Raw genomic sequence first — 96107 nt, forward strand, 5'->3', positions numbered from 1 at the left:
CGCGATCGCCGACGACAGCGCGTGAGCGATCTGCGGCCCGCAGACATCGGTGTGGCTGCGGACGAACCGGTCCGCCCGCAGGTTGTGCGGCACCCCCGGCTTCCAGTGGTAGGTGCCGCCCACCGGCACCAGCTCTCCGGCGTCGGCGATCCCCTGCGCGCCGGTGCGCCCGAGTGCGCCGAAGTGGCCGGGCGCGGCTTCGACGATCCGGGACGCGATCGCGAACGGAACGCCGACGACGTCGTCGTGCGCGGAGTGCGTGACGATGATCGACCCGGTCACGACGCCGTCGGCCACGATCCGGCGGAATGTGCCGGTGAAGGCGTGGTGCGAGAGGGTCGCCTGCAGCAGGGTCAGGGTCCTCACGGACGCGGCCGCGTTGGCCGCCGCCGTCACCAACCGGCCGCCGAAGCCGTGGCCGACGAGGTGGACCTTCGTCCCGATGAGACCGGCCAGCAGCGGCGCGAGGCCGCGGACGCCCACCGCACCCGCGCGTGCCTTCAGCTCGTAGTACGCGAGGAAGTCCAGCAAGTTCGTCGCGCCGAGGCGGTCCATCACCGTTCCGCCGGGGAGGGTGAACAGCTGCGTCGACGCGTCTTCGTGGTCGTCCGCGCCGCGGGTCGCGGCCGAAAGCAGGGCAGCGGCGAACGCCGTGCGCGCGGTCGCGCGGGCGGCCAGCGCCGGGAGGAGGTCGGCCGCGGCGTCGATGGTGAGCCGTTGTCCGGGCACCAGGTCCCGCAGCAGGTCCAGCCGCTCCGCCAAACCGCCCTCGGCGAGCTTGCGCGACGGCCACAGCACGCACGCGAACGCGAGCCGGCGGCCCGGCGGATCGCCCGAAACCGCGCGCAGCGACCCCGCCAGCGCCGAATACAGCAGCCGCGCGACGAGGTGGTCGTCGTTCCAGCCGTGGGTCAGGACGACGAGGTCGGTGACCGCCGGATCGGCCGCGAGCGCCCGGACGGCTTCACCCCGGTCGCCGACGAGCTCGCCGGTCCGGTCGAACTCCACCTCGGCGGCCGGGAAACCGGACAGCTGCACGGAAGTCCTCCTCGGGCGACGACTTCCCGGGAAGTCGCCCGCGGCCCCGCAGCCGTTACGTCAGAGCCAGTCGTCCGGCCGCGGCCAGGGCATCAGCGCCGACAGCGGGTCCCGCACCGGTTCGGTGACCGAGTACCGGCCGCGGTGGAACAGCAGCGGCCGGGCGTCCGACGGCGCGCCCAGCGCGGTCACGCGGCCGATCACGACGTAGTGGTCGCCGGCCTCGTGGACCGCTTCCAGCGCGCAGTCGATCCACGTCAGCGCGCCGTCGAGCAGCGGCGCCCCGGACGGCGCGGGCGTCCAGCCGACGCGGGCGAACTTGTCCTCGCCGCGGGCGCCGAACACCGCGCTGACCTCCTGCTGGTCCTCGGCCAGCACGTTGACCGCGAACCGGCCCGCCGCCGCGAGCACCGGCCACGTCCGCGAGGTCCGGCCCGGGCAGAACAGCACCAGCGGCGGGTCCAGCGAGAGCGCCGCGAACGACTGGCAGGCGAACCCGGCGAGGGTGTCGCCGTCGCGGCCGGTGACCACGGTGACGCCCGTGCAGAAGTGCCCGAGCACACTGCGGAACTCGGTCTGGTCGACCGCCACGGACGTCATGAGCCCGGAGGCCGCGCGCCGACCGAGAAGTCGTGGCCCCACAGGGAAACCGCGGTGCTTTCGCGGGCGATCCAGTTGTCGTCGTCGACCTGCCGGCCCTCACAGCCGAACTCGACGTCGAAGCCGCCGGGGGTCTTCATGTAGAACGACAGCATCAGGTCGTTGACGTGCCGGCCGAGGGTGGCCGACATCGGCACCTTCCGCCGGATCGCGCGGTCGAGGCACAGGCCGACGTCGTCGGTGTTCTCGACCTCGACCATCAGGTGCACGATCCCGGACGGCGTCGGCATCGGCAGGAACGCCAGGCTGTGGTGGCGGGGATTGCAGCCGAAGAACCGCAGCCACGCGGGCGGGCCGTCGGCGGGACGGCCGAGCATCTGCGGCGGCAGCCGCATCGAGTCGCGCAGCCGGAAACCGAGGACGTCCCGGTAGAATCGCAGCGACGCCTCGTCGTCCTTTGTGGACAAAACGACGTGGCCGAGGCCCTGCTCGCCGGTGACGAACTTGTGGCCGTACGGGCTCACCACCCGCCGGTGCTGCAGCGCGACGCCGTGGAACACCTCTTGGGTGTTCCCGGACGGGTCGTCGAAGCTGATCAGCTCGTCGACGCGGCGGTCGGCCAGCTCCTCCGGCGTACCCTCCTTGTACGGCACGGAGGCACTGTCCAAACGCGACCGGATCTCGGCGAGCTCGGCGGCGTTGGCCGCCTCCCAGCCGGTGACGACCAGCCGGTCCGCGGACCCGGGTGAGATGACCAGGCGCGCCGGGAAGTCGTCCATGCGCAGGTAGAGCGCGTCCGGGTTGGTGCCGCTGCCTTCGACCATGCCGAGCACCTTGAGCCCGTACTCGCGCCACGCGGCCATGTCGGTGGCTTCGACGCGGAGGTAGCCCAGTGACCGGATGCCCATCAGGAACTCCCGAGGAAGTCGAGGGCCAGCCGGTTGAACTCGTCGAACTTCTCCAGCTGGGCCCAGTGCCCGCAGCCGCCGAAGACGTGCAGCTGCGCGCGCGGAATCGTCTTCAAGGCCACCAAGGCGCCGTCCAGCGGATTGACGCGGTCCTCGCGGCCCCAGATCAGGAGCACGCGCTGGCGCAGCCGGTGGGCTTCGCGCCAGAGCATGCCTTCTTCGTAGGTTTCGGGGTGGGCGAACGACTTCCCCATCGCGCGCATCGCGGCCAGGGACTCCGGGGTGTTCGCCGCGGCGAAGCGTTCGTCGATCAGCTCGTCGGTGATCAGCGCCTGGTCGTGGACCATGATGCGCAGGAAGGCCTCCATGCGCTCGCGCGAAGGCTTGGCGCCGAAGCGACCGAGGTTCTTGACGCCTTCGGTCGGGTCGGGCGCGAAGAGGTTGACGCTCAGCCCGCCCGGGCCCATCAGCACCAGGCGCCCGGCGCGTTTGCCGTGGTTGAGCGCGAACCGCACCGCGGCTCCACCGCCCAGGGAGTTGCCGACGAAGTGCGCGCGTTCGATGCCGAGGGCGTCCATCAGGCCGGCGACGGCGTCCGCGCTGTGGCGGAAGTACTGCGGGTGCTCGGTCGGCTTGTCCGACCGGCCGAACCCGGGCTGGTCGACGGCGATCGTGCGGTAGTGCTTGGCGAACTCGGGCAGGTTGCGCCCGAAGTTGCTCCACGCCGACGCGCCGGGCCCGCCGCCGTGCAGCAGGATGACCGTCTCGGCGTGTTCCGCGCCGGCTTCGTGGTAGTGCAGGTTCAGCGACCCGGCCTGGACGTACTTGCCTTCCGGTGCGGCCATCAGTACATCGCGTTCTCGACGGGGAGCCCGAAGGCGCCGGTGCCGAACATGACGTACGCGCGCTCGGCGTCGTTGGCCGCGTGGACGCGGCCGGCGTGCGCGTCGCGCCAGAAGCGCTGGATGGGCGTGCCGCGCTGGATCGCGCGGCCGCCGGAGTTCTCGAAGAGCCGGTCGATCGCGGAGATCGCGCGTTCGGTGCCGCGCACCTGGTCGCGCCGGACGCGCAGCCGCAGGTCCGCGGGCAGCCGTTCCTCGCGCTTGGCGAGTTCGTACAGCTCGTCGATGTTGCGGGTCAGCTGCAGCCAGGCGGCGTCGATCTCGCTGGCCGCCTCGGCGATCCGCACCTTGGCGAACGGGTCCTCTTTGGACTGTTCACCGGCGTACGCCGCCCGCACGCGCTTGCGCTGGTGCTCGACGTGCGCGTCGTAGGCACCCTGGGCCATGCCGATGATCGGCGCGGTGATCGTGGACGGGTGCACCGAGCCGTACGGCAGCCGGTACAGCGGACCGGGGTTGATCGCCTGGCCCGGCACCTTGCACTTCGACGTCGCGATGAAGCTCAGCGCCCGGTGCTGCGGGATGAAGACGTCCTCGACGACGATGTCGTTCGAGCCGGTGCCGCGCAGGCCCACGGTGTCCCAGACGTCGACGATGGTGTAGTCCGCGATGGGCAGCAGGTACGTGCAGAAGTCGACCGGTTTCCCGTCCTTGAACGCGGGTCCCCCGAGCAGCACCCACGTGCAGTGGCCGGAGCCGGAGGAGAAGCTCCAGCGGCCGGACAACCGGTAGCCGCCGTCGACGACCTCCGCCTTGCCCATCGGCGCGTACGACGAGGAGATCCGGACGTCCTCGTCCTCGCCCCAGACCTCCTGCTGCGCCTGCTGGTCGAACAGCGCCACGTGCCACGGGTGGACGCCGAGGATGGAGGCGACCCAGCCGGTGGACCCGCACGCGCTCGCGATCAGCTTGACCGCGGTGTAGAAGCTCACCGGGTCGGTTTCGAGCCCGCCGAACGGCTTCGGCTGCAGCATCTTGAAGAACCCGGTCTCCTGCAGGGCCTTGACGGACTCCTCGGGCACGTTCCGCGCGTCCTCGGTGTCCTGGGCCCGTTCCCGCAGGACCGGCAGGAGGTCCCGGACCCCGGCGATCACCTGCTCGCTCATGCGTAGTTCCTCTCTCTTGCTCGCTGCGCCAAGACTAGAACACGTTCTCGTTTTTGTCGAGAACACCCTGCGCCAGGGCACTGTTGATCCCCGCCCTGCGGCCGGAAAACACGCAGTCGGCCAGCGAGAGGCCGCTCACGTAGGACCTGGAACAGATTCCCACCGCGGTGCGCCCGGCCGCGTACAGCCCGGCGATCGACTCCCCCGCGGGGTTCCGCACCGCGCCGGTGTCCTCGTCGACGACCAAGCCGCCGAGGGTCAGCATCGGCGTGGGGTACCCCAGGTTGGGCCGGACCGAGATGTCGATGAGCGAGAACGGCGGGTTCTCGAGCCGCCGCGCGAACTCGGCCGGCTTGCCCATCGGATCCTCGGCACCGTGATATGCCTCGACGCTCGCGCGCAGCCCCTGCGGGTCGACGCCGGCCTTGCGCGCCGCCTCCTCGACCGTCGCGCCGATCACCCGGCCGCGGCGCAGCAGGTAGCGCAGCTGAAGCCATTGGAACCACTGGCTTTGCTTCCGGCCGTCCCGCCGCGCCTCCGCGACGATCGGCGCGTCGACGAGCAGCCAGCCCTTGCTCTCGTGCTCTTCGATCAGCTTTTCGCCGACGGCGGCCCCGTACCGGGACTCGTCGATGACCCGCCGGCCACCCGCGTCGACGATGATCCCGCCGAGGAACGCGCTGGGCGGTGTGACGAACCGCCAGGCCGAGATCCGGCCCAGCTCGCCGGTCGCGCCCCCGGCCTCGACGCCGAGCCGGATGCCCGACCCGTCGTCGGCGGACGTGCCGAGCGCGAGCCCGCCGCGGTACTTCGGCGCGTGCTCGCGCACCATCTCGCGGTTCGCAATGAAGCCGCCCGCGGCGAGCACGACCCCGCGCCGGGCGATGATCCGCAGCTCACGGCCGTGCGCGCGCTCGAAGCGTTCGACGCGCCGGTGCAGCGACTTGCGCAGCGAAGGCACGTAGATCCCGGGTTTCGCGGCGTACCGGGCTAGCCGCTGGTGCCGGGCCCGCACCCGCGCGGGCGCGTCGCTCAGCGAGTCGGCGACGAGCCCGGTGACGCGGCCGTCCTCTTGCACCAGGCTCCGGGCGCGCGTCTGCGTCAGCACCCGGATCCCGCGTTCGCGCACGGCCTCTTTGAGGCGGATCATCAGCGTCTTCCCCGAGGTCCCGGGCCCCTTGACCCGGTGACCGCGCGGGGCGGGCTTCGCCGCGTCGCGGAACCCGCCCGCGGCCTCACTGCCGGAGTAGTACAGGTAGTGGGCGTCGCTGGGGTACGACGTCTTGTACGGGCAGAGGCTGCCTTCGAACGGCACGCCGTTGCTCTCCAGCCAGGTGATCATCTCGCGGCTGCCCTCACAGAACCGGCGGAGCGTCCGTTCCGAGACGACGTCGCCGGCCTCGAGTCGCAGGTAGGCGTACATCGCGTCGACGGAGTCGTCGACGCCCGCGTCGCGCTGCTGGGCGGTGCCGCCGCCCGCGTAGACCACGCCGCCGCTGACCGCGCTCGCGCCGCCGCCGGCGAACCGTTCGACGATGATGACCTCGGCGCCCGCGTCGGCCGCTTCGAGGGCGGCGCAGGCGCCGGCCGCCCCGAACCCCACGATGACCACGTCCGCGAAGAGCTCGTCCATGGTCGGTACCCTAGAACTGAAACACGTTCTCGTCTATGGTTGCCGAAGCGGCTCCCAACTGGATACTCATTTCATGGAACACGTTACAGGTCGCGGACCAAGTGAGGTGGCATGACGGAGCAGTTCGACGTCGTCGTGGTCGGCAGCGGCGCCGCCGGGATGACCGCCGCGCTGGCCGCGGCGAAAGCCGGCCTGAGCGTCGTCGTCCTGGAGAAGGCGGCCTGCTTCGGCGGCTCGACCGCCCGCTCCGGCGGCGGGGTCTGGCTGCCGGGCAATCACGCGCTGCGCGCCGCCGGGATCGACGAACCGCCCGAGCGGGCGCGCGAGTACCTGGCCTCGATCGTCGGCGACGTCGTCCCGGCCGTCCGGCGCGACACGTTCCTCGACCACGGCCCCGAAGTCCTGAAGTTCGTCTGCGACCACACGCCGCTGAAGTTCCGGTGGGTCCGCGACTACAGCGACTACCACCCCGAAGCCCCCGGCGGGCGGCCCGGCGGCCGGTCGGTCGAGCCGACGGCCTTCGACGGCAAGCTGCTCGGCGACGAGCTGGCCCACCTCGAACCGCCCTACAGCGCTCCCCCGCTCGGCGTGCCGATCACCCAGGCCGACTACCGCTGGCTGAGCCTCCTCGCGCGGCATCCGCGCGGCGCCGTCCGGATGCTGTCGCTGGGCGTCCAGTGGCTGGTCGGACGCCTGCGCGGGCAGCGGCTGCTGAGCATGGGGCAAGCGCTTGCGGCCGGGCTGCGGGTGGGCTTGACCAGGGCGGGTGTCGACGTGCGGCTGAACACGCCGCTGGTCGACCTGCGGGTCGAAGGCGACCGCGTCACCGGCGTCGTCACCGCGGACGGGGTCGTCGGCGCCCGGCGCGGGGTCATCCTCGCCAGCGGCGGCTTCGAGCAGAACCTCGAGATGCGCGAGAAATACCAGCGCGCGCCCATCGGCATCGACTGGACCGTCGGCGCGGCCGCCAACACCGGCGACGGCATCACCGCCGGCCTCAAGCTCGGCGCCGCCCTCGACCTGATGGACGACGCCTGGTGGGGCCCGTCGCTGCCGCTCACCGGCGGCCCGTGGTTCGCCCTGGCCGAGCGGTCGCGGCCGCGCTGCATCATGGTCGACGCGCGCGGCGAGCGGTTCGTCAACGAGTCGGCGCCCTACGTCGAGGCCGTGCACGCGATGTACGGCTCCGGCGACGGCCCGGGCGAGCACATCCCGACCTGGCTGGTGTTCGACCAGCGCTACAAGGACCGGTACATGTTCACCGGCGTCGGGCCGCGCCAGCCGCTGCCCGGGCGCTGGTTCAAGGCCGGGATCGCGGTGAAGTCGGGCTCCCTGGAAGGCCTGGCCGCGAAGATGGACGTTCCACCGGAAGGTCTCGCCGCGACGGTCGAGCGCTTCAACGGCTTCGCGCGCAACGGCGTCGACGAAGACTTCCAGCGCGGCGTCAGCAAGTACGACCACTACTACGGCGACCCGCGCAACAAGCCCAACCCCAGCCTCGGCCCGCTCGACAAAGCGCCGTACTACGCGGTGAAGATCGTGCCGGGCGACCTCGGCACCAAGGGCGGGCTGCGGACCGACGAACAAGCACGAGTCCTGCGCGAGGACGGCTCGGTCGTACCGGGCCTCTACGCCGCGGGCAACGTCAGCGCGGCCGTGATGGGCCGGACGTACGCCGGGCCGGGCGCGACCATCGGCCCGGCCATGGTGTTCGGCTACCTTGCGGCGACGCGGCTGGCGCACGAAGATCAAGGGACCACGGGAGGCGAGCGATGACGCAGGAGTCAGTACGCACGATCTACGCCGGTGAGCCGCCGACCCGGTTCGCGCGCGGCTGGCACTGCCTCGGCCTGGCCGAGCGCTTCCGCGACGGGAAACCCCACGCCATCACGGCGTTCGGCACGAAGCTCGTCGTGTTCGCCGACTCGAAGGGCGAGCTGAACGTCCTCGACGGCTACTGCCGGCACATGGGCGGGGACCTCACCCAGGGCAGCGTCAAGGGCGACGAAGTCGCGTGCCCGTTCCACGACTGGCGCTGGAACGGCAAGGGCAAGTGCGTCTCGATCCCCTACGCCAAGCGGGTTCCGCTGCGCGCGCGGACGCGGTCGTGGACGGTGTCGGAGCAGAACGGTCAGCTGATGGTCTGGCACGACCCGGAAGGCAACCCGCCGCCGGACGAGCTGGCCATCCCGCGGATCGAGGCCGCCGACAGCGCCGAGTGGAGCAACTGGACCTGGGACGAGATCTTCATCGACGGCTCGAACTGCCGGGAGATCATCGACAACGTCGTCGACATGGCCCACTTCTTCTACATCCACTACGCCTACCCGACGTACTTCAAGAACGTCTTCGAAGGCCACATCGCGACGCAGTACCTCAACACCAAGGGCCGCCCGGACATGGGCATGGCGTCGAACTACGGCGGCGAGGACAACCTGCTGCGCTCGGAGGCGTCGTACTTCGGGCCGTCCTACATGATCAACAAGCTGGTGAACTCGTTCCAGGGCTACGAGATCGAGAGCGTGCTCATCAACTGCCACTACCCCGTGACGCCGACGTCGTTCGTGCTGCAGTACGGCATGAAGGTCAAGAAGCAGCACGGGCTGACCGACGAGCACGCGGACAAGATCGCGGCGAAGCTGGCCCGCGGGATCGGCGCGGGGTTCCTGCAGGACGTCGAGATCTGGAAGCACAAGACGCAGATCGACAACCCGCTGCTGTGCGAAGAGGACGGTCCCGTCTACCAGCTTCGCCGGTGGTACCAGCAGTTCTACGTCGACGCGGCCGACGTCACCGAGGACATGACCCGGCGCTTCGAGTTCGAAGTGGACACTTCGAAGGCCAACGAGGCGTGGGCGGCCGAGGTGGCGGAGAACCTGGCCCGCCAGAAGACCGAGGCGGAAGTGTGACCACCGCCGAGCAGACCGAGTTCCTGTCGGGCGGGCTGCGGCCGCACGAGTGCCGCAGCTGCGGGACGTGCGTGCTGGTGAAGAAGAACAGCATCCAGCACACGAGCATCCAGTGGACGTCGCGGCCCGCCGAGACGTGCCCGGTGTTCGCGGACGCGGACGGCCCGTCGGCGCTGCTCGACACCTGCCCGAAGCTGGCGGACAGCATCGGCGACGCGGTGCGCGAGGGCTCGCTGGCGGTGGCCGATGGGTGAGCGGGTCTACACACTGACGGTCGCCGACGTCGTCGTCGAGACGCCGGACGCGCGGTCGGTGGTCTTCGAGATCCCGCCCGAGCACGCTTCGGCGTTCTCCTACACGGCCGGGCAGTTCTTGACGTTGAAGATCCCCAGCGACCGGACCGGTTCGGTCGCGCGGTGCTACTCGCTGTCGAGCGCGCCGCACGAGAACCGCGTGCAGGTGACGGTCAAGCGCACCGACGGCGGGTACGGGTCGAGCTGGGTGTGCTCGTCCTTGAAGCCCGGGATGCGGGTCGACGTGCTCGCGCCGGCGGGCGTGTTCTGCCCGAAGTCGGTGGACGAGGACTTCCTGCTCTTCGCGGGCGGCAGCGGCATCACGCCGGTGATGGCGATCCTCAAGACGGCGCTGGAAACCGGGTCCGGCCGGGTCGTGCTGGTCTACGCGAACCGCGACGAGAACTCGGTGATCTTCGCGGGCGAGCTGGCGTCGCTGGCCAAGCGGTACGGCGACCGCCTGGTCGTCGTGCACTGGCTGGAGAGCGTCCAGGGGCTGCCGGACGTCGCGCAGCTGCGCGGGCTGGCTTCGGCGTACACGTCTCATGAGGCTTTCCTGTGCGGCCCGGCGCCGTTCATGGCCGCCGTGCGCGAGGCGCTCGGGCAGCTCGGCGTGCCGCGCGACCGGGTGCACGTCGAGAAGTTCACGTCGCTGACCGGGAACCCGTTCGAAGCCGTCGCCGAGGAGCCCGTTCCGGAGTCCGATTCGGCTCCGGCGGGACTGACCGTGACTCTCGACGGCGAGACGCGGTCGATGGCGTGGCCGCGGCAGCGGAAGCTGCTGGACCACCTGCTGGACGCGGGTCTCGACGCGCCGTACTCGTGCCGCGAGGGACAATGCAGTGCGTGCGCGTGCCGGATCGTGTCGGGTGAGGTGAAGATGCTGCACAACGAGGTCCTGGACGCCGAGGACATCGCGGACGGCATCGTGCTGGCCTGCCAGTCGCTGCCGGTCACCGACGACGTCTCGATCAGCTACGAATAGGAGCTCCCGCGTGCCCATCGATCCCGCGGTCGCGATCGGCGCCGAGATCGGCGAGGTGAACTTCGCCTGGACGTCGTCGGACGTGCTGCTCTACCACCTCGCGCTGGGGGCCGGCCCGGACGAGCTGCGCTACACCTACGAGCAGGACCTGGTGGTGCTGCCGACGTTCGCGACGGTCGCGGCGAACCTGCGTGTCTTCGACCCGCCGGCGGTGTCGTTCCCCGGTGTCGAGATCGACCTGGCGAAGGTGCTGCACGGCAAGCAGGAGATCACCCTGCACCGGCCGATCCCGACGTCGGGCAAGGCGGTGGCCCGCTCGCGGATCGCGGACGTGTACGACAAGGGCAAGGCCGCGGTGGTGATCCAGGAGGTGGCGGTCACGTCGTCGTCGGGCGATCCACTGTGGACGGCCCGGTCGAGCATCTTCGCCCGCGGCGAGGGCGGGTTCGGCAGCTCGCGGGGTCCGTCGGACCGCATCGAGTGGCCCACGGCCGAGCCGGACTTCGTGTTCGAGACGCCGACGCTGCCGCAGCAGGCGCTGCTGTACCGGCTGTGCGGCGACCGGAACCCGTTGCACGCCGACCCGGCGTTCGCCCGGGCGGCCGGGTTCGACCGGCCGATCCTGCACGGGCTGTGCACGTACGGGGTCGTGGCGCGGGTGCTGGTCAACGAGCTCCTGGACGGCGACCCGGCGCGGGTGGCGTCGTTCTCGACGAAGTTCGCCGGCGTGGTGTTCCCGGGCGAGACGCTCCGGACGCGGGTGTGGCGCTCGGCCGATCGGCTGCTGGTGACGACGACGGCTCCTGCGCGCGACGACGCGCCGGTGCTGGCGGACACGGTGCTGGTGCCCACTTCGTGAGACCGTCCCGGCCGTCGCCCGCTACCGTGGAGGGGTGACTTCCGAATACTTCGTGGTGCGGGGAACGGTCGAGCACGGCGACGAGCGAGGCCGTGAGCTGGGCTTTCCCACGGCGAACATCGCCCTGCGCGACCAAGCCGGCTCGATCGGCGACGGCGTGTGGGCGGGCTGGGTCCGCCGCGAGGACGGGACGCACCTCCCGGCGGCGATCTCGGTCGGCCGCCGCCCGACGTACTACGGAGCGGACGGCTACCGGCTGCTGGAGGCCCACATACTGGACTTCAAGGGCGACTTGTACGACGAGACGCTCGTGGTGTGGCTGGGGTCGCACCTGCGGGAGCAGCAGAAGTACTCGTCGGCGGAGGACTTGATCACGGCTCTGAAGGCCGACATCGCGGCGGCAACCCAGTGGACGGCCGACCACCCGGCGGCTTCCCTCCCGGCGGCGGGTGAGAGCCCGCTGGGCGAGGTCCGGCGGGTCGAAGGCTGAGCGCGCGGCCGGTCAGAGAGCCGCGGCCAGCAGCAGGTAGCCCATCCCGGCCCCCATCGCCGCCCGGCACACCGCGCGCGAAGCCTGCCCGGCCCGCACCGGCGCGGCACCGGCGGCACTGGTCACAACTCCCACACTGGCCACCTCTCCGGGCGCGGTCCCCGCCGCGCCGCGGAGCACCCCCACCCCCGACCAAGCCGCGTCCACCACGAAATACCCCGCCGCCACCACCGCGACCACCGGCAACGCCAGCCGGGAGTCCATTGTGGACATCGTCAGCCACGGGCCGTGGTCCATCCCGCCGTGGGGCATCGCCGTCACCATGTAGAACATCGCCGCCGCGGACAGCGCGTGGTGGGCGCACCCCCGGCCCCCTCGCCACCACGCCGCCGCGAACCAGCCCGCCGTCAACGCCAGCACCGCCTGCCAGCCCGCCGCCGGGATCGGGCCGCCCACCGGGGACAGCATCGCCACCATCGCGACCACCAGCAGCAGCTCCGCCAGGTCGCCGTGGCGGACCGCCGCGCCCAGCCTCGTGTAGTCGAGGCGGACCAGCCGCAGCACGCACGGCAACGCCAGCGCCGCGAAGGCCGCCGTCAGCGCCCAGCCCATCGTCAACCGGCGAACCGTGCGCCGGGAATCCGCAAGTCACACATCTCGGGCCTCACTCTGCGTCGCGGGCTGGTCAGTCCACCGTGACACCCCGACCGGGCGCGCACCAGCCGTCAATGAGGTGAAGCCCGTTGACCCACAAGAGCGACGGCCGGCTACGCCCCGCTCGTCAAGACCAGCCCGCTCGTCGGCACCCCGGTACCGGCCGTGACCAGCACCCGCGCCGCGCCGGCGACCTGGTTGGCCGCCGTGCCGCGCAGCTGCCGGACGCCCTCGGCGATGCCGTTCATGCCGTGGATGTAGGCCTCGCCGAGCTGCCCGCCGTGCGGGTTGAGCGGCAACGCGCCGTCGAGCTCCAGCGTGCCGCCGGCGATGAAGTCCTTCGCCTCGCCGCGCCCGCAGAAACCCAGCTCCTCCAGCTGCATCAACACGTACGGCGTGAAGTGGTCGTACAGCACCGCGACGTCCACATCGGACGGCCCGAGGCCCGACTGCCCCCACAGCTGCCGCCCGACGACGCCCATCTCCGGCAGCGCGGCCAGGTCGTCGCGGTAGTAGCTGGTCATCACGTACTGGTCCGGCCCGCTCCCCTGCGCCGCCGCGGCGATCACCGCCGGCGGCCGAGCGAGGTCCCGCGCCCGGGCGGCACTCGTCACGACCAGCGCCACCCCGCCGTCGCTCTCCTGGCAGCAGTCGAGCAGGTGCAGCGGCTCGGCCACCCAGCGCGACGCCTGGTGCTCGTCGAGGGTGATCGGCCGTTCGTGGAACCACGCGTTCGGGTTGGTCGCCGCGTGCTTGCGGTCGATCACCGCGATGCGGCCGAAGTCCTCGCTCGTCGCGCCGTAGTCGTGCAGGTACCGCTGGGCGACCATGGCGACGGTGGCCGCCGGGGTCGCGATGCCCATCGGGTAGTGGAACGCGTTGTCCACCCCGGACGAGTTCACCTGCCCGGCCGCGGCCGAGGACACCTGCCCGAACCGCATCCCCGAGCGTTCGTTGAAGGCCCGGTAGGCGACGACGACGTCCGCGACGCCGGTCGCCACCGCCATCGCGGCCTGCTGCACCGTGGCCGCCGCCGCGCCGCCGCCGTAGTGGATGCGGCTGAAGAACTTCAGTTCGGGAATACCGAGTTCCCGCGCCACCGCGATCTCCGCGTTGCCGTCCATGGTGAACGACACCAGTCCGTCCACATCGGACGGCGTCAGCCCCGCGTCCGCCAGTGCGTGCGAGATGCATTCGGCCGCCAGCCGCAGTTCGCTGCGCCCGGAGTCCTTCGAGAACTCCGTCGCGCCGATCCCCACGATGGCCGCCTGACCCGAGAGCGTCACGGCAGCGTCACCTCCACGGTCCCGGCGACGTGCTCGCCGAGACTGTCCACTCCGGATACCGAGACGACGACGTCACGCCCCGAAGCCGACACCACGCGGCCGGTGAACGTCAGCGTGTCGTAGGCGTAGCAGGGCACGCCGAGCCGGATCTTGATCGACCGGATCAGCGCCTCCGGCCCGGCCCAGTCCGACACGAACCGCTGCACCAGGCCGGTGTCGGTGAGGATGTTGAGGAAGATGTCCTTCGAGCCGCGCGCCACCGCGGCGTCGCGGTCGTGGTGCACGTCCTGGAAGTCGCGGGTCGCCAGCGCCGTGCTGACGACGAACGTCGGCGTCGCCTCGATCGTCAGCGGCGGTAGCTCAGTCCCTTCGGTGACGGTCATCGGGCCACCTTCCACGCGGGCAGCGTCAGGTCGTCGTCGACGCGGACGAACGCCGCCACAACCGGCAGTCCGATGTGGACCTCCTCCGGCGCCGCGTCCAGCAGCTCGGCCATCACCCGGACCCCTTCTTCCAGCTCCACCAGGGCCACGACGAACGGCAGCTCCTTGCCCGGCACGGGCGGGTGGTGGTGCACGACGTACGAGAACACGGTCCCGCGGCCGCTCGCGACGACGTAGTCCGGCTTCGCGTCGAGCGCGCCGTCCGGCGGCATCGGCCCCGGCGGGTGCCGCAGCGTCTCGCCCCAGCGCTGGATGCGCAGTTCGCCCTGGCGAAGGCCTTCCCAGAAGAACTCGGTGTCCTTGCTGATCACCGGCCGCAGCACCGGCGCGGACGGCGGCTTCGGCGCCGGCGGGCGGAACTTCAGCACCCGGAACATCATCTCCGCGACGGCTTCCTCGCCGACGTACCAGGTCATCCGCGTGGTGACGAACCAGCCCTCGCCGAGCGCGGTCCTCTTCGGACCGACGACGTTCTCCAGCCGGGTCCGCGCCTCGACCTGCTCGCCCGGCCGCAGGTAGCGGTGGTACGTCTGCTCCGAGTTCGTCGCGACGACGGAGGTGAACCCGGCGTCGTCGAGGAGTTCCATCATCAGACCGAGCGGATCGTCGCTCCCCCGCGGGACGTTGAGCCCGCCCATGGTCCACACCTGCGCCATCGCCGGCGGCGCGACCAGTCCCTTGTGGACGCTCCGCGCGGCGAACTCCGCATCGGTGTAGACGGGGTTGGTGTCCCCGATCGCCTCGACCCAGTTGTTCACCATGGCCTGGTTGACGGGATCGCGCGCGAGCCGTGGCGCGCACTCCCCGCGGGCGGCGATCTCCCCGGCGGTCGTCAAGATGTCGGTCATCGCGGCACCCTCGGCAGGCCCAGGCCGATCGAGGCGATCAGCTCCCGTTGGATTTCGCTGACCCCGCCGCCGAACGTCAGCACGATGTTGCGCTTGGCGGAGACGTCCAGCCACTCCGCCAGCTCGGCGGTGTCCGGATCGGCCGGATCACCGTGGCGGGCGACCAGTTCTTCGAGGTTCCGGCCGATCCGCTGGATGACCTCGGAGCTGAACACCTTGGTCGCCGACGCGTCCGCGACGGCCACCGGCGCGCTCGCCGAGGACACCGCGACCTGCCAGTTCAGCAGCTCGTTGACCCGCGTCACCGCCAGGGCGTCGGCCAGCACGGCCCGGACGTCGGCGAGGTCGAGCAGGCCGTGGGCGGTGGCCCAGGCGCGCACGCGGTCGTACAGGCCGCCGATCCGCCCGGCCGGGCCGAGCATGACGCGCTCGTGGTTGAGCTGCGTCGTGATCAGCCGCCAGCCCTCGTTCTCCTTGCCCACCAAGCGGTTCACCGGCACGCGGACGTCCGAATAGTACGTCGCGTTGACGTGGTGTGCGCCGTCGCACGTGATGATCGGCGTCCACGAGTAGCCGGGGTCGCTCGTGTCCATGATGAGGATCGAGATGCCCTTGTGCCGCGGCGCGTCGGGCGCGGTCCGGACGGCGAGCCAGATGTAGTCGGCGTCGTGGCCGCCGGTGGTGAAGATCTTCTGGCCGTTGACGACGTATTCGTCGCCGTCGCGCACCGCGGTCGTCCGCAGCGCCGCGAGGTCTGTGCCCGCCTCCGGCTCGGTGTAGCCGATCGCGAAGTGGATCTCGCCCGCGAGGATCTTCGGGAGGAAGAACGCCTTCTGCTCGTCGGTGCCGAACTGCTGCAGCGTCGGCCCGACCGTCTGCAGGGTCACCGACGGCAGCTGGACGTCGGCGCGCACGGCCTCGTCGACGAACAGGTGCTGTTCGATCTCGCCGAAGCCCTGCCCGCCGTATTCGACCGGCCAGCCGACGCCGAGCCGCCCGTCGCGCCCCATCCGGCGGACGATCTCGCGGAACACCGGCCCGTGCCGCTCGCGCCGCATCGCCTGCCGTTCTTCGGGGCTGATCAGCCCGGCGAAGTACGCGCGCAGTTCGGCGCGCAGTTCTTTCTGCGCCGCGGTCAGTTCGACGTGCATCCGCTCACCCCGCCACTCGTTCGCCGAGCCTGCCGAGCCGGTGCGCGGCGCCGCCGAGCGCCCGGCCGAGATCCTTGACCTGCGACGAATACCGGTGCAGTGGATAGGTTTCGTCGACGCCGACGCCGCCGTGCAGGTGGTGGCAGGTGGCCAGCGCCACCGGCGCCTGGGTCGCGAACCAGTACGCGGCGACGTCGAGTTCGGCGTCCGCGTCGAGGCCGGACGCCAGCCGCCACACCGCGGACGTCACGGCCAGGTGGACGGTCCGGGCGGCCACGTAGACGTCGGCGATCTGGCCCGCCACCGCCTGGAAGGTCGCCAGCGGCCGGCCGAACTGGGTGCGTTCGCCCACGTGCTTGACGGTCAGGGCCAGCGCGCCGGCCAAGAGCCCGTCCCCGACCGCGAGCGCGCCCGCGAGCGCGAACCGGTGCAGCGCCGCGACGGCGCCGCGGTCGAACAGCAGGTCGGTCTCCTCGACGGCGACGTCGTCCAGGCGCACGGTGCACTCCGGCGTCCCCGCCGAGGTGGGCGTCGGGACGAGCGTGACGCCGTCGGCGTGCGGGTCGACGAGGTAGACGGCGGTGCCGTGCGGGGTCGACACGGGCGTGAGGATCCGGCCGGCTTCGGCGGCGTACGGGACGGCGGTCTTGACGCCGTTGAGCAGCCACTTCCCGTCGGCCGCCCGCGCGGTCGTGGCGGGTTCGCCGGCGAGCGGGGCGGACGGCTCGTTCAGCGCCGCGGTGAGCAGCGCCTCCCCCGCGGCGACCGGCGGGAGGAGCTCCGCGCGCTGCGCCGGGGTGCCGAGCGTCTCGATCGGCAGGACGCCCAGGGCGAGCGTGGCGTAGGCGGGCACCGGCGCGGCGGCGCGGCCGACCTCCGTGAGGACCTGCGCGACCTCGGCGACGCCCAGGCCGTCGCCTTCGAGGTCGGGCGGGAGCGCGAGGGCCAGCAGGCCCGAAGACGCCAGGGCACGCCACGGATCGTCCTCGGTGCCCAGGACTTTGGCGGCGAGGGCGGCGATCTCCGTCTGCGTATCGTCAAGGGTGAAGTCCACGCCCGTCCCTCCGGGTTCGGCGCAATACTGAAACCTGTTCTAGTCTTAACCGGAAAAGGTCGGTACGGCAACCCCCGGCGGAGGACCTGGATGGCGGTGACCGAACGCGGCGGCGCGCGCCGCCGGCTGATCACCGTGCCGCCGACCGCCGGCGTGCCCGACCCGGTCCCCCTCGACCTGCCCGGGCGCGGCCGGACCGTCGTCACCGACGTCGGCCCGCGGGACGCGCCCGCGCTCGTGCTGCTGCATTCGGTGGCCTGCACGGGCCTGCTGACCTGGTACCCCGCCCTCGACCGGCTGGCGCGCGACCACCGCGTCGTCGTGTTCGACCAGCGCTGGCACGGCCGCGGCATCCGGTCGCCGGAGTTCCGGCTCGCCGACTGCGCCGAGGACGTCACCGCCGTCGCGGACGCGCTCGGCATCGGCCGGTTCGCGCTCGCCGGGTACTCGATGGGCGGGATGGTGGCCCAGCTGGTCGCCCGCGCGGAACCAGAACGTGTTACCGGACTGGTCCTCTGCTCGACCGCGAGCAACTTCCGCCGCGGGCTGCGCCAGCGCGTCGCGCTCGACGTGTTCGGCCGGACGCTGCGGCAGCTGCGCGAGCGCGTGAGGCTCCCGGTGGCGCCCGGGGCACCGCCGCGGCGCGTCGAGGACTACCGATGGGGGCTGCGCGAGTTCCGGTCGACCACGCCGTGGGGGATCGCGGTCGCCGTCGACGAGATCGGCCGGTTCGACTCGACGCCGTGGCTCCCGACGCTGCGCCTGCCCGCGGCGGTCGTCGTGACCACGAAGGACCGGTTCATCTCCCCCGACCACCAGCGGTCGCTGGGCCGCCGGATCCCGGGCGCGGCGACGTACGAGGTCGCGGCCGGGCACGCCGCCTGCGTCCTGGCCGCCGACCGCTGGGTGCCCGCGCTGCTCGCCGCCGTCCACTCCCTGTGAGGAAGGAACATCGATGGGACGCTTCAGCCTGCCCGACGAGAAACCCGGCGGCCTCGACTCGCCCGTGACGGCGAAGGTCATGAAGTACGGCGCGAAAGCCCAGGTCGCGGTCTTCCGGCTGACCGGCGGGCGCGTCGGCAGCACGTGGCGGATCGGCGCGGGGTTCCGCAAGCCGGTGCCGACGCTGCTGCTGGAGCACCGCGGGCGCAAGTCCGGCCGGCTGTTCACCACGCCGCTGCTGTACCTGCGCTCCGGCGAGGACGTCGTCATCGTCGGCTCGCAGGGTGGGCTGCCGAAGCACCCGCAGTGGTACCGCAACCTGCTGGCGCACCCCGAGACCCGCATCCACCTCAAGGGACGGCGGAACGTCGACGTCACGGCGCACGTGGCCGGTCCGGACGAACGCGCGGACCTGTGGCCGCGGCTGGTCGAGCTCTACGCCGACTTCGCGAAGTACCAGGCGTGGACCGACCGCGAGATCCCGGTCGTGGTGCTCAGCCCGCGGCCTTGAGCAGCTCGGCCAGCGCCTCCGGGAGCGCGTCGGCCAGCGGCCAGAGGTCCTTGACGAGCTCCCGCGCGCCGAGCAGGCCGACGTGCACCTTGCCGGCGTTGGACAGCACCGTGACGTTCAGTCCGGCGCCGTGGAAGACCGGGCCAAGCGGGTAGAAGCCGGTGATCCGCGCGCCGAGCAGGTAGAGCGGCATCGGCGGGCCGGGCACGTTGGAGACGACCAGGTTGTGCACCACCGGATGCTTTTCGGCCAGGCGCAGCGCCGAGTACGCGCGCACGGCGAGGCCGAACATCGTGGCCGCGGAGAACTGCGCCCAGTCCTGCAGCATGTCGGCGTCGATGTCGTAGTGGTGGTCCTTGGACAGCCGGTTGGCCTCGGCGAGGAAGAACACGCGCGCGGCCGGGTCGTCGAGGTGCGTCGGCAGCGAGGCGAAGAACGCGGACACCTTGTTGCTGCCGTGGTCGCGTTCGGTCCGGTCGTGCACCGAGACCGGGACGGTCGCCACCAGCGGGTCTTCCGGCAGTTCGCCGCGCGCTTCGAGGAAGTTCCGCAGCGCGCCGGCGACGAGCGCGAGCACGACGTCGTTCACCGTGACGCCGAAGGCGTTCTTGACCGCCTTGACGTCGTCGAGGTCGAGCTGGGCGAAGGCGACGCTGCGGTGGCCGGTGATCGTGCCGTTCAGCGACGTCCGCGGCGCGGTGAACGGGACCGGCATCCCCTTGCCGCGCAAGGCTTTGCCGAGCCACCGCGGGACGAGCCCGAGCAGGTCGGGCAGCAGCCGGGCGACCTCGGCGGGGCGTCGGGCGATGCTCTCGACGCCGGTGCGCAGCAGCTGCGCCGGCGACGGCAGCGCGGGGTTGCGGGGCGCCTCGACCTCCGGCATCGGCGCGTCCGGCTCGAGCCCGGCCAGGTAGGTGATCAGGCTGGCGCCGCTCACGCCGTCGACGCTCGCGTGGTGCATCTTCAGCAGCACCGCCAGCTGACCGTCGGCCAGGCCTTCGATGACGTAGAGCTGCCAGAGCGGGTACGCGCGGTCGAGCTGCTGGCCGGCGATGTGCGCGCAGAGCTCGGCCAGCTCGGCGCGGTCGCCCGGGGCCGGGACGCCGATGCGGTGCACGTGGTGGTCGAGGTCGAAGTCCTCGTCCTCGATCCACACGGGATGCCCGATGTTCCAGACCGGATTGTGCAGTTTGCGGCGGAACGCCGGGATCACCCGGACCCGCCGGTCGAGCTCGTCCTTGAGCTTGGCGAAGCTGTAGCCGCCGGGGACAGTCGAGCCGTCGAGGACGAGCAGCCCGCAGACGTGCAGGACCTGGGACGACGTCTCGAGGTAGAGGAAGCTCGCGTCGAGGCCGCTCAGTCTCTGCATGGCGATCAGGGTAAGCCACTTCCCGCGAGCGGCGCGTCACCCTACTCGCCGGTATCATCACGCTGGTGCAGCCGAACTTCCTGATCCGTCGCGCGGTCCAGCTCGGTCTCACGGCGAACGCGCTCCGGCCCCTGCGAGCCCGCTCGACGACGATCCCGGCGTTCTTCGCGGGCTGGCTGACCAGCGAGCTGGCACCCCAGTTCCTGGCGCTGACGGCGGCGGACTCCCTGGTCCACGTGGCCCGCCACGGCGTCCGCGACCGGTCGACGCAGGCGGGGCTGGCGATGGCCGCGGCGTCCGCGGCCGGGCTGGCGGCGCTGGTCCGGACGGGACACGGCGCTCGCGAAGAGATCGAGAACGCGCTGACCGAGGCGCTGGGCGAGGACTACGCGGCCGAGCTGGGCCGCTCCGACCTCGGGCTGCCGTGGGGTGAGCTGGCACTGCCGTTCCGGATGGGCGCGCCGGACGTGCGGGTCGACCGCAACATCGCCTACGCCCCGGGCGGGAAGCGGTTCCTGCTGGACGTGTACCGCCCGTCTTCGCCGGTCACGGGCGCGCCGGTACTGCTGCAGGTCCACGGCGGCGCGTGGGTGATCGGCAACAAGGAGGAGCAGGGCCGGCCGCTGATGCGCTACCTGGCGCGCCGAGGCTGGGTGTGCGTGGCGATCAACTACCCGCTGTCCCCGACCCACCGCTGGCCGGCGCACATCGTGGCGGCCAAGCAGGCACTGGCGTGGATCCGTTCTTCGATTTCTTCGTACGGCGGCGACCCGGATTTCGTGGCGGTGACGGGCGGTTCGGCGGGCGGCCACTTGTCGGCGCTGCTGGCGTTGTCCCAGAACGACCCGGCGCTGCAGCCCGAGTTCGAGGACGTGGACACGAGCGTGCAGGCGTGCGTGCCGCACTACGGGGTGTACGACTTCGCGGCGACGACGGGGTCACGGGCGAGCCAGTACCGGCTGGAGAGCTTGATCGCGCGACGGGTGTTCGCGGCGGACCGCGACCCGGCGCAGCATCTCGACGACTACATCGCGGCGTCCCCGTTGGACCGGATTTCGTCGGAGGCACCCCCGTTTTTCGTGATCCACGGACGGGACGACTCGCTGGTGCCGGTGCGCGAGGCGAGGGAGTTCGTGCGGCGGTTGCGCGAGAAGTCGCGCCAGCCGGTGGCTTACGCCGAGCTGGCCGGGGCACAGCACGCGTTCGATGTTTTCACGTCGGTGCGAAGTGCGCACGTGGTACGCGGGGTGGCGCGGTTCTTGGACTTCACTTACAACGCTTGGAAAGCCGAGAACCGCTAGCCGCCCTGGTCCGGCGGTCGGTCACGCTTCGACCGATGGGTCCCCATCAGTAGGCCAGGTCGACCGGGCTTGCTGACGGTGGCCCGTCCAAGCGCCACTCCGTGCCTGCGCGGATGAAGCGGTACCAGCGGGCGTCGCGGCCGTAGCGCAGCTGCAAGTCCCCTTGAGTCAGGCGATTTCGCCAGACCTTGGGTGTTCCCGGCAGTCCGGCCTCGGCCAGGATGGCTTCGGCCTCTGCCAAGGGTCCTGGGCCCGGCTGCCACGTCTCCCGCACCGCCGCCAAGCCGTCGCGGCCTGCTTCGCGCCAGGCTTCCGCCCACCTCGTCAAGTCGCGCGGTGGCACTCCCGCCGCCGTTGCCAAGGCGGCCGCCTCCACGACCGGGCGCGTCGAGGCGCGGCGGGCCAAGTCCTCCTCGAACGTCAGCTCGGCCGCCGCCGCGCCGGCGACCAGGAGGTCTCGGGCCAACGATGCCGCGTCTGCCGCCAGGCCGGCCAGTGCTGCCGCCGTCCAGCCCGTGCTCGGTGGGGGATCCAGGTCCAGGACCGCCGGGGGCCCGGCCACCCGCGGCGGCGGGGGCAGCGCCGGGATCGCGGCCGGACGGCGTGCGTAGGCCGCGCGAGGCGTGAGCCCCTCGTCGACGCGCTTCGGCAGCTTCGGTTTCTCGCCGCGCGCTGGGGAGCGGCGGGCCCGCAGCTCGGCCAGGACGTCGGCCCGGGGGCGTCCGCGCAGCAGGAACAGCGTGAACGGGTCGCGGTCCACCTCGTCGGCGACCAGGTAGTACACCGCGGCGACGTGCTTGCACGGGTTCGCCGAGTCCGGGCACGAGCACCGCGGCCGCAGGTCGCCGGGGCCGGGCAGCAGGTCGGCGCCCGCCTCGCGGGCCTGCTCGGCCAGGGCGGCGGGCAGTTCGCCGTCGAGCAGGGCGGCCGCGTGGCCGAGCTGCGTGCCGACCACGCCGAGCAGGGTGTCCCACTCGCCGTCGGTGAAGGTGCGCATGGTGATGGTCACCTTGTACGGCTGCGGCCGGCTGCCGCGCACCCGCGCCGTCATCTCCCCGGCGCCGAAGTGCAGCTCGCTGACCGTGCCCTTGCGGGCGTACGTCCGCCCGCGCGGCAGCCGGTTCGGGTCGAGCTTGGCGCGCTGCTCCAGGGCGTCGACCCAGGCGCGGCCCCACCACGTCGCGCCGAAGGTGCGCCTCGGCGGCATCACCCGCTCCCGAGGCGGACGAGGTCGGCGAGCTCGTCGTCGGAGAGCTCGGTGATCCAGTCCTCCCCCGCGCCGACGATCGACTCCGCCAGCCCGCGCTTCTTTTCGAGGACCTGCGCGATCCGCTCTTCGAGCGTGCCCTCGGCGATGAGCCGGTGGACCTGGACCGGCCGGTCCTGCCCGATGCGGTAGGCGCGGTCGGTGGCCTGGTCTTCGACGGCCGGGTTCCACCAGCGGTCGTAGTGGATGACGTGGGTGGCGCGGGTCAGGTTGAGCCCGACGCCGCCCGCCTTGAGCGAGAGCAGGAAGACGGGGATCTCGCCGGCCTGGAACCGGTCGACCATGTCTTGGCGTTTCGCGGGCGAGCTTTCCCCGGAGAGCAGCTCGGTGGGCAGGCCGCGCTCGGTGAGGCGTCGTTCGAGCAGCCGGCAGAGCTGGACGTACTGGCTGAAGACGAGCACGCTCTCGCCCTCGTCGAGGATGACGTCCACCAGCTCTTCGAACGCGGCGAGCTTGCCGGACCGGCCGGTGAGCGCGCCGTGCGGTTCCTTGAGGAACTGGGCCGGGTGGTTGCAGATCTGCTTGAGCTCGGTGAGCAGCCGCAGGACCTGCCCGCGCCGTTCGACGCCCTGCTTCTCGCGGATCTCGGCCAGGTTCTCGCGCACGACGGCTTCGTAGAGCGTGGTCTGCTCGGCGGTGAGCGGGACGAACCGGTCGGTCTCCGTCTTGGGCGGCAGCTCCGGGGCGATGTCCGGGTCGGACTTGCGCCGCCGCAGCAGGAACGGCCGCACGGTGGTGGCCAGCCGTTCGGTGACGGCCTTGTCGCGGTCGCGTTCGATCGGGCGCGCGACCGTGCGGCGGAAGCGGTCGAGCGGGCCGAGCAGGCCGGGGGTGGTCCAGTCCACAATGGACCACAGCTCGGTGAGCCGGTTCTCGACGGGGGTGCCGGTGAGGGCGACCTTGGCGCGGGCGGGAATCTTGCGCAGTTCCTTGGCCGTGGCGGAGAGCGGGTTCTTGACGTGCTGCGCCTCATCGGCGGCGACGAGCCCCCAGTCCACTTCGGACAGTGTTTCGCGGTCGCGACGGAGGACGCCGTAGGTGGCGAGGACGACCTCGTCGGGGGCGAGGTCGTCGAGGTGGCGGCTGCCGCCGTGGAACCGCCGGACGGGGATGCCGGGGGCGAAGCGGGCGAACTCGCGTTCCCAGTTGCCGAGGAGTGAGGTCGGGCAGAGGACAAGGGTGGGACCGGCCGTGGTCGGCTCGGCGATGGGATCGACCTCCGCGAGGACTTCAGCGGAGCCGGGGAGACTGCCGGCGCGCGGCTCGACAGACTCCGCCGAGGCGCCCGCCAACCTGAGGTGGCTGTCAGCCGGCTCGGCCTGGTCGGGGTGGGCACCTATGCCCGGCCCGGACGCCAGCTGCCGGCGGTGCAGGTGCAGCGCGATCAGCTGGATCGTCTTGCCCAGCCCCATGTCGTCGGCCAGGCATGCGCCCAGCCCGAGCCCCGTCATTGTGGCCAGCCACGCCACCCCCGCCTGCTGGTACGGCCGCAACGTCGCCCTCAGCCCGGCCGGTGGCGCGACCTCCTCCGACGCCCGGTCACGGATCCGCGCGACCAGGTCCCCCAACACCGGCGGGGCCGTGAACTCCACCCGCTCGCCGTCGAGCTCCAGCTCGCCCGTCAACGCCGCCGCCAGGGCCTCGCCCGCCTCCAGCTTCCGGGTCCGGCCGCGCACGCGAGCCAGCAGCTGCGGGTCCACCCGCACCCACTGGCCACGCAGCCGGACCAACGGCCGCTTCGCTTCGGCCAGCGCCGCGACCTCCGACGGCGTCAGCTGCTCGCCACCCAGGCTGAGCTGCCAGCGGAACTCCAGCAGGCTCCGCAGCGCGAACTCCGCCTCCGTCACGCTCGCCGGCGCCTGGGTCGCGCTCGCCTTCGCCTTCACCTCGCCCGCGAACAGACCCTTCGACCACAGCACCTCGATCCCGGCGCCGCCCAGCTCGCGCGCGCCGTCGGTGAGGAGGTCGACGACCTCGTCGTCGGACAGCGCCAGCGACGCCGGCGCCGGCTGGGCCAGCACGCGCTCCAACGGCGGCCACGCCCGCGCGCCGCGGCGGAGGCCGAGCAGCAGCTGCGTCTCCACCTGGTCGCCGAGGCGGCTCAGCACCGCGTCCGGCGCGTCCCACAGCGTCGACGCCTCCACCACCAGGCTCGGCTCCGCCATGCTCCGCACCGCCAGTACCCCGGCGAACGAGTCGTCGTCCAGCCCCTCGACGCGCAGCAGCACCTGGACGCCGCGGGGTTCTCGGGCCTCCAGCTCCGCCAGCCAAGCCGCGCCGTCCGGGCCGAGCAGCGCCGGTTCGCGCGCCGCGAACGCCGGGTCGCCCGCGCCGACCGGCGCCGCCGGGCTGCGCGCCAGCAGGTCGGCCGTCGCGTCCCAGAGCGCGCGGACCAGGGAGTCCGGCGAGTGCAGGCGGATGCGTTTCAGCCCGGTCAACGGCAGCGCGTACGCCTCCGGCGGCAACGCACCGGCGAGACCGCGCAACAGCTCTTCGTCGGCCGCGTCCAGCGGCCCGATCCGCCACGCCGCCGCCCCGGCCGGGGAGACGGCGGGCCGCAGCCGCCCACGCGCGACGAGGTTCACCCCCGCGTTGACCGCCGCCGACCACGCCGCGACGGCCGGGCTCGCCTCCTCCCCCACGGACAGGAGCCGGGGCAGGGCGCGTTCGAGCGGCACCAGCTCCGCCTCGACCTTCGTCCGCGCGAACTTGGCGCCCCGGGGCAGCACGAGCTCGATCGTGGTCCCGCCGACCACGTCGTCGCCCCACAGGGCCAGCACACCGTCCCGCGGGGGATCCGCGGGAAGGTAGGTGGCCCGGGTGTCTGCGCTGAACTCCACGACGGCAACGCTAGAACACGCCCCCGACAGTTTCGGGACCGACGGCGCGAACGGTCCTTTCGCGCCCTCCGAAGCTCACCCGGAGATCACCCCGAGATCACCGCGGCAGCCCCAGGAGCCGTTCCGCCGTCAACGACCGCAGCACCTGCGTCGTGCCGCCCGCGATGGACAGGCACCGCGTCAGCAGGAACTCGTGCTGCGCCGGGCCGTCCGCGACCAGCGCCCCCGTCCCCGCCAGCTCCAGCGCGAACTCCGCGACGTCCTGCCGGTGCGACACCCCGAGCAGCTTCCGCACGCTCGACTCCGCGCCCGGGTCCTGCCCCTCCAGCCGCCGCAGGGCCGCCCGCAGGTCGAGCACGGATCCGGCGACCCCGTCGGCCACCAAGGAGCCGAGCCGGTCCAGGGCGACATCGTCCAACGCCGACGCGTCCACTGTGGACACCAACGACTGGACGCTCTCCCCCACCGCAGAGCCGCTCCCGATGGCCACCCGCTCGTTCGCCAGCGTCGTGCGCGCCAGCCGCCAGCCGCCGCCCGGCGTGCCGACCACGTCGGAGTCCGGGACGAACACGTCGTCGAGGAAGACCTCGTTGAACACGGACTCCCCGGTGATCTCCCGCAGCGGCCGCGTCGTGATGCCCTCGGCGCGCATGTCGACCAGGAAGTACGTGATCCCGTGGTGCTTGGGCGCGTCCGGGTCGGTCCGCGCCAGGCAGATCCCCCAGTCGGCTTCGCGCGCCAACGACGTCCACACCTTCTGCCCGGTCAGCCGCCAGCCGCCGTCGACGCGCCGCGCCGCCGTCCGCAGCGACGCCAGGTCCGACCCCGCGCCGGGCTCGCTGAACAGCTGGCACCACGTGAGCTCGCCCCGCAGGGTCGGCCGGGCGAACCGCGCGCGCTGCTCGTCGCTGCCGTGCTCGAGGATCGTGGGCACCGCCCACGCCCCGATCACCAGGTCCGGGCGGCGCACCCCGGCCGCGGCGAGCGCGCCGTCGATCCGCAGCTGCTCCGCGGCGTCGGCGCCCCGGCCGTAGGGGGCGGGCCAGTGCGGCGTCAGCAGCCCGGCGTCGGCCAAGGCAACCCGTTGCGACGACTCGGGCAGCGCCGCGATCCGCGCCACTTCCTCCGCCAGCGCGGGGTCTTCTCCGACGTCGACGCCCAAAGTCCGTTCGGTCCCGGCCAAAGCCAGCGAAGCCGCCTGACGGCGCCACGGACCCGAGCCGCCGAGCCACTGCCGCAGCGCCACGGCCCGGCGCAGGTAGAGGTGCGCGTCGTGCTCCCAGGTGAACCCGATCCCGCCGAGCACCTGGACGCAGTCCTTGGCGTTGGCGACGGCCGCGTCGAGGGCGACGGCGGCCGCACTGGCGACCGAAAGCGGGTGCTGCCCGGAGGCCGCGTCCCAGGCCAGCGCTTCGGCCGCTTCGGCGCGGCACAGCATCTCCGCGCACAGGTGCTTGACCGCCTGGAACCCGCCGATCGGCCGGCCGAACTGCTCCCGGACCTTCGCGTACTCGACGGCGATGGTCAGGCACCGCCGCGCCACCCCCGCGGCCTCGGCCGCAGCCACCGTGGCCGCCAGCGGACGCACTGGCGGCAGCGTCAGGACGTCGCCGTGGATCCCGGAGAGCCGGATCCGCGCGAGCGGACGGGAGAAGTCGAACGGCGGCAGCGGCTCGACAGTCACCCCGGGCGTCCCCGGCGCGAGCAGCACGTGCCCGCCGTCGACCGGCACGAGCAGCCAGGACTCCGGACCGGCGCCGGGGACGGGCCCGCTGACGCCGTCCTCGAGCGGGTCCAGCACCACGGCGATCGTGGCCTCCCCCTCGGCGACCGCTTCGAGCAGTTCCTTCGCCGACGGGATCTCCGCGAGCAGGAGGCCGCCCAACGCGGTACCGAGCACCGGACCGGGAACGAGTTCTTCCGCCGCCGCGGCCAGCCCGGCGGCCAGATCGGCGATACTGCCCTCGGCGCCGCCGACCGCCGCCGGCAGGGCGACGCCGAACAGGCCGAGCCCGGCGAAGCCCGCCGGAACCCCGGCCGCCGGCGGAGTTTCCGCCGCGCGCACCGCCTCTCGCGGGTGGTGCGCGGCGGACCAGGCGTGGATCGCCTCGGCCAGCGCGGCCTGTTCCTCGGTGAGCGCGACCGGCATGGGGCCTCCTCGCGGGACGGGACTGTGTCGGCTGTTGCCGATCCGGACGGCAGTCACGGCGGAACGGGTGCCGGTGAGCGGGTGGGCTCCGGCACCGTCTCCGCCTGCTTCCGACCGGATCGGCAAGGCTACTCGCGAGTGTAGAACGTGTTACAGTTTTTCGGCCAGTGGGTCAATTGTTGAACGTTTCGCCAGGCGAGGTACGCTACGTCGTGAACTGGAACAAGTTCCGAAGGACGGGGGAACTCCGATGCCCGGCAAGACCAAGGCGCGCGGCAACGGCCTGAGCGCGATCGGGGCCGACGAGCTCGGCTCGGCCGCCCAGCGCGACCGCCGTCGCCGGATCATCGACGCCACCCTCGCCCTCGCCTCCAAGGGCGGCTACGACGCCGTCCAGATGCGGGCCGTCGCCGAGAAGGCCGACGTCGCGCTCGGCACGCTGTACCGGTACTTCCCGTCGAAGATCCACCTGCTCGTCTCCGGCCTCGCCCGCGAGTTCGAGCGCGCGCAGGAGAAGCTGGAGCGGCAGGCGATCCCCGGCGAGACGCCGGCCGAGCGGCTGATGTTCGTGCTCGGCCGCAACACCCGGCTGATGCAGCGCGACCCGCACCTGACCGAGGCGATGGTGCGGGCGTTCATGTTCGCCGACACCTCCGCCGCGGCCGAGGTCGAGCAGGTCGGGCGGCTGATGGAGAACATGTTCGCCCAGGCCATGGGCATCTCCGAGCCGACCGAGGCCGACCGCGACATCTTCCACGTCGTCGCGGACGTCTGGATGGCGAACCTGGTGGCCTGGGTGACGCGCCGCGCGTCGGCCGCCGACGTCGCCAACCGCCTCGAGCTGTCGGTCCACCTGCTGCTCGACAAGTAGCCGCCGGTCAGCGGTGCGCGGCGGCCACCCCCGCCAGCTCGTCGAGCGCCTTGAGCGTCTCCGCCTCCGGCAGCGTGTCCAGCAGGAACGTGTACCGCTCGACGCCGGCCTCGCGGAAGCCGTCGATCACCTTCGGCGTGGTCGGTCCGCCGAACACCGCGAACTGGACGTCGTCGCGGCCCTGATCGGCCAGCCAGCCGCGGACGCGCTGCGCCTCCTGGTACTTCGTGTGGCCCCGGAGCAGCCAGCCGTCGCCGTACTTGGCGAGCCGCTTGAGCGCCGCTTCGCTCTCGCCGCCGATGTAGATCGGCACGTGCGGCTTCTGCACCGGCTTCGGCCAGCTGAAGATCGGGTCGAGGTCGATGTGCTCGCCGTGGAACTCGGCCTCGTCCTTCGTCCAGATCTCCTTGAGCGCGGCCAGCTGCTCGTCGATCAGCGCGCCGCGGGTCTTCGGGTCGGTGCCGTGGTTGCGCATCTCCTCGCGGTTCCAGCCGACCCCCACGCCGAACAGCGCGCGGCCGTCGGAGATGACGTCCAGCGACGCGACCTCCTTGGCGGTGTGGATCAGGTCGCGCTGGGGCAGCAGCGCGATCCCGGTGCCGAGCAGCAGCTCGGACGTCGCCACGGCCGCCGCGCTGAGCGCCACGAACGGGTCGAGCGTGCGGTAGTACACGCGCGGCAGGTCGCCCCCGCCGGGGTAGGGGCTTTCCCGGCTGACGGGGATGTGCGAGTGCTCGGCCAGGAACAGCGAGTCGAAGCCGCGCTCCTCCAGGGCCGCGCCCAGCACGTCCGGCCGGATGCCTTCGTCGGTCACGAACGTCGAAATCCCGAATTTCATACTCAACGACTACCACCGGGTTGACAGCGGGTGCAGGATGAAGTGATCTCATCGCACGTTGAATAAGGGGGTAGTCATGGACGTCCGGGACATCGACTTCGAAGAGCTCTACCAGGGCACCACCCCGATGGGCCGCAAGATGCCGTGGGACCTCGGCGCGCCGCAGCCCGCGGTCGTCGCGCTGGCCGACGCCGGCGAGTTCACCGGCGACGTGCTCGACATCGGCTGCGGCCTCGGCGACAACAGCGCGTTCCTCGCCTCGCGCGGCCTGCGGGTCACGGGGCTGGACGGCGCGCCGTCGGCGATCGAGCAGGCCCGGACGCGCGCGCCGGGCGTCACCTTCGCGGTGGCGGACGCGACCAAGCTCGAAGGCTACGAAGGACGTTTCGACACGGTCCTCGACAGCGCGCTGTACCACTGCCTGAGCGAGGACCAGCGGCGTGAGTACCTCGCGGCCCTGACCCGCGCGGCACGCCCGGGCGCGACGCTGCACCTGTTCGCGTTCTCACCGGAGGTGCCGGACGCGTTCCCGGCGCCGTACCTGATCAGCGAGGCGAACCTGCGCGAGACGGTCGGCAAGGACTGGACGATCGAGCGCCTCGAGCCGACGGTCTACACGACGTCGATGACGGCGGAGGAGCTGCGGCAGAGCGTCCGCGCGATCCTGGACCACGACCCGGCCGAGCTGGACCGCCTGGACACCGACGCCGACGGCCGGGTGCTGGTGCCGGTCTGGCAGCTGAAGGCCGTACGTTCGGCGGGGTGATCGTCGAGACGTCGGTGGTCGCGCGCACCGCCGCCGAGCCGTGCGCCGACCGGCTGGTCCTGGGTGAGCACGTGCTCGGCGTCGCCGACGGCGCGACGAAGAAGCCGTGGGACACCGGCCCGGACGGCGCCGAACTCGCCGGAGCCGTCGCCGGGTACCTGGCCACCACCGCGGTCGGGTGCCTGGCCCGCGAGGCCACCGACGGCGCCACCGCGCTGGTCCGGGACCTGCTGGCGGGCACCGCGCCCGGAGCGGGCTCGGCGGTGTCGTTCTGCGTCCTGCACTGGCCGCGCCGCGAGATCTGGCGCGTGGGCGAAGGCCGCGTCCTGTTCGACGGGACGCCGGTGCCGCCGCGCCCGTCCGGGGAGCGCGTCGTGGCCGAGGCACGAGCCCTCGTGCTGCGGAAGCACCTGGCCGACGGCGTGCCGGAAGCGGAACTGCTGGGCGGCGACCCGGGCCGGGCGGCCGTGCGGGAGCTGCTGCGCGCGCTGGTCGGCCTCCGCAACCGGCCAGACCCGCGCTACGGCTGCGCGGCTGTCGACGGCCAGGAGATCCCGGACCTGTTCGTCGAAGTCATCCCCGTGCCCACGGGCGTGCGGGAGGTCGTCATCACCACCGACGGCTACCCCGAGCCGGCCCCGACGCTCGCCGAAGCCGAACGCCTGCTGGCGGCGCGGCTGGCACGCGACCCGCTGATGCTCGACCCGCCGGAGACGAAAGGCCTGCGCCCGGCCGCGAACTCCTTCGACGACCGGGCGTACCTGCGCGTGCGGCTCTAGACGTTGCGCCGGTACTGGCCGCCGACCTCGAAGAACGCCTCCGTGATCTGGCCCAGCGTGCACACCCGTGCGGCGTCCATCAGCACCCCGAACAGGTTGCCGCCGCGGGTGGCCGCCTCGCGCAACGCCTTCAGGGCCTGCTGGGCCTCCTCGTGGTGGCGGTGCTGGAAGTCCGCGAGCCGGTCCAGCTGGGACTTCTTCTCGTCCTCCGTCGCCCGGGCCAGCTCGACCTCGACCTCGTCCTCCCCCGCGCGCGGGTTGCGGAAGGTGTTGACGCCGATGATCGGCAGCGAGCCGTCGTGCTTCTTGCGCTCGTACAGGATCGACTCGTCCTGGATCTTGCCGCGCTGGTAGCCCGTCTCCATCGCGCCGAGCACGCCGCCGCGCTCGCTGATCCGGTCGAACTCGGCCAGGACGGCCTCCTCGACCAGGTCGGTCAGCTCGTCGATGACGAACGAGCCCTGCAGCGGGTTCTCGTTCTTCGACAGGCCCCACTCCTTGTTGATGATCATCTGGATGGCCATCGCGCGGCGCACCGACGACTCCGACGGCGTCGTGATCGCCTCGTCGAACGCGTTGGTGTGCAAGGAGTTCGCGTTGTCGTACAGCGCGCACAGCGCCTGCAGCGTCGTGCGGATGTCGTTGAAGCTCATCTCCTGCGCGTGCAGCGACCGCCCGGACGTCTGCACGTGGTACTTGAGCTTCTGCGACCGCTCGTTCGCGCCGTAGCGCTCGCGCATGGCCACGGCCCAGATCCGCCGCGCGACCCGGCCGAGCACCGAGTACTCGGCGTCCATGCCGTTGGAGAAGAAGAACGACAGGTTCGGCGCGAAGTCGTCGATGTCCATGCCGCGCGCGAGGTACGACTCGACGTAGGTGAAGCCGTTCGACAGCGTGAAAGCCAGCTGCGAGATCGGGTTCGCCCCGGCTTCGGCGATGTGGTAGCCCGAGATGGACACCGAGTAGAAGTTGCGGACGCCGTGCTCGATGAACCACTCCTGGATGTCGGCCATCATCCGGAGGCTGAACTCGGTGGAGAAGATGCAGGTGTTCTGGCCCTGGTCCTCCTTGAGGATGTCGGCCTGCACCGTGCCGCGGACGTTCTTCAACGCCCACTCGCGCAGCTCGGCGGCCTCGGCGTCGGACGGCTCGCGGCCGTGCTCCTCGCGGAACTCCGTCAGCTTCTGGTCGATCGCGGTGTTGAGGAAGAAGGCCAGGATCGTCGGCGCCGGGCCGTTGATCGTCATCGACACCGAGGTGTTCGGCGCGGTCAGGTCGAAGCCGTCGTAGAGGACCTTCATGTCCTCGAGCGACGCGATCGAGACGCCGGACGTGCCGACCTTGCCGTAGATGTCCGGGCGCGTGTCGGGGTCGTGGCCGTAGAGCGTCACGGAGTCGAACGCCGTCGAGAGCCGCTTGGCCTCGGAGTCGGCCGAGAGCAGCTTGAACCGGCGGTTGGTGCGGAACGCGTCGCCCTCGCCGGCGAACATCCGCGCCGGGTCCTCGCCCTCGCGCTTGAAGGGGAAGACGCCCGCGGTGTAAGGGAAGTAGCCCGGCAGGTTCTCGCGGCGCAGGAACGACAGCAGCTCACCGGACTCGGCGTAGCGCGGCAGGGCGACGCGCGGGATCCGGTTGCCGGAGAGCGTGTCGCGCCACAGCTGCGTGCGCAGCTCCTTGTCGCGGATCTTGACGACCAGCTCGTCCTGGCGGTACTCCGCGGCCAGCTCGCGGAACCGCTCGAGGAGCTTTGTCGACTCGCCGTCCACATCGGACTCGGCGGCGGCGAGCAGTCCATCGAGCGCGTCGGTGGAAGCGTCCACCTTGGACAGTTCGGCGCGCGCCAGCGCCAGTGCCTCGCGCTTGCGGATCGCGGCGACCTGCGCTTGCGTCTTCGCGTGGTAACCGCGGACGGTCTCGGAGATCTCCGCCAGGTAGCGGGACCGGTTGCCCGGGATGATCGTCGACGCGTCCGTCGACACCTTGCCCTCGACCTTCGGCAGCGTGCCGGCCGAGACGGTCAGGCCGCGCTCGGCGAGCATCCCGCGCAGGTGCTGGTACAACGCGGTGACGCCGTCGTCGTTGAACTTCGCCGCACTCGTGCCGTACACCGGCATGTCCTCCGGGCCCGACGAGAAGGCCTCGCGGTTGCGCACCAGCTGGCGCGCGACGTCGCGGCGGGCGTCCTCGGCGCCGCGGCGCTCGAACTTGTTGATCGCGACGACGTCGGCGAAGTCGAGCATGTCGATCTTCTCCAGCTGCGACGCGGCGCCGAACTCCGGCGTCATCACGTACAGCGACTCGTCCACGAAGTCGACAATGCCGGCGTCGCCCTGGCCGATGCCCGGCGTCTCGACGATCACCAGGTCGTACCCGGCGGCCTTGCACGCGAGGATCGACTCGCTCAGCCCGGCCGGGATCTCGCCGGACGTCGTGCGCGTCGCCAGCGAGCGGAAGTAGACCGGCGAGCCGTCGAGGCAGTTCATCCGGATGCGGTCGCCGAGCAGCGCGCCGCCGCCCTTGCGCCGCGACGGGTCGACGGCGAGCACCGCGATCCGCAGCTTGTCCTCCTGGTCGAGGCGGAAGCGGCGGATCAGCTCGTCGGTGAGCGACGACTTGCCCGAGCCGCCGGTGCCGGTGATGCCGAGCACCGGCACCTCCCGCTTGCCCCCGGCCTCGGAGATGCCGCTCAGCAGGTCGTCGGGCAGCTTCGAAGCCTGCAGCTGGGTGATGACCCGCGACAGCGAAGCGACGTCGCCGGAGAGCACCTTGTCCAGCGAAGGCGCCTCGGCCGCGAGGTCGACGTCGCAGGCCTTGATCATCATGTTGATCATGCCCGGCAGGCCCATCTCGTAGCCGTCTTCGGGCGAGAATATGCGGGCGACGCCGCGCGAGTGCAGCAGCTCGATCTCCTCGCGCACGATCACCCCGCCCCCGCCGCCGAAGACCTTGATGTGCCCGGCGCCGCGCTCGCGCAGCAGCTCCACCAGGTAGGAGAAGTACTCGACGTGCCCGCCCTGGTAAGCAGAGATGGCGACACCCTGGACGTCCTCGGCGATGGCCGCGGTGGCGACCTCGTCGACCGACCGGTTGTGGCCGAGGTGGACGACCTCCGCGCCCTGCGACTGCAGGATCCGCCGCATGATGTTGATCGACGCGTCGTGACCGTCGAAGAGGCTCGACGCCGTGACGAACCGGACGGGGTGCACGGGGCGGTACAGCTCGCTGCTCATCCCTCCAAAATACTTTGGCTTCCTACTATTGGAAACCCGAGGACCCGTGACACGGATCTCAGGGCTCCCCAGGAGAACTTGGCAGTCCCCTGTTCGGCGCTATGTTTAACGAGTCCGTTAATTAACAAGGTGCTGAAATGACGACTGACCAGCTGAGCCGCACGTTCTCCGCCCTCGCCGACCCGACCCGGCGCGCCATCCTCGCCCGGCTTTCGGCGGGCGAAGCGACGGTGAACGAGCTCGCCGAACCGTTCACGATGAGCCTGCCCGCCGTTTCGCGGCACCTGAAGGTGCTCGAACAGGCCGGGCTGATCACCCGCGGCCGCACGCGCCAGTGGCGGCCCTGCCGGCTGGAGGCGAAACCCCTGGAAGACGTCGCCGACTGGGTCGCGACCTACCGGCAGTTCTGGGAGGGCGGCTTCGACCGCCTCGAGGACCACTTGCGGAGGTTGACCGGAGATGCCTGACCTCACCATCACCCGCGTCTTCGACGCGCCCCGCGAGCTGGTCTTCGCCGCCTGGACCGACCCGGACCACCTGGCGAGCTGGCTCGGACCGCACGGCTGCACCGCCTGCGGCGTCACCCTCGACCCGCGGCCCGGCGGCCGCTGGCGGGCCGGCATCCGCTCCCCCGACGGCGAGGTGGAGTGGATGCACGGCGTCTACCGCGAGCTGAGCGCCCCCGGGCGGCTGGTTTTCACCTTCGCGTGGGAGGACGACGTCCGCGAGACGCTGGTGGCGATCGACTTCGCCGACCTCGGCGGCAAGACCGAGATGACGTTCACCCAGTCCGGCTTCTCGACCCCCGCCACGCGCGACAGCCACCAGGACGGCTGGAGCTCCAGCTTCGAGGACCTGACCCGCTTCATCCGAGGAAAGGACGCCCGATGACCGCCACCCTGCCCGAGATCGTCTCGCCGGAGGAATGGCAGGCCGCGCGCGACGCGCTGCTGGCCCGGGAGAAGGCCCACATGAAGGCGGGCGACCACCTCGCCGCCGAGCGCCGCCGGCTGCCGATGGTCCGGTTCGACGCGAAGTACCAGTTCGAGAGCGCCGACGGGCCGGTGAGCCTGCTCGACCTGTTCGACGGGCGCCGCCAGCTGATCGTCTACCACTTCATGCTGCACCCCGGCGACGAGGCGGGCTGCCCCGGCTGCTCCCTGCTCGTCGACAACATGCCGCACCTGGCCCACCTGCACGCCCGCGACGTCACCCTGAAGATCGTCGCGCCGGCGACGCTGCCGGAGATCGAGCGGTACCGGACGCGGATGGGCTGGGACGTGCCGTGGGTGTCCGCGCACGGCACCGGCTTCACCGAGGACTGCGGCGTCGGGATGGGCTTCGGCGTCAGCGTCTTCCTCCGCGACGGCGAGGACGTCTACCGGACGTACTTCACCTCCGGCCGCGGCGGCGAGGCGTTCCTGGCCTCGCACCGCTACCTCGACATCACGCCGCTGGGGCGTCAGGAGGCGTGGGAAGAGGAGAGCCGCGGCGACGACGCGCCGAGCTCCTGGTGGCGCCGCCACGACGAGTACTGACCGCCTCGCGACGGCGTTCCGGCGTTCTCGACCGGCACCGGGCGATCCCGCGCTTCCCCACGCGCGATCGCCTCGGTGCTCGCCTGAGGCGGCTGGTCAGCGGGACTTGGCCGCCCGCAGCGCGATCCACTGGCGCATGGCGTACTCGACCAGCGTGATCAGCGTCTGCTTCGTCGACTCGCGGTCCCGGGCGTCGCAGCGGACGATCGGGATGTTCGGGTCGATCGACAGGGCCTCGCGCACGTCGTTGATGTCGTGCTCCAGCACGCCGTCGAACGTGTTGACGCCGACGATGTACGGCAGGCCGCGGTCTTCGAAGAAGTCGATCGGGGCGAACGAGTCAGCCAGCCGGCGCGTGTCGGCCAGCACGACCGCGCCGATCGCGCCGCGGACCAGGTCGTCCCACATGAACCAGAACCGCTGCTGCCCGGGCGTGCCGAACAGGTAGAGGATCAGGTCCGCGTCCAGCGACACCCGGCCGAAGTCCATCGCCACCGTGGTCGTCGACTTGCTCGGGGTGTGGTCGAGGTTGTCGACGCCGACGCTGGCGTCGGTCATCATCGCCTCGGTGGTGAGCGGCACGATCTCCGACACCGACCCGACGAAGGTCGTCTTCCCCGCACCGAAGCCGCCCGCCACCACGATCTTGGCGGATGTCATGGTCGGGGGCGCGGTGTCCCGCGGTGCCTTAAAGCCGACGGAGTCCACTCAAAACCCTTTCCATCAACACCAGATGTGCCTCGGCGCCGTCATTGCCCGTTATCGTCTTGTGCACCGTGACCAGCCCAGCGTCCGCCGCGTCGCTGATCAGCACCCGGGCCACGCCCAGAGGCACCCGCAAGGCCGACACGATCTCGGCGACCGAACGGGGGGTCCGGCACTCTTCCATGATCGAGATGCACTCGATCTGCTCCGCGGCCACCTCGGGGAAGCCACCGGTGGCAGCGTAGTCCTTCGCGGAGATCAGTGTCTCCAGCTCCAGGGCGTAGTTCGCCCGGGTGCGGCCGCCGGTCAAAGCGTAGGGCCGGACGATCGCCGTCATGTCCTCGGGCGCGGAAGGCTGCTCGAACACCGCGGGCATGATGAACTCGCCGCTGGGCGGGCCCGGGTCGAACAGCCCACCCGGCCTGGGACTGTCCCCGTCGGTACTGCCGGGGGGCGAGACTAAAGAGGTCACACGATCTCCTTGGTCGGCCGACGGCGCGGGCGCCGGCGGATCCGCGGCCGCGTGCGCACCGGCGGCCGGGGGTGGTGGGGACTCCTTGCTCTTCTTGCGCTTCCGGCGGGCACGGCCGGAATCCAGGGTGAACCCGTTCAGGACGTCGGCGAACGTGCCGTCGTCCTGTCGCCCGGCGGGGTAGCGCCCGTCGGGAGGTTCGCCGTCGAATCCGGACCCCGTGCTCATCGCGCCATCATCCCACCGGTTCGCCGATCAGCGACCCCCCGGAGCCCTGGAGCTGGGCGCGCAGTTCCGGGGTGAGGATCTGACCGACGCGGTCGACGAGCATGGTCATTTCGTAGGCGACCTGCCCGATGTCGCAGTTGGGGGCGGCGAGGACGGCAAGGCAGGACCCGTCGCTGATCGACATCAGCACCATGATCCCCAGCTCCATCTCGACGACGGTCTCGTTGACCGCCCCGGCCTCGAAGCACCGGGCGGCGCCCTGGGTGAGGCTGACCAGGCCGGAGGCGACCGCGGCGAGCTGGTCGGCCCGGTCGAGCGGGAGCCGGTTCGACGCGGTCAGCAGCAGGCCGTCCGCCGAGACGACCACGGCGTGCGCCACGCCGGGCACCCGCTCCGCGAAGTCGTTCACCAGCCAGCCGAACTGATTCTGCGTCGGCTGCGCGCTACTCGGCGAGGTCATTCACCCTCCAGTGTCTCGTGGTTGGTCTCGGTCGCCCGAGCGGTGCGGTGGCGCCCGCGCTCGATGCCCTGCTGGAAGCTGCGCAGGCGGCCGCGCACGTCGTGTGCGTCCCGTTGTGGTCGGGGGGCCGTGGCCCCGGTGGGCGGTCCGGCGCTGCCCGGGAGCAGCTGCTCCCCGCGACGGCGCCGGGGCAATCCTGCCGAAGTGAACGTGGCGGGTGTCGACTGGGACACCGCTTGCACCGCCCGCCAGCCGTCATCGGTCCCGAAGTTCCACTCGGCGGTGGCCTCGACGGCGCTCTCTTCCCGGCGCGGAGCCGGGGTTTCGGGTGCGGGCGCGGCGCCCCGGCGGGAGGGCAGGGCCGACGGCGCCGCGGCGGGCCGCCCGGCGACCTCGGCAGCGGGTGGCTGATGGTCCGCTGGCTGCGGAGCCGCCTGGAAGGCGGTGGCCTGCTCGGGGGACGCCGGCTCTTGGAAGGCCGTGCGCTGGTCCACCTGCTCGCCGGGCGCCAACCGCGACGCGATCGGCTGCTGCGAAGCGGCCTCCTGGAAGACCGTGGGCTGGTCCGCCTGCTCGCGCGACGCCACCGGCTGCTGCGAAGGCGCCTCCTGGAAAGCCGAGCGCTGGTCCCCCTGCTCACGAGACACCGGCAACTGCTGCGAAGGCGCTTCTTGGAAGGCCGTGCGCTGGTCGGCCTGCTCAGGGGACGCCGCCGGCTGCTGCGAAGGCGCCTCCTGGAAGACCGTGCGCTGGTCGGCCTGCTCAGGGGACGCCGCCGGCTGCTGCGGAGCCGCCTCCTGGAACGCCGAGCGCTGGTCCCCCTGCTCACGAGACGCCACCGACTGCTGCGGAGCCGGCTCCTGGAAAGCCGCCTGCTCGCCGAGCGTCGATCGCGGCTGGCGGCTCGGCAGCCGACCGGCTTCCTGAGCAGCCTCGTCCGCCTCAGGCGAGGCCGGCTGTCCCGGCTGGTGGAGGGCGTTCGGCTGGGCCGCGGCACCCTGCTGTCCCCGCTGCGGGAGCCCGGCGGCCGGCGGCCGGCCCGGCTGCGGCAAGGCGCCCGAGTGGGAGCCCTGCGCGAACGGCTCCTGCCGCGGTGCGGTCGCGGCTTCCGGCTGCCCGGCCGCTTGCGCCGCCTGGCGGGCCTGCTGACGCCCTCGCGTCACGCCCTGCTGGAAGCTGCTCAGCCGCCCGCGGACGTCCGCCGGGTCGCGGACCGGGAGGTCCGGCCGCGCCGGGGCCGGGGCGGGCACCGCCCGGGCCGGCGTCGCGCTGCCCGGCAGCAGCTGCTCGCCGCGCCTGCGGCGGGGCAGCCCCTTCTCGGTGAACGCCGTCGGTTCCGACTTCGTGACCGCCTGGACCGTGCGGAAGTTCTCGTCGCTCGCGAAGTCCCAGCTGCGCACCTCTTCCGCGGCGGCGGGCTTCTCCGGCGCCGCTTCCTCCGCGGCCGGCTCTTCGGCAGCGGCGGCCGGCTTGTCCTCGCGGAACCACGCCGACAGCATCTCGTCGAAGATCGGCGTCGTCTCCGAGAGGTCCGGCGCCGGGGCGGGCTCCGGCTTCGCGGTCGCCTGGCGCCACCAGTCGCTGAGCGTCGTTTCGTTGGCGGAGAACAGGTCCTTGCCCGACGGCAGGTCACCGGCCCGCGGCGGGTCCACCGGCAGCACCGCCGGAACCTCCGGCAGCGTCGGACGCGGCGGCGGGACGTCGTCGTCCTTCGGCAGCGGGGCGAACAGGTCGGTCCCGGAGATCTCCAGGTCGGACGGCGGGCGCGGGGCCGTGGGCCCGTGGCCGTTCGTCAGCCCGGCGAGGTCGCTCGCCGACGGCCAGCGCTCCTCCCCCATCGCCGGCTGCTGCGGGACCACCGGCCGCGGCCGGGAGTGGCCGTTGACCTGGCGGCGCGGCAGCTGGTTGCCCGCCGCGGGGCTCGCCGGGTGCTGCTGCAGGGAGCCGATCGGGCCGGTCAGCGGACCGTCGGTCACCGGCATCACCAGATCCGGCGGGACGACGACCGTCGCGCGGACGCCGACGATGTCCTTGCCGCCGTGCAGCGACACCCCGATCCGGTGCCGGCTGGCCAGCCGGCCGACGACGAACAGGCCCATCCGGCGCGACGTGGCCAGGTCGACCGAACCGGCCTCGGTCAGCCGGGTGTTGGCCTCGGCGACCTCGGCCTCGTTCATGCCGATGCCCTTGTCGAGGATGTCGACGTTGAGCGAGCCGTCCTCGCCCAGCCGCGAAGCGACGGTCACCGACGTCTCCGGCGCGGAGAACGCCGTCGCGTTGTCCAGCAGCTCGGCGACCAGGCGCATCAGGTCGCTCGCGGCGTACCCGACGATCCGGGCCGGGGGCGGCGGCTGCACCTGGACCCGCTGGTACTGCTCGATTTCCGAGACCGCGGCGCGGAGCATGTCGGTGGTGCCGACCGGCTTGCCGGACCGGCGGCCCGGCTCGGCGCCGGAGAGCACCATCAGGTTCTCGTTGTTGCGCCGCATCCGGGTGGCGAGGTGGTCGAGCTGGAACAGCGTGGCCAGCTGGTCGGCGTCCTCCTCGTCGCGCTCGAGCTGCTCGATCAGCTGCAGCTGCCGCTGCACCAGGCTCTGGCTGCGCCGCGACAGGTTGACGAAGACGCTGCCGAAGCCGGTGCGCATCGCGGCCTGCTCGGTCGCCAGCCGCAGCGCCTGGTGGTGCACCTTGTCGAAGGCCCGCGCCACCTCGCCGACCTCGTCGTCGGTCCGCACCGGCACCGGCACGATGTCCGTGCCCTGGGCGCGGCCCTCCTGGATGTTGCGGACCGCTTCGGGCAGCGCCGTCTCGGCGACGTCGAGGGCGCTGCGCCGCAACGCTTTCAGCGACCGCAGCAGCTGGCGGGTGATGAGGAAGACGACCGCGACGGCGAGCACCATGGCGGCGAACAGCAGCACCGCGAGCAGGCCCGCGCCGCTGCTGGCGTCGTCGACCAGCTGCGCCGACGTCGCCGACGCCGACGCGCCGAGGCGGTCGGCGACCTGGCTGATCTCCGTCCGCATCGCCGTGGACGCGGCGTTCCAGTCGGCCGCCGACAGGGCGCGGAAGGCGTTGTCGACCGTGTTGGGCTGTGCGTTCAGCACGGTCTCGACCATCCGGGCCCGGCTCTGCGCCTGCTTGCCCTCGGCGATCGCCGCGAAGTCGCGCTGCAGCGTGTCGCCCGCGGCGGACCGGAAGTCGACGAGCCGGTCGGCGAGCCGCAGCTCGGCGGCGCGCAGCGTGGCCAGCTCGCTCGGCGACAGCGAAGCGCGGGCGATGCCGTAGGAGACCAGTGCCTGGCTGAGCGACACCTGCTCGCCCGCGACGAGCAGCTCGTGCAGCCCGGCGGGCGTGCCGCCGAGGGTGCCGTCGCCCTCCCCCGCGGTGGCCGCGGTGTCGAGGCTGATCAGCGATCCGGTGATGCCGGAGTAGGCGGTGACGGCCTGGGCCGGGTCGAGCTGGCCGCCGTCGACTTGGCGGCGGAGGAAGCCGAGGTTGTTGACCTGCGCGGTGGCCGCGCCGGCGGCGCCGGCCACACCGGGCTCGATCTCGGACGCGCGGGCCTGCGCCGCGGTGAACGGCCCGGTCGCGGCGTCGGTGGCCTTGCGGGCCGCGGCCAGCTCGGGCGTGCCGCCGACGGTGCCCTCGGTCAGCATCGCCGCGGTGACCGTGCGCTCCTGCTGCAGCGCGCCGGTGAGCGCCCGCGTCTGGCCGCCGAGCGCGACGAGCCGGTCGAGCCGCTGGTACTCGTCCGAGCGGCCGACCTGGGCCGCGATCGTCGTGACGCCGAGGACCAGCGCGAGGACGATGGGGACCACGGTGACGGCCGACAGCTTGACGGGCAGGCTCCAATCGCGCCAGCGCACGAGGGCGCGCCACGCGTCCTTCCCCTTGGACCGCCGGGGTGCTCGGCCGAGCAGCTCCCCCACGGGCACCTGACCTTCTCCTGCAACGGTCACGTGAGTGACTCCCTGTCCGGCGTCATGGATCCGCGTCGGCGGCGCGGCGTCCCGGCTCGCGGCGTGCGTCCGGACGGCCGTGCCGCCCGCGCCCTGCCGCGTCCCCGGTACCCTCGCTCGTCCCCGGCCGCCCGGCCACCCGCGCGCCCGTCGCCGGGCAGGCACCGCCCCGATGTCCCGTGCAAGGGACTGTGCACGTGCACGCCGCAAGTTGCGTTCTGCACGGTCGTCGAGATCAACTTTATCGGTGCCAATCGATCGCTGTGGTCAGCTGGGCCAAAGAATCGTACCCCCGATGCCCGGCCGGTCAATTTTGTTCCCCACTCGGGCGCTGACCTGCGAAAAGTGCTTTCCGGACCGGGAACCGCCCTCGACATTCGGCCTCACTGCCCCCGAAGAGGGAATTCCGGTTACCGGAAGCGTCTCACCCAGGCATCCGGCCGTCACCCGATTAGCCCATGCAGAGCAGCATAGTACCTCGGACGATCTACACTCAGTACCCCCATCGGGTGGGTCAAGTCTGAAGATGTGCCCGATGTTGTGGCGTTCCGCGCTCCCGTACCCCGACCTGGTGATTTCTTTCGAGACTGCGGGCTGACCTGTGGATCTTCGCCGCCACGCCCACCCGCGGGCGACACTCTCCGGCACGACGGCGCCCCCTTTCGCCACTCTGCGTGGTCAATTTGGACGATCGTCCAGGACGATTACCCCGTTCGCCGCAGCCTGGGCCGGACGCGACAACGTCGAGTCACAATTCTTTTCATTCTGACGGGTGATCTGCCCGTGATCTTGCGGCGAACGGGTATTCGACGCTTTCGACGGGAAAACGAATACCCCGCCTTCCGGACCCGGAGATCGACCGGCCGCCTCCCGTGTCCGCCGGACGGCCTAGTTACGATGTTCGCCTCGCAGTCCGCAAGGGCGGCCCGGCAACCCCGCCCGCAGGGCGTCCGCCGGGCCCGCCGCCACGGAGGCACTCTGCCGGAGGCACCCATGTACGACGTCGCGCGTCCCGCGGCGGGCAACCCGATGGAGGAGACCGGCCAGATGCCGGCCCTGTTCACCGGAGACCGCCCGCCCGGCGCCCAGCACCGACGGCCCGCTCCCCCGACCGGTCCCGACTACCCCGGGATCCAGGCCAGCCCCGAGTTCGTCACGCTGCGGCGGCGGTTCCGGGCCTTCGTCTTCCCGATGAGCTTCGCCTTCTTCGCCTGGTACATGACGTACGTGCTGCTGGCCGCGTACGCCCACGACTTCATGAGCCGCAAGGTGTTCGGCCAGGTCAACGTCGGCATCGTGCTCGGCATCGGCCAGTTCGCCAGCACGGCGCTGGTCACGTGGCTCTACCTCCGCTACGCGCGCCGCCACGTCGACCCGCGCGTAGCCGAGCTGCGGGCCCGCGCGGGCCTGCCGGAAGGGACCCGCCGATGACCGCGCTCGCCGCCGAAGGCACGCCGGCCAGCAACCCCCTCGTCAACACGGTCGTGTTCGCCCTGTTCGTGGCGATCACGCTCTACGTCGTCTACCGGGCCAGCTCCCGGAACTCCTCGACGGCCGACTACTACGCCGCGGGCAGCGCGTTCACCGGCCGCCAGAACGGCATCGCGCTCTCCGGCGACTTCCTGTCGGCCGCGTCGTTCCTCGGCATCGCCGGCGCCATCGCGATGCACGGCTACGACGGCTTCCTATACTCGATCGGCTTCCTCGTCGCCTGGCTGGTCGACCTGCTGCTGATCGCCGAGCTGCTGCGCAACACCGGCCGCTTCACGATGGGCGACGTCCTGAGCTTCCGGATGAAGCAGCGCCCGGTCCGCGCGGCGGCGGCGACGTCGACGCTGGTCATCTCCTTCTTCTACATGCTGGCGCAGATGGCCGGCGCCGGCGGCCTGGTCGCGCTGCTGCTGAACGTCCACTCCAAGCTCGGCCAGGCGCTGGTGATCGGCGTCGTCGGGCTGGTCATGGTGCTGTACGTGCTGGTCGGCGGGATGAAGGGCACCACCTGGGTGCAGATCATCAAGGCGACCATCCTGCTGCTGTGCGGCGCGCTGCTGACGGTGTTCCTGTTCGGCAAGTTCGGCTTCTCGTTCTCGAACCTGCTCTCCGCGGCGGCCGAGAACAGCCCGCTGGGCGACAAGCTCCTCGAGCCGGGCGGCTCGTACGGCAAGAACGGCACCACCAAGCTCGACTTCGTGTCGCTGGCCCTGGCGCTGGTGCTCGGCGCGGCGGCGCTGCCGCACGTGCTGATGCGCTTCTACACGGTGCCGAACTCCCGCGAGGCGCGGCGAAGCGTCGTCTGGGCGACGGCGTGCATGTTCCTCTTCTACCTTTGCACGCTGGTGATCGGCTTCGGCGCGGCCGCACTGGTCGGCGCGGACGAGATCAAGGCCGCGCCGGGCGGGGAGAACTCGGCGGCGCCGCTGCTGGCCCTGCACGTCGGCGGGACGCTGCTGCTCGGCATCATCGCCGCGGTGGCGTTCGCGACGATCCTCGCGGTCGTCGCCGGGCTGACGATCACCGCGTCGGCGTCCTTCGCCCACGACGTCTACGCGAACATCTTCAAGCAGGGCAAGGCGGAACCGGCCGACGAGGTCCGGGTGGCGCGGCTGACCGCGATCGTGGTCGGGGCGCTGGCCATCGTCGGTGGCGTGCTGGCCAACGGGCAGAACATCGCGTTCCTGGTGGCGCTGGCGTTCGCGGTGGCGGCGTCGGCGAACCTCTCGACGCTGCTGTACTCGCTGTTCTGGAAGCGGTTCAACACCACCGGCACGCTGTGGGGCATCTACGGCGGCCTGATCGCGTGCCTGGTACTGGTGCTGTTCTCGCCGGTCGTCTCCGGCTCGCCGGACTCGATCTTCAAGGGCATCGACTTCGCCTGGTTCCCGCTGAAGAACCCGGGCCTGGTGTCGATCCCGTTCTCGTTCCTCTGCGGCTTCGTCGGCACCCTCGTCGGCAAGCCGAAGGCGGACGCGGACAAGCACGCCGAGATGGAGGTCAGGTCCCTCACCGGGATCGGCAGCTAGTCCCCCGGACGGCCTGCGTCACGCGCGCAGGCCGTCCAGGATCACCGTCAGCACGCGCTTGCCCTCCTCCGGGCTGCAGTTGCGCACCGCCATCCCGGCGCCGTGCGCCAGCCGGAGCACGTCGGGCCCCCCGACGTCGGGCCGGATCAGCCCCTCGGCCGCGTCGACCAGCACCCCGACCGCCTCGCGCAGCCGGACCTGGCAGTACCGGAACGTCTCCGACCCCGCGTCGATCGACTCCTTGAGGATCGTGGCGAGCTTGTGCCGCTCCACAACCCACGTGACCTGCTCCCCCAGCCAGGCCTCGAGGGCCTCCCACGGCGGCAGCTCGTCGTGCAGGACGTACGCGCGGTCGGCGAGCACCTCGATCTCGTCGCGGTAGACCGCTTCGAACAGCTTCTCCCGCGTCGGGAAGTGCCGGTACAGGGTGCCCGCGCCGACGCCCGCCTTCTTCGCGACGTCGTCGAGCGGCACGTCGGCGCCCTGCGCGGTGAAGAGGTCCTTCGCCGTCGCGACGATGCGCTCGTAGTTGCGCCGCGCGTCCGCCCGCATCGGACGCTCCGAGTCCGCACCCGGCATCCCGGCCTCCTCGCCACTCAACCGGAGAGATTCTCCGAATTCACTTGCGCATCCGGAGACGCTCTCCATATTATCGGATCGCACGCAAGTGGAGAACATCTCCGCTTCTTCTCTTACTCCTCGGGGGAGTATCCCTTGTCCCAGCAGACGATCCACCGTGCGGTCGAGCCTGCCCCGGCCCGCCGCAGCGGGCTGGTCCTGGCCATCATCCTGACCTGCCAGCTCATGCTCATCCTCGACGCGACCGTCATGAACGTCGCGCTCCCGCGCATCCAGGCCGACCTCGGGTTCACCCCCACCGGCCTGTCCTGGGTGATGACGGCCTACAGCCTCGTCTTCGGCGGCCTGCTGCTGCTCGGCGGCCGGGCGGGCGACCTGTTCGGCCGGCGGCGGATGTTCGTCGCGGGCACCGCCTTGTTCACCGTCGCCTCGCTGGCCGGCGGCCTCGCCGGCTCGGCCGCGCTGCTCATCGCCGCCCGCGTCCTGCAGGGCGTCGGCGCCGCGATGGCGGGTCCGAGCACCTTGGCGCTGGTCACGACGACGTTCACCGAAGCCAAGGCCCGCGTCCGCGCCCTGTCCCTGTTCTCCGCCATGTCCAGCGGCGGCTTCGCCATCGGCCTGATCGTCGGCGGCCTGCTCACCGAATGGATCTCCTGGCGCGCGGCCCTGTTCATCAACGTCCCGTTCGGCCTGGCGATCGTCCTGCTGGCCCCGCGGTTCGTGCCGGAGCCCGAACGCCGGCGGGCCCACCTCGACCTGCCCGGCGCGATCACCGGCACCCTCGGCGTCGGCTCGCTCGTGTTCGCCTTCACCCACGCCGCGTCCGACGGCTGGGGCAATCCGGTGACGCTCGGCTCGCTCACCGGCGGCCTCGCGCTGCTGGCCGGCTTCGTCGCGATCGAGGCCCGCACGGCGATGCCGCTGGTCCCGCTGCGGCTGTTCGCCGACCGCAACCGCAGCGCGGCCTACGTCAACTTCTTCCTCGGGCCGATGGCGATGATGTCGATGTTCTTCTTCCTGACCCAGTTCATGCAGGACATCCGGCACTTCGCCGCGCTGGCCACCGGCTTCGCGTTCCTGCCGATGGCGGCGCTGATCTTCACGATGAGCAGGCTCGTGCCGCGGCTGCTCCCGCGCTACGGCCCGAAGCCGCTGGCGATCACGGGGTCGCTGCTCATGGTTTCCGGCGTCCTCTGGCTCGCCCAGCTCACCACGGACAGCACGTACTTCCCGGCGTTGCTGGGGCCGCTGCTGCTGATGGGCCTCGGCGGCGGGCTCGCGTTCGCGCCGCTCAACGTGATCGTGATGGCGACGGTGCCCACCGAGGACGCGGGCGCGGCGGGCGGCGTGCTGCAGACGATGCAGCAGGTCGGCAGCACGCTCGGGCTGGGCGTCCTGATCACGGTGTTCGGGTCGGTGACCCGCTCGTCGACCGCGACGGGACCTCAGCTGGTGGTCGACGGCATGACGTCGGCGTTCGCGACGGCCGCGGTGTTCGCGGCGTGCACCTTCGCGGTGGCGCTGACGTTCCGGCGGGCTACAGCTTCTGCCCGGCCTTGACCTTGTGCGTCACCCGGCGCTCGACGAGGAACGAGACGAACGGGACGCACCCGGCGAGCAGCACCAGCACGGTGCCCTTGATCGACCAGCGGGCCTTGATCGCCAGGTCGATGGTCAGCACCAGGTAGATCATGTAGAGGACGCCGTGGATCGGCGAGTACACCGCGGACGGCGTCGGGTTGTCGAAGCCGTACCGCAGCACCATCACGAAGCACAGGCCGAGCAGGCCGACGCCGGTGACGTAGGCGGCGGTGCGGAACCGGACCAGGGGGCCGGAGAGCGGCACCGCGGTCTGCGCGGCACCTTCGGTGCTGGTGGTCATCGGGTCGTCCTCACTGTGCGGGCCTCACTCTGCGGCCTGCTGGTCGCGGGCGTTCAGCTCGCGTAGGTACCGGTTGTACGCGGCCAGCTCTTCGTCCTCGTCCGTCGGCCGCACGTCGGGACGGGGACGGGGAGCGGGCACCTCGGCGACGGGGGCCGGCTTCGGCTGCTCGTCCGCCGTGCCGTCGACTTCGGCCCTCTGCCGGAGCTTGCGGATCCGCCAGAACATGAAGGCCGGGAACAGCCCGAACAACGGCCACTGCAGGACGTAGCCGAGGTTCTGGAAGGTGCCGTTCGCGGAGGTGAAGCGGTCCCACTGCCACCAGGCGAGCCCGCAGCAGACGAGCAGGCTCACCAGGCAGGTCGCGACGATCGCGATCCGCCGCCCCCAGGGGGACGCGGCCGGTGGCGGGGAAGCTGGCACGGTTCGAAAGTAGCACTGGGCGGCTGAGGGGTGACGGCCGACCGCGACCGGGGTGGCCCGGCTCTCAGCCCTGCTTGCGCACCGACTGGGCCGCCTTCGCGTACCCGTCCGCCAAGCCGAACACCTTCTGCGCGTACTCCGTCGAGTTGTTGTACGACAGGATCCCGGCCCACCACCCGCTCGGGCTCGCCATGTCCCGCCCGCCCGCGCACAGGTACCGCGCCGCCGCCAGGGCCGCGTCGTCGATCTGCTGGGGGTCGCCGAGGCCGTCGCCGTTGCCGTCCGAAGCCCACTTGCGCCACGTGCTCGGGATGAACTGCATCGGGCCGACCGCGCGGTCGACGGTCGGGTCGCCGTCGTAGCGGCCGCCGTCGGTGTCGCCGATCGCCTGGACGCCCGACGAGCCGTCGAGCGGGACACCGATGATCGGCTTGGACGGGCGGCCGTCGGCGCCCAGCACCGCGCCCCCGTACTGGCCGTGGTTGGACTCGATGCGGCCGATGCCGGCCAGGGTCGCCCAGGAGATCCGGCACTTGGGCTGGTCCGCGCGCATCGCCAGCTCGGCGTTGCCGTACGCCTGCAACGCCCGCGCCGGGACGCCGGACACCGCCGCGACCTGGCTCGCCCACTGCGACAGCGTCGCCGGGCCGGTGCTGCGGGCCTGCTGGGGTGACGTCTGCTGGTCGGCCCCGCCCGCGGCCACGCCGCCGGCCGGCGCGACCGACCCCGGGCGAACGTCGGCCGCCTTGACCTGCAGGGCGGGGATTTCGGTGGTGAGGGGGCTGGCTTCCGGCGTCGACGCGCGGGTGACCAGCCAGACCCCGCCGCCGGCCACGGCCAGCACGGCGAGGACCACGACCAGCCGGGTGAGCACGGCCACCCCGGAGGAGCGCGGCGCCGGTGCCGGTGCGGCGGGGGCGGCTTCCTCGACGCTCGCGTCGATCGGGTCGGCCTCGTTCTTTCCGGTCCTGGTGCGCACGAAACTCCGGTCCTCCAGCGTGGTGTCGACGAAGTGTCAACGAGCCCGCGCAGGTTAGCGTTACGCGGGTCGTCGCCATCGTCTCACCGCACCGGTTCACCCGGCCGTGTGGAGAGCGTCTCGTCAGGCGGACTTCTGCTGCCGCGCGAGCCGCGCGACGCACCAGGCCGGGGCGCTGCCGCGGCGCAGGTGCTGCAGGACGGTCATCGGCCCGAGCCGGCGGCTCAGGTCGGACGGCGCGAGCCCGGCCGCCCGGTAGTCGAGGGCCCGCTGGTCGAGCGGGCTGAGCCCGGCGTCCCACCACTCCTCGGCCTCGGCGACGCCGCCGACCATCTGCCACCAGCCCGCGGCGGCGGTGAGGAGCTCTTCGGGCACGTCGGGCAGGCGGCTGCGCATCGCCGCGAGGTAGCCGGGGTCGGCCGACTCGACGGGGACGAACCGGGACTGCCCGGTCCGGGCGCGCTGGCCGGGGATGCCCGGAGCCTGCGCCGGCGCGTCGGCCAGCCACGCGGACGCGATGCGGTCGACCTCCTGCTCTTCGGGGGTCTGCTCGCGCTCGGCGGCCCACTGCCGGATCAGCGCGTCCACTCCGGGATCTCCGGTCATCCCTGCCTCCTTGTAGGTCCCCGACGGACAGGCCCTGACGCCTGTCCCACGCGGTGGCGCCGCACGCACCAACCTGCACCTTGCTGAGTGGAAACTGCCTGCGTACCGGGGGTCTCCGGGGGGAGGGCGAACCACCCGATCACGCAATGTGAGCACCGTAGGGCCGGGGTGGTCTCCTTCGCCAGACCCCGGCAGGGACGAATTCGCCGACCTGCGCGTTTTCGGCCGCAATCCACCCGGATGGTCGAGCGCTGGGGTCCGAAATCCGAGATTGGTGACACTCAGTGATTTACCGTCCGCTAACACACAGGGTGACGACCGGCGCCGCGGTTCGCGGGGCCGGTGAGCGGTGCGCGGAGATCAGGAGAAGAGCGACCTGAAGAACGTGACGATGGCTTCGGCGCCGTCCTTCAGCCAGCCGAGGACGCGGTGCACGAAGTCGGCGGACTGGTTGGGCTGGGTGATCAGGAAGAAGAGCACGAGCGCGACGACGCCCACGATGAGAACCTTCTTCATGCCGCTCGACATGGGCTTCCTCCCCGGCTCGCCGCGCCCGTCCTGGGAGTGGCCACGCCAATACTCTAGGCAAGGCGTGCCCCGAAGACACCCCGAGCAACCCCCGACGACCCCCGAGGAGCGGCGATGACGCGGAACGTGCTGGTCGAGCGCGACGGCGAAGTGACGACAGTCACCATCGACCGCCCGGCCGCCCGCAACGCCGTCGACGGGCCGACCGCGGCCGAGCTGGCCGAAGCGTTCCGCGAGTTCGACGCGGACCCCGGCGCGGCGGTCGCGGTGCTCACCGGATCGGGTGGCGCGTTCTGCGCGGGCGCGGACCTGAAGGCGATCGGCACCGACCGGATGAACCGCACTCACCCGGACGGGGACGGCCCGATGGGCCCGACCCGGCTGCGGCTCGGCAAGCCGGTGATCGCGGCGGTGCACGGGCACGCCGTTGCGGGCGGGCTGGAGCTGGCGCTGTGGTGCGACCTGCGGGTCGCGGACGCGACGGCGGTGTTCGGGGTGTTCTGCCGCCGCTGGGGCGTGCCGCTGATCGACGGCGGGACGGTGCGGCTGCCGCGGCTGATCGGCCAGTCCCGGGCGATGGACCTGATCCTGACGGGCCGGGCGGTCTCGGCGGAGGAGGCGTTTTCGATCGGCTTGGCGAACCGCTTGGTGCCGGCGGGCGAAGCGGTCTCGGCGGCGCAGGAGCTGGCGCGGCAGCTCGCGGCGTTCCCGCAGGCGTGCCTGCGGGGTGACCGGTCGTCGGCGCTGGCGCAGTGGGGGAAGTCCGAAGAGGACGCTTTGACGGCGGAGTTCGGCGCGGCGATGGGCGCGGGGGTACTGGCGGCCGAAGCGGTCGACGGCGCGGCCCGCTTCACGGGCGGCGAGGGGCGCCACGGCAGCTTCAGCTGAGCCGAAGGGGCGCTCGGCTCACGCCCGCTCGGCCACGCCCGCCACGGCAACTTCGGCTGAGCCGCAGGGCGCGCTCGGCTCACGCCGGTCGGCCACGCCCGCCACGGCAGCTTCGGCCGAGCCGAAAGGCGCGCTCGGCTCACACCGGGCGCAGCCCAGGCGAGGCCAAAGCGCGCCGACCACCGTCCGCAACCCCGGTTCACCGGACCGGCTGGATCGCGCGCCGTCCCCGCGGTTCCGGTCAAGCGGCCGATAAGGTCGCCCGATGGACGACGATGTCGACAGAGTCGTGCTCCGGCCCGTGGCCGAAGGCGATCTCGACCTCCTGGAACGTCTGACCAACGATCCCGTCAGCGCCGGGGAGCACCAGTGGTTCGGCTGGCACGATCCCGGCTACCTGCGCCGCCGGTGGCTGGAGACCGGGATGCTCACCGCCGAGACCGGCATGCTCGTGCCGACGCTCGGCGGCCGCGTCCTCGGGCTCGTCTCCTGGCACCGCAGCCGGACCGGGCCCGCGGCCTACTGCTGGAACGCCGGCCTCGTACTGGCGCCGGAAGCACGCGGCCACGGCTACGGCACCCAAGCCCAGCGCCTGCTCGTCGAATACCTCTTCGCCCACACCCAGCTCAACCGGGTCGAAGCGACGACCGAGGTCGGCAACCGCGCCGAACAGCGCTCGCTCGAGAAAGCCGGCTTCACCCGCGAAGGAGTCCTTCGCGGCTTCGACTTCCGGGACGGCGAGTGGCGCGACCACGTCATCTACTCGGTCGTGCGCTCCGACCTCGAGAAGAGCTAGGCGATCGCGCCCGCCGAACGCAGGGCGTCCAGGTCCGTGACGCCCAGTTCGGCGAGCACGGCTTCGGTGTCGGATCCCTTGGCACGCGGTGCTTCCGGCGTCGACGGCGGGGTGCGGTCGAACCGCGGCGCCGGGGCCGGCTGGACCATCCCGCCGATCTCGACGAACGTCCCGCGCGCCGCGTTGTGCGGGTGCGACGCGGCTTCGCCCGGGGCGAGGACCGGCGTCAGGCACGCGTCGGTGCCTTCGGCGCGCGCGACGAGGTCGTCGCGCGCGTACTTGCCGATCGCCGCCGCGAGGATCTCCCGGAGACGGGGCCACTGCGTCTTGTCCACGTGCAGGGGCAGCGAATCCGGGTCCAGTTCGAGGACCTTCACCAGGTCACCCCAGAACCGCATCTCGATCGCGCCGACGGCGACGTACTTGCCGTCCGCGGTCTCGTAGGTGTCGTAGAACGGGGCCCCGCCGTCGAGCATGTTGTCGCCGCGTTCGCCACCCCAGAGCCCGGCGGCGGCCATGCCGTGCAGGCTCGTGGTGAGCAGTGCCGCGCCGTCGACCATCGACGCGTCGACGACCTGCCCGCGACCGGACGTGTTCCGTTCGTACAGCGCGGCCAGGATGCCCATGGCCAGCAGCAGCCCGCCGCCGCCGAAGTCGCCGACGAGGTTGAGCGGCGGCACCGGCCGCTCGCCCGCGCGCCCGATCGGCTCGAGCGCGCCGGCGATGCCGATGTAGTTGATGTCGTGGCCGGCCGCCGTGGCCAGCGGGCCGTCCTGGCCCCAGCCGGTCATCCGGCCGTAGACCAGCCGCGGGTTGCGGGCGTGCACGACGTCCGGGCCGAGGCCGATCCGCTCGGCGACGCCGGGGCGGAAGGGCTCGATGAGGACGTCGGCGGTGTCGCACAGCTTCAGCACGAGTTCGACGCCTTCGGGCGTCTTGGTGTTGATGCCGACCGTCCGGCGGCCGCGGGCGAGCGGGTCGGTCGGGATGCCGAGCACGTCCTCCCCCGGCCGCGCGCGGTCGACGCGGACGACGTCGGCGCCGAGGTCGGAGAGGATCATCGTGGCGAACGGCCCGGGCGCGAGGCCGGCGAGCTCCACCACCTTCAGGCCGCTGAGCGGACCTGCCTTCATGTCGGGTCCTTTCAGAGCGAGCGGGAGATGATTTCCTTCATGATCTCGCTGGTGCCGCCGAAGATCCGGGAGATGCGGACGTCGGCCCAGGCGCGCGCGATCGGGTACTCGGTCATGTAGCCGTAGCCGCCGAAGAGCTGCACGCAGTCGTCGATCACCTTGTTGACGCGCTCGGTCGTCCACAGCTTCGCCATCGCCGCGCCCTGCACGTCGAGCTCGCCCTTGAGGTGGCGTTCGACGCACTGGTCGAGGAACGCCCGCGCCACTGCGGCCTCGGTGGCCGCCTCGGCGAGCTTGAACTTGGTGTTCTGGAAGGAGAACAGGGGACGGCCGAACGCCGTGCGCTCCTTGGTGTACTCGAGCGTCAGGTCGACGGCGGCCTCCAGCCCGGCCACCGCGGTGACGGCGATGATCAGCCGTTCCTGCGGCAGCTGCAGCATCAGCTGGAAGAAGCCCTGGCCTTCGGCGTCGCCGAGGAGGTTGGCGGCGGGCACGCGGACGTCGTCGAAGAACAGCTCGGCGGTGTCCTGGCCCTTGAGGCCGACCTTGTCGAGGACGCGGCCGCGGCGGAAGCCCGGCGTGTCCGTCTCGACCACGATCAGCGAGACGCCCTGCGCGCCCGCGTCCGGGTCGGTCTTCACCGCGACGACGACCAGGTCGGCGTGGAAACCGTTGGTGATGAACGTCTTGGCGCCGTTGATGACGTAGTGGTCGCCATCGCGCACCGCCCGGGTCTTGATGCCCTGCAGGTCGGAGCCGGTGCCCGGTTCGGTCATCGCGATCGCGCCGACGAACTCGCCGGTGGCCAGCTTCGGCAGCCACTCGCGCTTCTTCTCTTCCGAGGCGTAGGCGAGCAGGTAGTGGGCGACGATTCCGTTGTGGACGGTCACGCCCCACGCGCTGTCGCCGGCCCGGGCCTGCTCTTCGTAGAGCACGGTCTCGTGGGCGAACGTGCCGCCGCCCCCGCCGTACTCCTCGGGGATGGACAGGCAGAGCAGCCCGACCTCACCGGCCTTGGTCCAGAACTCGCGGTCGACCTTCTTCTCGGCCGCCCAGCGCTCCTGGTGCGGCACGGCCTCCTTCTGCAGGAACGACCGCGACAGCTCGCGGAGGTCTTCGAGCTCGGTGGTGCTCCAGGAGCTCTTCGGGAGTTGAAGCGGCACGGGACCCTCCTGCTGGAAAACATGACGATCAGCATGTAAGTTCTCTGCGGAATGTACATCCGTACCGGCCTGTAGGTAAAGCAGGGAGGCCGTGGTGACCGAGACGGCGCACCGGACCCAGGCGCAGCGGCGCGAACAGACCCGCACCGCGCTGCTCGACGCGACCATCGACTGCCTGGTCGACCTCGGCTACGCGCGGACATCGGTGCAGGAGATCTGCGCCCGGGCGGGCGTGTCGAAGGGTGCCGTGCAGCACCACTTCACCGCGAAGGCCGAGCTGATGGCGGCCGCCGTCGAGCACCTGACGACGAAGCTGCGGCGCCGGCTCGCGACCTCGTTGGACGAGCTGCCCGGCGGTGGCACCGGGGTCGCCGCGGCGATCGACCTGCTCTGGACCGGCTACTCGGGCACGCTCTCGACCGCCGTCACCGAGCTGTGGGTCGCCGCCCGCACCGACCCCGAGCTGCGCGCGGCCATCCGCCCGGTCGACCGCGCGCTCGGGCGCGCGACGCTCGAGCACGTCACCCAGGTCGCCGGCGAACTACCGCCCGAACGCGCGGAAATGCTGTTCTGGCTCACCGTGAACCTGACCCGCGGGCTGGCGCTGGACGCCGAGCTCGGCGGCGACCCGACCCGGCGGCGGCAGCTGCTGGCGGAGTGGAAGCGGATCGCGGTCCTGCTCTACGAGGACGCAGCCACTGGGCCAAGCTGACCAGCGGGGCACCGCAAGGGCTGGAATACCCCTTATCCGCCCGGCGGATTCGTGGTCCAATCCCCCCGAAAGAGGGGAGCTTCCATGACCGCCACGCCGTACCAGAACCCCTACGGCCCTCCCCCAGGCCAGCCACCGCAGCCGCCGCGGTCGGCCGCAGACCCCGGCGCGCGCCTGCGGCTGGTCGCCGCGATCGTCGGCGCCGTCGCCGCGGTGGTCGTGCTGGCCGGGTCGTTCCTGCCCCAGACCAAGTTCGAGCAGATCGTCAGCGGCAAGACCGAGGGCAGCCAGACGGTCAGCGCCTGGACGCGCTCGTTCGACGTCGAGCCCAGCGACGAGGCGAAGAAGTTCTACGAGAGCACCCACGTCGCGCGCTACGGGATCCCGCTCTCGGCCGGCGCGCTGGTGCTGCTGGCCGGAGCCGGCCTGGCGTTCGCGGGCGCGCGGCGCTCGGCGGGCAACGGCGTGCGCTCGGGCGCGCGGACGGCGCTGGTCGCGGGCGGCGCGGGCGTGGCCGCGGCGGTGTGGATGCTCGGCATGGACGTCTCGGCGACGTTGAGCTACGGGTCCGACGACCAGACGATCAAGTCGGTCTACTCGACCGGCCTCGGGTTCTGGGTCCTGCTCGGCGGCGGCGCGCTGGCCGCGGTGACGCTGGTCCTCGCGGTGCTGGCCGGCCGGCAGGCGCCGGCCACCGCGCCGACCGGACCGGGTGGACCGGGTGGACCGCCGCCGGGGCCGTACGGCGGGCCGTACCAGCAGCAGGCGAGGCCGTACCCGGGGCCGCCGCAGCAGTTCGGGCAGCCCTACCCCGGCGCGCAGCCGCCGCCCCCACCGCAGCAGCCCTACCCCGGCACGCCGTCGTCGCAGCCGTTCCCGGCGCAGAGCGGGCCGTCGTCACAGCCTTTTCCCGCGCAGAGCGGACCGACTTCACAGCCCTTCCCCGCGCAGTCCGGGGAGGCGTCGCCGCCGTTCCCCGCGCAGTCCGGCGGGCTGTCGGCACGGCTCGAAGACCCCTACGGCGGCGCGACGCAGGCCCACCCACCGCCCAAGCAGGAGCCGACCCAACCGAACTACCAGCTCCCGCCGCTCAACCCGCCCAATACGTGAAAGATATTCATATCAGGCTGGACATCTGACGTACCGACGGTATGGTGTACTCGTCGGTAACCCCTGCGCGGCGTCGCGCCCGGACCTCCGGACGCCGCGGAACGGAGACGTCATGACCAGCACGACCCCCGCGAACGCGCTCGAAGACACCACCCTGCCGGCGACCGTCGGCGGGGTCGCCGGGGCGCCCGGCTCGGCGCGGGCCGCGCAGCTCGTCGCCCGCGTGGCCGGGGGCGCCGACTCGGCGCCGATCCGCATGAACGCGCCCTTCACCGGGCTGCCGATCGCGACGCTGCCCCAGGCCACCGACGCCGACGTCCGCGCGGTGTTCGGCAGCGCCCGCACCGCCCAGCGCGCCTGGGCGGACCGCTCCCCCGCCGAGCGCGCCCGCGTCCTCACCCGGCTGCACGACCTCGTGCTCGCCCGGCAGGACGAGGTCCTCGACCTGGTCCAGGTCGAAGCGGGCAAGGCGCGACTCGACGCGTTCGACGAGGTCAGCGCGACGGCGCTGGTCGCGGCCTACTACGGCAAGCACGCGGCGAAGATCCTCGCCCCGCGCCGGGTCGCGGGCGTCATCCCCGGCCTGACCCGCGCCGGCGAGATCCGCCACCCCAAGGGCGTCGTCGGCGTCATCTCGCCGTGGAACTACCCCCTGGCGCTCACCGCGATGGACGTCCTGCCGGCGCTGGCCGCGGGCAACGCCGTGGTGCAGAAGCCGGACAACCAGACCGCGCTCTCGGCGCTGTGGCTGCACGAGCTCGCCGAGGAGGCCGGGCTGCCGGCCGGGACGTGGCAGATCGTGCTCGGCCGCGGCTCGAAGATCGGCACCGCGCTGGTCGAGGAGTCGGACTACCTGTGCTTCACCGGCTCCACGCCCACCGGCAAGGAGCTGGCCGGGCAGGTGGCGAAGCGGCTGACGTCGTACTCGCTGGAGCTCGGCGGCAAGAACCCGATGGTAGTGCTGCCCGACGCCGACGTCGCGAAGGCCGCGACGGGCGCGGTGACCGCGTGCTTCTCCTCGGCGGGCCAGCTGTGCGTGTCGGTCGAGCGGATCTACGTCCACGAGGACATCCGCGACGAGTTCACCCGCGCGTTCGTCGCGCGGACCGCCGCCCTCAAGCTCGGCGGCGCGCTGGACTACCACGCCCAGATGGGGTCGCTGACGTCGGAAGAGCAGCTCGCCGCGGTGTCGGCGCACGTCGAGGACGCCCGCGCGAAGGGCGCATCGGTGCTCACCGGCGGCCGCGCGCGGCCGGACCTCGGCCCGCTGTTCTACGAGCCGACCGTGCTTTCCGGCGTCACCCCGGACATGCTGCCGTTCGCGGAGGAGACGTTCGGGCCGGTCGTCTCGATCTACGGCTACACCGACGTCACCGACGCCATCGACCGCGCCAACGACACGCCGTTCGGGCTCAACGCCAGCGTCTGGTCGCGCAACGGCCGCGCGGGCTGGGAGGTCGCGGCGCGGCTGAAGGCGGGGACGGTCAACGTCAACGAGGGCTACGCGGCGACGTTCGGCAGCGTCGGCGTGCCGATGGGCGGCATGAAGGACTCGGGCGTCGGCCGCCGCAACGGTGCCGAAGGCCTGCTGAAGTACACCGAGTCCCAGTCCATCGCGCTGCAGCGCGGGCTGGCGCTGCGACCGCCGAAGCGGGTTCCGGGTTCGCTGTGGTCGCGCGGCATGACGGTCGGCCTCAAGGCCCTGCGCCGCCTGCCGCGCTGACGCCCCTCACGCGTGTTCGGCCGTGGGCGCCGTGAGGAGCCCACGGTCGTATGCGATCGCCACCGCCTCGGCGCGGCGGCTCGCGCCGAGTTTCGCCATCACGCGGGACAGGTGGACGCTGACCGTCTTCTCGCTGATGTACAGCTCTTCGCCGACCTGGCGGTTCGTGCGGCCGAGGGCCACCCGCTCCAGGACGTCGCGCTCGCGGTCGGTCAGCGGGTCCGCCACCGTGCGCGCCGGTGCCAGGGGTTCGGCGCCGGCCAGCTCGACGCGGGCGCGGTGGGCCAGGTCGCGGACCGCGTCGCGCAGCGGGATCGCGCCGAGGCGGACCGCGACCGCGTGGGCCGCTTCGAGCGAAGGGCCCGCGTCGCCGTCCGCCGCCAGCAGCGCTTCCGCTTCGTGCCAGCGGCAGACCGCCTGCTCGTAGACGGCGCCGTAGCCGAACGCCTCCGCCGCGGCCGCCCACTTCCGGGCGTCGCCCCGGCCGGTCAGGCAGGTCGCCGCGGCCTCCAGCCGGGCCAGCCAGGCCCGGCCCTCCGGCCCGAGCGTCCCCGACCGCGGCTGCCCGACGACCGAGCACATCCGGCCGTGCGCCAGCAGCCGCTCGCCCGCCGCCACCGCGGCGCCGGCCGCGGCCTGGTCGCCGTGGACCCGGGCGGCGGCGGCCTGCGCGGCCGCGGCGGACACGCCGAGGGCGGCCATCCGGATGCCCGCGAGCAGGCCGGGTTCGATCCGCTCCAGCCAGCCGACGGTGTCCTCGGCCTGGCGCATCGCCTCGGCATAGTCGCCGCGCCAGTACGCCAGCTCGATCCCGGCGCCGCCGGCCGACAGCGGGATCTGGATGTCCGCGGTCCAGTGCTGCCGCAGCCCGGTGATCAGCTTCGCGGCGACGTCGAACCGGCCGCGGGCCACGACGAACTGGGCCCAGATGGCCTGGATCCGCGCGGCGACCGCGCTGGACACCCCGCGCCCGGCCCGGCCGGCGCTCTCGTCCGGCCAGTCACCCATGACGTACCGCAGGACCAGCTGCCCCGCCCGCAGTTCGAGCCCGAAGGTGCTCCAGCTCAGCCCGGCTTCCTCCGCCCGCGCGACGCCGCGCGAGGAGTGCTCCAGCGCTTCGGCGAACTCGGCCTGGTCGAGGTAGCTCAACGCGTGGAAGTAGGTCGCGCGGATCTCGGTGTTCGGGGCTCCGGCGTCGCGGGCCTTCCGCTCGGCCTTGCGCAGCCACTCGCGGGCCTCGGCGGCGTCGCCGCGTGAATCGGCCAACGTGCCCAGCGTGACCAGCGCCGACGCTTCCGCGCCAGCCGCCCCCACCGCCTGCGCGTCGGCGACCGCGGTGCGCGCGCTGTCCAGCGCCGCCTCCGGCTGTTCGAGGATCCGGAGGAACCCGGCCCGGCTGGCCAGCACCCAGGCGCGCGTCCCGCTCGGCTCGGTGTCCTTCACCAGGTCCCACGCCCGGTCGATCGCCGCGACCGCCTCGTCCAGGGTGCCTTCCAGCGCCAGCAGCGCTTCCGCCAGCCGCCGCCACGTCTTCGCGGCGCGGTCGGCCGAGGTCTCCGGGGTCAGCGCCTGGGTGGCCGAGCGCGCGAACGCGGCCGCCCGCTCGGGTTCGCCGGACGTGCCCGCGAAGTAGGACGCCTCGTGCAGCAGCCGCAGCTCGTCGAAACCCTCGGGCCGGTCGGCGGCCGGCACGGCGTCCCAGATGGACAGTGCCTGCTCGACGTGCCGCAGCGCCGACCCGGGCGCGCCGAGCTTCTCGGCCTCGTCCATCGCGCGCAGCAACGCCGGCAGCGCGGTGACGAGATCGCTGCTCTGCATCGAGTGGTAGGCCAGCTTCGCGTCGTGCCCGCGGCCCTGCGGGCGCGCCGCGATCCGGGCGGCGTACGCGGCGTGCGTGCGCGACCGCTCCCCCGGCAGCAGGTCGCCGTACACCGCTTCCTGCAGCAACGCGTGCCGGAACGTGTACGAGCCGTCGGCGAGGACCACCAGGACGTGGTGCTGGACGGCTTCGCGCAGGGCCTCGTCGAGTTCCAGCTCCCCCAGCCCGGAGACCTCGGCGAGCGCCGCGTGCATCACCGGCTCGTTGGCCACCGAGATAGCCCGGGCGACCCGCCGGGTGTCCGGCGACAGCCGCTCGAGCCGGGACAGCAGCACCTCGGCCAGCCCGGCGGGCAGGTCGCTGCACTCGGTCTGGGTGGCTAGCAGCTCCTCGGCGAAGAACGGGTTGCCCTCGGAGCGGGCGACGATGTCGGCCACGACGTCGGTGGACAGCGGCTCGTCGGCCAGCGCTTCGACGAACTTGCGCGCGTCGGCGGCCCCGAACGGGTGCAGGTCGACGCGTTCGACGGTGGCGAGCCGGAACAGTTCGGACAGCAGGCCGCGCAGCGGGTGGCGCCGGTGCACGTCCTCCTCGCGGTAGCTGCCCACGACCAGCAGCCGCTGCGCCCGCAGCCGGCTGAGCAGGAAGGACAGCAGGTTGCGGGTCGAGGCGTCGGCCCAGTGGAGATCCTCGAGCAGGATCACCACCGGGCGCGACTCCGAGATCTCGGTCAGCACCCCCAGTACCGCGTCGAACAACTGCAGCTGACCGAGATCCTGCTCGGGCCGGGGACGCACCATCGTCTCCCGGTCGGTCGAGGTCATCGGCGAGTGTTCGGCCGGGCGCGGTTCCTCCACGCCCTGGCCCTGCGGCAGGAGCCGCCCGAGCGCGGGGCGCAGGCGCACCGCGGCGGCCACCGCCTGGTCCGCCGAGCTGCCCAGCGGGGCGAGCGCTTCGGCGAACGGAAGATAAGGAAGACCGCCTTCGCGGACGTCGATGCAGCGGCCGGTGAGCACCAGCCCACCGCACGCCTCGACGTGCTCGGCGAGCGCGGTCAGCAGCCGGGTCTTGCCGACCCCGGCGTCCCCCGAGAGCAGCACCGCACCGGCTTCGCCGCGTTCAGCACGGGCGAAGGCGGCGCGGAGCCGCCGCATCTCGTGGGTACGGGCGACGAGCGGGATTCCGGAGCCGAGTCGGGGCACGAGGAGCATTCTTGCCTACCCCACCGACAGTTTCCGACCGCTTATCGCCTTCGACACCATCTCGCCGCCCCTTACCGGGCGGTTTCGACGCCGGCGGTCTCCCGCGCGGCCTCGCGGCGCTCCTGCGCCGGTACCTCGACATCCGTCCTCGCGGCCCTGAAGTGCCGGGCGGCGCGACGGGCGCGGGCGGCCCAGGCGCTGCGCCCGGCCTTCCGCAGTTCCTCGGCCCGGTAGGCGGCTTCGGCTCGGACCGCGTCCAGAAGCAGATCGCTGTGCATCGTGTTCCCCTGTCCCTGAGTTCTCCGGTTTGGTAGTACTCAGGTTCGTCCTGAGGGGGCACCTCAGGCATCGGGTGATCACGCAGCCCTGGTCGCGAAAAGACCCCTTACTCCCGGCCGAGCCCAGCTCGACGGGGGTAAGGGGTCTTCGAAACGCCTCAGTCGTGCGCCGGGCCGCCGGTCCGCACCGCGGCCAGCAGCCCCCGCCAGCCCGACGCGGGCAGGCGGAACGCACCACCTTCGGGGTCCTTCGAGTCGCGCAGCGCGGCGCCGCCGTCGACGAACGCGACCTCGACGCAGTCGTTCCCGCCACCGCTGTGGCTGCTCTTGCGCCACCGCGCCCCGGAGAATCCGTCTTCCATCGTCCCCACTCCTTACTGTGTCCTCGGTTCCAGTTGCTGCACCGGAGCCGGTACGGCCGCCTGTTCGGCGAACCGTCCGGCGGCCTCGGCGATCAGGTCCACCGAGTCGTCCGGCTTCAGTGCGGCCGCGCGCAGATGGTCGAACATCAGCCCGTAGCGCCGGACGTCTGTGGGTTCCTCCAGGTAGAGGCCGCTGGACGTGCTGTCGTCGACGTAGACGACGTCCGGGTCGGCCTGCTCGGGGAAACCCATGATCAGGAAGGGGCCTTCCATACCCGGGTGCGCGCCCGCCCCGAACGGCACCACCTGGATGGTCACGTTCGGCTTCTCGGCGACGGCGACCATGCGGTAGAGCTGCTCGGCCATCACCTCGGGACCGTCGACGACCCGGCGCAGCACGGCTTCGTCCATCACCGCCCAGTACTCCGGCGGCGGTGTGTCGGAGAGCAGCTCCTGGCGGGCCATCCGGGCGGCGACGCGGCGGCGGATCTCGGCGTCCTCGGCGTCCGGCCGCAGCGCCCGGATCACCGCCCGGGCGTAGCGCTCGGTCTGCAGCAGGCCGGGCACCAGCAGCGCCTGGAACGCGCGCAGCGAGCTGGCGTCGGCCTCGAGCCCGACGAACGTCCCGGTGAAGACCTCGTTGTAGGCGTGCCACCAGCCGCGCTTGCGGGCCTCCCTGGCCAGCTGGACGAGCGCTTCCTGCTCGTCGCCGGTGATGCCGTAGAGGGCCAGCATGTCGCGGGCGTCGCGCGGGGTCACCCCGACGTGGCCGGTCTCGATGCGGCTGATCTTCGACGCCGAACACTCGAGCTTTTCGCCCACCTCGTCGATCGTGAGGTCGGCGGCTTCGCGCAGGCGGCGCAGCTCGCCCGCGAGCCTCCGGCGGCGAACCGTGGGGCTCTGTCCCCTTGCCATGGCGCACCTCCGGGATGTCGTCGGCGTCGTAGCCGAACGCTCGCTGCCAGTATCCAACATGAACGGTCGAGTAATCGCACGGCACCGATTACCGGACCCGGTCCCGCGTCTTCTCTGCAATTTGCAAAATGCTTCTGTATGCTCGCACCCTGCGCGACGACAGGACGCAACAAGGGCCCGGCGGGCTTCTCCCCCAGCCCCTCGCTGAGCCTGTGATCAGCGTAGACGATGACCGAGCGGTACGCCGCGCGGTCAACGGCGGAAGAGGCCCGGGGCCGTCCCCCGATCGGCCCCGGACCTCTTCTCGGCCTTGATGCCCTATTGGCAGAATGATTATTCCGCCCATTTGTCGCCCGTAAGGGTGATTTCCCGACCGGCGTCAGAGGACGCGCAAGAGTCCTTCTTGGACGACCGTCGCGATGAGCGTGCCGTCCTCGGCGAAGAACCGGCCCGTGGCGAGGCCCCGGGCGCCGGACGCCGTCGGCGAGACGCTGTCGTAGAGGAACCACTCGTCGGCGCGGAAGGGCCGGTGGAACCAGAGCGCGTGGTCGAGGCTCGCGCCGAGCACCTTGTCGGTGTCCCAGTAGACGCCGTGGCGCGCGAGCACCGAGTCCAGCAGCGTCATGTCCGAGGCGTAGGTCAGCACGCAGACGTGCAGCAGCTGCTGGTCGGGCAGCTTGCCGTCGGCGCGCATCCAGACCTGGTTGCGCGCGGGCAGCTCCCCGGTCTCCCGGGTGACCCACGGCGGCTCGTTGACGTAGCGCAGGTCGATCGGGCGCGGCCGGCTGTGCGCGCCGATCGCGTAGCCCTCGGCGCGTTCCATCAGCGTCGGCAGCGTTTCGGGCGCGGGCACGCCCTCCGGCATCGCCTCGGCGTGCTCGATGCCCGGTTCGTCCTTCTGGAACGACGCCGAGAGCGAGAAGATCGCCTTGCCGTGCTGGATCGCGACGACCCGGCGAGTGGTGAACGACCGGCCGTCCCGGATGCGGTCGACCTCGTAGATGATCGGGACGCTCGGGTCGCCGCCGCGGATGAAGTACGCGTGCAGCGAGTGGACCCGGCGCTCCTCGGGGACCGTCCGCCCGGCCGCGACCAGCGCCTGGCCGGCGACCTGCCCGCCGAACACCCGCACCGGCGAGTGGGCGGGCGAGACGCCGCGGAAGATGTTCTCCTCGATCTTCTCGAGGTCGAGCAGCGCGATCAGGCGGTCCAGCACCGGCTGGCCGCCACCCGGGATCTCCAGTTCGGTGGCGGCCGTCCTGGCCATTTCAGTCATGGCCAGACCCTATGTGCTGCGGGGGTGGGACGTCCCTTATGCGTGGTCGTCTTCACCGAGGCGGTGCACGTGGATCAGGTTGGTCGAGCCCACGGTGCCCGGCGGGGAGCCGGCGACGATGACGACCAGGTCGCCCTTCTGGTACTTGCCCATGTCGAGCATCGCGTGGTCGACCTGCTGGATCATCTGGTCGGTGGACTCCACGCGCGGCACGATGTGGGTGTTGGTGCCCCAGGTCATCGACAGCTGGCTGCGCACGCAGTCTTCCGGCGTGAACGCCAGCAGCGGCAGCCGCGTGTGCAGCCGCGCGAGGCGGCGCACGGTGTCGCCGGACTGCGTGAAGGCGACCAGCGCCTTGGCGTTGAGGCGCTCGCCGATGTCGCGGGCGGCGTAGGAGATCACGCCGCGCTTGGTGCGCGGGACGTGCGTCAGCGGCGGCACGATCGGCGAGTCGGTCTCGACCGCTTCGACGATCCGGGCCATGGTCTGCACGGTCTCGATCGGGTACCGGCCGACGCTGGTCTCGCCGGACAGCATCACCGCGTCGGTGCCGTCGAGCACCGCGTTCGCGACGTCGGAGGCCTCGGCGCGGGTCGGCCGGGAGTTGTTGATCATCGACTCGAGCATCTGCGTCGCGACGATGACCGGCTTCGCGTTCTCGCGGCAGATCTGGATGGCGCGCTTCTGCACCAGCGGGACCTGCTCCAGCGGCAGCTCGACGCCGAGGTCGCCGCGGGCGACCATCACCGCGTCGAAGGCCAGCACGATGGCCTCGAGGTTGTAGACGGCCTCGGGCTTCTCGATCTTGGCGACGACCGGCAGCCGGCCCTTGCCGACCCGGTCCATCACCTGGTGGACGAGGTCGATGTCGGCGGGCGAGCGGACGAACGAGAGGGCGATGAAGTCGACGCCCAGCTCGAGCGCGAACTCGAGGTCCTCGATGTCCTTCTCGGACAGCGCCGGCACGGAGACGTCCATGCCGGGCAGCGAGACGCCCTTGTTGTTGCTGACCGGGCCGCCTTCGGTGACCTCGCACACGACGTCCGGGCCCTCGACGCCCTTGACCACCAGGCCGACCTTGCCGTCGTCGACGAGCAGGCGGTCACCGGGCTTGGCGTCCTTCGCCAGGCCCTTGTAGGTGGTCGAGACGCGGTCGTGGGTGCCGGCGACGTCCTCGACGGTGATCCGGACGACATCGCCGTTGTGCCACTCGACCGGCCCGCCGGCGAACGTGCCCAGGCGGATCTTCGGGCCCTGCAGGTCGGCGAGGATGCCGACCGCCCGGCCGCTCTCGGCGGCGGCGGCCCGGATGAGGTCGTAGACCTCCTTGTGGTCGCCGTGGCTGCCGTGGCTGAAGTTCATCCTGGCCACGTCCATGCCAGCGTCGACGAGGGCCCGCATCTTCTCCGGCGTAGCGGTGGCGGGGCCCATGGTACAAACGATCTTCGCGCGTCGGCTCACGTTCGCACAGCGTAGTCCCTCTTCGCTCGTTCGTCTGTACCGATCCCGAAAAGTTCAGAGAAACTGTTCAGAAACCCGTCCCGTCCAGGGGGCATCTCCTGCGTTGCGCAGTCGGGGTCGACGGCTGCCTGTGATGTCCGGGGAGGTTGGTCAGCCGGGTGACCGGTGGCTTGCCGCCGGTGGAGCTGTGGGGTCGTAGGCCCAGCCCTCGGCCAACGTGCGGTGGAACCGCTCGATCTGGCCATTGGTCTGGGCCGGTAAGGCCGGGTCCGTTTTCGGGGTGATCCCCAGCTCGGCGCCGGTCTCACGCCAGGCGTGAGATCGGTAGGCCGAGTCGGTGCCGCCAACGTAGCCGCATGATCGCCCGGACCAGGTGTTCGGACGTGCGGGCGGGGCGGTGATACGGACGCGAGCTGCGGTCAGCCATCCCGGCTGCGCCTTCGGCGCGGTAACGGCGAGCCCATTTCGCGGCGGTTTTCGTGGCGACCGTGAACATCTTCGCTGCTGCTGCGCAGGTCCCTGGACACCACGGCTACCGGCGCGGCAGCTCGCTGGGGCCGACGCGGTCGCGGGCCCATTCGTTGAACTCGCGGACCTGCCGCCACGCCTTCTTCACCCGCTCGAGGGCGCCCCGCTCGTGCAGGACGTCGTCCGGCTCCCAGACGCGGACGGCGTAGACCGAGCGGTAGCGCAGCAGGTCGAGGCGGGGGTGGTCGACGTCGAACCCGCGGGGTTTCGACTTCAGCCGGTCGCCGCGGATCTCCCAGCCGGCCTTCTCGAGCTTCTTCAGGATCTTCTCGAGCGCCTCGCCGTGCAGGTCGGTGTCGACGGCCTTCCGGAACCGCGCGATCTGGTCGGACGCGAGGTGGAAGCAGCCGCCGCCGACGCGCAGGCCCTCGGGCCCGACCTCGACGTAGTAGGCACCGCCGCCGCGGCCCTGTTCGATCACCGCGCCGCAGTGGGTCTTGTAGGGCGTCTTGTCCTTGGCGAACCGGACGTCCCGGTAGGGGCGGAACACCTTGGGCTCGCCGAAGCCGTCGGAGAACTCCGGGGCCAGCTCGGCGAGCAGCGCCTCCATCGGGGCCCGGACGTCGGACTTGTAGGTCTCGACGTGGTCGTCCCAGTAGGGCTTCGAGTTGTCCTCCACGAGGCCGTCGTAGAAGTCGACGGCGTACTCGCCGAATCCGCTGAACTTCACGGGGAGGAACGATAATCGGGGGCACCGACGGTTTTCGCGCCGGTGCCCCCGGGGTGCTACTTGGCGACCGCCGTGATCAGCTCGCCGTTCGTGGTGTCGCCGGACAGCTCCCAGAACATCGCGCCGCCGAGGCCCTGCGTCTTCGCGTAGGAGATCTTGCCCGCGATCGTCGACGGGGTGTCGTAGCTCCACCAGTTGCTGCCGCACTTGGCGTACGCCGTGCCGGCGACCGTGCCGGTCGACGGGCACGACGTCTTGAGCACCTTGTAGTCCTCGATGCCCTGCTCGTACTTGCCGGGCGCCGGGCCGGTCGCCGTGCCGCCCGGGGCGCTCTGCGTGACGCCGGTCCAGCCGCGGCCGTAGAACCCGATGCCCAGCAACAGCTTGCTCGACGGGACGCCCTTGCCCTTCAGCTTCTGGATCGCCGCGTCGGAGTAGAAGCCGGCGGTCGGGATGCCGGAGTACGACGTCAGCGGCGAGTGCGGGGCCGTCGGGCCCTGCGCCGCCCAGGCGCCGAAGTAGTCGTACGTCATCACGTTGTACCAATTGACGTACTGGGCCGCGCCGCCGTAGTCGGCCGCGTCGATCTTGCCGCCACTGGTGCCGTCCGCGGTGATCGCCGAGGTGACGAGCTTGGAACCGAACTTGGCGCGCAGCGCGGCCATCAGGTTCTTGTACGCCGCCGCGCCGCTGGTGTCGCACGACAGGCCGCAGGAGTTGGGGTACTCCCAGTCGATGTCGATGCCGTCGAAGACGCCGGCCCAGCGCGGGTCGTTGACGAGGTTGTAGCAGGAGTTCGCGAACGCCGTGGGGTTCTGCGCGGCCTGCCCGAAGCCACCGGACCAGGTCCAGCCGCCGAACGACCACAGCACCTTCAGCCCGGGGTGCTTGGCCTTGAGCTTCTTGAGCTGGTTGAAGCTGCCGGCGAGGGGCTGGTCCCAGGTGTCGGCGACGCCGTCGACGCTGCCCGCGGCGTCGTAGGTCTTCTGGTAGTCGGCGTAGGCGTCGCCGATCGCGCAGCCGCCGTTCGTCACGTTGCCGAACGCGTAGTTGATGTGGGTCAGCTTGCTCGCCGAACCCGACGTCTCGATGTTCTTGACGTGGTAGTTGCGGTCGTAGACACCCCACTCGGTGAAGTAGCCGACCACCTTGCCGACGGACGCCTCGGTCGCCGCGGTGGCGGCCGTGGCCTCCGGGACGGTCGCGGCGCCCGCGACCAGGCCCACGGCGGCCGCCACGGTCAGCAGCGCCGAGAAGCTCTTCCTGCGGAAACGGGACATGCGTTCTCCCTCCGGAGAATTACTCACGGCGACGGTGCCGGAGTGGTGGGGACCACACCACCGTAAGTGGACTAGACCACTAGGTCAATGGTTCAGACCAAGCAGCCCGGTGGTCGGCCCGTGCATTCCTTGACAGGAATATGCCCGGCGGAGCACATTTCGGGGGTGATGCAGACGTTCGAGGTGCTGGCCGAGCCCCGCCGCCGCACGATCCTGGACCTGCTCCGCGACGGCGAGCGGTCGGTCGGCGAGCTGGTCGACGAGCTCTCCCTCAGCCAGCCGGCGGTGTCCAAGCACCTCCGGGTGCTGCGCGAAGCCGGGCTCGTGACGGTGCGGGTGGCAGCCCAGCGAAGGTGCTACGCGCTGCGGCCGGAGCCCCTGGCCGAGGTCGACGCGTGGCTGGCGCCCTACCGCGCCTTCTGGTCGGACCGGCTCGACGCCCTGGAACGCCGGCTGGACGAGACCGATCCCCGCTGACCGGGACGGGCTAGGCCTCCGGCGCCGGGCCGAAGGCGATCCCGCGGTCCGCCGCCCGGCGCTCGCCCCACTCGTACAGCGCCGTCAGCGCCGGGCGGAGCTCCTCCCCCACCTCCGTCAGGTGGTACTCCACGTGCGGCACCCGGCCGTCGAACTCCACCCGGCGGACGATCCCGTCCGCCGCCAGCTCGCGCAGCTGCTGGGTCAGCATCTTCTCGCTCACCCCCGGCATCAGCCGGCGGAGTTCGCCGTACCGGTGCGCGCCCTCCTTCAGGTGCGCCAGGATCACCGGCTTCCACTTGCCGCCGATCAGGTCGACCGCCAGCTCCACCGCGCAGTGGTACCGCTTCATCCGCTCTCCCCTACGCACCGGAAAGTACGTGGTTGCCCGGCCGGGCCGCCCCTGGTTGCCTGACCGGGTGATCGTGCCAGAAACCCCGCCGACCCCCACCCTCTACGACTGGGCGGGCGGCCATGAGGCCCTCGTCAAGCTGCTGACGATCTTCTACGGCCACGTCCTGGAAGACCCCTTGCTCGAGCCCGTCTTCCGCGGCATGGACCCGGACCACCCGAGGCACGTCGCGGTGTGGCTCGGCGAGGTCTTCGGCGGGCCGGCCGAGTACTCCGCGAGCCGCGGCGGCCACGCCCACATGGTCGGGCGCCACCTGGGGCGCGGCATCACCGAAGAGCAGCGCCGCCGGTGGGTGAACCTGCTGCTCGACGCCGCCGACGAGGCGGGCCTGCCCGCCGACCCCGAGTTCCGCGCCGCCTTCGCCGGCTACCTCGAGTGGGGCAGCCGCCTGGCCGTCATCTTCTCGGCGCCGGGTGCCGAACCGAACCCGCACGAACCCGTCCCGCACTGGGAGTGGCCGATGCCTCCCTGGCAGCCACCCGCGTCCTAGCCGCATAGTGAGGGCAGCCGGAAAGGAGGCTGCCCTTGATCCGGGTGGACGGCCGGACCCTCAGGTGCGCCGACGTCGTGACCGCGGCGCGCACCGACGGGCCGCTGGGTATCGACGTTTCGATCGCCGCGTTGCGCGCCGCCGAGCACGCGTGGAAGCTCGCCGAGGACCTGAGCACGCGGCGGGTGGTCTACGGCCGCACGACCGGCGTCGGGGCCAACAAGGACGACACCGTCGAAAGCTCGCGCGAGCACGGCCTGCGCCTGCTGCGCAGCCACGCGGGCGGCAGCGGCGACGAGATGCCGCCCGCCCAGGTGCGCGCGATGATGCTGATCCGCCTCAACCAGCTCCTCACCGGGCGCTCGGGGATCAGTCCCGAGCTGATCGGCGCGCTGGCCGACGCCGTCCGCACCGGCGCGCGGCCGCTGGTGCACCGGCTGGGCGCGATCGGCACCGGCGACCTCGCGCCGCTGGCCGAGACCGCGCTGGCGCTCACCGGGGAACGCGGCTGGGTCGACGGGCACGTCCCGCCGGTACCGGTGCACGCGGGCGACGCGCTGGCGTTCATGAGCAGCAACGCCGCGACGCTCGCCGAAGCGACCCTCGCCGCGATGCGGCTGGACACGCTGACGCGCGCGAGCCACGCCATCGCGGCGCTGACGTACGTCGCGCTCGAAGGCAACCCCGAGGCGTACGCGACGCCGGTGCACGAAGCGCGGCCGCACGCCGGGCAGGTCGCGTGCGCCGCGGAGATGCGGCGGCTGCTGGGCATGCACCAGACGCCGAAACCGGGACGGCGGATCCAGGACCCGTTCGGGCTGCGGGCGTTCCCGCAGGTGCAGGGCCCGGCACTGGACGCGATCCACTACCTGCGGGACGTCCTCGCCGTGGAAATCAACGCCAGCACCGAAAACCCGATGATCTCGACCGTCCACGGCGACGCCTACCACCACGCGCACTTCCACACGGCGTACGTGTCGACGGCCCTGGACCAGGCGCGCGCGACCGTGCACCAGGTGGCGGAGCTGTCGGTGGCGCGGCTCGGCGACCTCGTCGAGCCGGAGTTCACCGGGCTGCGGCCGTTCCTCGCGGCCGGGCCGCCGGGCAGCTCCGGCGTGATGATCCTGGAGTACGTGGCGCACGACGCGCTCACGGAGCTGCGGCAAGCGGCGCTCCCGGCGACGCTCGGCACAGCGGTGGTCTCGCGCGGGATCGAGGACCACGCGAGCTTCTCGACGCAGGCGGCTCGCGCGGCGACGGCGGCCTGCGGGGCCTACCAGCAGGTGCTGGCGTGCGAGCTGGTGGCGGCGGTCCGCGCGCTGCGGATGCGCGACGCCGACTTGGTGGATTTGCCGGTGCGGGACGCGTTCGAAGCGGCGTCCGCGGTGTTGGACGAGAGCGTCGACGACCGGCCGCTCACCGACGACATCGCCGCCGCGGTCGGCGTCCTGGAGACCCTCGCCCGGATCTAGCGAAGGGCCGCCCCGGAACCCCGGAGCGGCCCTTCGCGGCAGAACCTCAGCCGAAGAAGACTTCGGCTTCCTGGTAGCGCTCGGCCGGGACCGTCTTCAGCTCGGCCGTCGCCTCGGACAGCTTCACGCGGACGATGTCCGTGCCCTTCAGCGCCACCATCACGCCGAAGTCGCCGTCGGCCACCGCGTCGACCGCGTTCAGGCCGAAGCGGGTCGCCAGGACGCGGTCGTACGCCGTCGGGGTGCCGCCGCGCTGGACGTGGCCCAGGACCACCGCGCGGGACTCCTTGCCGGTGCGGTGGGCGATCTCGTCGGCCAGCCAGGTGCCGATGCCGCCGAGGCGGACGTGCCCGAAGGCGTCCTTCTCGCCGGTAAGCAGCTTCTCCTCGCCGCCCTCGGGCAGCGCGCCCTCGGCGACGACGATGATCGGCGCGAACTCCTTCTCGAACCGGCGCTCGACCCACGAGACGACCTGGTCGACGTTGAAGTGCCGCTCCGGCACCAGGATCACGCTGGCGCCGCCGGCGAGGCCGGAGTGCAGCGCGATCCAGCCGGCGTGGCGGCCCATGACCTCGACGACCAGGGCGCGGTGGTGCGACTCGGCCGTGGTGTGCAGCCGGTCGATCGCCTCGGTCGCGATGGAGACCGCGGTGTCGAAGCCGAAGGTGTAGTCGGTGGCGCCGAGGTCGTTGTCGATCGTCTTGGGCACGCCCACGACGCCGATGCCGTCGTCGGTCAGCCGCTTCGCGACGCCGAGGGTGTCCTCGCCGCCGATCGCGATCAGCGCGTCGACGCCCTGGTCGGCCAGGACCTGCTTGATCTTGTCGACACCGCCGTCGACCTTGTACGGGTTGGTGCGCGACGAGCGCAGGATGGTCCCGCCGCGGGTCAGGATGTCCTCGACGTCGTTGAGGCCGAGCGGACGGCTGTCCCCGGTGAGCGGGCCGTTCCAGCCGTTGCGGAAGCCCACGAAGTCCCAGCCGTGCACCTCGATGCCCTTACGCACCACCGCGCGGATCACCGCGTTGAGCCCCGGGCAGTCGCCGCCGCCGGTCAGCACACCGACACGCATGAGAAGCCTCCGTCTGTTCTCTGGAGATGACAGTCACATTTCGTCGAGAGCCAGCGTAGCGGCAAACGTCTTGATCGGTGCAGCCCGGACCACCTGGAGAATCGGTCCGGCTCCGCTGTGTGCTACGTTGACCACGTGCAGCGCTATTTCTGGTTTACGAAGCCGGCCCCGGGTGGGCACGGCGGCGTGAACCTGCGCTGACTCCCACCCCGAGCCGGATTTCCGAACCGGCTCGGCGAATCCTCCGCGGGTCGGTGTCCACCAGGAAGGAACACCCCCGCGATGACGCTCTCCGCCGGACCCGCCGCCATCGGCGACCTCGACGCCGCGCGCACCACGTCGATCAGTCCGCTCATTTCGCCCGCGCTGCTGCGTGAGGACCATCCCGTCGGCGCCGCCGTCGCCAAAGTCGTGCGGCAGGGCCGCGCCGAGACGGTCGACATCCTCGACGGCCGGGACGACCGGCTCCTCGTGGTCGTCGGCCCGTGCTCGGTGCACGACCCGGAAGCCGCGCTCGACTACGCCCGCCGGCTGGCCGCGAAGGCCGACGAACTCCGCGACGACCTGCACATCGTGATGCGCGTGTACTTCGAGAAGCCGCGCACCACGCTGGGCTGGAAGGGCCTGATCAACGACCCGGACCTCGACGGCACGTTCGCCGTCAACAAGGGCCTGCGGCTGGCGCGCAAGCTGCTGCTCGACGTCTCCGAGCTGGGCCTGCCGGTCGGGTGCGAGTTCCTCGACCCGATCACGCCGCAGTTCATCAGCGACATCGTGACGTGGGGCTCGATCGGAGCGCGGACGGCGGCGAGCCAGGTGCACCGCCAGCTGTGCAGCGCGCTGTCGATGCCGGTGGGCATCAAGAACTCGACCGAGGGCGACGTCCAGGTGGCGGTCGACGCGACCCGCGCGGCGGCGGCGAGCCACGTGTTCCCGGGCATCAACACCGACGGCCTCGCGGCCCTGCTGACGACGGCGGGCAACCCGGACTGCCACGTGATCCTGCGCGGCCACAGCGGCGGCCCGAACTACGACGCCGCGACGGTGGCGAACACCCTGGCCCGGCTGGCGAAGTCGGGGCTGCCGGAGCGGGTGATCATCGACGCTTCGCACGGCAACAGCGGCAAGGACCACGTGCGGCAGGCCGCCGTGGTGCGCGAGCTGGCCGAGCGGATCTCGTCGGGTGAGCGCGGGATCTCGGGGCTGATGATGGAGAGCTTCCTGGCGGCGGGGCGGCAGGACCTCTCGCTGGGGCACGCGGACGAGCTGACGTACGGGCAGTCGATCACGGACGCGTGCCTGGCGTGGGACGACACGGCCCCGCTGCTCGACGAGCTGGCCACGGCGGTGCGGGCGCGCCGCTGAGAGGTCCCCGGCCTGGGGGTCCCCCGGTTTTCACGTTACCGGGGACCCCCGACAATTCCGGGCCCTGCGCACCGGACCGCCGTCAGCGGCGGTGGAAGTACTCCTCGATGACTTCCCACCGCGCCAAGTTGTGCTTCGCGTCCGCCAGGGCGTCGTGCTGGTCGGTGGGGGCCGCCGGGAGCTTCGGCTTGCCGGCGTCCTCCCACCGCTGGCGCAGATCGCGAGTGAACCTCGGCAGCTGGCGGGGCAGCGCCGGCATCGGGCCCCACAGCTGGGCCAGCGCCACGTGGTCGTACGCGGCGAACCACGCCCACAGCTCGATGCCGCCCGGGGGCTTGCCGAAGAACTCCAGCAGGTCGGTGCGGATCTTCTCGCGGCTGCGCCACGCCCGGTCCGCCGGCGACGGCAGCTTGTCCAGGACGTTGTCGCGGACCCACTGGCCGGCCTTCGACGGGTCGAACTCCGTCGACACCGCGTAGAACTCGCGGCCCCGCTCGTCGACGACACCGATGGAGACCAGGTCGATCGTCACGCCGTCTTCGATGAACTCGGTGTCGTAGAAAAAACGCACTGGTGAACAGTAGTGGGTCAGCCGACCTTGGATTCGGGCACCCGGGCCGCGTCGCGGGCCGCCGGCTGGGCCGGCACGTCCGGCTTCACCCCGGCCGCCTCGGCGGCCAGCAGTTCCTTGGCCTTCGCCGCGTAGATGTCGACGTACTCCTGGCCGGACAGCTCCATCAGCGCGTACATGATCTCGTCGGTGATCGACCGCTCGATGAAGCGGTCGCCCGCGAGGCCCTCGTACCGCGAGAAGTCCAGGGGTTTGCCGAAGCGGACCTCGAGACGGCGTGGCCACCACATCTTGGAGCCGATGGGGTTGACCTTGTCCGTGCCGATCATCGCCACCGGGACCACGACGCCGCCGGACTCCAGGGCGATCCGGGCGACGCCGGTCTTGCCCTTGTACAGGCGGCCGTCCGGGGAGCGGGTGCCCTCGGGGTAGATGCCGAGCAGGTGCCCGTCCTTGACCAGCCGGGTCGCGGTGTCGAGCGCGGCCTGCGCCGCGTTGCCGCCGGACCGGTCGATCGGGAACTGGCCGACGCCGGTGAAGAACCACTTCTTGAGCAGGCCCTTGAAGCCGGGCTCGGTGAAGTACTCGGACTTGGCCGGGAAGGTCACCTTGCGCTTGACCCGCAGCGGCATGAAGAACGAGTCCGCGACCGCCAGGTGGTTGCCCGCCAGGATCGCACCCCCGGTCTCGGGGATGTTCTCCGCGCCGACGACCTTGGTCGGCCACAGCGTCTTGAGCAGCGGTCCGATGAATACCCACTTCATGAGCCAGTACAGCACCGGTACCTCAGTCCTCCATCACAGCCCGACCCCTGTCACCCGCGCCGAACAGCCTACGAAGCCCGGTGGCCGCCGCACAACGGAGACCACCCGGTTACCACCGGGCAGCGATCGATCTCACAGGGAATTCCGGGCCCGGGCGGAGCCCCACAACGCGCGCGAGCCGTGAGAGCATGGACGAATCCACCGCTCACACGGAAGGCGATCGCATGGGCGTGCTCGCCGGCGCGGAACCGTTCGGCCACACCGGTTCGGCCGAGACCGGGTTCCTGCTCTGCCACGGGTTCACCGGTACCCCGGCGAGTATGCGGGCCTGGGGTGACCACCTGGCCGGGGCCGGGTTCACGGTGCGCTGCCCGCTGCTGCCGGGGCACGGCACCCGCTGGCCCGACCTCAACCGCACGACGTGGGAAGACTGGTACGGCGCCGTCCGCGAGGCGCTGCTCGCGCTGCTGTCGACGTGCAAGACCGTGTTCGTCGGCGGCCTGTCGATGGGCGGCACGCTGACCCTGCGCCTGGCCGAGGAGTTCGGCGATCGGATCGCCGGGATCGTCCTGGTCAACCCGTCGGTGACGCGGCTGAAGTGGGACACGAAGCTGCTGCCGGTGCTGGGCCGGATCGTGCCGTCGGTGCCGGCGATCGCGAACGACATCAAGAAGCCGGGCGAGACGGAGCTGGCCTACCCGCGCACGCCCGTGCGGGCCGCGGCGAGCCTGGCGAAGCTGTGGGCGGTCGTGCGCGCGGACCTGGGCAAGGTCACGCAGCCGGTGCTGCTGCTGCACTCGTCGGTGGACCACGTCGTCGAGCCGGTGAACTCGCAGCTGGTGCTGCAGGGGGTGTCGAGCACCGACGTCACCGAGGTGGTGCTGGAGAACAGCTACCACGTCGCGACGCAGGACAACGACGCCGAGGTCATCTTCACGCGTAGCGTCGAGTTCGCGAAGGCGCACGCCGCACAACCCGAGGAGACCGCATGAGCCGGGGGAAGGACGGGCCGGAGGACGTCGACGCGACGTTCGCCGAGATCGTCGCCGACCTGCGGGCCGATGGGTTCGGGCTCCCCGAAGAGGACGACACCGCCGACACCGCGGTGAGCACGGAGCCCGAGCAGCGCAAGACGCCGGAGCGGCCGGTGGAGCCGCCGGCCGCGGACACCCCGCCGGAACCCGGCTGGCGGTCCGGGGGCACGACGTGGGACACCACGATGTTCTCCGACGACCCGGCCGGCGACGACGAGCACTACGTCCCGCCGGAGCCGCCGCCCCTGCCGCGGCCGAAGATGGGCGCGTTCCTCATCCTGCTGCTCTTCCTGTCCGGGCTGTTCCTGCTGATCCTGCCCGGCGCGATCGGCGTGGGCCCGACGGTGGCGACGCCGCTGGGCATCCTCGCGCTCGCGACGTCGATCGCGTTGCTGCTGCTGCGCGTCCGGCAGGGTCCGCCGCCCGGCGCCGACCCCAGCAACGGCGCCCAGGTCTGACCCGCCGAAACGATGCGCATCGAGTTCAGCCCTTCGCGGCGATCGACCGTCGGCGCGGAATGGGAGCTCGGCCTGGTGGACCGGCGCAGCGGTGAGCTGTCCTCGGTCGCCGAGCAGATCCTCGAGGCCGTCCGGCCCGACGGGCGGGCCGAGCACCCGAAGATCAAGCAGGAGCTGCTGCTCAACACCATCGAGGTCATCACCGGCGTCTGCGACACGATCGCCGAGGCCAAGGCCGACCTCGCCGGATCGCTCGACGTGCTGCACGGCGTCGCCGACCCGCTCGGCGTCGAGATGTTCTCGGCCGGGACGCACCCGTTCTCGAACTGGTACCAGCAGAAGGTCACCGACAAGGAGCGGTACGCGAAGCTGATCGACCGGACCCAGTGGTGGGGCCGGCAGATGCTGATCTACGGCGTGCACATCCACGTCGGGGTCGACCACCGCGACAAGGTCCTGCCGATCCTGGACGCGCTGCTGAACTACGCGCCGCACCTGCAGGCGCTGTCGGCGTCGTCGCCGTACTGGGGCGCCGAGGACACCGGGTACGCGTCGAACCGCGCGCTGATGTTCCAGCAGCTGCCGACGGCCGGGCTGCCGTTCCAGTTCCGGAAGTGGGCGGAGCTGGAGAGCTACGTCGAGGACATGTTCACCACCGGCGTGATCGACCACTTCTCCGAGATCCGCTGGGACATCCGGCCGGCGCCGCACCTGGGCACGATCGAGATGCGCGTCTGCGACGGGCTGCCGACGCTGGAGGAGGTCGGCGCGATCGCGGCGCTGACGCAGTGCCTGGTCGACGACTTCAGCGAGCGCCTCGACGACGGCGAGATCCTGCCCACGCTGCCGCCGTGGCACGTCCAGGAGAACAAGTGGCGCGCGGCCCGCTACGGCACCGACGCGATCGTCGTCCTCGACGCGGCCGGGCGCGAGCGGCTGGTCACCGACGACGTCGCCGACCTGCTGGACCGGCTGGAGCCGGTGGCGCGGCGGCTCGACTGCGTGGCCGAGCTTCGGGACGTCGAGACGATCTTGAAGTACGGGCCGAGCTACCGGCGGCAGCGGGCGGTCGCCGAGGCGCACAAGGGCAGCCTCAAGGCCGTGATGGCGTCGCTGGTCGCCGAGATGCGCGACGGCATCCCGAAGGATTAGAGCTTGTCGAGCTGACTGCGGAGCGTGCCGGGGCCGAGGATCGACGCGCCGAGGGCTTCGACGCGTCCTTTCAGCTCCCGGTCGGCCGTCGCGACGAGGGTCTTGCCCTTCTGCTGCGCGACGACCTCGACGATCTTCGAGTCGCCGTCGGTGTCCGCGGCGACGACCTCGACACCTGGCGTGCTGGTGACGTGCTTGGCCTTGCCTTCGACGACCAGGATGATCCGGGGCCACCAGGACACGGTGGCGTCGGCGGGGTCGGGCACGCCGGCTTCGGCGAGTTTCGCGAGCTGGTCGCGCAGGCGCTCGGCGGCGCCGTGGCGGTCGCGCCACCAGCCGTCCGGCCGCGAGCCGACGACGTTGGCGCCGTCGACGACGAGGACGAGCTCCTGCCCGACGCGGTCGCGCAGGGCCGGCCAGGCGGCCGCGAAGTCGCGGTGCAGCCGGTAGCCGGGCACGTCGTCGGGGTCCACCCAGCGCACCTCCGCACTTTCGGTGTTGGCGACTCGCGCCTCGGCGCCGTCGGCGAGGGCGAGCACGGTGGTGTAGCTCCAGTCCCCATGGTCCACCACGGAGGCCGACACCGCTCGGAAGGCATCGGCGGGAACGGAGGCTTCTTCGAAGGCTTCGCGGGCGGCGGCGGTCACGGCGGTCTCGCCGGCTTCGATGGCACCGCCGGGCAGTGCCCAGGTGCGGCCGTGGTGCACCCACCAGGCCCGGCGCTGCAGGAGAACGCCCCGCGCGGGATCGACGAGCAGCAGGCCGGCGGCCCCGTAGCGGCCCCAGTGCAGGTGCCCGCAGGAACACTTGACGAAGACGCTCGCGGACGGGGCACTCACCGGTCCAGCCTGTCACAGGTCGGCCGCGGATCGCCGGTCAGCGGAAGCCGGACTCGCTCCCGGCGGCCGCGGGCGAAGAGCTCACGGGAAAGGCCACGGCAGCAGACGGACCGGAACGTGGACGGAGCCCACACCCCCCGCAGGCCACGGGACCAGGTGACGATCGCCGAACGTGGGCGCCCGTTCCGAGCAGCCCCCGATTTCCACGCTACCGGGAGGCACCGACAGTTCCGCTCGAGCGGACCGCGGCGCCGGGGCACCATCCACAACTCCGACGAACGCGCAGGTCGCCGCATCGGGGCGGCCGCCCACACGCCTCGGCCGGGTCAGACCGGGGTCTTGGCCGCTTCCAGAGCCAGCGCCGCCGCGCCCACGATCGCTGTGTCGTCGCCCAGGTGGGCCGTGCGGATGCGGGCCAGCGGCCGGTGCCTCGCCCCCGTGATCGCGCCCGCGTAGTGCTCGCGGGCCTCGTCCAGGAACAGCGGGGCCGACTCCGACACTCCCCCGCCGATCACGATGATCTCCGGGTCGAACACGTCCGCCACGAGGGCCAGGCCCTCGCCCAGCCACTTGGCCAGCTCCGCCATCGCCAGCTGGGCGATCGGGTCACCGTCACGAGCCGCGCCGGCCACTCGCCGGCCCGTCACCGAGCCCGGGTCGCCCGCCACCTGCGGGGCCAGCACCGTCGACCGGCCCGGGTGCCGCGCCAGGAGCTCCACCGCCGTCGCCGCCAGGGCCGTTCCGCTGCAGTAGCGCTCCCAGCAGCCGTACTTGCCGCACGGGCACGGCCGGCCGCCGCGGACCACCGTCAGGTGGCCCAGCTCGGGCGCCACGCCGTACGCGCCACGGAACAGCTTGCCGTCCAGCAGCAGGCCCGCGCCGATGCCCGTGCCCAGCGCCACCAGCGCCGCCACGTGGGCGCCGCGGGCCGCGCCGAAGCGGTGCTCGCCCACCATCGCCGCGTTGACGTCGTGCTCCAGCAGTACCGGCAGGCCGACGCGCTTCTCGATCCGGTCCGCGACCGGCGCGCCGCGCCAGGCCAGGTGCGGCGCGAACATCACCGAGCGGCGGTCGCGGGCCACGAACCCGGCCACGGCCAAGCCGACACCGGCCACCTCGTGCCGGTTGCGCAGGTCCTCGACCACGCCCGCGATGGCGTCCTCGAGCACGCCTTCCTCGCTCGGCGTCGCGACGCGCGCCGTGTCCAGCAGGGAGCCGCGCTCGTCCACCACGCCGGCCCGGACGCTCGTCCCGCCGACGTCCACCCCTATCGTCCGCACTCAGCTCTCCCACTCGTCGCGCCTGCGGACGGTGATGTGCTGCACCCGCACCGAGACCGCGGCGTCCGCCGGGGGCCGCGGCGCCGGCCGGAACCCGGGCATGTGCACGCCCTCGTCCGGCTCCCAGCGGTCCGCGAGCACCGCCCGGAGCAACGCCACCAGCTGGGCCAGCTGTTCCAGCAAGCGAGCCGCGAACTCCGGACGCTCACCCCGCACCACGGCGACGATCGCACACAGCGGGCACCAGCCGCACGCCGAGCCGTCCGGTTTCGCCTGGTCAGGGTCCCCGTGCCCGGCGGCGACGACGCCCTCCAGCCACGGCGCCGCCTTCTCCACGACCATCTCGACGAGCAGGCGGATCTCCTCGGCCAGCTTCGGCCCGTCGGCCCCCGTCTCTTCGCTCACCCGCGTCCCCGGTTCCCGGCCAGGTACACGACCAGGCCGTCGGCGTCGGATTCCGCGCCGGTGATCCGGCACGGCCGCAGCGACTCCGGCAGGGCGATGAGCCTGCGGAAGCCGTCCACGGTGATCGCCAGGTCGTCGTCGACGCGGGCGAGGTCGACCTCGGCGTCCCGCCGGAGCGGGATCGCGATGCGCAGCGTGTACCCGTCCGGCGCCGGCCGCACGCGCAGCAGCGGGGTGACGGGGGTGCCGTCGCCGGCCAGGGGGTCGCCGCCGCGGTAGAGCTCGGCGGCGATCTCCAGCAGCGCGGGCAGCCCGACCGGTTCGACTGCCCGGTGCTCGACGCGCGACACCGTCTCGAACCCGGCTTCGGAGAGCTCGGCCAGCACGGCGTCCTGCTGGATCCGGCGCGTGCGCAGCCACGACGCGGCGCCGCCGCGCCAGAACCCGGGCGCGGGCATGAGCCGGTTGGCGATCAGCCCGTCGACGGCGATGCCGCGCAGGGCCAGGGAGCTGAGCGTCCGGCGTGCCTCGGCGACGACCACCCGCTCCGGCGTCAGCACCAGCCGGACCGTCGTCACCGACGGCTCGGTCAGCAGCGCGCGCAGTCCGTCGAGGTGGGCGCCCAGCCGGCGCACGGAGTCCGTGACCCGGCGGCCGAACACGCGGGTCAGGTAGCCCGACACGGCTTCGGGCAGGGAAAGCAGCCGCAGCGTCTCCGCCGTCGGCCCGCAGTCGACGACGATGGTCTCCCACGGCCCTTCTTCGGCCAGCCGGCGGACCTCGGTGAGGGCGAGCAGCTCGTCGACGCCGGGCAGCACGGTGAGCTCTTCGGCGTCCAGGGTGTCCAGGCCCGCGCCGGACAACGCCGACTGCAGCTCGGCGCGCAGCCGGTGCCAGGTCGTGTCCACCAGCGTCCGCGAATCGATCTGCACGGCCGACAGCAGGGCGTCCACTTCGGACGGTTCGGCGCCGAGGGTGTGACCGAAGGCGTCGCCGAGCGAGTGCGCCGGGTCGGTGGACACGACGAGGGTCTTCCTGCCGCGGGCGGCGAGCGCGGCGCCGGTGGCCGCGGCCAGCGTGGTCTTCCCGACACCCCCCTTGCCGGTGAACAGCAGGATCCGCACGCGGCTACCCCTCGGCCCGCTTCTTCAGCTCCTTGAGCGCGGTGTCCATGACCATCTTCTCGGCCTTGCGGCGCAGCAGCCCGATCATCGGCAGCGCCAGCTCGACCGACAGCGTGTACGTCACGCGCGTGCGGCCGCCGAGGTCCTCCAGCGCGTACCGGCCGTTCTGCGCCTTCTGCATCTGGCCCTTGACCAGGTGCCAGCTGACGCCGAGGCCGTCACCGTCCCAGTCGTACTCGAGGGTGTAGACGTCCTTGATCGGGCCCGCGTCGAGCGTGAGCTTGACCTGCTTGGCGCGCCCCTCACCGTCGGTGTCGAGGACCTCGGTCTGCCGGACGGCCTTGGCCCATTCCGGGTACGCGGGGAAGTCGGCGATCACGGCCATCACCCGGGTGGGCTCGGCGTCGACCTCGATGGACTGTGTGGACTGCTCGGCCATGGGACGAAGCGTAGCCGCCGCGGCCCGTCACCAACGCAGCACGTAGGGCTGCCCGGTCTCCTTGAAGTGACCCACGTTGCGGCACTCGGTCAGGCCGACCCGGGCGCGCGAGGACAGGGGCTGGTGGACGTGGCCGAACACCGACCAGCGCGGCCGCTGGGTGCGGATCAGCTCCAGCAGCGCCGTCGAGCCGATCTCGCTGCGGCGCGCGACGACGTCGTAGGTCAGCTCGGGCAGGGCCGGCGGGCCGTGGGTGCAGAGCACGTCGACGTCGGTGAGCGCGGCCACACTCGCGTCGTAGTCCTCGCGATCCCGCAGGTAGGGACGCCAGGCGGCGCCCTTGCGGCGGCGCGGGACGACGCCGTCGGGCAGCAGCGCGCCGCCGACGAACCCGAACCGCAGGCCGCCGAGCTCGGCCACCTCGCCGTCGAGGACGCGGATGCCCTCGCCGGCGAACTCGGGCCACAGCGCCGGGGTGTCGACGTTGCCGGGGGTGGCGTAGGTGGGCGCGGTCATCGCCGCGAAGAGGGCCGCGTACTGGGTGCGGATGGCCTCGTCGACGGCGCTCGCCGGGTCGTCGAGGCTCGCCCAGAGCGTCCGGGAGTAGGCAACGGTTTCGTCACGGGTGCCCTCGCGGCGCAGGCGGGCGAACTCGCCGACCTTCTCCGCGCCGAACAGGGCACCCATGATGCCCTTCTCGTGGTCGCGGTAGTCGACGAAGTCGATCAGGTCGCCGAGCACGACCAGGGCGTCGGCCCCGTCCCCCGCCCGCTTCAACGCGTCCGCGTTGCCGTGCACGTCCGAGACGACGTGTACCCGCACCCCTGGCCCCCTAGCTGTCCGTTCGCGGAGGAACGCCGGGCTCGCGCCCGTCCTCCAGGATCTCCTTGAGCCCGAGTGCGATCCCCTTCGCCGCGCGGGCCCGCCGGTCGAACTCCCGGCGCAGGTCGCGCGGCGCCAGTGCCCGGGGCGTCCCGGCCGCGTCGGCGGGGGTCGCCCGCAGGAAGTAGTGCAGCAGGGTGCCGTCGAGCACCGGCTCGAGCCAGACCTCCATCGTACCGACGAGCGCGCCGCGCACGGTCCAGCGCAGGCCCTTGTCCCCCCGGTCGGTGTAGACCTCCAGGACCAGGTCGGGCCAGTACCGCGTCCACGACTTGGGATCGGCGAAAACGGCGGCCACGGTGGACGGCGGGACCGCGAGAAACGTCTCGTCGACGACGTCGATGGCGGGCGGTGCGTTCACGTGCGAAGAATGTCACGCCCTCGCTGTGCGGGGTCGATCAGCATGGTCTTAAGGTGCTCACCACGCTAAGTTGACTGGCGGGTAACAGCGGTGTCGCCCACCGCACGCGTTGAACACGGAGGTCCACGTGCGCGAATACAGCGCTCCCGCCGGGAAGCCGGTGGCCGACGACGAGAACATGTCCGACGTCGTCTGGGCGAACGCCGAGCGGTTCTCGGACGTGGTGAGCTTCCGCCGCCAGGTCGACGGGACCTGGCTGGACGTCACGGCCAAGGAGTTCGCCGGCCAGGTGCTGGCCGTGGCCAAGGGCATGGCGAAGGCCGGGATCGGCCGCGGCGACCGCGTCGCGATCATGTCGAAGACCCGGTACGAGTGGACGCTGATCGACTTCGCGATCTGGGCGGCGGGCGCGGTGACGGTGCCGATCTACGACACGTCGTCGCCCGAGCAGGTGTACTGGATCCTCTCCGACTCGGCCGCCAAGGGCGTGTTCGTCGAGACGAACGGCCACCGCGGCGCCGTCGAGGAGATCCGCGACCGGCTCACCGAGCTGGACAACACGTGGCAGATCGAGGGCGACTCCCCCGCCGTCGAAGAGCTGGCCGCGCTGGGCGCGTCGCTCTCCGACGACGAGCTGCACGAGCGCCGCCGCGAGGTCACCGCCGACGAGCTCGCCACCATCGTCTACACCTCGGGCACCACCGGCCGCCCCAAGGGCGTCGAGCTGACCCACCGCAACCTGCTGGCCGAGATCCGCGCCGACATCGAGGCGTTCCCGCAGCTGATGGAGCAGGGCAACTCGCTGCTGTGCTTCCTGCCGCTGGCGCACGTGCTGGCCCGCGCGATCGCCGTGACCGCACTCACCGCCCGCGTCACCCTCGGGCACACCCCGGACGTCAAGAACCTGGTCGCCGACCTGGGCACGTTCCGCCCGACGTTCGTCGTCGCGGTGCCGCGCGTGTTCGAGAAGGTCTACAACTCGGCGAAGCAGAAGGCCCACGGCGACGGCAAGGGCAAGATCTTCGACGCCGCCGAGGCGGTCGCGGTCGAGTACAGCCAGGCGCAGGACGCCGGCGGCGCCGGCTTCGCGCTGAAGCTCAAGCACCTGGCGTTCGACAAGCTCGTCTACGGCAAGCTGCGCGCGGCCCTCGGCGGCCGCTGCGTCGCGGCGGTTTCGGGCGGCGCGCCTTTGGGCGCGCGGCTGGCGCACTTCTTCCGCGGCATCGGCGTCCCGGTGTTCGAGGGCTACGGCCTCACCGAGACCTCCGCGGCGGCGAACGTCAACACCCAGACGGCGTTCCGCGTCGGCACGGTCGGCAAGCCGGTCAACGGCACGTCGGTCCGCATCGCCGACGACGGTGAAGTGATGCTCAAGGGCGACGTCGTGTTCCGGGCGTACTACAACAACCCGCAGGCGACTTCCGAGGCGTTGACCGACGGCTGGTTCCACACCGGCGACCTGGGCGAGCTGGACTCCGAAGGATTCCTGAAGATCACCGGCCGCAAGAAGGAGATCATCGTCACGGCGGGCGGCAAGAACGTCGCCCCGTCCGGCCTCGAGGACACGATCAAGGCGGCCCCGCTGGTCAGCCAGGCGATGGTGGTCGGCGACCAGCGCCCGTTCATCGCGGCGCTGGTGACGGTGGACGAGGAGTACTTCCCGTCGTGGAAGTCCCAGCACGGCAAGCCCGCTTCGGCCACGGTGGCGGACCTCGCCGCCGACCCGGACCTCCTCGCGGAGATCCAGGCCGCGGTCGACGAGGCGAACAAGTCGGTGTCCAAGGCCGAGGCGATCAAGAAGTTCACGGTGCTGGCCAACGACTTCACCGAGGCCGGCGGCGAGATCACGCCGAGCTTGAAGCTGAAGCGCAACGTGGTCACGAAGAACTACGCGAACGACATCGAAGGTCTGTACAAGAAGTAAGCGTCACTCGAGCCGCTGGGCCGCGACGAAGTCGCGGTACCAGCGGAAACTCGCCCGCGGCGTGCGGGCCTGCGTCGCGTAGTCCACGTGCACCAGGCCGAACCGGTGCTTGTACCCGTGGGCCCACTCGAAGTTGTCCAGCAGGGACCAGCAGAAGTACCCCCGCAGGTCGACCCCCGCCGCCGCGGCCGTGTGGGCCGCCTCGATGTGCTCGTTCAGGAACGTGATGCGCTCGTAGTCGGCGAAATCACTTCGGTCCGCGTACACGCAGCCGTTCTCCGTCACGTACATCGGTGGCAGCTCCGGGTAGCGATTGTGCAAGCCCACCAACGCTTCCGTCAGCCCCTCCGGCTCCACCGGCCAGCCCATGCCCGTGCGCGGGACGTCCGGCACCTGCGTCGTGTCCACGCCGATGTCGGCCACCGTGCGCAGCGCCGGGTCGGGCTCGCGGTGCGGCGCGTCCGCCACGTGCAGCCGGTAGTAGTAGTTGACGCCCAGGTAGTCCAGCGGCGCGCCGATCGTCTCCAGGTCGCCGTCGAGGCGGAACGAGAAGTCCGAGACGCCGCTGAACATCGCCGCCAGGCCCGGGGCGTACCGGCCGCCGAACAGTGGGTCGGTGAACTGGCGGCGCAGCAGCGTGTCCTGCCGCGCGGCCGCCGCGGCGTCGGCGGCCGAGTCCGTCACCGGGACCACGGGCGACTGGTTGAGCACGATCCCGAACTGGTGCTGCGGCGTCGCCTGCGCCCGCATCGCCTGCACGGCCAAGCCGTGCCCGAGCAGCAGGTGGTGCGCGGCCGCGAGCGCGCCGTGCCCCTCGCGCGCGCCCGGCGCGTGACGCCCCTCGCCGTAGCCCGCGACCGCGCACGGGTACGGCTCGTTCAGCGTCGTCCAGTGGTCGACGACGTCGCCCAGCTCCTCGTGCACCAGCGACGCGTACTCGGCGAACCGGTGCGCCGTGTCGCGGGACCGCCAGCCCCCTTCCTCCTCCAGCGCCTGCGGCAGGTCCCAGTGGTACAGCGTCAGGAACGGCTCGGCCCCCTGCTCCCGCAACGCCTCCGCGAGCCGCCGGTAGAAGCCGAGGCCGCGGCGCTCGAAGCGGCGCCCGTCCGGCTGCACCCGCGGCCAGGACACCGAAAACCGGTAGGAGTCGACGCCCAGTTCGCGGAGCAGGGCGAGGTCGTCGCGCCAGCGGTGGTAGTGGTCCGCCGCCGGCTCGCCGGTGTCGCCGCCGGCCACCGCGCCGGGTACCGCGGCGAAGGTGTCCCAGATGGACGGTCCGCGGCCGTCCGCGGCGGTGGCGCCCTCGATCTGGAACGCCGAGGTCGCGACGCCCCAGCGGAAGCCGGGCGGGAAGCTGGAAGTCACAGTGAGCTCCGGGAGGTCAGCCCTTGAGCGCGCCCTGCATGATGCCGCCGACGATCTGGCGGCCGAACAGCAGGAACACGAGCAGGACGGGGACGGTGCCGATGGTCGCGGCGGTGAGCACGAGCGTGTAGTCGGTGGTGTAGCCACTGGCCAGAGTGGACAGTGCCGTTTGGACGGTCGGGTTCTCCGGCACCAGCACCACCAGCGGCCAGAAGAAGTCGTTCCACGCCTGCATGAACGTGAACAGCCCGAGCACGGCCGCGGCCGGACGGGCGGCCGGCAGGGCCACGTGCCAGAACAGCCGCAGCGAGCCGCAGCCGTCCATCCGCCCGGCTTCGAGCAGTTCCAGCGGCAGCGCGCGTTCGAAGTACTGGCGCATGAAGAACACGCCGAACGCGGTGACCAGGCCGGGCACGATGACCGCCTGCAGCTGCCCGGCCCAGCCGAAGTCGGCCATCATCATGTACAGCGGCACGACGCCCAGCTCGGTCGGGATCGCCTGGGTGGCGACCACGATGAGCAGCAGCACGGTCCGGCCGCGGAACTTCAGCTTGGCGAAGGCGAACCCGGCGAGCGTCGAGAACAGCACCACCGACACGGTGATCGTGCCCGCGACGATCAGCGAGTTCCCCAGCGCCAGCGCGAAGTCCGTCTCGTCGAAGACGCGGGCGATGTTCTCGAACAGGTGCCCGCCGGGGACGAGCACCGGCGGCACGCTGCCGACGGCTTCCGTCGTCTGCGAGGAGACGACGAACGACCAGTACACGGGGAACGCCGAGCCGGCCAGGATCGCGATCAGCGCGGCGTAGGTCCACGGGCTCGCGACCCGGCGCACGAGCCGCCGGGTCCGTCCGGGGGCCGCCGGCGGCGCGGGTGCCGCCGGGGTCAGCACGGTGGTCATGTCCGCTCCTCAGTCCGTTTGGATGCGCCGGGTCACCAGGTACGACAGGCCCGCGACGAGCATCGTGGCGACGGCCAGGATCAGCGCGATCGCCGAGCTGTAGCCGAAGTCGTACTTGGTGAAGCCCTGCTCGTAGAGGTAGAGCGCGGCGGTCTGGAACTGCCGGTCCGACCCGCCGGTGGCGGCCGCCGTGCCGGGGTTGAACAGCAGCGGCTCGGCCAGCAGCCGCATGTTCCCGGTCGTCGCGATCACCGTGGAGAAGATGATCTGCGGCCGCAGCAGCGGGACGGTGATCCGCCAGAACTGCTGCCACCCCTTGGCGCCGTCGAGGGTGGCCGCCTCGTACATGGTCGACGGGATCGCCTGCATCGACGCGAGGAAGATCAGCGCGTGGTAGCCGGTCCAGCGCCACACCACCATCGACGCGATGGCGGTGTGCGAGCTGGCCGTGCCGGCCTGCCAGTCGACGTGCCCGCCGCCGAACCAGCTCAGCACCCAGTTGACCAGGCCGAAGTCCCGGCCGAACAGCTGCGCGAAGATGATCGTCACCGCCGCCACCGAGGTGATGTTCGGCAGGATCATGCCCATCCGGAACAGCGTCCGCCCGCGCAGCCTGCGGTTGAGCAGGTGCGCGATGCCGAGCGCGAACAGGATCTGCGGGATCGTGGTCAGCAGCCACAGGCTGACCGTGTTCCCCATCGCGTTCCAGAAGTACGGGTCGTGGAACAGCAGCTGCTCGTAGTTGCCGAACCCGATGAACTTCGCGCCCTCGGCGTCGAGCAGGTTCCGGTCCTGCAGCGACACGAAAGCCGTGTACAGCAGCGGGAACAGCCCGAAGACGCCGAAGATGAGGAAGTACGGGCTGATGAAGCCGAACGGCGACAGCTTGACGTCCCACTTGTGCCGCCGGTCGGCCCAGGTCAGCGCCATTACTTGATCTTCTTCACGTCACCGACCAGCTGCTGCCACGCCGCCGCGCCGTCCTGCTTGCCCTGCTCGACGCGCTGCATCGCGTTGCCGAACTCCGTCTGCACGTCCCCGGCCTTGGGGCCCTGGTACTGGGGGTTCAGCTTCTTCGCCGCGTCGGTGAAGAGCTTGCCCACGGGGGCGTTGTTGAAGAACGGGTTGGTGTAGCCGGTGATCTTCGGGTCGTCGTACAGCGACGGCGTCGAGGGCAGCAGGCCCTGGCTGGTGAACACCTTCGCCTGCTGCTCGGGCGCGGTCAGCCAGGCGGCGAGCTCGGCGGCTTCCTTGGTGTGCTTGCCCTGCTTCGGCACGGTCAGGTACGACCCACCCCAGTTGCCGCCCCCGCCGGGCACGGTCGCGACGTCCCACTTGCCGGAGGTGTCCGGCGCCTGGTCCTTGATCTTGGTCATCATCCAGGCCGGGCAGGTGACGGTGGCGAACTGGCCCTGGGTGAACCCGGTGTTCCAGGTCGGCGTGCTGTAGAGCAGGCCGGCGGAGAGGTTCGCCTTGACGGCGTCGACGACCTGGTCCCAGCCGGTCCGCAGGGCCGGGTTGCTGTCGACGACGAGCTGGTCGTTCCGGTCGTAGTAGCCGACCGGCGCCTGGCCGAAGATCGCGTTGAGCACGGTCGGGCCGCCGTCCATGAACTTGACGCCGTTCGGCGCCTTGGCCTGGAAGCGCTTGCCGGTTTCGAAGAACGCCTGCCAGGTCGGCCAGAGCGCGGAGACGGCGTCGCGGTCGGCGGGCAGCTGGGCCTTCTCGAACAGGTCGCGGCGGTAGCAGATCGCCAGGCCGCCGACGTCGGTGCCGTAGCCGATCTGCTGGCCGCCCTTGGCGAGCGAGGCCGACCACTTCCAGCCCAGCCAGCGGTCCTTGAGCTTGTCGCCGCCGACGGTGTTGAGGTCGACGAACTTGTCCGGCGTCGCCTTGAACTGCGCGACGTACCCGGTGTCGATCGCCTCGATGTCCGCGGCGCCGCCGCCGGTGGCCAGGTGCGCGGCGAGGTTCTTGTGGTGGTCGGAGTAGGACGCGGTCCGCTCGGTGATCTCGATGTCCGGGTGCGCGGCCTGGTACTCCTTGATCAGGTCGGTGTAGCCGAAGTTGCCGAAGAGGCCGAGGCTGAGCTTGACCTTCCCGCCGCCGCCGGCGTCGCTGCTCCCGCAGGCGCTCAACGCGGTGACCGCGGCCAGGACAGCGCCCGCCACGGCGATCAGGCGGGGTCGTCGGGGTGTCGTTTTCGGGCGCATGAGATCTCCGTTGTTCTGCGGGCCGGTCGGAAAACGCGGGACCCATGAGAGCGCTCCCAGTGGTCATCCGTCAAGTAACGAAATGATAACTCGGCTCGGCATTTACCCAGCCAGAGATCATGTGCTACGAATGTAACCGGTTACAGCACAGGAGGTCAGCATGGTCACCGCCCGCGAGATCGCCCAGCTCTGCGGGGTTTCGGTCGCGACCGTGTCGCGGGTGTTCAACCGCCCCGCCACGGTGAGCGCGACGACGCGCGAGCACGTCGAACGCGTCGCCAGGGAGCTCGACTTCTCGCCGAACGAGTCGGCGCGGGCGCTGTCGCGGCAGCGCTCGGCGATGGTCGGGCTGGTCTGGGACACCGACCACCGGCGGCCCGGCTGGCGGCACCCTTTTCTGCAGGACCTGTTGCTGGGCCTCAAATCCGCGCTCAGCTCGCACGGCTACCACCTGCTGCTGCTCGCCACGAGCGACGACGCCCGCGACCGCAACCCCGGCGTGTCGCTGGCCGACCCGATCGCGTACGTGAGCATGACCCGCCGGCACCACCTGGCCGGGCTGGTGCTGATCGACAGCGGGACGGACGCCGACGCGTTCGGCACGTTCGCCCAGTCCGGGCTGCCGTGCGTCGCGGTGGACGTGGCGCTGTCCGGACCGCGGGCGACCTACGTGACGTCCGACAACGCCGCGGGCGCGGCGGAGGCCGTCCGGCACCTGGCCGCGCTCGGGCACCGGCGGATCGCGACGATCACCGGCCCGCGCGGCAATTCGCCGGCCGCGGCCCGCACCGACGGCTACCTGCGCGGACTGGCCGAGGCCGGGCTGCCGGCGCGCGAGGACTACGTGGTCACCGGGGACTTCTACCGCGAGAGCGGGTTCGTCGGGATGCGCCGGCTGCTGGCCCGCAAGGACCCGCCGACGGCCGTGTTCGCGGCGAGCGACGAGATGGCGGTGGGCGCGCTGCTGGCGGCCCGCGCGGCGGGATTGCGGGTGCCGGACGACCTGGCCGTGGTGGGGTTCGACGACATCGAAGTGGCGTCCTTGGTGGACCCGGCGCTGACGACGGTGGCCCAGGACAAACCGGGCTTCGGCACGGCGGCCGCGGGCGCGCTGCTGACGATGATCGACACGGGCGTCGCCCCGGACCCGGTGCGGCTGCCGACGAAACTGGTGGTCCGCGACTCCTGCGGGGCGTGAGTCAGCTCTCGAGGTACTCCGCGCGGATTTCGTCGAGGACGCGCCGGGCTTCCGTGGCCTCGCGGTCGTCGCGGCCCCGGGTGCGGGCGCACGTGACCAGCGTCTTCCAGAACGCCCAGCCGCGGCCGCGGGCCCAGGTCGCGTCGTCGACCGACAGCCGTTCGCGGAACGTCCGCCGGCCGTCGCCGGTCAGCAGCGTCCACGCGATGGCCAGGTCGCAGGCCGGATCGCCCACTCCGCACGTCCCGAAGTCGATGACCGCCGCCAGTTCCCCGTCGGCGAGCAGGAGGTTGCTCTCGGCGACGTCGCCGTGGAACCAGCGCTCGACGCCGTCCCAGGGTGCGGCCAGCGCGGTTCGCCAGATCTCGGCGTCCAGGTCGTGGCCGTCGAGTGAGCGCTGGACCAGGTCGTCGAAGGTGCGCAGCGTGCCGCCGCGGAACCAGTTGTGCTTGCCCGGCCGAGGGGCGTCGGCGCTGTCGACGCTTTGCAGTGCCGCCAGGAACCCGGCCAGGTCGGCCGCGAACCCGACGGGGTCGGCGATGGCGTCACTCCGCGCGGGCTCGCCGTCCAGCCACGGGTAGATCGACCACGCGAAGGGGTACTCCGCGCCGGGGCGGCCTTCCGCCAGCGGGACCGGGATCGGCAACGGCAGCCGGGGCGCGAGCACGGGCAGCCAGCGCTGCTCCTTTTCGACCGCCAAGGCGTATTCGGCCGCGCTGGGCAGCCGGACGGTCATCGCGTCGCCGAGGTGGAAGGTCCGGTTGTCCCAGCCGCCGTTCGCGACCGGCCGCACCGGGAGGTCCGCCCACCGCGGGAACTGCCCGGCGACGAGCCGACGCACCTGGTCCGCGGTGACGGTGATGCGCTGCGGTGGCGGACCGAGGCTCACTGGATCTTCGCGCTCCAGTCGATGTGGTGCTCGTAGACCCAGCCCGGCTTTTCGCCGACGTCCTGCCCCGCGCTCGACGCGACCAGCTTCTCGACGCGCTCGCGGCGAAGTCCTTCGTACGCCGCGAACGCCGACGCCGGGTCCGGCAGGTCACGCAGGCATTGCGCGAGGACCACGCTGTCCTCGAGCGCCATCGACGCCCCCTGCGCGTCGGCCGGGGCCGCGGCGTGGGCGGCGTCGCCGACGAGCACCATCTCGGGCGTCGACCAGATCCGCGTCTCCGGGACGTCGTAGGAATGCCCGCCGAACACCTCGTCGCCCGTCGCGGCGATGATGTCCGCGCAGGGCAACGGTTCCCCGGCGAACGCCGCGTGCGCGAACTCGCGCCACCCCGCCGGGGTGACGGCCGCGATCTCCTCGCGGGAGCGCTCGGCGTCGGGGATGCGGGCGAACCAGAACGTGGCGCCGTCCGGGTCGGTCGTGAACCCGAAGGCCGCCTTGCTGCCGCGGACCATCCGGTAGATCCCGGGCGCTTCCGGCAAGCCGGGCGCGCGCGTGCAGCCGTAGACGATGGTCTGTCCGGTGTAGCGCGGCTCGTCCGCGGCCGGGTCGATCAGCCGCCGGACGACCGAGCGCAACCCGTCCGCGCCGACCACCACGTCACCCGTTTCGGTGGTGCCGTCGGCGAACTCCGCCGTGACGCCGTCCGGGCCCGGTTTCGCGCTCACCAGGCGCTTGCCGCGCTCGAGCGGCACGCCCCGGCGCGCGGCTTCCTCTTGCAGGACGCGGTAGAGCGTCGCGCGGGTGAGCGTGCGCGGCTCGTCGAGGCCTTCGGTGCCGAACTCGCGGCGGCCGACCGTCTCGCCGTTCGGGGCGACCAGCTCGACGCCGTGCGCGGTGAACGAACTGTCGATCACCGGCTGGTCGGCGCCGATCGCGCGCAGGGCGTCCATGCCGTTGTGCATGATCGTGAGGAACGCGCCGACGTCGTCCCCGCCAGCCGGGTAGGCCTCGAAGACGACCGGGTCGTGCCCGGCCAGTTTCAGCGCCATCGCCGTGGCCGTGCCGGAAATCCCGCCACCCGCGACCAGTACCCGCACTCCGCGCCCCCTGTGAACTCCGCGTGCCGCCGTTCGCGACCCTACCGCGACGGCGGCACGCGGCGCTCACTTCTCCTTGGCGCCACTGGCCGCGATGTCGCCGTTGAGGCCGCGCGGGTAGAAGCCGCCCGAGGAGACCTTGTCCGGGTTGAGGTAGGCGATGTTGAGCACGCGGTCGGCGGAGCGGCCGAACGCGATGCCGTTCGCGTCCGCGGGGACGAGGTTCGCCTTGCCGTCCTTGAGCACGCCTTCGTCGTCGTCGGCCTTGCCGTCGAGGCTGTCGCGGGCGTCGGAGATCTTGTTCGTGATGTCGCCGAGGCCGCGTTCGAACAGCTGTCCGCGCACGATGCCGGCGTGGTAGGCCTCGACCGCGAGGATGCCCGCCGCCGCGTCGAGGAACGTCTTGTTGTTGACCAGCGGCGCCGCGCCCTTGTAGGCGGACACGCCGACGTCTTCGAAGAGGAACGCGGCGAGCAGGAAGTTGTTCTCGCTCGCGAACGGGTCGAAGGTCTGGCCTTCCTTGATCACGCCCGCGGCCTGCATGGCGGCGGTGAAGCTGTTCTGGAAGTCGATCTCGGGCTGCGCGACGGCGGCTTTGTCGAGCGCCTTGCGCAGGAAGGTGACGTGGGCGACCTCGTCGCCGGCGATCTCCTGGACGATCTGCTTGGTCTGCTCGCTCTTGAACTTCACGGCGTGCCCGCCGGAGACCTTGCCGAGGTTGCCGACGCCGTTGACGTACTTCTCGTTCAGCCCGTAGCCGTAGACGGCGAACGAGTACAGGTTCGCCTCGAGGTACTCCAGGTTGAGCGCGAAGTTCAGCACCGCGGCGTCGCTGGCGGCGGCGTCCTTCGCGTTCTGCTGCGGGTACTGCGAAGTCGCGCCTGCCGAGCCGAGGCCCAGCGACAGCGCGGTACCGAGCGCACCGGCTCCCGCGACGCCGAGTCCCGCCGCTCCCGCAGCCTTGAGGAAGCGGCGGCGGTCGGTCGCGTTCTCCGCGCTGCGCTCGATCAGCTGCTCTGTGTAGCGTTTTCCGAACACCGGGGGACGTCCTCTCGTGACGAGTTCGTCCACCTCACCCAACGGTGATACGTACCTGGACGGCCCCCGGCTCGGTCAAATCGGGAAAAAGTTCTTCCCGATTCCGTTCTCGCAGGTCAGGCCCGTTGCGCGGCGGCGAGCCGGACGCACACGGCAAGCGCGCGGACGGCCTCCTCGACGTCGGCGAGCTTCGGGAACGTCGGCGCGATCCGGATCACGGCGTCGGCCGGGTCGTTCCCGTGCGGGTGGGTCGCCCCGGCGGGGGTCAGCGCGACACCGGCCTCCTTCGCCAGCCGCACGACCTCCTTCGCGGTGCCCTCGGGCACGGTGAGCGACACGAAGTAGCCACCGGTCGGCTTGGTCCAGGACGCGAGGTCCGACAGCTCCTCGGTGAGGATGCGGTCGACGGCCTCGAACTTCGGGCCGATGATCTCGGCGTGCTTGCGCATGTGGGCGCGGACGCCGGCCTCGTCCTCGAGGAAGAGGGCGTGGCGCAGCTGGTTGACCTTGTCCGGGCCGATGGTGCGCTTGCCGATGTTGCCGACCCACCAGGCGAGGTTGGCCTCGGAGGCGCCGAAGAAGCCGACGCCGGCACCGGCGTGGGTGATCTTCGAGGTGGAGCCGAAGACGAAGACGCGGTCGGCGTTCCCGGCCTCGGTGGCCAGGGCCAGGAGGTCGGCCAGCTCCGGCTCGTCGTCGGTCAGGTGGTGCACGGCGTAGGCGTTGTCCCAGAAGATCCGGAAGTCGGGCGCCGCGGTGGTCATGGTGGCGAGCCGCCGGACGACGTCGTCACTGAACGTGACCCCGGTGGGGTTGCTGTACTTGGGGACGCACCAGATGCCCTTGACGGCCGGGTCCTCGGCGACCAGCGTCTCGACGGCGTCCATGTCCGGCCCCTGGGCGGTCATGGCGACGGGGACCAGCTCGATGCCGAAGCGCTCGGTGAGCGCGAAGTGGCGGTCGTAGCCCGGGACGGGGGCGAGGAACTTCAGGGTGGGCTCGTCGGCCCAGCGGCGCTCGGCCCCGGGCAGCTTCGACAGCAGCGCCTGGACGACGGCGTCGTGCATCAGCTCGAGGCTGGAGTTGCCCGCGGCGAGCAGCTGGTCGGCCGGGACCTGCAGCGCGCCGGCGAAGATGCGGCGCAGCTCGGGCAGGCCCTTGAGGCCGCCGTAGTTGCGCACGTCGGTGCCGTCCTCGGCCTTGAAGGAGCCGTCACCGGGGAGGGTCAGCAGGCCGTTCGCGAGATCGAGCTGCTCCGGGGAGGGCTTGCCGCGGGTGATGTCGAGGGAGAGGCCGCGGTCGACCAGGGCCGCGTAGTCGCGGCGGGCCGTGTCGACGTCGACGGAAGCAGTGGTCATGCCGTCAACGCTAAACCCGGCGTCGATACCATTTCGGGGCGGGTCCTGGCTAGGGTGATCGGTGTGCATTTGGTAGTCCACGCCGACCAGCGCCAGTTCTCATTGCGCGACTCGGGTTCCCACCTGGACGGCAGCGGCTGGACGGCAGCGGCGGTCGAATCCCACCGGATCGGGGCAGAGCCGGGCGGCATCGCGATCGCCACGGCGCGGTCGGACCTGGTGGAGTCTTCAGTGACGCTGCTGCCCAGGCCGCCTGGGTTGTCGGCTTCCGCCGAGCACGTCGTGGAAGCAGATCTTCCGGTTCCGAGTGGTCGGTTGGTGATTTCCGGGCCCGCGGACTATCCGTCGCAGGAGAAGTTCTTTTCGGTGTTGCCGGGGTTGTATAGGGCGCGGGTGTCGTATGTGCCGGCCGGGCCGCCCCCGGTGGACTGGAACGACCATGAGTATGGGGAGCATTACCGGTACGTGGTGGAGATGTGGCCGGTGTCGTCTGAGTCGGGGGTCGAGGTGTTGAGGCAGGGCGCAGCGGTCTGGGACGGTTAGGGCACGCGGTTGCGCAGGAGACGCCGCCCGGGGCTGATTGCGGCGGGCAAGGCGCAGAGGCCGGGTGCATCGACGGCTAGCACGCGAGCGCAGGTGATTGCGCCGGGCGGACATCGCGAAAGTCGAGGCCGAGGCCGGGCCCATCCGCCCGGACAGCCAGGGTCTGGGCGCACGCGGTGCGCCGAACATGCGCGGGCCGGAAGGCGCTGAGGTACGGCACATCCATCTGGGACGGTTGGGGCGCGATCGCAAGCGGTTGCGCAGGACACCCGCCGGGTGGGCTCGCGACGGTCGAGGCACTGAGGCAGGGCACGGTGCGCAGAAGACGCGCGGGCCGGAATGTGGGGCGAGGCACTGACAGGGCGCAGCAGTCTGAACGGCGAGGTGGCGGGCGGGTGGTTGCGCAGGACACGGGCCGGGCGGGGATTCCGGTGGACGAGGTCCTGCGGCAGGGCGCATCCGCCTGGACGACTACGACCGGGAGCGAAGTACTGAGGCTGGGCGCAGCAGTCTGAGACGGTAACGACGGTCGCGGGCGGTTGTACACGACACGCGCCGGGACGGGATTGCAGTGGGCGAAGTACTGAGCTGAGGGCGAATCCGCCTGGGACAGTTAGGGGCGGGTCTGTCGCCGGGGTTGGTGGCTGGCGTCGGTAATTGGAACTTCAGTTGGCCTGGTGCGGGTCTGCGAAGTGCTGGGTGGGCGATGCTATGCCTCACAGGTGCGGACGTGCGGGTAGGCCCGGAGCCGTTGGCTGCGGGCCTTTCCCGTCTTTGGTTGTCTCAGGCTGCGAATGGCAGCGGTTGGTGCAGGTTGTTGCGCCTGGGTTTTCGGTGTTTGTCCAGGAATGTTGGTGGGAGAAACTCCGGGAGGCCGTCGGCGGCTATGCGGACTTCCCAGCCGGAACGGTGCAGTAGCCGGTGGTGGTGGGCGCACATCAGGACCAGGTTGTTCAGGTCTGTTCGGCCGCCTTCGGACCAATGGTGGATGTGGTGACCCTGGCAATGCCTTGGCGGGCGGTGGCAGCCCGGGAAGGCGCAGCCGCGGTCGCGGAGGTACAACGCTCGGCGCAGGCCGGCCGAGATCAGGCGGCGGAGGCGGCCCAGGTTCAGCGGCTCGCTCTTCTCACCCAGCACCGCGGGGATGATCATGCTGTCGCACGCGTGGATCCTGGTCTCCGCCGCCGTCATCGTGCCGGTGTCGCCCAGGGTTGCCTCGCCCACGCCCGTCTTGAGATCGTTTAGGGACACTGCGACCATCACGTGGGCTCGCTCGCCCGCCTGCATCGGCAAAGTCGGGGAGTTCAGGGCCAGGTCGATCGTGTCGGAGAACGCGTCGCCGTAGCGTTCCTGCGGGGAACGGTGGTCGCCGCCCTCGTCGGTGCCTGTGCGGCGTTCGGCTAGGGCGTCGAGCAGTGCGCTGGCTCGGGTTCCCGTTTCGTCGTCGAGACGGCCGTGCAGCTCCCATACTCCGGTTCTTTTGCGGCGTAACGAGAGTTCGCGGCTGGGGACCGCCGGTTCGGTGGTGTCTGGTTCCGGGCCGTCGGGGTCCAGGTGCGCCACGATGCGGGCTCCCAAGGCAGCGACCTGTTTGTGGCCTGCGTTCTCGGCCAGGGCCAGCAGGTGCCCCTCGGCGTCCTCGCGTTGCTCCGGTGGGATCTGCGTGAGGGTGCCGACGATCGTGTCGATCATCGGGTTGCTCAGACGACCCTCCGCCGCGGCAGCGCCAGTCAAGGGCGCCACGGCGGGGGTGCTGTCGACGTGGTGGCCGTGGTTCACAAACCTCGCTCGCTTGACCACCGTCTCCGCCGCCGACTTCGGGATGTCCGCCAAATGCTCGAGGAGACGGGCCACCGAGCGGTAACCGAAGAGTTCCGTCACCCCGCGGGACTCGATTTCCACCAGCAGCGCACCGATCTCGGCCTCGGCGCTACGCACCACGGTGAGCAGGGTGGAGATGCGATCGGCCAGGGCCGTCGCATCCGTCTTCCACACTGCTTCCGTTGCCATACAACAAGGTTACCCGACTCCGAACGCACGATCATCACACGAACAGGTGCCGAACAGAGCCCCGCAGGGGCACCGTTGCGTGGGGAATCGGCGCTCCCGACCACAGCAAGAAAGCAACCACAGGAAGCGCCGATTTCCCACGCCCGGCGAAGCCGTATCTTTAGAGCGTGTCTCACTTGGATGTTGGTTGAGGTGCGGGCATGATCTTGGCCTGTGATGGACGAGTTGTCGCAGCGGCTGGTGCCGGACGAGTT

The 96107-nt window shown here is 71.7% G+C and carries 91 protein-coding genes and 2 pseudogenes (1 of these 93 cut by a window edge); 33 read left to right on the forward strand and 60 right to left on the reverse strand.

The features are described 5' to 3' along the window. The 6 genes in view from ACZ7OH_RS24150 to ACZ7OH_RS24175 are tightly spaced (at most 60 nt apart) and all read right to left on the reverse strand, a layout consistent with a single transcriptional unit that may run on beyond the window. A protein-coding gene (locus tag ACZ7OH_RS24150) for a hypothetical protein (protein ID WP_470282812.1) crosses the window boundary here: on the reverse strand, positions 1–1038 show its 5' portion. Its footprint begins 9 nt before the window's first position; only the first 1038 of its 1047 coding nucleotides appear in the window; the start codon lies at positions 1036–1038; its stop codon lies off the left edge, out of view. 60 nt (positions 1039–1098) lie between these two features. Further along, on the reverse strand, positions 1099–1638 hold the full coding sequence (gene hsaB / locus ACZ7OH_RS24155; protein ID WP_470282813.1) for a 3-hydroxy-9,10-secoandrosta-1,3,5(10)-triene-9,17-dione monooxygenase reductase subunit: 540 nt from the start codon (positions 1636–1638) through the stop codon (positions 1099–1101). Then, a complete protein-coding gene (hsaC, locus tag ACZ7OH_RS24160; RefSeq protein ID WP_470282814.1) occupies positions 1635–2546 on the reverse strand; it encodes an iron-dependent extradiol dioxygenase HsaC in 912 nt (303 codons plus the stop codon). Before hsaC ends, hsaB begins: the two co-directional genes overlap by 4 nt. Then, positions 2546–3391, reverse strand: a complete 846-nt coding sequence (gene hsaD / locus ACZ7OH_RS24165; RefSeq protein ID WP_470282815.1) for a 4,5:9,10-diseco-3-hydroxy-5,9,17-trioxoandrosta-1(10),2-diene-4-oate hydrolase — start codon at positions 3389–3391, stop codon at positions 2546–2548. Before hsaD ends, hsaC begins: the two co-directional genes overlap by 1 nt. Further along, entirely contained in the window at positions 3391–4554 is a 1164-nt protein-coding gene (gene hsaA, locus ACZ7OH_RS24170) for a 3-hydroxy-9,10-secoandrosta-1,3,5(10)-triene-9,17-dione monooxygenase oxygenase subunit (protein WP_470282816.1), read from the reverse strand. Before hsaA ends, hsaD begins: the two co-directional genes overlap by 1 nt. A 34-nt stretch (positions 4555–4588) precedes the next feature. Then, positions 4589–6187, reverse strand: coding sequence for an FAD-binding protein (locus ACZ7OH_RS24175; RefSeq protein WP_470282817.1), 1599 nt, complete (start codon positions 6185–6187; stop codon positions 4589–4591). Between the two features lie 111 nt (positions 6188–6298). On the opposite strand from ACZ7OH_RS24175, the gene kstD reads away from it, so the two are divergent. Genes kstD through ACZ7OH_RS24205 form a run of 6 tightly spaced genes read left to right on the forward strand, consistent with a single transcriptional unit; the run spans position 6299 to position 11723 of the window. Continuing rightward, positions 6299–7963: a 3-oxosteroid 1-dehydrogenase gene (kstD, locus tag ACZ7OH_RS24180; protein WP_470282818.1), complete on the forward strand. Its 1665-nt coding sequence runs from the start codon at positions 6299–6301 to the stop codon at positions 7961–7963. Further along, positions 7960–9096, forward strand: coding sequence for a Rieske 2Fe-2S domain-containing protein (locus ACZ7OH_RS24185; protein ID WP_470282819.1), 1137 nt, complete (start codon positions 7960–7962; stop codon positions 9094–9096). The genes kstD and ACZ7OH_RS24185 overlap by 4 nt, the downstream gene beginning before the upstream one ends. Next, complete coding sequence (locus ACZ7OH_RS24190; protein WP_086674992.1) at positions 9093–9350, forward strand: hypothetical protein; 258 nt, start codon at positions 9093–9095, stop codon at positions 9348–9350. The genes ACZ7OH_RS24185 and ACZ7OH_RS24190 overlap by 4 nt, the downstream gene beginning before the upstream one ends. Then, on the forward strand, positions 9343–10374 hold the full coding sequence (locus ACZ7OH_RS24195; protein WP_470282820.1) for a 2Fe-2S iron-sulfur cluster-binding protein: 1032 nt from the start codon (positions 9343–9345) through the stop codon (positions 10372–10374). The genes ACZ7OH_RS24190 and ACZ7OH_RS24195 overlap by 8 nt, the downstream gene beginning before the upstream one ends. A gap of 10 nt (positions 10375–10384) precedes the next feature. Further along, positions 10385–11233: a MaoC/PaaZ C-terminal domain-containing protein gene (locus tag ACZ7OH_RS24200; RefSeq protein ID WP_470282821.1), complete on the forward strand. Its 849-nt coding sequence runs from the start codon at positions 10385–10387 to the stop codon at positions 11231–11233. A 34-nt stretch (positions 11234–11267) separates the two neighbouring features. Then, complete coding sequence (locus ACZ7OH_RS24205; protein ID WP_470282822.1) at positions 11268–11723, forward strand: riboflavin kinase; 456 nt, start codon at positions 11268–11270, stop codon at positions 11721–11723. A gap of 12 nt (positions 11724–11735) precedes the next feature. Here ACZ7OH_RS24205 and ACZ7OH_RS24210 read toward each other — a convergent pair whose 3' ends face one another. The 6 genes from ACZ7OH_RS24210 to ACZ7OH_RS24235 form a co-directional block, all read right to left on the reverse strand. Continuing rightward, entirely contained in the window at positions 11736–12335 is a 600-nt protein-coding gene (locus ACZ7OH_RS24210) for a DUF5134 domain-containing protein (protein WP_470282891.1), read from the reverse strand. A gap of 155 nt (positions 12336–12490) precedes the next feature. Further along, positions 12491–13663: a lipid-transfer protein gene (locus ACZ7OH_RS24215; RefSeq protein WP_470282823.1), complete on the reverse strand. Its 1173-nt coding sequence runs from the start codon at positions 13661–13663 to the stop codon at positions 12491–12493. Further along, positions 13660–14046, reverse strand: a complete 387-nt coding sequence (locus ACZ7OH_RS24220; protein ID WP_364445983.1) for a MaoC family dehydratase — start codon at positions 14044–14046, stop codon at positions 13660–13662. Before ACZ7OH_RS24220 ends, ACZ7OH_RS24215 begins: the two co-directional genes overlap by 4 nt. Next, positions 14043–14954: a bifunctional MaoC family dehydratase N-terminal/OB-fold nucleic acid binding domain-containing protein gene (locus ACZ7OH_RS24225; protein WP_470282824.1), complete on the reverse strand. Its 912-nt coding sequence runs from the start codon at positions 14952–14954 to the stop codon at positions 14043–14045. The genes ACZ7OH_RS24220 and ACZ7OH_RS24225 overlap by 4 nt, the downstream gene beginning before the upstream one ends. After that, entirely contained in the window at positions 14951–16105 is a 1155-nt protein-coding gene (locus ACZ7OH_RS24230; protein ID WP_470282825.1) for an acyl-CoA dehydrogenase family protein, read from the reverse strand. Before ACZ7OH_RS24230 ends, ACZ7OH_RS24225 begins: the two co-directional genes overlap by 4 nt. Positions 16106–16109: 4 nt before the next feature. Continuing rightward, positions 16110–17159 (reverse strand): acyl-CoA dehydrogenase family protein, encoded by a 1050-nt coding sequence (locus ACZ7OH_RS24235; protein ID WP_470282826.1) that lies wholly within the window; start codon positions 17157–17159, stop codon positions 16110–16112. 90 nt (positions 17160–17249) lie between these two features. Here ACZ7OH_RS24235 and ACZ7OH_RS24240 point away from each other — a divergent pair, with 90 nt between their 5' ends. Further along, the gene (locus tag ACZ7OH_RS24240) at positions 17250–18101 is read left to right on the forward strand and encodes an alpha/beta fold hydrolase (protein WP_470282827.1); all 852 of its coding nucleotides are present in this window, start codon (positions 17250–17252) and stop codon (positions 18099–18101) included. A gap of 13 nt (positions 18102–18114) precedes the next feature. Then, entirely contained in the window at positions 18115–18612 is a 498-nt protein-coding gene (locus ACZ7OH_RS24245; RefSeq protein WP_470282828.1) for a nitroreductase family deazaflavin-dependent oxidoreductase, read from the forward strand. On the opposite strand, the gene ACZ7OH_RS24250 is transcribed toward ACZ7OH_RS24245, so the two are convergent. Beyond that, a complete protein-coding gene (locus ACZ7OH_RS24250) occupies positions 18596–19981 on the reverse strand; it encodes a WS/DGAT/MGAT family O-acyltransferase (RefSeq protein WP_470282829.1) in 1386 nt (461 codons plus the stop codon). The two genes, ACZ7OH_RS24245 and ACZ7OH_RS24250, sit on opposite strands and share 17 nt — an antisense overlap. A 65-nt stretch (positions 19982–20046) precedes the next feature. Between ACZ7OH_RS24250 and ACZ7OH_RS24255 the strand changes: the two genes are divergently transcribed. Further along, on the forward strand, positions 20047–21282 hold the full coding sequence (locus tag ACZ7OH_RS24255; protein ID WP_470282830.1) for an alpha/beta hydrolase: 1236 nt from the start codon (positions 20047–20049) through the stop codon (positions 21280–21282). A 46-nt stretch (positions 21283–21328) separates the two neighbouring features. On the opposite strand, the gene ACZ7OH_RS24260 is transcribed toward ACZ7OH_RS24255, so the two are convergent. The 3 genes from ACZ7OH_RS24260 to ACZ7OH_RS24270 form a co-directional block, all read right to left on the reverse strand. Then, positions 21329–22489, reverse strand: a complete 1161-nt coding sequence (locus tag ACZ7OH_RS24260; RefSeq protein WP_470282831.1) for an SWIM zinc finger family protein — start codon at positions 22487–22489, stop codon at positions 21329–21331. Beyond that, on the reverse strand, positions 22489–25389 hold the full coding sequence (locus ACZ7OH_RS24265) for a DEAD/DEAH box helicase (RefSeq protein ID WP_470282832.1): 2901 nt from the start codon (positions 25387–25389) through the stop codon (positions 22489–22491). The genes ACZ7OH_RS24260 and ACZ7OH_RS24265 overlap by 1 nt, the downstream gene beginning before the upstream one ends. A 97-nt stretch (positions 25390–25486) precedes the next feature. Next, positions 25487–27538 (reverse strand): acyl-CoA dehydrogenase family protein, encoded by a 2052-nt coding sequence (locus ACZ7OH_RS24270; protein WP_470282833.1) that lies wholly within the window; start codon positions 27536–27538, stop codon positions 25487–25489. 250 nt (positions 27539–27788) lie between these two features. Here ACZ7OH_RS24270 and kstR point away from each other — a divergent pair, with 250 nt between their 5' ends. Further along, the gene (kstR, locus tag ACZ7OH_RS24275; RefSeq protein WP_400889495.1) at positions 27789–28409 is read left to right on the forward strand and encodes a cholesterol catabolism transcriptional regulator KstR; all 621 of its coding nucleotides are present in this window, start codon (positions 27789–27791) and stop codon (positions 28407–28409) included. 7 nt (positions 28410–28416) lie between these two features. On the opposite strand, the gene ACZ7OH_RS24280 is transcribed toward kstR, so the two are convergent. After that, positions 28417–29247: an LLM class F420-dependent oxidoreductase gene (locus ACZ7OH_RS24280; RefSeq protein WP_470282834.1), complete on the reverse strand. Its 831-nt coding sequence runs from the start codon at positions 29245–29247 to the stop codon at positions 28417–28419. 76 nt (positions 29248–29323) lie between these two features. Between ACZ7OH_RS24280 and ACZ7OH_RS24285 the strand changes: the two genes are divergently transcribed. Both ACZ7OH_RS24285 and ACZ7OH_RS24290 read left to right on the forward strand, forming a co-directional pair. After that, positions 29324–30013, forward strand: coding sequence for a class I SAM-dependent methyltransferase (locus ACZ7OH_RS24285; RefSeq protein WP_470282835.1), 690 nt, complete (start codon positions 29324–29326; stop codon positions 30011–30013). Continuing rightward, positions 30010–30792, forward strand: a complete 783-nt coding sequence (locus ACZ7OH_RS24290; protein ID WP_470282836.1) for a hypothetical protein — start codon at positions 30010–30012, stop codon at positions 30790–30792. The genes ACZ7OH_RS24285 and ACZ7OH_RS24290 overlap by 4 nt, the downstream gene beginning before the upstream one ends. Here the strand turns inward: ACZ7OH_RS24290 and icmF are convergent. Further along, positions 30789–34022, reverse strand: coding sequence for a fused isobutyryl-CoA mutase/GTPase IcmF (gene icmF / locus ACZ7OH_RS24295; RefSeq protein ID WP_470282837.1), 3234 nt, complete (start codon positions 34020–34022; stop codon positions 30789–30791). The genes ACZ7OH_RS24290 and icmF overlap by 4 nt on opposite strands. A gap of 137 nt (positions 34023–34159) precedes the next feature. Here icmF and ACZ7OH_RS24300 point away from each other — a divergent pair, with 137 nt between their 5' ends. Genes ACZ7OH_RS24300 through ACZ7OH_RS24310 form a run of 3 tightly spaced genes read left to right on the forward strand, consistent with a single transcriptional unit; the run spans position 34160 to position 35560 of the window. After that, positions 34160–34489, forward strand: coding sequence for an ArsR/SmtB family transcription factor (locus ACZ7OH_RS24300; protein WP_400880801.1), 330 nt, complete (start codon positions 34160–34162; stop codon positions 34487–34489). Continuing rightward, complete coding sequence (locus ACZ7OH_RS24305; RefSeq protein ID WP_470282838.1) at positions 34482–34913, forward strand: SRPBCC family protein; 432 nt, start codon at positions 34482–34484, stop codon at positions 34911–34913. Before ACZ7OH_RS24300 ends, ACZ7OH_RS24305 begins: the two co-directional genes overlap by 8 nt. Continuing rightward, positions 34910–35560 carry a DUF899 domain-containing protein gene (locus ACZ7OH_RS24310; RefSeq protein ID WP_470282839.1) on the forward strand — a complete coding sequence of 217 codons (651 nt, stop codon included), beginning with the start codon at positions 34910–34912 and terminating at the stop codon, positions 35558–35560. Before ACZ7OH_RS24305 ends, ACZ7OH_RS24310 begins: the two co-directional genes overlap by 4 nt. A 96-nt stretch (positions 35561–35656) precedes the next feature. Here ACZ7OH_RS24310 and ACZ7OH_RS24315 read toward each other — a convergent pair whose 3' ends face one another. Genes ACZ7OH_RS24315 through ACZ7OH_RS24330 form a run of 4 tightly spaced genes read right to left on the reverse strand, consistent with a single transcriptional unit; the run spans position 35657 to position 41360 of the window. Further along, entirely contained in the window at positions 35657–36220 is a 564-nt protein-coding gene (locus tag ACZ7OH_RS24315) for a GTP-binding protein (protein ID WP_091389756.1), read from the reverse strand. A 28-nt stretch (positions 36221–36248) separates the two neighbouring features. Continuing rightward, on the reverse strand, positions 36249–36965 hold the full coding sequence (locus ACZ7OH_RS24320) for a DUF742 domain-containing protein (RefSeq protein WP_400889481.1): 717 nt from the start codon (positions 36963–36965) through the stop codon (positions 36249–36251). A gap of 7 nt (positions 36966–36972) precedes the next feature. Beyond that, positions 36973–37425 (reverse strand): roadblock/LC7 domain-containing protein, encoded by a 453-nt coding sequence (locus ACZ7OH_RS24325; RefSeq protein ID WP_004561253.1) that lies wholly within the window; start codon positions 37423–37425, stop codon positions 36973–36975. Beyond that, positions 37422–41360, reverse strand: a complete 3939-nt coding sequence (locus tag ACZ7OH_RS24330) for a nitrate- and nitrite sensing domain-containing protein (protein WP_470282892.1) — start codon at positions 41358–41360, stop codon at positions 37422–37424. The genes ACZ7OH_RS24325 and ACZ7OH_RS24330 overlap by 4 nt, the downstream gene beginning before the upstream one ends. Positions 41361–42377: 1017 nt before the next feature. On the opposite strand from ACZ7OH_RS24330, the gene ACZ7OH_RS24335 reads away from it, so the two are divergent. After that, the gene (locus ACZ7OH_RS24335; RefSeq protein ID WP_470282840.1) at positions 42378–42815 is read left to right on the forward strand and encodes a DUF485 domain-containing protein; all 438 of its coding nucleotides are present in this window, start codon (positions 42378–42380) and stop codon (positions 42813–42815) included. Then, a complete protein-coding gene (locus tag ACZ7OH_RS24340; protein WP_400889477.1) occupies positions 42812–44404 on the forward strand; it encodes a solute symporter family protein in 1593 nt (530 codons plus the stop codon). Before ACZ7OH_RS24335 ends, ACZ7OH_RS24340 begins: the two co-directional genes overlap by 4 nt. An 18-nt stretch (positions 44405–44422) precedes the next feature. Here the strand turns inward: ACZ7OH_RS24340 and ACZ7OH_RS24345 are convergent, their stop codons facing one another. Then, positions 44423–44983, reverse strand: a complete 561-nt coding sequence (locus ACZ7OH_RS24345) for a TetR/AcrR family transcriptional regulator (RefSeq protein ID WP_470282841.1) — start codon at positions 44981–44983, stop codon at positions 44423–44425. A gap of 135 nt (positions 44984–45118) precedes the next feature. On the opposite strand from ACZ7OH_RS24345, the gene ACZ7OH_RS24350 reads away from it, so the two are divergent. Continuing rightward, positions 45119–46543, forward strand: a complete 1425-nt coding sequence (locus ACZ7OH_RS24350) for an MFS transporter (RefSeq protein WP_470282842.1) — start codon at positions 45119–45121, stop codon at positions 46541–46543. Here ACZ7OH_RS24350 and ACZ7OH_RS24355 read toward each other — a convergent pair. The 5 genes from ACZ7OH_RS24355 to ACZ7OH_RS24375 all read right to left on the reverse strand — a co-directional run bounded on the left by ACZ7OH_RS24355 (position 46521) and on the right by ACZ7OH_RS24375 (position 49389). Then, the gene (locus ACZ7OH_RS24355; protein ID WP_364385790.1) at positions 46521–46865 is read right to left on the reverse strand and encodes a DUF3817 domain-containing protein; all 345 of its coding nucleotides are present in this window, start codon (positions 46863–46865) and stop codon (positions 46521–46523) included. The genes ACZ7OH_RS24350 and ACZ7OH_RS24355 overlap by 23 nt on opposite strands. 24 nt (positions 46866–46889) lie before the next feature. Beyond that, on the reverse strand, positions 46890–47288 hold the full coding sequence (locus ACZ7OH_RS24360) for a hypothetical protein (RefSeq protein WP_470282843.1): 399 nt from the start codon (positions 47286–47288) through the stop codon (positions 46890–46892). Positions 47289–47352: 64 nt separating this feature from the next. Further along, a complete protein-coding gene (locus tag ACZ7OH_RS24365) occupies positions 47353–48267 on the reverse strand; it encodes a lytic transglycosylase domain-containing protein (RefSeq protein ID WP_470282844.1) in 915 nt (304 codons plus the stop codon). Positions 48268–48390: 123 nt separating this feature from the next. Continuing rightward, positions 48391–48873: a helix-turn-helix transcriptional regulator gene (locus ACZ7OH_RS24370; protein ID WP_470282845.1), complete on the reverse strand. Its 483-nt coding sequence runs from the start codon at positions 48871–48873 to the stop codon at positions 48391–48393. A gap of 360 nt (positions 48874–49233) precedes the next feature. After that, positions 49234–49389, reverse strand: coding sequence for a hypothetical protein (locus ACZ7OH_RS24375; protein WP_167379779.1), 156 nt, complete (start codon positions 49387–49389; stop codon positions 49234–49236). 126 nt (positions 49390–49515) lie between these two features. Between ACZ7OH_RS24375 and ACZ7OH_RS24380 the strand changes: the two genes are divergently transcribed. Next, positions 49516–50289, forward strand: coding sequence for a crotonase/enoyl-CoA hydratase family protein (locus tag ACZ7OH_RS24380; protein ID WP_470282846.1), 774 nt, complete (start codon positions 49516–49518; stop codon positions 50287–50289). A 265-nt stretch (positions 50290–50554) separates the two neighbouring features. Beyond that, on the forward strand, positions 50555–51085 hold the full coding sequence (locus ACZ7OH_RS24385; protein ID WP_470282847.1) for a GNAT family N-acetyltransferase: 531 nt from the start codon (positions 50555–50557) through the stop codon (positions 51083–51085). Here the strand turns inward: ACZ7OH_RS24385 and ACZ7OH_RS24390 are convergent. Further along, positions 51082–52218, reverse strand: a complete 1137-nt coding sequence (locus ACZ7OH_RS24390) for a CaiB/BaiF CoA transferase family protein (protein WP_470282848.1) — start codon at positions 52216–52218, stop codon at positions 51082–51084. The genes ACZ7OH_RS24385 and ACZ7OH_RS24390 overlap by 4 nt on opposite strands. 11 nt (positions 52219–52229) lie before the next feature. Beyond that, positions 52230–53381, reverse strand: coding sequence for an acyl-CoA dehydrogenase family protein (locus ACZ7OH_RS24395; protein ID WP_470282849.1), 1152 nt, complete (start codon positions 53379–53381; stop codon positions 52230–52232). A gap of 94 nt (positions 53382–53475) precedes the next feature. Between ACZ7OH_RS24395 and ACZ7OH_RS24400 the strand changes: the two genes are divergently transcribed. The 3 genes from ACZ7OH_RS24400 to ACZ7OH_RS24410 all read left to right on the forward strand — a co-directional run bounded on the left by ACZ7OH_RS24400 (position 53476) and on the right by ACZ7OH_RS24410 (position 56926). Continuing rightward, complete coding sequence (locus ACZ7OH_RS24400; RefSeq protein ID WP_470282850.1) at positions 53476–54093, forward strand: TetR/AcrR family transcriptional regulator; 618 nt, start codon at positions 53476–53478, stop codon at positions 54091–54093. Positions 54094–54177: 84 nt separating this feature from the next. Beyond that, entirely contained in the window at positions 54178–55203 is a 1026-nt protein-coding gene (locus ACZ7OH_RS24405) for a hypothetical protein (protein WP_470282851.1), read from the forward strand. Positions 55204–55315: 112 nt separating this feature from the next. Next, the gene (locus ACZ7OH_RS24410; protein WP_470282852.1) at positions 55316–56926 is read left to right on the forward strand and encodes a succinic semialdehyde dehydrogenase; all 1611 of its coding nucleotides are present in this window, start codon (positions 55316–55318) and stop codon (positions 56924–56926) included. Between the two features lie 6 nt (positions 56927–56932). On the opposite strand, the gene ACZ7OH_RS24415 is transcribed toward ACZ7OH_RS24410, so the two are convergent. The 10 genes and pseudogenes from ACZ7OH_RS24415 to ACZ7OH_RS24460 form a co-directional block, all read right to left on the reverse strand. Then, positions 56933–59956, reverse strand: coding sequence for a helix-turn-helix transcriptional regulator (locus ACZ7OH_RS24415; RefSeq protein ID WP_470282853.1), 3024 nt, complete (start codon positions 59954–59956; stop codon positions 56933–56935). A 62-nt stretch (positions 59957–60018) separates the two neighbouring features. Continuing rightward, positions 60019–60225 carry a hypothetical protein gene (locus ACZ7OH_RS24420; protein WP_470282854.1) on the reverse strand — a complete coding sequence of 69 codons (207 nt, stop codon included), beginning with the start codon at positions 60223–60225 and terminating at the stop codon, positions 60019–60021. A gap of 158 nt (positions 60226–60383) precedes the next feature. After that, positions 60384–60587: a DUF397 domain-containing protein gene (locus ACZ7OH_RS24425; RefSeq protein WP_372668432.1), complete on the reverse strand. Its 204-nt coding sequence runs from the start codon at positions 60585–60587 to the stop codon at positions 60384–60386. A gap of 12 nt (positions 60588–60599) precedes the next feature. Then, the gene (locus ACZ7OH_RS24430) at positions 60600–61502 is read right to left on the reverse strand and encodes a helix-turn-helix domain-containing protein (RefSeq protein ID WP_400889447.1); all 903 of its coding nucleotides are present in this window, start codon (positions 61500–61502) and stop codon (positions 60600–60602) included. A 379-nt stretch (positions 61503–61881) separates the two neighbouring features. Continuing rightward, positions 61882–62778: an acyl-CoA thioesterase gene (locus ACZ7OH_RS24435; RefSeq protein WP_470282855.1), complete on the reverse strand. Its 897-nt coding sequence runs from the start codon at positions 62776–62778 to the stop codon at positions 61882–61884. Positions 62779–62814: 36 nt separating this feature from the next. Further along, positions 62815–64239, reverse strand: a complete 1425-nt coding sequence (gene pyk / locus ACZ7OH_RS24440; RefSeq protein WP_400889445.1) for a pyruvate kinase — start codon at positions 64237–64239, stop codon at positions 62815–62817. A gap of 67 nt (positions 64240–64306) precedes the next feature. Next, a pseudogene (locus ACZ7OH_RS24445) lies at positions 64307–64572 on the reverse strand (hypothetical protein); the annotation flags it as partial. Continuing rightward, positions 64544–64744 (reverse strand): annotated as a pseudogene (locus tag ACZ7OH_RS24450) (leucine zipper domain-containing protein); the annotation flags it as partial. The pseudogenes ACZ7OH_RS24445 and ACZ7OH_RS24450, both read right to left, overlap by 29 nt. A 27-nt stretch (positions 64745–64771) precedes the next feature. Beyond that, positions 64772–65437: a DUF2461 domain-containing protein gene (locus ACZ7OH_RS24455; RefSeq protein WP_470282856.1), complete on the reverse strand. Its 666-nt coding sequence runs from the start codon at positions 65435–65437 to the stop codon at positions 64772–64774. Between the two features lie 56 nt (positions 65438–65493). After that, positions 65494–66717 (reverse strand): glycoside hydrolase family 18 protein, encoded by a 1224-nt coding sequence (locus tag ACZ7OH_RS24460; RefSeq protein WP_470282857.1) that lies wholly within the window; start codon positions 66715–66717, stop codon positions 65494–65496. 168 nt (positions 66718–66885) lie between these two features. Here ACZ7OH_RS24460 and ACZ7OH_RS24465 point away from each other — a divergent pair, with 168 nt between their 5' ends. Then, positions 66886–67194 (forward strand): ArsR/SmtB family transcription factor, encoded by a 309-nt coding sequence (locus tag ACZ7OH_RS24465; protein ID WP_364385916.1) that lies wholly within the window; start codon positions 66886–66888, stop codon positions 67192–67194. A 10-nt stretch (positions 67195–67204) separates the two neighbouring features. On the opposite strand, the gene ACZ7OH_RS24470 is transcribed toward ACZ7OH_RS24465, so the two are convergent. Continuing rightward, the gene (locus ACZ7OH_RS24470; RefSeq protein WP_470282858.1) at positions 67205–67546 is read right to left on the reverse strand and encodes a winged helix-turn-helix transcriptional regulator; all 342 of its coding nucleotides are present in this window, start codon (positions 67544–67546) and stop codon (positions 67205–67207) included. Between the two features lie 67 nt (positions 67547–67613). On the opposite strand from ACZ7OH_RS24470, the gene ACZ7OH_RS24475 reads away from it, so the two are divergent. Both ACZ7OH_RS24475 and ACZ7OH_RS24480 read left to right on the forward strand, forming a co-directional pair. Next, positions 67614–68096 carry a group II truncated hemoglobin gene (locus ACZ7OH_RS24475; RefSeq protein WP_470282859.1) on the forward strand — a complete coding sequence of 161 codons (483 nt, stop codon included), beginning with the start codon at positions 67614–67616 and terminating at the stop codon, positions 68094–68096. 35 nt (positions 68097–68131) lie between these two features. Next, complete coding sequence (locus ACZ7OH_RS24480) at positions 68132–69568, forward strand: aromatic amino acid ammonia-lyase (protein WP_470282860.1); 1437 nt, start codon at positions 68132–68134, stop codon at positions 69566–69568. Between the two features lie 46 nt (positions 69569–69614). Here the strand turns inward: ACZ7OH_RS24480 and ACZ7OH_RS24485 are convergent, their stop codons facing one another. Beyond that, positions 69615–70640 carry a 6-phosphofructokinase gene (locus tag ACZ7OH_RS24485; protein WP_400889433.1) on the reverse strand — a complete coding sequence of 342 codons (1026 nt, stop codon included), beginning with the start codon at positions 70638–70640 and terminating at the stop codon, positions 69615–69617. A gap of 282 nt (positions 70641–70922) precedes the next feature. On the opposite strand from ACZ7OH_RS24485, the gene ACZ7OH_RS24490 reads away from it, so the two are divergent. Then, complete coding sequence (locus tag ACZ7OH_RS24490) at positions 70923–72005, forward strand: 3-deoxy-7-phosphoheptulonate synthase (protein WP_470282861.1); 1083 nt, start codon at positions 70923–70925, stop codon at positions 72003–72005. 82 nt (positions 72006–72087) lie between these two features. Here ACZ7OH_RS24490 and ACZ7OH_RS24495 read toward each other — a convergent pair whose 3' ends face one another. Together ACZ7OH_RS24495 and ACZ7OH_RS24500 are read right to left on the reverse strand one after the other, a co-directional pair. Next, positions 72088–72576: a polyadenylate-specific 3'-exoribonuclease AS gene (locus tag ACZ7OH_RS24495; RefSeq protein ID WP_470282862.1), complete on the reverse strand. Its 489-nt coding sequence runs from the start codon at positions 72574–72576 to the stop codon at positions 72088–72090. A gap of 17 nt (positions 72577–72593) precedes the next feature. After that, entirely contained in the window at positions 72594–73355 is a 762-nt protein-coding gene (locus tag ACZ7OH_RS24500) for a lysophospholipid acyltransferase family protein (RefSeq protein ID WP_470282863.1), read from the reverse strand. 209 nt (positions 73356–73564) lie between these two features. Here ACZ7OH_RS24500 and ACZ7OH_RS24505 point away from each other — a divergent pair, with 209 nt between their 5' ends. From ACZ7OH_RS24505 to ACZ7OH_RS24515, 3 genes are read left to right on the forward strand one after another with little or no spacing between them, the layout of a single operon-like run. After that, a complete protein-coding gene (locus ACZ7OH_RS24505; RefSeq protein WP_400889427.1) occupies positions 73565–74332 on the forward strand; it encodes an alpha/beta hydrolase in 768 nt (255 codons plus the stop codon). Then, positions 74329–74832, forward strand: coding sequence for a hypothetical protein (locus ACZ7OH_RS24510; RefSeq protein WP_470282864.1), 504 nt, complete (start codon positions 74329–74331; stop codon positions 74830–74832). Before ACZ7OH_RS24505 ends, ACZ7OH_RS24510 begins: the two co-directional genes overlap by 4 nt. 12 nt (positions 74833–74844) lie before the next feature. Further along, on the forward strand, positions 74845–75984 hold the full coding sequence (locus tag ACZ7OH_RS24515) for a glutamate--cysteine ligase (RefSeq protein ID WP_470282865.1): 1140 nt from the start codon (positions 74845–74847) through the stop codon (positions 75982–75984). Here the strand turns inward: ACZ7OH_RS24515 and ACZ7OH_RS24520 are convergent. The 7 genes from ACZ7OH_RS24520 to ACZ7OH_RS24550 form a co-directional block, all read right to left on the reverse strand. After that, the gene (locus ACZ7OH_RS24520; RefSeq protein WP_470282866.1) at positions 75981–76823 is read right to left on the reverse strand and encodes an NUDIX domain-containing protein; all 843 of its coding nucleotides are present in this window, start codon (positions 76821–76823) and stop codon (positions 75981–75983) included. The two genes, ACZ7OH_RS24515 and ACZ7OH_RS24520, sit on opposite strands and share 4 nt — an antisense overlap. 326 nt (positions 76824–77149) lie before the next feature. Next, positions 77150–78088 carry an ROK family protein gene (locus ACZ7OH_RS24525; protein ID WP_470282893.1) on the reverse strand — a complete coding sequence of 313 codons (939 nt, stop codon included), beginning with the start codon at positions 78086–78088 and terminating at the stop codon, positions 77150–77152. A 15-nt stretch (positions 78089–78103) separates the two neighbouring features. Next, positions 78104–78445 (reverse strand): hypothetical protein, encoded by a 342-nt coding sequence (locus ACZ7OH_RS24530; protein WP_470282894.1) that lies wholly within the window; start codon positions 78443–78445, stop codon positions 78104–78106. A 59-nt stretch (positions 78446–78504) separates the two neighbouring features. Then, a complete protein-coding gene (locus ACZ7OH_RS24535) occupies positions 78505–79632 on the reverse strand; it encodes an ArsA family ATPase (RefSeq protein WP_470282867.1) in 1128 nt (375 codons plus the stop codon). Between the two features lie 4 nt (positions 79633–79636). Beyond that, complete coding sequence (locus tag ACZ7OH_RS24540) at positions 79637–80071, reverse strand: SRPBCC family protein (RefSeq protein WP_470282868.1); 435 nt, start codon at positions 80069–80071, stop codon at positions 79637–79639. A gap of 27 nt (positions 80072–80098) precedes the next feature. Then, positions 80099–80893, reverse strand: a complete 795-nt coding sequence (locus ACZ7OH_RS24545) for a metallophosphoesterase family protein (protein WP_470282869.1) — start codon at positions 80891–80893, stop codon at positions 80099–80101. 10 nt (positions 80894–80903) lie between these two features. Further along, positions 80904–81314 (reverse strand): polyketide cyclase / dehydrase and lipid transport, encoded by a 411-nt coding sequence (locus ACZ7OH_RS24550; RefSeq protein ID WP_400889413.1) that lies wholly within the window; start codon positions 81312–81314, stop codon positions 80904–80906. Positions 81315–81441: 127 nt separating this feature from the next. On the opposite strand from ACZ7OH_RS24550, the gene ACZ7OH_RS24555 reads away from it, so the two are divergent. Further along, the gene (locus tag ACZ7OH_RS24555) at positions 81442–83238 is read left to right on the forward strand and encodes an AMP-dependent synthetase/ligase (RefSeq protein WP_470282870.1); all 1797 of its coding nucleotides are present in this window, start codon (positions 81442–81444) and stop codon (positions 83236–83238) included. 3 nt (positions 83239–83241) lie between these two features. Here ACZ7OH_RS24555 and ACZ7OH_RS24560 read toward each other — a convergent pair whose 3' ends face one another. The 4 genes from ACZ7OH_RS24560 to ACZ7OH_RS24575 are packed head-to-tail and all read right to left on the reverse strand — an operon-like array spanning position 83242 to position 87717. Next, positions 83242–84603 carry a GH1 family beta-glucosidase gene (locus ACZ7OH_RS24560; protein ID WP_470282871.1) on the reverse strand — a complete coding sequence of 454 codons (1362 nt, stop codon included), beginning with the start codon at positions 84601–84603 and terminating at the stop codon, positions 83242–83244. A gap of 16 nt (positions 84604–84619) precedes the next feature. Further along, positions 84620–85504 carry a carbohydrate ABC transporter permease gene (locus ACZ7OH_RS24565; RefSeq protein WP_400889407.1) on the reverse strand — a complete coding sequence of 295 codons (885 nt, stop codon included), beginning with the start codon at positions 85502–85504 and terminating at the stop codon, positions 84620–84622. A gap of 9 nt (positions 85505–85513) precedes the next feature. Further along, positions 85514–86434: a carbohydrate ABC transporter permease gene (locus tag ACZ7OH_RS24570; protein ID WP_470282872.1), complete on the reverse strand. Its 921-nt coding sequence runs from the start codon at positions 86432–86434 to the stop codon at positions 85514–85516. After that, positions 86434–87717, reverse strand: a complete 1284-nt coding sequence (locus ACZ7OH_RS24575) for an ABC transporter substrate-binding protein (RefSeq protein ID WP_400889403.1) — start codon at positions 87715–87717, stop codon at positions 86434–86436. The genes ACZ7OH_RS24570 and ACZ7OH_RS24575 overlap by 1 nt, the downstream gene beginning before the upstream one ends. Before the next feature lie 160 nt (positions 87718–87877). Here ACZ7OH_RS24575 and ACZ7OH_RS24580 point away from each other — a divergent pair, with 160 nt between their 5' ends. After that, positions 87878–88915 (forward strand): LacI family DNA-binding transcriptional regulator, encoded by a 1038-nt coding sequence (locus ACZ7OH_RS24580; RefSeq protein WP_470282873.1) that lies wholly within the window; start codon positions 87878–87880, stop codon positions 88913–88915. Between the two features lies 1 nt (position 88916). Here ACZ7OH_RS24580 and ACZ7OH_RS24585 read toward each other — a convergent pair whose 3' ends face one another. The 4 genes from ACZ7OH_RS24585 to ACZ7OH_RS24600 all read right to left on the reverse strand — a co-directional run bounded on the left by ACZ7OH_RS24585 (position 88917) and on the right by ACZ7OH_RS24600 (position 93300). Continuing rightward, the gene (locus ACZ7OH_RS24585; RefSeq protein WP_470282874.1) at positions 88917–89804 is read right to left on the reverse strand and encodes an aminoglycoside phosphotransferase family protein; all 888 of its coding nucleotides are present in this window, start codon (positions 89802–89804) and stop codon (positions 88917–88919) included. After that, positions 89801–90904 carry an FAD-dependent oxidoreductase gene (locus ACZ7OH_RS24590; RefSeq protein ID WP_470282875.1) on the reverse strand — a complete coding sequence of 368 codons (1104 nt, stop codon included), beginning with the start codon at positions 90902–90904 and terminating at the stop codon, positions 89801–89803. Before ACZ7OH_RS24590 ends, ACZ7OH_RS24585 begins: the two co-directional genes overlap by 4 nt. 66 nt (positions 90905–90970) lie before the next feature. Then, positions 90971–91942, reverse strand: coding sequence for a ferritin-like domain-containing protein (locus ACZ7OH_RS24595; RefSeq protein ID WP_470282895.1), 972 nt, complete (start codon positions 91940–91942; stop codon positions 90971–90973). 116 nt (positions 91943–92058) lie between these two features. Further along, positions 92059–93300, reverse strand: coding sequence for an aspartate aminotransferase type Ic (locus ACZ7OH_RS24600; protein WP_470282876.1), 1242 nt, complete (start codon positions 93298–93300; stop codon positions 92059–92061). Positions 93301–93363: 63 nt separating this feature from the next. Between ACZ7OH_RS24600 and ACZ7OH_RS24605 the strand changes: the two genes are divergently transcribed. After that, on the forward strand, positions 93364–93843 hold the full coding sequence (locus ACZ7OH_RS24605; protein WP_470282877.1) for a hypothetical protein: 480 nt from the start codon (positions 93364–93366) through the stop codon (positions 93841–93843). Positions 93844–94626: 783 nt separating this feature from the next. On the opposite strand, the gene ACZ7OH_RS24610 is transcribed toward ACZ7OH_RS24605, so the two are convergent. Beyond that, the gene (locus ACZ7OH_RS24610; protein ID WP_470282878.1) at positions 94627–95853 is read right to left on the reverse strand and encodes an HNH endonuclease signature motif containing protein; all 1227 of its coding nucleotides are present in this window, start codon (positions 95851–95853) and stop codon (positions 94627–94629) included. Positions 95854–96107 lie beyond the last annotated feature (254 nt).

The organism is Amycolatopsis sp. NPDC114478 (assembly GCF_055633805.1).

What these genes read in the sequence shown, in the direction of transcription:
- hsaB (WP_470282813.1), bottom strand. Translation starts at nt 1,638, where the DNA reads ATGACGTCCGTGGCGGTCGACCAGACCGAGTTCCGCAGTGTGCTCGGG.
- hsaC (WP_470282814.1), bottom strand. Translation starts at nt 2,546, where the DNA reads ATGGGCATCCGGTCACTGGGCTACCTCCGCGTCGAAGCCACCGACATG.
- hsaD (WP_470282815.1), bottom strand. Translation starts at nt 3,391, where the DNA reads ATGGCCGCACCGGAAGGCAAGTACGTCCAGGCCGGGTCGCTGAACCTG.
- hsaA (WP_470282816.1), bottom strand. Translation starts at nt 4,554, where the DNA reads ATGAGCGAGCAGGTGATCGCCGGGGTCCGGGACCTCCTGCCGGTCCTG.
- ACZ7OH_RS24175 (WP_470282817.1), bottom strand. Translation starts at nt 6,187, where the DNA reads ATGGACGAGCTCTTCGCGGACGTGGTCATCGTGGGGTTCGGGGCGGCC.
- kstD (WP_470282818.1), top strand. Translation starts at nt 6,299, where the DNA reads ATGACGGAGCAGTTCGACGTCGTCGTGGTCGGCAGCGGCGCCGCCGGG.
- ACZ7OH_RS24185 (WP_470282819.1), top strand. Translation starts at nt 7,960, where the DNA reads ATGACGCAGGAGTCAGTACGCACGATCTACGCCGGTGAGCCGCCGACC.
- ACZ7OH_RS24195 (WP_470282820.1), top strand. Translation starts at nt 9,343, where the DNA reads ATGGGTGAGCGGGTCTACACACTGACGGTCGCCGACGTCGTCGTCGAG.
- ACZ7OH_RS24210 (WP_470282891.1), bottom strand. Translation starts at nt 12,335, where the DNA reads ATGGGCTGGGCGCTGACGGCGGCCTTCGCGGCGCTGGCGTTGCCGTGC.
- ACZ7OH_RS24220 (WP_364445983.1), bottom strand. Translation starts at nt 14,046, where the DNA reads ATGACCGTCACCGAAGGGACTGAGCTACCGCCGCTGACGATCGAGGCG.
- ACZ7OH_RS24225 (WP_470282824.1), bottom strand. Translation starts at nt 14,954, where the DNA reads ATGACCGACATCTTGACGACCGCCGGGGAGATCGCCGCCCGCGGGGAG.
- ACZ7OH_RS24230 (WP_470282825.1), bottom strand. Translation starts at nt 16,105, where the DNA reads ATGCACGTCGAACTGACCGCGGCGCAGAAAGAACTGCGCGCCGAACTG.
- ACZ7OH_RS24240 (WP_470282827.1), top strand. Translation starts at nt 17,250, where the DNA reads ATGGCGGTGACCGAACGCGGCGGCGCGCGCCGCCGGCTGATCACCGTG.
- ACZ7OH_RS24245 (WP_470282828.1), top strand. Translation starts at nt 18,115, where the DNA reads ATGGGACGCTTCAGCCTGCCCGACGAGAAACCCGGCGGCCTCGACTCG.
- ACZ7OH_RS24250 (WP_470282829.1), bottom strand. Translation starts at nt 19,981, where the DNA reads ATGCAGAGACTGAGCGGCCTCGACGCGAGCTTCCTCTACCTCGAGACG.
- ACZ7OH_RS24260 (WP_470282831.1), bottom strand. Translation starts at nt 22,489, where the DNA reads ATGCCGCCGAGGCGCACCTTCGGCGCGACGTGGTGGGGCCGCGCCTGG.
- ACZ7OH_RS24270 (WP_470282833.1), bottom strand. Translation starts at nt 27,538, where the DNA reads ATGCCGGTCGCGCTCACCGAGGAACAGGCCGCGCTGGCCGAGGCGATC.
- kstR (WP_400889495.1), top strand. Translation starts at nt 27,789, where the DNA reads ATGCCCGGCAAGACCAAGGCGCGCGGCAACGGCCTGAGCGCGATCGGG.
- ACZ7OH_RS24280 (WP_470282834.1), bottom strand. Translation starts at nt 29,247, where the DNA reads ATGAAATTCGGGATTTCGACGTTCGTGACCGACGAAGGCATCCGGCCG.
- ACZ7OH_RS24285 (WP_470282835.1), top strand. Translation starts at nt 29,324, where the DNA reads ATGGACGTCCGGGACATCGACTTCGAAGAGCTCTACCAGGGCACCACC.
- icmF (WP_470282837.1), bottom strand. Translation starts at nt 34,022, where the DNA reads ATGAGCAGCGAGCTGTACCGCCCCGTGCACCCCGTCCGGTTCGTCACG.
- ACZ7OH_RS24300 (WP_400880801.1), top strand. Translation starts at nt 34,160, where the DNA reads ATGACGACTGACCAGCTGAGCCGCACGTTCTCCGCCCTCGCCGACCCG.
- ACZ7OH_RS24305 (WP_470282838.1), top strand. Translation starts at nt 34,482, where the DNA reads ATGCCTGACCTCACCATCACCCGCGTCTTCGACGCGCCCCGCGAGCTG.
- ACZ7OH_RS24310 (WP_470282839.1), top strand. Translation starts at nt 34,910, where the DNA reads ATGACCGCCACCCTGCCCGAGATCGTCTCGCCGGAGGAATGGCAGGCC.
- ACZ7OH_RS24315 (WP_091389756.1), bottom strand. Translation starts at nt 36,220, where the DNA reads ATGACATCCGCCAAGATCGTGGTGGCGGGCGGCTTCGGTGCGGGGAAG.
- ACZ7OH_RS24320 (WP_400889481.1), bottom strand. Translation starts at nt 36,965, where the DNA reads ATGAGCACGGGGTCCGGATTCGACGGCGAACCTCCCGACGGGCGCTAC.
- ACZ7OH_RS24325 (WP_004561253.1), bottom strand. Translation starts at nt 37,425, where the DNA reads ATGACCTCGCCGAGTAGCGCGCAGCCGACGCAGAATCAGTTCGGCTGG.
- ACZ7OH_RS24335 (WP_470282840.1), top strand. Translation starts at nt 42,378, where the DNA reads ATGTACGACGTCGCGCGTCCCGCGGCGGGCAACCCGATGGAGGAGACC.
- ACZ7OH_RS24340 (WP_400889477.1), top strand. Translation starts at nt 42,812, where the DNA reads ATGACCGCGCTCGCCGCCGAAGGCACGCCGGCCAGCAACCCCCTCGTC.
- ACZ7OH_RS24345 (WP_470282841.1), bottom strand. Translation starts at nt 44,983, where the DNA reads ATGCCGGGTGCGGACTCGGAGCGTCCGATGCGGGCGGACGCGCGGCGC.
- ACZ7OH_RS24355 (WP_364385790.1), bottom strand. Translation starts at nt 46,865, where the DNA reads ATGACCACCAGCACCGAAGGTGCCGCGCAGACCGCGGTGCCGCTCTCC.
- ACZ7OH_RS24370 (WP_470282845.1), bottom strand. Translation starts at nt 48,873, where the DNA reads ATGACCGGAGATCCCGGAGTGGACGCGCTGATCCGGCAGTGGGCCGCC.
- ACZ7OH_RS24375 (WP_167379779.1), bottom strand. Translation starts at nt 49,389, where the DNA reads ATGAAGAAGGTTCTCATCGTGGGCGTCGTCGCGCTCGTGCTCTTCTTC.
- ACZ7OH_RS24380 (WP_470282846.1), top strand. Translation starts at nt 49,516, where the DNA reads ATGACGCGGAACGTGCTGGTCGAGCGCGACGGCGAAGTGACGACAGTC.
- ACZ7OH_RS24385 (WP_470282847.1), top strand. Translation starts at nt 50,555, where the DNA reads ATGGACGACGATGTCGACAGAGTCGTGCTCCGGCCCGTGGCCGAAGGC.
- ACZ7OH_RS24390 (WP_470282848.1), bottom strand. Translation starts at nt 52,218, where the DNA reads ATGAAGGCAGGTCCGCTCAGCGGCCTGAAGGTGGTGGAGCTCGCCGGC.
- ACZ7OH_RS24405 (WP_470282851.1), top strand. Translation starts at nt 54,178, where the DNA reads ATGACCGCCACGCCGTACCAGAACCCCTACGGCCCTCCCCCAGGCCAG.
- ACZ7OH_RS24410 (WP_470282852.1), top strand. Translation starts at nt 55,316, where the DNA reads ATGACCAGCACGACCCCCGCGAACGCGCTCGAAGACACCACCCTGCCG.
- ACZ7OH_RS24415 (WP_470282853.1), bottom strand. Translation starts at nt 59,956, where the DNA reads ATGCTCCTCGTGCCCCGACTCGGCTCCGGAATCCCGCTCGTCGCCCGT.
- ACZ7OH_RS24420 (WP_470282854.1), bottom strand. Translation starts at nt 60,225, where the DNA reads ATGCACAGCGATCTGCTTCTGGACGCGGTCCGAGCCGAAGCCGCCTAC.
- ACZ7OH_RS24425 (WP_372668432.1), bottom strand. Translation starts at nt 60,587, where the DNA reads ATGGAAGACGGATTCTCCGGGGCGCGGTGGCGCAAGAGCAGCCACAGC.
- ACZ7OH_RS24430 (WP_400889447.1), bottom strand. Translation starts at nt 61,502, where the DNA reads ATGGCAAGGGGACAGAGCCCCACGGTTCGCCGCCGGAGGCTCGCGGGC.
- ACZ7OH_RS24435 (WP_470282855.1), bottom strand. Translation starts at nt 62,778, where the DNA reads ATGACTGAAATGGCCAGGACGGCCGCCACCGAACTGGAGATCCCGGGT.
- ACZ7OH_RS24460 (WP_470282857.1), bottom strand. Translation starts at nt 66,717, where the DNA reads ATGTCCCGTTTCCGCAGGAAGAGCTTCTCGGCGCTGCTGACCGTGGCG.
- ACZ7OH_RS24465 (WP_364385916.1), top strand. Translation starts at nt 66,886, where the DNA reads ATGCAGACGTTCGAGGTGCTGGCCGAGCCCCGCCGCCGCACGATCCTG.
- ACZ7OH_RS24470 (WP_470282858.1), bottom strand. Translation starts at nt 67,546, where the DNA reads ATGAAGCGGTACCACTGCGCGGTGGAGCTGGCGGTCGACCTGATCGGC.
- ACZ7OH_RS24485 (WP_400889433.1), bottom strand. Translation starts at nt 70,640, where the DNA reads ATGCGTGTCGGTGTGCTGACCGGCGGCGGCGACTGCCCGGGGCTCAAC.
- ACZ7OH_RS24490 (WP_470282861.1), top strand. Translation starts at nt 70,923, where the DNA reads ATGACGCTCTCCGCCGGACCCGCCGCCATCGGCGACCTCGACGCCGCG.
- ACZ7OH_RS24505 (WP_400889427.1), top strand. Translation starts at nt 73,565, where the DNA reads ATGGGCGTGCTCGCCGGCGCGGAACCGTTCGGCCACACCGGTTCGGCC.
- ACZ7OH_RS24510 (WP_470282864.1), top strand. Translation starts at nt 74,329, where the DNA reads ATGAGCCGGGGGAAGGACGGGCCGGAGGACGTCGACGCGACGTTCGCC.
- ACZ7OH_RS24515 (WP_470282865.1), top strand. Translation starts at nt 74,845, where the DNA reads ATGCGCATCGAGTTCAGCCCTTCGCGGCGATCGACCGTCGGCGCGGAA.
- ACZ7OH_RS24530 (WP_470282894.1), bottom strand. Translation starts at nt 78,445, where the DNA reads ATGGTCGTGGAGAAGGCGGCGCCGTGGCTGGAGGGCGTCGTCGCCGCC.
- ACZ7OH_RS24540 (WP_470282868.1), bottom strand. Translation starts at nt 80,071, where the DNA reads ATGGCCGAGCAGTCCACACAGTCCATCGAGGTCGACGCCGAGCCCACC.
- ACZ7OH_RS24565 (WP_400889407.1), bottom strand. Translation starts at nt 85,504, where the DNA reads ATGACCACCGTGCTGACCCCGGCGGCACCCGCGCCGCCGGCGGCCCCC.
- ACZ7OH_RS24570 (WP_470282872.1), bottom strand. Translation starts at nt 86,434, where the DNA reads ATGGCGCTGACCTGGGCCGACCGGCGGCACAAGTGGGACGTCAAGCTG.
- ACZ7OH_RS24575 (WP_400889403.1), bottom strand. Translation starts at nt 87,717, where the DNA reads ATGCGCCCGAAAACGACACCCCGACGACCCCGCCTGATCGCCGTGGCG.
- ACZ7OH_RS24580 (WP_470282873.1), top strand. Translation starts at nt 87,878, where the DNA reads ATGGTCACCGCCCGCGAGATCGCCCAGCTCTGCGGGGTTTCGGTCGCG.
- ACZ7OH_RS24600 (WP_470282876.1), bottom strand. Translation starts at nt 93,300, where the DNA reads ATGACCACTGCTTCCGTCGACGTCGACACGGCCCGCCGCGACTACGCG.
- ACZ7OH_RS24610 (WP_470282878.1), bottom strand. Translation starts at nt 95,853, where the DNA reads ATGGCAACGGAAGCAGTGTGGAAGACGGATGCGACGGCCCTGGCCGAT.